The organism is Bacillus sp. FSL K6-0138 (genome assembly GCF_037982765.1).
Classification (GTDB): Bacteria; Bacillota; Bacilli; order Bacillales; family Bacillaceae; genus Bacillus; species Bacillus glycinifermentans.
Genome location: NZ_CP150286.1, coordinates 1,624,273 through 1,739,615, shown reverse-complemented (window position 1 = coordinate 1,739,615; position 115,343 = coordinate 1,624,273). Strand labels below are relative to the sequence as shown.

General features: G+C 42.8%; 107 protein-coding genes and 10 pseudogenes (1 of these 117 running past the window's edge). 32 read left to right on the top strand and 85 right to left on the bottom strand.

The genetic code is table 11. The features are described 5' to 3' along the window. The first annotated feature begins 141 nt into the window (after nucleotides 1-141). From MHB78_RS09325 to MHB78_RS09315, 3 genes are all read left to right on the top strand, one after another. On the top strand, nucleotides 142-1,071 hold the full coding sequence (locus tag MHB78_RS09325) for a Na/Pi symporter (RefSeq protein WP_046130040.1): 930 nt from the start codon (nucleotides 142-144) through the stop codon (nucleotides 1,069-1,071). A 36-nt stretch (nucleotides 1,072-1,107) separates the two neighbouring features. Then, nucleotides 1,108-1,629: a GNAT family N-acetyltransferase gene (locus MHB78_RS09320; protein WP_046130041.1), complete on the top strand. Its 522-nt coding sequence runs from the start codon at nucleotides 1,108-1,110 to the stop codon at nucleotides 1,627-1,629. Nucleotides 1,630-1,741: 112 nt separating this feature from the next. Continuing rightward, nucleotides 1,742-3,297 (top strand): IS3 family transposase gene (locus tag MHB78_RS09315; RefSeq protein WP_231947364.1). Its coding sequence is split into 2 segments (ribosomal slippage): nucleotides 1,742-2,399 and nucleotides 2,399-3,297, totalling 1,557 coding nucleotides; the frame shifts between segments, so codons are not numbered across the junction. Nucleotides 3,298-3,371: 74 nt separating this feature from the next. Here MHB78_RS09315 and mtaB read toward each other — a convergent pair. The 12 genes from mtaB to gpr all read right to left on the bottom strand — a co-directional run bounded on the left by mtaB (nucleotide 3,372) and on the right by gpr (nucleotide 17,349). Continuing rightward, nucleotides 3,372-4,727 (bottom strand): tRNA (N(6)-L-threonylcarbamoyladenosine(37)-C(2))-methylthiotransferase MtaB, encoded by a 1,356-nt coding sequence (gene mtaB / locus MHB78_RS09310; protein WP_046131781.1) that lies wholly within the window; start codon nucleotides 4,725-4,727, stop codon nucleotides 3,372-3,374. A 2-nt stretch (nucleotides 4,728-4,729) separates the two neighbouring features. Further along, nucleotides 4,730-5,497: a 16S rRNA (uracil(1498)-N(3))-methyltransferase gene (locus MHB78_RS09305; RefSeq protein WP_046131780.1), complete on the bottom strand. Its 768-nt coding sequence runs from the start codon at nucleotides 5,495-5,497 to the stop codon at nucleotides 4,730-4,732. Nucleotides 5,498-5,521: 24 nt separating this feature from the next. Continuing rightward, nucleotides 5,522-6,457 (bottom strand): 50S ribosomal protein L11 methyltransferase, encoded by a 936-nt coding sequence (gene prmA, locus MHB78_RS09300; protein ID WP_046131779.1) that lies wholly within the window; start codon nucleotides 6,455-6,457, stop codon nucleotides 5,522-5,524. A gap of 23 nt (nucleotides 6,458-6,480) precedes the next feature. Further along, nucleotides 6,481-7,608: a molecular chaperone DnaJ gene (gene dnaJ, locus MHB78_RS09295; RefSeq protein ID WP_046131778.1), complete on the bottom strand. Its 1,128-nt coding sequence runs from the start codon at nucleotides 7,606-7,608 to the stop codon at nucleotides 6,481-6,483. 174 nt (nucleotides 7,609-7,782) lie between these two features. Continuing rightward, on the bottom strand, nucleotides 7,783-9,615 hold the full coding sequence (gene dnaK, locus MHB78_RS09290) for a molecular chaperone DnaK (RefSeq protein ID WP_046131777.1): 1,833 nt from the start codon (nucleotides 9,613-9,615) through the stop codon (nucleotides 7,783-7,785). A 23-nt stretch (nucleotides 9,616-9,638) separates the two neighbouring features. Then, nucleotides 9,639-10,229: a nucleotide exchange factor GrpE gene (gene grpE, locus MHB78_RS09285; RefSeq protein ID WP_046131776.1), complete on the bottom strand. Its 591-nt coding sequence runs from the start codon at nucleotides 10,227-10,229 to the stop codon at nucleotides 9,639-9,641. 77 nt (nucleotides 10,230-10,306) lie between these two features. After that, entirely contained in the window at nucleotides 10,307-11,338 is a 1,032-nt protein-coding gene (gene hrcA, locus MHB78_RS09280; RefSeq protein ID WP_046131775.1) for a heat-inducible transcriptional repressor HrcA, read from the bottom strand. Between the two features lie 80 nt (nucleotides 11,339-11,418). Continuing rightward, nucleotides 11,419-12,558 carry a radical SAM family heme chaperone HemW gene (hemW, locus tag MHB78_RS09275; RefSeq protein ID WP_046131774.1) on the bottom strand — a complete coding sequence of 380 codons (1,140 nt, stop codon included), beginning with the start codon at nucleotides 12,556-12,558 and terminating at the stop codon, nucleotides 11,419-11,421. A gap of 60 nt (nucleotides 12,559-12,618) precedes the next feature. After that, nucleotides 12,619-14,457 carry a translation elongation factor 4 gene (lepA, locus tag MHB78_RS09270; RefSeq protein WP_046131773.1) on the bottom strand — a complete coding sequence of 613 codons (1,839 nt, stop codon included), beginning with the start codon at nucleotides 14,455-14,457 and terminating at the stop codon, nucleotides 12,619-12,621. 142 nt (nucleotides 14,458-14,599) lie between these two features. Further along, nucleotides 14,600-14,923 (bottom strand): YqxA family protein, encoded by a 324-nt coding sequence (locus MHB78_RS09265; RefSeq protein ID WP_046131772.1) that lies wholly within the window; start codon nucleotides 14,921-14,923, stop codon nucleotides 14,600-14,602. A 15-nt stretch (nucleotides 14,924-14,938) separates the two neighbouring features. After that, nucleotides 14,939-16,141 (bottom strand): stage II sporulation protein P, encoded by a 1,203-nt coding sequence (locus MHB78_RS09260; protein WP_046131771.1) that lies wholly within the window; start codon nucleotides 16,139-16,141, stop codon nucleotides 14,939-14,941. A 101-nt stretch (nucleotides 16,142-16,242) separates the two neighbouring features. After that, nucleotides 16,243-17,349 carry a GPR endopeptidase gene (gene gpr / locus MHB78_RS09255; RefSeq protein ID WP_046131770.1) on the bottom strand — a complete coding sequence of 369 codons (1,107 nt, stop codon included), beginning with the start codon at nucleotides 17,347-17,349 and terminating at the stop codon, nucleotides 16,243-16,245. A 204-nt stretch (nucleotides 17,350-17,553) separates the two neighbouring features. Here gpr and rpsT point away from each other — a divergent pair, with 204 nt between their 5' ends. Further along, on the top strand, nucleotides 17,554-17,820 hold the full coding sequence (rpsT, locus tag MHB78_RS09250; protein WP_046131769.1) for a 30S ribosomal protein S20: 267 nt from the start codon (nucleotides 17,554-17,556) through the stop codon (nucleotides 17,818-17,820). Nucleotides 17,821-17,889: 69 nt separating this feature from the next. Here the strand turns inward: rpsT and holA are convergent, their stop codons facing one another. Beyond that, a complete protein-coding gene (gene holA / locus MHB78_RS09245) occupies nucleotides 17,890-18,918 on the bottom strand; it encodes a DNA polymerase III subunit delta (protein ID WP_164918190.1) in 1,029 nt (342 codons plus the stop codon). Between the two features lie 229 nt (nucleotides 18,919-19,147). Here holA and MHB78_RS09240 point away from each other — a divergent pair, with 229 nt between their 5' ends. After that, nucleotides 19,148-19,279, top strand: coding sequence for a YqzM family protein (locus MHB78_RS09240; protein WP_046131767.1), 132 nt, complete (start codon nucleotides 19,148-19,150; stop codon nucleotides 19,277-19,279). A 102-nt stretch (nucleotides 19,280-19,381) separates the two neighbouring features. On the opposite strand, the gene MHB78_RS09235 is transcribed toward MHB78_RS09240, so the two are convergent. The 3 genes from MHB78_RS09235 to MHB78_RS09225 all read right to left on the bottom strand — a co-directional run bounded on the left by MHB78_RS09235 (nucleotide 19,382) and on the right by MHB78_RS09225 (nucleotide 22,977). Beyond that, entirely contained in the window at nucleotides 19,382-21,709 is a 2,328-nt protein-coding gene (locus tag MHB78_RS09235; RefSeq protein WP_046131766.1) for a DNA internalization-related competence protein ComEC/Rec2, read from the bottom strand. Between the two features lie 6 nt (nucleotides 21,710-21,715). After that, entirely contained in the window at nucleotides 21,716-22,285 is a 570-nt protein-coding gene (locus MHB78_RS09230; protein ID WP_046131765.1) for a ComE operon protein 2, read from the bottom strand. 68 nt (nucleotides 22,286-22,353) lie between these two features. After that, complete coding sequence (locus tag MHB78_RS09225) at nucleotides 22,354-22,977, bottom strand: helix-hairpin-helix domain-containing protein (RefSeq protein ID WP_231947363.1); 624 nt, start codon at nucleotides 22,975-22,977, stop codon at nucleotides 22,354-22,356. An 81-nt stretch (nucleotides 22,978-23,058) separates the two neighbouring features. Here MHB78_RS09225 and comER point away from each other — a divergent pair, with 81 nt between their 5' ends. Beyond that, the gene (gene comER, locus MHB78_RS09220) at nucleotides 23,059-23,880 is read left to right on the top strand and encodes a late competence protein ComER (protein ID WP_046131763.1); all 822 of its coding nucleotides are present in this window, start codon (nucleotides 23,059-23,061) and stop codon (nucleotides 23,878-23,880) included. 67 nt (nucleotides 23,881-23,947) lie between these two features. Here the strand turns inward: comER and MHB78_RS09215 are convergent, their stop codons facing one another. The 8 genes from MHB78_RS09215 to MHB78_RS09180 are packed head-to-tail and all read right to left on the bottom strand — an operon-like array spanning nucleotide 23,948 to nucleotide 28,967. Further along, nucleotides 23,948-24,703, bottom strand: coding sequence for a class I SAM-dependent methyltransferase (locus MHB78_RS09215; RefSeq protein ID WP_046131762.1), 756 nt, complete (start codon nucleotides 24,701-24,703; stop codon nucleotides 23,948-23,950). Continuing rightward, entirely contained in the window at nucleotides 24,703-25,056 is a 354-nt protein-coding gene (rsfS, locus tag MHB78_RS09210) for a ribosome silencing factor (protein ID WP_046131761.1), read from the bottom strand. The genes MHB78_RS09215 and rsfS overlap by 1 nt, the downstream gene beginning before the upstream one ends. Before the next feature lie 13 nt (nucleotides 25,057-25,069). Beyond that, entirely contained in the window at nucleotides 25,070-25,633 is a 564-nt protein-coding gene (yqeK, locus tag MHB78_RS09205; RefSeq protein WP_046131760.1) for a bis(5'-nucleosyl)-tetraphosphatase (symmetrical) YqeK, read from the bottom strand. After that, on the bottom strand, nucleotides 25,623-26,192 hold the full coding sequence (locus tag MHB78_RS09200) for a nicotinate-nucleotide adenylyltransferase (protein ID WP_046131759.1): 570 nt from the start codon (nucleotides 26,190-26,192) through the stop codon (nucleotides 25,623-25,625). Before MHB78_RS09200 ends, yqeK begins: the two co-directional genes overlap by 11 nt. Nucleotides 26,193-26,210: 18 nt before the next feature. Further along, nucleotides 26,211-26,501, bottom strand: coding sequence for a ribosome assembly RNA-binding protein YhbY (gene yhbY / locus MHB78_RS09195; protein WP_046131758.1), 291 nt, complete (start codon nucleotides 26,499-26,501; stop codon nucleotides 26,211-26,213). After that, a complete protein-coding gene (gene aroE, locus MHB78_RS09190) occupies nucleotides 26,495-27,328 on the bottom strand; it encodes a shikimate dehydrogenase (RefSeq protein ID WP_046131757.1) in 834 nt (277 codons plus the stop codon). Before aroE ends, yhbY begins: the two co-directional genes overlap by 7 nt. A 16-nt stretch (nucleotides 27,329-27,344) precedes the next feature. Beyond that, entirely contained in the window at nucleotides 27,345-28,445 is a 1,101-nt protein-coding gene (yqeH, locus tag MHB78_RS09185) for a ribosome biogenesis GTPase YqeH (protein WP_046131756.1), read from the bottom strand. A 3-nt stretch (nucleotides 28,446-28,448) separates the two neighbouring features. Further along, nucleotides 28,449-28,967: a YqeG family HAD IIIA-type phosphatase gene (locus MHB78_RS09180; RefSeq protein WP_046131755.1), complete on the bottom strand. Its 519-nt coding sequence runs from the start codon at nucleotides 28,965-28,967 to the stop codon at nucleotides 28,449-28,451. Nucleotides 28,968-29,333: 366 nt separating this feature from the next. On the opposite strand from MHB78_RS09180, the gene MHB78_RS09175 reads away from it, so the two are divergent. Next, nucleotides 29,334-29,474: a sporulation histidine kinase inhibitor Sda gene (locus MHB78_RS09175; RefSeq protein WP_046131754.1), complete on the top strand. Its 141-nt coding sequence runs from the start codon at nucleotides 29,334-29,336 to the stop codon at nucleotides 29,472-29,474. Between the two features lie 110 nt (nucleotides 29,475-29,584). Here the strand turns inward: MHB78_RS09175 and MHB78_RS09170 are convergent, their stop codons facing one another. The 4 genes from MHB78_RS09170 to MHB78_RS09155 all read right to left on the bottom strand — a co-directional run bounded on the left by MHB78_RS09170 (nucleotide 29,585) and on the right by MHB78_RS09155 (nucleotide 31,886). Beyond that, nucleotides 29,585-29,746: a hypothetical protein gene (locus tag MHB78_RS09170; RefSeq protein ID WP_164918162.1), complete on the bottom strand. Its 162-nt coding sequence runs from the start codon at nucleotides 29,744-29,746 to the stop codon at nucleotides 29,585-29,587. A gap of 82 nt (nucleotides 29,747-29,828) precedes the next feature. Next, a complete protein-coding gene (locus MHB78_RS09165; protein WP_046131753.1) occupies nucleotides 29,829-30,560 on the bottom strand; it encodes an SGNH/GDSL hydrolase family protein in 732 nt (243 codons plus the stop codon). 126 nt (nucleotides 30,561-30,686) lie between these two features. Further along, on the bottom strand, nucleotides 30,687-31,454 hold the full coding sequence (locus MHB78_RS09160; protein WP_046131783.1) for a GNAT family N-acetyltransferase: 768 nt from the start codon (nucleotides 31,452-31,454) through the stop codon (nucleotides 30,687-30,689). A 63-nt stretch (nucleotides 31,455-31,517) separates the two neighbouring features. Beyond that, on the bottom strand, nucleotides 31,518-31,886 hold the full coding sequence (locus tag MHB78_RS09155; protein WP_046131752.1) for a DUF2294 domain-containing protein: 369 nt from the start codon (nucleotides 31,884-31,886) through the stop codon (nucleotides 31,518-31,520). A gap of 307 nt (nucleotides 31,887-32,193) precedes the next feature. On the opposite strand from MHB78_RS09155, the gene fdhF reads away from it, so the two are divergent. Beyond that, complete coding sequence (gene fdhF / locus MHB78_RS09150) at nucleotides 32,194-35,136, top strand: formate dehydrogenase subunit alpha (RefSeq protein WP_099047061.1); 2,943 nt, start codon at nucleotides 32,194-32,196, stop codon at nucleotides 35,134-35,136. Nucleotides 35,137-35,155: 19 nt separating this feature from the next. Further along, the gene (locus MHB78_RS09145; RefSeq protein ID WP_046131751.1) at nucleotides 35,156-35,635 is read left to right on the top strand and encodes a DUF1641 domain-containing protein; all 480 of its coding nucleotides are present in this window, start codon (nucleotides 35,156-35,158) and stop codon (nucleotides 35,633-35,635) included. A 36-nt stretch (nucleotides 35,636-35,671) separates the two neighbouring features. Here the strand turns inward: MHB78_RS09145 and MHB78_RS09140 are convergent, their stop codons facing one another. Then, a complete protein-coding gene (locus MHB78_RS09140; RefSeq protein WP_164918163.1) occupies nucleotides 35,672-35,830 on the bottom strand; it encodes a hypothetical protein in 159 nt (52 codons plus the stop codon). Between the two features lie 276 nt (nucleotides 35,831-36,106). Between MHB78_RS09140 and sigK the strand changes: the two genes are divergently transcribed. From sigK to MHB78_RS09120, 4 genes are all read left to right on the top strand, one after another. Continuing rightward, entirely contained in the window at nucleotides 36,107-36,832 is a 726-nt protein-coding gene (sigK, locus tag MHB78_RS09135) for an RNA polymerase sporulation sigma factor SigK (protein WP_046131750.1), read from the top strand. 474 nt (nucleotides 36,833-37,306) lie between these two features. Further along, nucleotides 37,307-37,597, top strand: a complete 291-nt coding sequence (locus tag MHB78_RS09130; RefSeq protein WP_046131749.1) for a hypothetical protein — start codon at nucleotides 37,307-37,309, stop codon at nucleotides 37,595-37,597. A gap of 91 nt (nucleotides 37,598-37,688) precedes the next feature. Beyond that, a protein-coding gene (locus MHB78_RS09125; protein WP_099047013.1) for an IS3 family transposase occupies nucleotides 37,689-39,049 on the top strand; the annotation gives its coding sequence in 2 pieces (ribosomal slippage) (nucleotides 37,689-38,160 and nucleotides 38,160-39,049; 1,362 coding nt in all). A 128-nt stretch (nucleotides 39,050-39,177) separates the two neighbouring features. Continuing rightward, the gene (locus MHB78_RS09120; RefSeq protein WP_065894587.1) at nucleotides 39,178-39,615 is read left to right on the top strand and encodes a MarR family transcriptional regulator; all 438 of its coding nucleotides are present in this window, start codon (nucleotides 39,178-39,180) and stop codon (nucleotides 39,613-39,615) included. Nucleotides 39,616-39,675: 60 nt separating this feature from the next. On the opposite strand, the gene MHB78_RS09115 is transcribed toward MHB78_RS09120, so the two are convergent. Beyond that, a protein-coding gene (locus tag MHB78_RS09115; protein WP_231947364.1) for an IS3 family transposase occupies nucleotides 39,676-41,231 on the bottom strand; the annotation gives its coding sequence in 2 pieces (ribosomal slippage) (nucleotides 39,676-40,574 and nucleotides 40,574-41,231; 1,557 coding nt in all). 648 nt (nucleotides 41,232-41,879) lie between these two features. Here MHB78_RS09115 and MHB78_RS09110 point away from each other — a divergent pair. After that, nucleotides 41,880-43,319, top strand: coding sequence for a PLP-dependent aminotransferase family protein (locus tag MHB78_RS09110; RefSeq protein ID WP_046131597.1), 1,440 nt, complete (start codon nucleotides 41,880-41,882; stop codon nucleotides 43,317-43,319). Nucleotides 43,320-43,636: 317 nt separating this feature from the next. Here MHB78_RS09110 and MHB78_RS09105 read toward each other — a convergent pair whose 3' ends face one another. The 5 genes from MHB78_RS09105 to MHB78_RS09085 form a co-directional block, all read right to left on the bottom strand. Continuing rightward, nucleotides 43,637-45,079 carry a PLP-dependent aminotransferase family protein gene (locus MHB78_RS09105; RefSeq protein ID WP_046131596.1) on the bottom strand — a complete coding sequence of 481 codons (1,443 nt, stop codon included), beginning with the start codon at nucleotides 45,077-45,079 and terminating at the stop codon, nucleotides 43,637-43,639. 274 nt (nucleotides 45,080-45,353) lie between these two features. Beyond that, a complete protein-coding gene (locus MHB78_RS09100; protein WP_099047062.1) occupies nucleotides 45,354-46,313 on the bottom strand; it encodes a carbon-nitrogen hydrolase family protein in 960 nt (319 codons plus the stop codon). An 86-nt stretch (nucleotides 46,314-46,399) separates the two neighbouring features. Continuing rightward, nucleotides 46,400-47,842 carry a sodium/proline symporter gene (locus tag MHB78_RS09095; RefSeq protein ID WP_231947365.1) on the bottom strand — a complete coding sequence of 481 codons (1,443 nt, stop codon included), beginning with the start codon at nucleotides 47,840-47,842 and terminating at the stop codon, nucleotides 46,400-46,402. A 102-nt stretch (nucleotides 47,843-47,944) separates the two neighbouring features. Then, nucleotides 47,945-49,180 (bottom strand): Zn-dependent hydrolase, encoded by a 1,236-nt coding sequence (locus MHB78_RS09090; RefSeq protein ID WP_241657030.1) that lies wholly within the window; start codon nucleotides 49,178-49,180, stop codon nucleotides 47,945-47,947. Further along, nucleotides 49,158-49,874, bottom strand: coding sequence for an L-2-amino-thiazoline-4-carboxylic acid hydrolase (locus tag MHB78_RS09085; protein ID WP_231947366.1), 717 nt, complete (start codon nucleotides 49,872-49,874; stop codon nucleotides 49,158-49,160). The genes MHB78_RS09090 and MHB78_RS09085 overlap by 23 nt, the downstream gene beginning before the upstream one ends. A 167-nt stretch (nucleotides 49,875-50,041) precedes the next feature. Here MHB78_RS09085 and MHB78_RS09080 point away from each other — a divergent pair, with 167 nt between their 5' ends. From MHB78_RS09080 to MHB78_RS09065, 4 genes and pseudogenes are all read left to right on the top strand, one after another. Continuing rightward, complete coding sequence (locus MHB78_RS09080) at nucleotides 50,042-50,908, top strand: LysR family transcriptional regulator (RefSeq protein WP_046131593.1); 867 nt, start codon at nucleotides 50,042-50,044, stop codon at nucleotides 50,906-50,908. Between the two features lie 549 nt (nucleotides 50,909-51,457). Beyond that, a complete protein-coding gene (locus MHB78_RS09075; RefSeq protein WP_046131592.1) occupies nucleotides 51,458-51,898 on the top strand; it encodes a YfmQ family protein in 441 nt (146 codons plus the stop codon). Nucleotides 51,899-52,511: 613 nt separating this feature from the next. Beyond that, complete coding sequence (locus tag MHB78_RS09070) at nucleotides 52,512-53,507, top strand: carbon-nitrogen hydrolase family protein (protein ID WP_046131591.1); 996 nt, start codon at nucleotides 52,512-52,514, stop codon at nucleotides 53,505-53,507. 503 nt (nucleotides 53,508-54,010) lie between these two features. Further along, nucleotides 54,011-54,316, top strand: a pseudogene (locus MHB78_RS09065) (sigma-70 family RNA polymerase sigma factor); the annotation flags it as partial. Nucleotides 54,317-54,849: 533 nt separating this feature from the next. Here the strand turns inward: MHB78_RS09065 and MHB78_RS09060 are convergent. The 4 genes from MHB78_RS09060 to MHB78_RS09045 all read right to left on the bottom strand — a co-directional run bounded on the left by MHB78_RS09060 (nucleotide 54,850) and on the right by MHB78_RS09045 (nucleotide 57,267). After that, entirely contained in the window at nucleotides 54,850-55,599 is a 750-nt protein-coding gene (locus tag MHB78_RS09060; RefSeq protein WP_046131590.1) for an ABC transporter permease, read from the bottom strand. After that, nucleotides 55,600-56,361 (bottom strand): ATP-binding cassette domain-containing protein, encoded by a 762-nt coding sequence (locus tag MHB78_RS09055; RefSeq protein ID WP_046131589.1) that lies wholly within the window; start codon nucleotides 56,359-56,361, stop codon nucleotides 55,600-55,602. It lies immediately after the preceding gene. Nucleotides 56,362-56,533: 172 nt separating this feature from the next. Continuing rightward, a complete protein-coding gene (locus tag MHB78_RS09050) occupies nucleotides 56,534-56,875 on the bottom strand; it encodes a DUF1048 domain-containing protein (protein WP_046131588.1) in 342 nt (113 codons plus the stop codon). Between the two features lie 71 nt (nucleotides 56,876-56,946). Next, the gene (locus MHB78_RS09045; RefSeq protein WP_006637664.1) at nucleotides 56,947-57,267 is read right to left on the bottom strand and encodes a PadR family transcriptional regulator; all 321 of its coding nucleotides are present in this window, start codon (nucleotides 57,265-57,267) and stop codon (nucleotides 56,947-56,949) included. Nucleotides 57,268-57,504: 237 nt separating this feature from the next. Between MHB78_RS09045 and MHB78_RS09040 the strand changes: the two are divergent. Further along, nucleotides 57,505-57,681, top strand: a pseudogene (locus MHB78_RS09040) (sigma factor-like helix-turn-helix DNA-binding protein); the annotation flags it as partial. Between the two features lie 71 nt (nucleotides 57,682-57,752). Here MHB78_RS09040 and MHB78_RS09035 read toward each other — a convergent pair. Beyond that, nucleotides 57,753-58,652, bottom strand: a complete 900-nt coding sequence (locus MHB78_RS09035; protein WP_046131587.1) for a DMT family transporter — start codon at nucleotides 58,650-58,652, stop codon at nucleotides 57,753-57,755. A 48-nt stretch (nucleotides 58,653-58,700) separates the two neighbouring features. Continuing rightward, nucleotides 58,701-59,555: pseudogene (locus MHB78_RS09030) on the bottom strand (alpha/beta hydrolase). A 163-nt stretch (nucleotides 59,556-59,718) separates the two neighbouring features. Here MHB78_RS09030 and MHB78_RS09025 point away from each other — a divergent pair. Beyond that, complete coding sequence (locus tag MHB78_RS09025) at nucleotides 59,719-60,600, top strand: LysR family transcriptional regulator (RefSeq protein ID WP_046131586.1); 882 nt, start codon at nucleotides 59,719-59,721, stop codon at nucleotides 60,598-60,600. 100 nt (nucleotides 60,601-60,700) lie between these two features. After that, nucleotides 60,701-61,744, top strand: a complete 1,044-nt coding sequence (locus MHB78_RS09020) for a nitronate monooxygenase (protein ID WP_046131585.1) — start codon at nucleotides 60,701-60,703, stop codon at nucleotides 61,742-61,744. A gap of 100 nt (nucleotides 61,745-61,844) precedes the next feature. On the opposite strand, the pseudogene MHB78_RS09015 reads toward MHB78_RS09020, so the two are convergent. The 3 genes and pseudogenes from MHB78_RS09015 to MHB78_RS09005 form a co-directional block, all read right to left on the bottom strand. Then, nucleotides 61,845-62,000, bottom strand: a pseudogene (locus MHB78_RS09015) (hypothetical protein); the annotation flags it as partial. Next, nucleotides 61,977-62,186: pseudogene (locus MHB78_RS09010) on the bottom strand (sulfite oxidase); the annotation flags it as partial. The pseudogenes MHB78_RS09010 and MHB78_RS09015, both read right to left, overlap by 24 nt. Before the next feature lie 11 nt (nucleotides 62,187-62,197). Continuing rightward, nucleotides 62,198-62,887, bottom strand: coding sequence for a molybdopterin-dependent oxidoreductase (locus MHB78_RS09005; RefSeq protein WP_046131584.1), 690 nt, complete (start codon nucleotides 62,885-62,887; stop codon nucleotides 62,198-62,200). 202 nt (nucleotides 62,888-63,089) lie between these two features. Here MHB78_RS09005 and murI point away from each other — a divergent pair, with 202 nt between their 5' ends. Together murI and MHB78_RS08995 are read left to right on the top strand one after the other, a co-directional pair. Further along, a complete protein-coding gene (murI, locus tag MHB78_RS09000) occupies nucleotides 63,090-63,869 on the top strand; it encodes a glutamate racemase (RefSeq protein WP_046131583.1) in 780 nt (259 codons plus the stop codon). Continuing rightward, on the top strand, nucleotides 63,866-64,870 hold the full coding sequence (locus tag MHB78_RS08995) for an acryloyl-CoA reductase (RefSeq protein WP_099047063.1): 1,005 nt from the start codon (nucleotides 63,866-63,868) through the stop codon (nucleotides 64,868-64,870). The genes murI and MHB78_RS08995 overlap by 4 nt, the downstream gene beginning before the upstream one ends. Nucleotides 64,871-65,130: 260 nt before the next feature. On the opposite strand, the gene MHB78_RS08990 is transcribed toward MHB78_RS08995, so the two are convergent. The 5 genes and pseudogenes from MHB78_RS08990 to MHB78_RS08970 all read right to left on the bottom strand — a co-directional run bounded on the left by MHB78_RS08990 (nucleotide 65,131) and on the right by MHB78_RS08970 (nucleotide 68,540). Beyond that, nucleotides 65,131-65,700, bottom strand: coding sequence for a flavin reductase family protein (locus tag MHB78_RS08990; protein ID WP_046131581.1), 570 nt, complete (start codon nucleotides 65,698-65,700; stop codon nucleotides 65,131-65,133). Nucleotides 65,701-65,725: 25 nt separating this feature from the next. After that, a complete protein-coding gene (locus MHB78_RS08985) occupies nucleotides 65,726-65,887 on the bottom strand; it encodes an arginase (RefSeq protein WP_099047064.1) in 162 nt (53 codons plus the stop codon). Nucleotides 65,888-65,966: 79 nt separating this feature from the next. After that, nucleotides 65,967-66,812: pseudogene (locus tag MHB78_RS08980) on the bottom strand (MerR family DNA-binding transcriptional regulator). 394 nt (nucleotides 66,813-67,206) lie between these two features. Further along, entirely contained in the window at nucleotides 67,207-67,557 is a 351-nt protein-coding gene (locus tag MHB78_RS08975; RefSeq protein ID WP_046131580.1) for a DUF2200 domain-containing protein, read from the bottom strand. A gap of 479 nt (nucleotides 67,558-68,036) precedes the next feature. Continuing rightward, entirely contained in the window at nucleotides 68,037-68,540 is a 504-nt protein-coding gene (locus tag MHB78_RS08970; RefSeq protein WP_046131579.1) for a PCYCGC motif-containing (lipo)protein, read from the bottom strand. A gap of 523 nt (nucleotides 68,541-69,063) precedes the next feature. Here MHB78_RS08970 and MHB78_RS08965 point away from each other — a divergent pair. After that, nucleotides 69,064-70,656, top strand: coding sequence for a multicopper oxidase family protein (locus tag MHB78_RS08965; protein WP_046131578.1), 1,593 nt, complete (start codon nucleotides 69,064-69,066; stop codon nucleotides 70,654-70,656). Nucleotides 70,657-70,962: 306 nt separating this feature from the next. Here the strand turns inward: MHB78_RS08965 and MHB78_RS08960 are convergent, their stop codons facing one another. The 11 genes and pseudogenes from MHB78_RS08960 to MHB78_RS08910 all read right to left on the bottom strand — a co-directional run bounded on the left by MHB78_RS08960 (nucleotide 70,963) and on the right by MHB78_RS08910 (nucleotide 87,658). After that, on the bottom strand, nucleotides 70,963-72,375 hold the full coding sequence (locus MHB78_RS08960; protein WP_046131577.1) for a HAMP domain-containing sensor histidine kinase: 1,413 nt from the start codon (nucleotides 72,373-72,375) through the stop codon (nucleotides 70,963-70,965). Then, nucleotides 72,372-73,079 carry a response regulator transcription factor gene (locus MHB78_RS08955; RefSeq protein WP_046131576.1) on the bottom strand — a complete coding sequence of 236 codons (708 nt, stop codon included), beginning with the start codon at nucleotides 73,077-73,079 and terminating at the stop codon, nucleotides 72,372-72,374. Before MHB78_RS08955 ends, MHB78_RS08960 begins: the two co-directional genes overlap by 4 nt. A gap of 98 nt (nucleotides 73,080-73,177) precedes the next feature. After that, the gene (locus MHB78_RS08950; RefSeq protein WP_046131575.1) at nucleotides 73,178-73,726 is read right to left on the bottom strand and encodes a YdhK family protein; all 549 of its coding nucleotides are present in this window, start codon (nucleotides 73,724-73,726) and stop codon (nucleotides 73,178-73,180) included. Nucleotides 73,727-74,105: 379 nt separating this feature from the next. After that, nucleotides 74,106-74,357, bottom strand: a complete 252-nt coding sequence (locus MHB78_RS08945; RefSeq protein ID WP_052948539.1) for an SHOCT domain-containing protein — start codon at nucleotides 74,355-74,357, stop codon at nucleotides 74,106-74,108. 846 nt (nucleotides 74,358-75,203) lie between these two features. Further along, nucleotides 75,204-77,405: an MMPL family transporter gene (locus tag MHB78_RS08940; protein ID WP_065894589.1), complete on the bottom strand. Its 2,202-nt coding sequence runs from the start codon at nucleotides 77,403-77,405 to the stop codon at nucleotides 75,204-75,206. A gap of 170 nt (nucleotides 77,406-77,575) precedes the next feature. Beyond that, nucleotides 77,576-78,223, bottom strand: a complete 648-nt coding sequence (locus tag MHB78_RS08935; protein WP_046131574.1) for a response regulator transcription factor — start codon at nucleotides 78,221-78,223, stop codon at nucleotides 77,576-77,578. After that, nucleotides 78,220-79,437 carry a sensor histidine kinase gene (locus MHB78_RS08930; protein ID WP_046131573.1) on the bottom strand — a complete coding sequence of 406 codons (1,218 nt, stop codon included), beginning with the start codon at nucleotides 79,435-79,437 and terminating at the stop codon, nucleotides 78,220-78,222. The genes MHB78_RS08935 and MHB78_RS08930 overlap by 4 nt, the downstream gene beginning before the upstream one ends. Before the next feature lie 175 nt (nucleotides 79,438-79,612). Beyond that, nucleotides 79,613-80,806 carry a cytochrome P450 gene (locus tag MHB78_RS08925; RefSeq protein WP_231947367.1) on the bottom strand — a complete coding sequence of 398 codons (1,194 nt, stop codon included), beginning with the start codon at nucleotides 80,804-80,806 and terminating at the stop codon, nucleotides 79,613-79,615. Between the two features lie 211 nt (nucleotides 80,807-81,017). Then, nucleotides 81,018-83,852 (bottom strand): alpha-L-rhamnosidase, encoded by a 2,835-nt coding sequence (locus tag MHB78_RS08920; protein ID WP_046131571.1) that lies wholly within the window; start codon nucleotides 83,850-83,852, stop codon nucleotides 81,018-81,020. Nucleotides 83,853-84,000: 148 nt separating this feature from the next. Further along, complete coding sequence (locus tag MHB78_RS08915; protein WP_052948538.1) at nucleotides 84,001-85,257, bottom strand: glycoside-pentoside-hexuronide (GPH):cation symporter; 1,257 nt, start codon at nucleotides 85,255-85,257, stop codon at nucleotides 84,001-84,003. Nucleotides 85,258-85,356: 99 nt separating this feature from the next. Beyond that, nucleotides 85,357-87,658: pseudogene (locus MHB78_RS08910) on the bottom strand (glycoside hydrolase family 3 C-terminal domain-containing protein). A 372-nt stretch (nucleotides 87,659-88,030) separates the two neighbouring features. On the opposite strand from MHB78_RS08910, the gene MHB78_RS08905 reads away from it, so the two are divergent. After that, nucleotides 88,031-89,074, top strand: coding sequence for a helix-turn-helix domain-containing protein (locus MHB78_RS08905; protein ID WP_206659868.1), 1,044 nt, complete (start codon nucleotides 88,031-88,033; stop codon nucleotides 89,072-89,074). Between the two features lie 713 nt (nucleotides 89,075-89,787). Here the strand turns inward: MHB78_RS08905 and MHB78_RS08900 are convergent. Beyond that, a pseudogene (locus MHB78_RS08900) lies at nucleotides 89,788-90,137 on the bottom strand (DUF2200 domain-containing protein). Between the two features lie 401 nt (nucleotides 90,138-90,538). Between MHB78_RS08900 and MHB78_RS08895 the strand changes: the two are divergent. Then, a complete protein-coding gene (locus tag MHB78_RS08895; RefSeq protein WP_046131569.1) occupies nucleotides 90,539-90,871 on the top strand; it encodes a hypothetical protein in 333 nt (110 codons plus the stop codon). A gap of 951 nt (nucleotides 90,872-91,822) precedes the next feature. On the opposite strand, the gene MHB78_RS08890 is transcribed toward MHB78_RS08895, so the two are convergent. From MHB78_RS08890 to MHB78_RS08795, 20 genes and pseudogenes are all read right to left on the bottom strand, one after another. Then, on the bottom strand, nucleotides 91,823-92,320 hold the full coding sequence (locus tag MHB78_RS08890; RefSeq protein WP_046131568.1) for an SMI1/KNR4 family protein: 498 nt from the start codon (nucleotides 92,318-92,320) through the stop codon (nucleotides 91,823-91,825). 264 nt (nucleotides 92,321-92,584) lie between these two features. Continuing rightward, on the bottom strand, nucleotides 92,585-93,016 hold the full coding sequence (locus tag MHB78_RS08885) for an SMI1/KNR4 family protein (protein WP_046131567.1): 432 nt from the start codon (nucleotides 93,014-93,016) through the stop codon (nucleotides 92,585-92,587). Between the two features lie 255 nt (nucleotides 93,017-93,271). Next, nucleotides 93,272-93,829 (bottom strand): 6-phospho-3-hexuloisomerase, encoded by a 558-nt coding sequence (hxlB, locus tag MHB78_RS08880; protein WP_046131566.1) that lies wholly within the window; start codon nucleotides 93,827-93,829, stop codon nucleotides 93,272-93,274. Further along, entirely contained in the window at nucleotides 93,826-94,458 is a 633-nt protein-coding gene (gene hxlA, locus MHB78_RS08875) for a 3-hexulose-6-phosphate synthase (RefSeq protein WP_046131565.1), read from the bottom strand. The genes hxlB and hxlA overlap by 4 nt, the downstream gene beginning before the upstream one ends. A 192-nt stretch (nucleotides 94,459-94,650) precedes the next feature. After that, a complete protein-coding gene (locus tag MHB78_RS08870) occupies nucleotides 94,651-94,998 on the bottom strand; it encodes a winged helix-turn-helix transcriptional regulator (RefSeq protein ID WP_046131564.1) in 348 nt (115 codons plus the stop codon). A gap of 410 nt (nucleotides 94,999-95,408) precedes the next feature. Continuing rightward, nucleotides 95,409-96,821, bottom strand: a complete 1,413-nt coding sequence (locus MHB78_RS08865) for an MBL fold metallo-hydrolase (RefSeq protein ID WP_046131563.1) — start codon at nucleotides 96,819-96,821, stop codon at nucleotides 95,409-95,411. A 105-nt stretch (nucleotides 96,822-96,926) separates the two neighbouring features. After that, nucleotides 96,927-98,126: an FAD/NAD(P)-binding oxidoreductase gene (locus tag MHB78_RS08860; RefSeq protein WP_046131562.1), complete on the bottom strand. Its 1,200-nt coding sequence runs from the start codon at nucleotides 98,124-98,126 to the stop codon at nucleotides 96,927-96,929. 153 nt (nucleotides 98,127-98,279) lie between these two features. Further along, complete coding sequence (locus tag MHB78_RS08855) at nucleotides 98,280-98,924, bottom strand: response regulator transcription factor (protein WP_046131561.1); 645 nt, start codon at nucleotides 98,922-98,924, stop codon at nucleotides 98,280-98,282. Continuing rightward, entirely contained in the window at nucleotides 98,899-99,990 is a 1,092-nt protein-coding gene (locus tag MHB78_RS08850) for a PAS domain-containing sensor histidine kinase (protein ID WP_046131560.1), read from the bottom strand. Before MHB78_RS08850 ends, MHB78_RS08855 begins: the two co-directional genes overlap by 26 nt. An 18-nt stretch (nucleotides 99,991-100,008) precedes the next feature. Continuing rightward, nucleotides 100,009-100,344: a thioredoxin family protein gene (locus MHB78_RS08845; RefSeq protein ID WP_046131559.1), complete on the bottom strand. Its 336-nt coding sequence runs from the start codon at nucleotides 100,342-100,344 to the stop codon at nucleotides 100,009-100,011. A gap of 43 nt (nucleotides 100,345-100,387) precedes the next feature. Beyond that, nucleotides 100,388-101,167 carry a sulfite exporter TauE/SafE family protein gene (locus MHB78_RS08840; protein WP_046131558.1) on the bottom strand — a complete coding sequence of 260 codons (780 nt, stop codon included), beginning with the start codon at nucleotides 101,165-101,167 and terminating at the stop codon, nucleotides 100,388-100,390. Between the two features lie 55 nt (nucleotides 101,168-101,222). Continuing rightward, nucleotides 101,223-101,450 (bottom strand): sulfurtransferase TusA family protein, encoded by a 228-nt coding sequence (locus MHB78_RS08835; protein WP_046131557.1) that lies wholly within the window; start codon nucleotides 101,448-101,450, stop codon nucleotides 101,223-101,225. A 30-nt stretch (nucleotides 101,451-101,480) separates the two neighbouring features. Next, complete coding sequence (locus tag MHB78_RS08830) at nucleotides 101,481-102,611, bottom strand: MBL fold metallo-hydrolase (RefSeq protein ID WP_046131556.1); 1,131 nt, start codon at nucleotides 102,609-102,611, stop codon at nucleotides 101,481-101,483. A gap of 13 nt (nucleotides 102,612-102,624) precedes the next feature. Next, complete coding sequence (locus tag MHB78_RS08825; protein WP_046131555.1) at nucleotides 102,625-103,020, bottom strand: DsrE/DsrF/DrsH-like family protein; 396 nt, start codon at nucleotides 103,018-103,020, stop codon at nucleotides 102,625-102,627. 25 nt (nucleotides 103,021-103,045) lie between these two features. Beyond that, complete coding sequence (locus MHB78_RS08820) at nucleotides 103,046-103,618, bottom strand: sulfurtransferase TusA family protein (RefSeq protein ID WP_046131554.1); 573 nt, start codon at nucleotides 103,616-103,618, stop codon at nucleotides 103,046-103,048. A 178-nt stretch (nucleotides 103,619-103,796) separates the two neighbouring features. After that, nucleotides 103,797-104,279: a DsrE/DsrF/DrsH-like family protein gene (locus tag MHB78_RS08815; protein WP_046131602.1), complete on the bottom strand. Its 483-nt coding sequence runs from the start codon at nucleotides 104,277-104,279 to the stop codon at nucleotides 103,797-103,799. A 172-nt stretch (nucleotides 104,280-104,451) separates the two neighbouring features. Beyond that, nucleotides 104,452-104,712, bottom strand: coding sequence for a metal-sensitive transcriptional regulator (locus tag MHB78_RS08810; RefSeq protein ID WP_046131553.1), 261 nt, complete (start codon nucleotides 104,710-104,712; stop codon nucleotides 104,452-104,454). Nucleotides 104,713-105,233: 521 nt separating this feature from the next. Next, nucleotides 105,234-105,530: pseudogene (locus MHB78_RS08805) on the bottom strand (OsmC family protein); the annotation flags it as partial. Between the two features lie 75 nt (nucleotides 105,531-105,605). Continuing rightward, a complete protein-coding gene (locus tag MHB78_RS08800) occupies nucleotides 105,606-106,010 on the bottom strand; it encodes an ester cyclase (protein ID WP_046131550.1) in 405 nt (134 codons plus the stop codon). Between the two features lie 21 nt (nucleotides 106,011-106,031). Further along, nucleotides 106,032-106,793 (bottom strand): MBL fold metallo-hydrolase, encoded by a 762-nt coding sequence (locus MHB78_RS08795; protein WP_046131549.1) that lies wholly within the window; start codon nucleotides 106,791-106,793, stop codon nucleotides 106,032-106,034. 241 nt (nucleotides 106,794-107,034) lie between these two features. Between MHB78_RS08795 and MHB78_RS08790 the strand changes: the two genes are divergently transcribed. The 3 genes from MHB78_RS08790 to MHB78_RS08780 all read left to right on the top strand — a co-directional run bounded on the left by MHB78_RS08790 (nucleotide 107,035) and on the right by MHB78_RS08780 (nucleotide 108,271). After that, nucleotides 107,035-107,448 carry an Lrp/AsnC family transcriptional regulator gene (locus MHB78_RS08790; RefSeq protein ID WP_046131548.1) on the top strand — a complete coding sequence of 138 codons (414 nt, stop codon included), beginning with the start codon at nucleotides 107,035-107,037 and terminating at the stop codon, nucleotides 107,446-107,448. 101 nt (nucleotides 107,449-107,549) lie between these two features. Further along, the gene (locus MHB78_RS08785) at nucleotides 107,550-107,855 is read left to right on the top strand and encodes an alpha/beta hydrolase (RefSeq protein WP_128748182.1); all 306 of its coding nucleotides are present in this window, start codon (nucleotides 107,550-107,552) and stop codon (nucleotides 107,853-107,855) included. Continuing rightward, nucleotides 107,852-108,271 (top strand): hypothetical protein, encoded by a 420-nt coding sequence (locus tag MHB78_RS08780; RefSeq protein ID WP_052948536.1) that lies wholly within the window; start codon nucleotides 107,852-107,854, stop codon nucleotides 108,269-108,271. Before MHB78_RS08785 ends, MHB78_RS08780 begins: the two co-directional genes overlap by 4 nt. A 46-nt stretch (nucleotides 108,272-108,317) precedes the next feature. Here the strand turns inward: MHB78_RS08780 and MHB78_RS08775 are convergent, their stop codons facing one another. The 3 genes from MHB78_RS08775 to MHB78_RS08765 all read right to left on the bottom strand — a co-directional run bounded on the left by MHB78_RS08775 (nucleotide 108,318) and on the right by MHB78_RS08765 (nucleotide 110,833). Beyond that, nucleotides 108,318-109,163, bottom strand: coding sequence for a radical SAM protein (locus MHB78_RS08775; RefSeq protein WP_046131547.1), 846 nt, complete (start codon nucleotides 109,161-109,163; stop codon nucleotides 108,318-108,320). 404 nt (nucleotides 109,164-109,567) lie between these two features. Next, the gene (locus MHB78_RS08770) at nucleotides 109,568-109,834 is read right to left on the bottom strand and encodes a DUF3986 family protein (RefSeq protein WP_046131546.1); all 267 of its coding nucleotides are present in this window, start codon (nucleotides 109,832-109,834) and stop codon (nucleotides 109,568-109,570) included. A gap of 273 nt (nucleotides 109,835-110,107) precedes the next feature. Continuing rightward, a complete protein-coding gene (locus MHB78_RS08765) occupies nucleotides 110,108-110,833 on the bottom strand; it encodes a MurR/RpiR family transcriptional regulator (protein ID WP_046131545.1) in 726 nt (241 codons plus the stop codon). Nucleotides 110,834-111,042: 209 nt separating this feature from the next. Between MHB78_RS08765 and MHB78_RS08760 the strand changes: the two genes are divergently transcribed. Both MHB78_RS08760 and MHB78_RS08755 read left to right on the top strand, forming a co-directional pair. Further along, nucleotides 111,043-112,371 carry a 6-phospho-beta-glucosidase gene (locus MHB78_RS08760; RefSeq protein WP_046131544.1) on the top strand — a complete coding sequence of 443 codons (1,329 nt, stop codon included), beginning with the start codon at nucleotides 111,043-111,045 and terminating at the stop codon, nucleotides 112,369-112,371. A 96-nt stretch (nucleotides 112,372-112,467) separates the two neighbouring features. Beyond that, a pseudogene (locus MHB78_RS08755) lies at nucleotides 112,468-112,737 on the top strand (HAD hydrolase family protein); the annotation flags it as partial. A 174-nt stretch (nucleotides 112,738-112,911) separates the two neighbouring features. On the opposite strand, the gene MHB78_RS08750 reads toward MHB78_RS08755, so the two are convergent. Next, nucleotides 112,912-113,961, bottom strand: a complete 1,050-nt coding sequence (locus MHB78_RS08750) for an NAD(P)/FAD-dependent oxidoreductase (protein ID WP_046131543.1) — start codon at nucleotides 113,959-113,961, stop codon at nucleotides 112,912-112,914. A 619-nt stretch (nucleotides 113,962-114,580) separates the two neighbouring features. On the opposite strand from MHB78_RS08750, the gene MHB78_RS08745 reads away from it, so the two are divergent. Further along, on the top strand, nucleotides 114,581-115,343 hold the 5' portion of the coding sequence (locus MHB78_RS08745; protein WP_046131542.1) for an AraC family transcriptional regulator. Its footprint extends 266 nt past the window's final position; the window shows 763 of its 1,029 coding nt (coding positions 1-763); it begins with the start codon at nucleotides 114,581-114,583; its stop codon lies beyond the right edge, outside the window.

The window sequence follows — 115,343 nt, the reverse complement described above, 5'->3', positions numbered from 1 at the left end:
AAGACATACATTGAAACATGTACTTTGACATTATAATATAAGCCTTCGGTAAGGTCAACCAAACGGGATTGTTTTATTGTTAGTCATCATTCAGGCGGCTTGTCTGTATACATTTACAAAGGAGGCTAATGCGAAAATCTGATGATGATGTTTATCTTGTTTGTGTTTTTGATCGTTCTTTTTCTCGCCGGCATGAGCATGCTGAGACGGGGTCTGATTTCGCTGGCATTTGAAGAAATTGAAAAACGGCTGCTTTTTTTTACGGATCACCCTCTAAAAGCTTTTTTCGTCAGCATCGTATTTACGGGGATTTTGCAAAGCAGCTCCGCGTTCATGGTGATTGTCATCGGATTTGTCAGCGTGGGCGCCCTCTCGTTTAAACGTTCGATTCCGCTCATTTTAGGGACGAACATCGGCTCTACATTCACGACGGAATTTTTAGCTGTGAAGCTGGAATTTTTGGTTGTTTTTCTTTTTGCTCTGGGAGCGCTCCTTTTGATCACAAGAAAATCCCCTTTTCAAAATGCGGGGGTGAGCATGATCGGTTTAGGCGTGATTTTTTTCTGCATCAACGGATTCAGCCGCCTTGCCGTGCCGTTGTCGCGCCTCGACTCGGGCGCATATATCGTACATCTTGTCGAACATTCCACAATCAATGCTTTTATGATCGGGACGGTGCTCACCGCCATCATCCATTCGAGCTCCGCCTGTATCGGCATCCTGATGAGCTTCATGGATCAGGGGGTTATCGGACTGACCGAGGCGATGAGCGTTGTGCTCGGCTCTAACATCGGGACATGCATCACGGCCGTCATGGCTTCTGTTAAAGGCGGCACTGCCGCCAGGCAAACGGCTTATGCCCATGTTGTGTTTAACCTGATCGGGGCGGCGGCCGCTTATCCTGCGCTTTCATCCATAACCGGTTTGATTTCAGGCCTGTCCGAGAGCCCGGCTCAGCAGATCGCCCATTTCAGCCTGTTATTTAACGTTGTCACAGCCGTTCTTTTTTTGCCCCTGACCAATGTTTTTCATTCGTTTATTATGTTTCTGATCCCAAACCGAAACCGCTAATGATGATATAGTTTAGTAAAAAGGCGGTGAGAAAAAATGTCCAGCAGGCGTGTGAAAATAAGAAAAGCTGTTTCAGCCGATGCTAAAGGAATCGCCCGGGTACATGTCGACAGCTGGAAAACGACGTATGCCGATATCGTTCCGGACGAATACTTGCAGAATCTAGCATATGAAAATCAGGAACAGTTATGGGTCAACAACATCCCTCAGGGCGGTGTGTACGTCGCAGAAAACGGCGACGGGGAAATCGTCGGGTTTTCATCCGGCGGTGCAGAAAGAAGCGGCAAATACAGCGGGTATGACGGGGAGTTATATTCCATTTATATTTTAAAAGATCATCAAGGACAGGGTATTGGAAGAGCTCTTTTTAAACCGGTCATTGATGAACTAAAAAGAATGCGTATCAGCTCTATGATTGTTCTTGTCTTGGAAGAAAATGCATCCCGACAATTTTATGAGGCGCTCGGCGGTCAAAAAATAGATGCTGTCGAAGTCGAGATTGGGGGAAGGAAACTTTCTGAACTTGTGTACGGCTGGGAAGATATTCGAAACATCTAGGTTCTCTCCGCCAATGGATACAATTCACAAAAAAGCCGGTGCACCTTGATATGCTCCCCTAAAGGTAGACAGATGAAATAAAAAAATCTGTTTGCCTTGGGGGAGTTTTTTCATGGCTGGAAAATGGTTTTCAAAAGAAGAAAAATTGAATATTCTATCAGAATGTGATCAGGGCAATAATTCGGTGAAGGAGATCGCAGAAAAATATGGCATTCATGCCGAAACGATTCGTGAATGGAGAACATCGCATGATATGGCGGGTGTGGAGAGTTTGGAACGTTCAAAGCGCCATAAGTTCTATCCCGCAGAATTAAAATACAATGCCGTGAAAGACTTCTTATCCGGACGCTACTCTCAAAGAGAAATCTCGAGAAAATATAAGATTTCCAGTAAATCCGTACTCATGAAGTGGGTTGAGCTTTATAATGGTCATAAAACGTTAAAAGACAGCGGGAGAGGAAGGAATCGTTTGATGACCAAACGGAAGAACGTTTCATTGGAAGAACGGATTGAGATTGCGAAGGATTGTCTAGCTCATGGAAAGGACTACGCCAGATCAATGGAGATTCATCAAGTCTCCTACCAACAGGTGTATCAATGGGTGAAAAAGTATCAAGAAGGCGGAGAAGAGGCCTTAAAAGACAACCGAGGGAAACGCAAAACCGAAGAAGAATTGACACCTGAAGAAAAAATTCAACGGGAAAACAAACGGCTGGAACAGGAAAATGAGCGTTTGCGCGCAGAGAATGCGTTCTTAAAAAAGTTGGAAGAGATCAAAAGGAGGCGGTTCTAAGTCAGGTTCGGTACGAAGATCGATATCTCGCCATTTTAGAGCTGAATCGAAAAGAAGGCTTTTCTGTCCAAATGTTATGTGAGATTGCCGAAGTTTCGCGCCAGGGGTATTACAAATGGAGGAGCCGAGTACCTTCAGCGAGAGAAAAACAGAATGAAAAGATTATCGCCAAAATGGCGCTACTTCACGAACAAATTGGCGGTATCTACGGATACCGCAGAATGACCTTAAACATGAACCGCCGCTTTAAAGAGCGCCTCAATCATAAGCGCATCTATCGGCTGATGAAAATTGCCAAGCTGGAGTGTGTCATTCGGCGGAAGAAAAAACGTTACGGCAAAGCGACGCCTCAACATGTGTCCGAAAATATCCTGAATCGAGAGTTTAAAGCGGACAAACCAAATCAAAAATGGGTGACTGATGTGACAGAGCTAAAATACGGCCATCGGAAAGCGTACCTCAGTGCCATTTTAGATCTTCATGAGGGAATGGTCGTGTCTTATGTGCTGGGGAAATCCAATAATAACGCCCTTGTGTTTAAAACCTTGAACCAAGCGCTTGAGGCAGCCCCAAACGCACGTCCTCTCCTTCACAGCGACAGAGGTTTTCAATACACGTCCCACCAGTTTAGAAGGATGATTGAAAACGCAAATATGACACAGAGTATGTCCCGCGTCGGCCGCTGTATTGATAACGGCCCCATTGAGTCGTTTTGGGGGAAATTAAAATGCGAGAAATACAGACGGAATTCGTACGAGACATTTGAGGCACTTCAAAGCGCAATTGATGAATATATCCACTTTTACAACCACGATCGTCTACAAGAAAAACTAAACGGCCTCAGCCCAGTGGAATACAGGGCTAAAGCCGTCTAGTGTGTTTTAGTTATTTCCACTGTCTACTTGACAGGGTGCAGATCACCTTGTTGGCGAACCGGCTTTTCAAACATTTAAGATGAAAGACGCATGCTTTCTGGAACGTCTTCGTCCACGATGCGGACGAACTGTCCTTTATTATACGGATAGCCCGCTTCTGCGATTTTCACTTTCACAAGCTGTCCGATCAAGTCTTCAGATCCTTCGAATACAACTTTCATATAATTGTCGGTATAGCCGACATATAAGTTGTCTTCACCCGTTTCCGTAAACCGCTCCTCAGGAATGATCTCGAGAACCTCTCCTTCGTAGTCTGACGCATATTCTTTTGCAAGCTGGTCTGACAGGGCAATCAATTTGTGAACCCGTTCGTTTTTCACGTTTTCGTCAACCTGATTGTCCATGCGCGCGGCAGGGGTACCCGTCCGCTTGCTGTACGGGAAGACGTGGAGCTCTGAAAATTTGTGTTCTTTAATGAAGTTATACGTCTCCATGAACTCTTCTTCCGTTTCCCCCGGAAAACCGACGATGACGTCAGATGTGACCGCAAGTCCAGGGAGTGCTTTTTTAAGTTTTGTTAAACGGTCTGCGAAAAATTCCATCGTATATTTTCTTCTCATTCGTTTCAGCACGCTGTTGGAACCCGACTGAAGCGGAATGTGCAAGTGTCTGACGATTTTGTCGGAGCTGTCGAGCACTTCGATGACTTCATCGGTAATCTGGCTTGCTTCAATGGATGAGATGCGGATTCTTTTCAGGCCTTTTACACGGCTGTCCAATTCTCTTAAAAGCTGTGCAAAGTTGTAATCTTTCATATCTTCTCCGTACCCGCCGGTATGAATTCCGGTCAGGACGATTTCTTTATAGCCTGCATCGACAAGCTGCTGCGCCTGGCGGATGACTTCTTCCGGATCACGGGAGCGGAGAAGGCCGCGCGCCCACGGAATGATGCAGAACGTGCAGAAATTGTTGCAGCCTTCCTGAATCTTCAAAGAAGCACGCGTCCGGTCGGTAAACGCCGGAACGTCAAGCTCTTCAAACACCCTGGCTTTCATGATGTTGCCGACGCCGTTGATCGGCTGCCTTTCTTCTTTGTATTGCTCGATATATCCAAGCATTTTTTCGCGGTCCTGTGTACCGACGACGATATCTACTCCGGGGATCGCCATGACTTCCGCAGGTGAAGTCTGAGCATAGCAGCCGGTTACGCAAATAACGGCGTCGGGATTGTGACGGATCGCCCGTCTGATCACCTGGCGGCTTTTTTTATCGCCTGTATTTGTGACAGTGCATGTATTAATGACGTATACGTCAGCTCTCGTTTCAAATTCTTTTCTTTCATAGCCGGCTTCTTTAAAAAGCTGCCAGATCGCTTCAGTTTCATAATGGTTGACCTTGCAGCCTAGGGTATGAAATGCAACGGTTGCCATTGTTATTCACCTCTTAGTAACTCTGTATGATAGGAAACTGCCGCTAAAGCGTAAAGCGGCGCGGTTTCCGCCCTTAAAATGCGGGGACCGAGCCCGCAGGCGAGAGCGCCTTTTTCCTTGAGCGCTTCGATTTCGCCTTCTGAAAAGCCGCCTTCCGGACCAAACACCATTAGCAGGGAAGAACCTTCCGGCAGATCTTTAATCACAGACTGAAACCCGCTGTTTTCTCCTTGTTTCGATGACTCTTCGTATGCAACGACACATTTATCGAAGCTTGGAAGGCTTTCAAGCAAGCCTTGAAACGTATGGACGCGCTCCACTTCGGGAATTTTGTTTCTGTGGGACTGTTCCGCAGCTTCCTTGGCGATTTTCGCCCACCTTTCCCGTTTTTTCTTCGCCTTTTTTTCGTCGAGCTTGACGACTGACCGCGACGCTGCAAAAGGCAAAAACGAGCTGGCGCCGAGCTCTGTGCCTTTTTGAATGATCCATTCGAGCTTATCGCCTTTCGGGAGGCCGTTTGCGATGTGGACGCGAATCGGGAGCTCGCGATTTTTCCCTGTCCAGTCCACAACGCTTAAATTAACCTCTTCTTTTGACAAAGATTCGATTCGGCATTCGGCTTCATGGCCGTCCTTTGCACAGCATACGACATGGTCGCCGGGCGACATTCTCATCACATTTGCGATATGGTGGACGTCCTCTCCTTTGATGACGATGGCGGAAGATGCTGCGATCTCTTGTTTTGTTTGTTCGATAAAATATCGTTGCATACGCTTTTAGACACCTACTAACGATTATTTTTTGGCGATGATGCTGACCCAGTCCTCCATTGACAGCACTTCAATGATCGTGAATCCTTCTTTTAGAAGAGCGTCTTTGACTTCCTGCTTTTTCTGCTGGATGATTCCCGACGTGATAAAGTAGCCATCTTGTTTCAGCAGGCTGTAGGCTTGCTTTGTGAAACGAAGTATGACCTCGGCTAAAATATTGGCGACGATGACGTCTTTTTCTCCCGCGACTCCGTCGAGCAGGTTGTTTTGCTTGATCTCGATGCGATCGCTGACTTTATTGAGCTTGGAATTCAGACGGGCGCTTTCGACGGCCACCGGATCAAGGTCGTACGCCTCTACCCGGTCAGCGCGGAGCATGGCGGAAGCGATGCTCAAAATGCCCGTTCCCGTACCGACGTCCACGACCGAATCTCCTTCTTTTACATACCTCTCAAGCGCCTGTATGCAAAGGACCGTCGTCGGATGCGTGCCTGTTCCGAATGCCATGCCCGGATCCATCTCGATGATCAGCTCATCCGTATGAACCGGCGTATACTCTTCCCATGTCGGAACAATCGTAAATTTCTCGGAAATCTTAACGGGATGATAATATTTTTTCCAGGCTGTCGCCCATTCTTCTTCATTCACTTCACTGATGGTAATTTTATTTCTTCCAAGGTCAATATCATAGAGCAGAAGGTTGTTAATCGTTTCCTTGATTCCTTCTACGGTTTCTCCCAAAAAGCTGTTGATCGGGAGATACGCTTTGATAATGACCCCTTCATCAGGGTAATCATTGGGGTCGAGCTGGTAGATTTCTCCGTACACATTCTCACGTTCTTTTGTTAAATCAAGCGGATCTTCAATTACCACTCCACTCGCACCGGCTTCATGCAAAATATTTGAGATGGGCTCCACCGCTTCATTTGTCGTGTGAATGCAAATTTCGGACCATTTCATACTACCAACTCCTCATCCAATCATTAATCACCTTTAAAGGCGCGTTTTACTTTGTCAAAAAAACTCATTTCCTGTTCATCCGGCACATTTCCGCTCACTTCTGCGAACTCGCGGAGAATGTTTTTCTGGGCTTCCGTTAAATTGGTCGGCGTGACCACACGGACGACAATGTGCTGATCGCCTTGACCATATCCGCGGACATTTTGCACGCCTTTTCCTTTTAAGCGGAACTTTGTACCCGTTTGCGTTCCTGCGGGAACCTTTAATTTCACTTTTCCGTAAAGAGTGGGCACTTCGATTTCGTCCCCGAGCGCAGCCTGTGCGAAGGTCAAAGGCATCTCGCAGTAAATGTCATCTCCGTCGCGCTCGAAAAATTCGTGCTCGCGAACGCGGAAAACGACGAATAAGTCACCAGACGGTCCGCCGTTTATGCCTGGTTCACCCTGTCCGGCGACCCGAAGCTGCTGGCCGTCATCCACGCCTGCCGGAATGGTGACATTGATTTTTTTGCGTTTTTTCACTTTTCCTGTGCCGCCGCACGTTGAACACTTATGCTTAATTTGCTTTCCGGTACCGTTGCAATAATGACAAACTCTTCGGTTGACGACTTTGCCGAAAGGTGTCGACTGCTCCATGTTCAGCTGGCCAGACCCTCCGCAGTGTGAGCAAGTTTCCGGTTTTGTTCCCGGTTTTGCACCTGAGCCGTGGCATGTTTCACACGTTTCCTCGCGCGGGATTTCGATCGTCGTCTCTTTTCCGAAAGCAGCTTCTTCAAAGGACAATGTCATCGTATATTGCAGGTCTGCTCCCTGCCGCGGGGCATTCGGGTCTCTCCTCCGCGTGCCGCCTCCGAATATGCTTGAGAAAATATCGTCAAAACCGAAGCCGCCGAAGTCGCCTCCGCCGAAACCTCCGCCGCCGAATCCCTGATTTGGATCGGTATGGCCGAATTGGTCGTAGTGCGAACGTTTTTGATCATCGGAAAGCGTTTCGTATGCTTCCTTGACTTCTTTGAATTTATCAGCCGCTCCTGCTTCTTTGTTAATATCCGGGTGATATTTTTTGGAAAGCTTGCGGTAAGCTTTTTTTATCTCATCTTTTGAAGCGCTCTTACTTACCCCAAGCACCTCATAGTAATCACGCTTACTCATCTCTTCACACTCCCGATTTTCTCACATAAATTAGATTGTATCATTTCAAATTATGTTTTTTCAATTCCTTTTGTCCTTAAGGAAGAAAAAAGTCAAAGTCAAGAGATCCTGACTTTGACTTTTATCGTCATGTGCCATGCTTAGGCAATACCCGCACAGCCGATTCTATTGTTCTTACTTTTTGTCCTGGTCGTCGTTCACTTCTTCAAATTCAGCGTCTACGACATTGTCATCCGCTTTTTTCGCTTCTCCGCCTTCCTGAGATTGCGCTTGTTTAGCGGCTTCTTCGTAAAGCTTCACTGAAAGCTCTTGAACGATCGTTTGCAGCTCTTCTTTTTTCGCCTTGATTTCGTCAAGGTCATTTTTCTCGATTGCGCTTTTTAGCGCGTCTTTTGCTTCATTCGCTTTTTTCACTTGTGCTTCATCCGCTTTGCCTTCAAGGTCTTTCAGCGTTTTTTCGGTTGTGAAGACAAGCTGGTCTGCTTCGTTGCGAATCTCGATTTCCTCTTTTTTCTTCGCATCGGCTTCGGCGTTTTCCTCAGCTTCTTTGACCATGCGTTCGATCTCTTCATCAGAAAGACCTGAGGAAGATTTGATCGTGATGTTCTGCTCTTTGCCTGTTCCTAAATCTTTCGCACTTACGTTGACGATACCGTTTTTGTCGATATCAAACGATACTTCGATTTGCGGAACACCGCGCGGTGCCGGCGGGATATCCGTAAGCTGGAAGCGTCCGAGCGTTTTGTTGTCGGCAGCCATCGGGCGCTCACCTTGTAGCACGTGAATGTCAACCGCTGTTTGATTGTCGGCCGCTGTTGAGAACACTTGTGATTTGCTTGTCGGAATCGTTGTGTTGCGGTCGATCAGTTTGGTAAATACGCCGCCCATTGTTTCGATACCAAGAGATAATGGCGTTACGTCAAGAAGAACAACGTCTTTTACATCGCCAGTGATGACGCCGCCTTGGATCGCTGCACCAAGCGCAACAACTTCATCAGGGTTTACGCCTTTATGCGGCTCTTTGCCCGTTTCTTTTTTGATTGCTTCCTGTACGGCAGGAATACGCGTAGATCCGCCGACAAGGATGACTTTGTCAATTTCGCTTGCAGAAAGATCTGCATCTTGAAGCGCCTGACGGACAGGGCCCATCGTGCGTTCTACCAAGTGTGAAGAAAGCTCATCAAATTTAGCGCGTGTCAAGGTCAGTTCAAGATGAAGCGGACCTGCATCCCCTGCTGTGATAAACGGCAGGGAAATTTGTGTTGAAGATACGCCGGAAAGGTCTTTTTTCGCTTTTTCAGCAGCATCTTTCAAGCGCTGAAGCGCCATTTTGTCTTTGGACAGATCGATGCCGTTTTCTTTTTTGAATTCTGATACGAGATGGTCGATGATGACTTGGTCGAAGTCGTCTCCGCCGAGACGGTTGTCGCCCGCTGTAGCGCGAACTTCAAATACGCCGTCGCCAAGCTCAAGAATCGAAACGTCGAATGTACCGCCGCCAAGGTCGTATACAAGAATCGTTTGATCTTCATCCGTTTTGTCTAAGCCGTAAGCAAGCGCAGCCGCAGTCGGCTCGTTGATGATCCGCTCGACTTCAAGTCCGGCGATTTTACCGGCGTCTTTTGTCGCTTGGCGCTCCGCATCGTTGAAGTATGCAGGAACGGTAATTACGGCTTTAGAGACTGTTTCACCAAGATAGCTTTCAGCATAAGATTTTAAATGCTGAAGGATGATCGCAGATACTTCCTGCGGCGTGTATTTTTTGCCTTCGATTTCAACTGTATAATCTGTGCCCATATGGCGTTTGATCGACATGATCGTATTCACGTTCGTGATGGACTGGCGTTTTGCCACTTCACCCACTTGGCGCTCTCCGTTTTTAAATGCTACAACTGACGGAGTCGTGCGGGCTCCTTCTGGGTTAGGGATGACTTTCGGCTCTCCGCCTTCAAGCACTGCAACGCATGAGTTCGTTGTCCCTAAGTCAATTCCGATAACTTTGCTCATGAAAATAACCTCCTGCTATGTAGTTATTGATTTACTTTTACCATAGAAGGACGGATCACCCGGTCCTTAAGTTTATAGCCTTTTTGCAGCTCCTCAACGACTGCATTCGATTCATATGCTTCATCCTCAACCTGCATCACGGCCTGATGCAGATTCGGGTCGAATTGTTCGCCCACAGAAGGAATGATTTCAACGCCTTCGTTTTGAAGTGCATCCAAAATTTGACGGTGCACCATTTCCATTCCTTGCAGCAGGCTTTTCGTCTGTTCGTTGTCAGGATCGATCCCGAGGGCGCGTTCAAAGTTGTCGAGCGCCGGGAGCAAATCGCTGATGATGCGCTGTGAACGGTATTTTTCCGCGGCTTCAAGGTCAAGGCGGGCACGTCTTTTGTAATTTTCGAAATCCGCCTGAACACGTAAAAGTTTATTTTCTTTTTCATCAAGACGTTCTTGAAGTTCTTTCAGTTGTTTTTCAAGCAGTTCAGTTTGGTTTTCTTCAGCCTGTTCATCGGCTTCAGAAGCGGCTTGTTCTGCTTCAACTTCAGCTTCTTCTGCTTCCGTCTGATTCAATTCTTCCAGTTCCTCTTGTTCCTGGTTTTGTTTTTCTTCTGCCATCTGTGTTCACCTCCCTTAAAGGTACCTTGCATATGTAGAGAAGGGAGAGCTCCCTCCTGCCTGCTTTCAGTACTGCCTTACCCATCATACAAACTCGTCAGCGCTTTTGACAAGTCAGATGATACATGCTGAAGCAATCCGACGACACGGGCATAATCCATGCGCGTCGGTCCGATGACCGCGATCGAGCCGATCTGCTTTGAACCGAGCGTATAAGTGGCGGTAATCAGACTGCAGTTTTCCATTTCTTCGTAATCATTTTCTTTGCCGATTTTAATGGTGATTCCGGCTTCCGTCGATTGGAAAAGCCGCAGAACTTCCTGTTCTTTCTCAATAAGCGACAACAGCGATTTCACCCTGTCGATATCGTGAAATTCGGGCTGATTCAGCATATTAATCTTGCCGCCGAAAAACAAGCGGTCGGTTTGGGCCGAAGAATCAAGCGTAGCCGCGAGCGCATGCAAAATATCGTCATAGTTACGGATATGCGCACGCAGGAAGATGACCACTTCCTTAAAAATTCTGTCTTTAAGCTCTGATATCGGGACGCCTGCAAGGCGTTCGTTTAATATGTTAACCAGCTTTTCGAGGTCTGAAAGGTCGACCTCCGCCGGAAAATTAATCGTTTTATTCTCGACGTGTCCCGTGTTTGTCACGAGAATGGCGACAGCCTTATTCGGCTGGATCGGCACGATCTGAATCTGTTTCAAATGATTCTCGCTCAGCCTTGGCCCGAGGACAATCGATGTATAATTGGTCAGGTCTGATAAGACTTGAGCTGACTTTTGCACGGCTTTTTCAAGCTCAAAGATCTTTTCCTTGAAGATGGAATGTATTAATTTCAAATCCGTCTTTGACAGCTTTCCAGGAGAAAGCAAATGATCAACATAATAGCGATAGCCTTTTTCAGAAGGAATCCTGCCTGAAGATGAATGGGTTTTTTCGATAAATCCAAGCTCTTCCAAGTCAGCCATTTCGTTTCTGATCGTAGCCGAGCTGAATGTGATGTCTTCCTTTTTAGAAAGCGTTCTTGATCCCACCGGCTGAGCTGAACGAATAAAATCGTTGATGATAACCTGCAAGATTAACAGCTGACGATTTGTTAACATCCATATCACCCCTGTTAGCACTCACGACACCCGAGTGCTAATTGTATATCAAAATTACCAAACCCCAATCAAAATGTCAATTATAACTCACCCAAGAATGCCTGAAACACTTCATTTCCCAGCAGCTTTCCGCCGTGTGTCAAACGAACGCTTTTTTCCGTATTCAAAATCAGTCCTTTTTCTTCAAGTGAACGCAAAACGTCCGGGAAAAGGCCGTCAAGAGGCGTTCCGTATTTTTCGAGGAACCGCTCTTTGCTTACGCCGGCTGTTTTCCGCAGGCCGAGAAACATCTCTTCTTCAATCTGTTCATTTCTTGTCACGGGATGGCTCTCCTTATAAGGAAAACCGGTTTTGTCGATAAGCTCGATATAATGCTTGACAGGGCCCGCGTTTACGGTTCGTTTGCCATTGATATAGCCGTGGGCGCCCGCTCCGAAGCCAAAGTACTCTTCATTGCTCCAATATGTGAGGTTATGCCTGCTTTCAAACCCTTTTTTCGCGAAGTTGCTGATTTCGTACTGGTGTATGCCGGCTTCGGCCATCGTTTTCATGACGAGCTCATACATCTCCGCCTCCTGCTCTTGCTGCGGCAGGTGAAGGCGGCCTTTTTTCATCAGATTGTAAAAAACGGTTTTCGGCTCCACAATAAGCGAATAAACCGAATAATGCTCAGCGTCGAGAGACAGTGCGGTCTCAAGCGATGCAGCCAGATCGTCAATCGTCTGTCCCGGCAGCCCGAACATGAGGTCAAGGCTGATGTTTTCAAATCCGGCCTCCCTCGCCCTTTCAAAGGAAACGAACACATCTTTTTTCTCGTGAACCCTGCCGATTTTCTTCAGCAGCTCATCTTCAAACGTTTGAACGCCGAAGCTCAGCCTGTTTACACCGGCTTGCTTCAATACGTTCAGCTTTTCTGACGACAGATCGTCCGGATTGGCTTCCACTGCAAATTCAACGAGGTTTTCGCCCGGTTTTAAAACCGAGTTGACTGTATCAAGCAACCGTTCAAGCTGAACGGCCGATAATGAGGTCGGAGTGCCTCCGCCGATAAAAATCGTTTTCAGCTCGGGGGCCTCGATGGCTTCCATTGTATTGGACATTTCCTTTTCCAAATAGCGCAAGTAGTCGTCAACAGGCTGGCTCTGAATAAAAAATTTATTAAAATCGCAATAATGGCAGATGTGTTCGCAAAACGGAATGTGGATATAAGCGGATTTCATTATGTTCACCTTCTTTTACGGAAAGAAGCCGCAGTGTGTTAAGCTGCGGCGGAAAAAGGCCTATGATTTCTGGCTGCTGTCGTCCATTTTCAGCACAGCCATAAAGGCTTCCTGCGGAACTTCGACAGAGCCGACCTGTTTCATTCTTCGCTTTCCTTCCTTTTGCTTTTCAAGCAGTTTGCGCTTTCTGGAAATATCTCCGCCGTAACATTTCGCCAGAACGTTTTTGCGCATCGCCTTGATCGTCGAACGGGCGATGATCTTTTGGCCGATGGCAGCCTGAACCGGCACTTCGAATTGCTGGCGCGGAATGAGTTCTTTCAGCTTTTCGACGATTACCTTTCCGCGCTCATACGCATAATCACGGTGAACGATAAAGGAAAGAGCGTCAATTTTTTCGCCGTTCAGCATGATGTCCATCTTGACGAGCTTAGACGGCTTATAGCCGATCAGTTCATAATCAAATGACGCATAGCCTTTTGTGCTCGATTTCAGCTGATCGAAAAATTCATAGACGATCTCAGCCAGCGGAATTTCGTAAATGATGCTGACCCGGTTGGCATCGAGGTACTGCATGTCGATGAACTGGCCGCGCTTATTTTGGCACAATTCCATGACCGCACCGACAAAGTCGTTCGGCACCATCATCGTTGCTTTCACGTACGGCTCCTCAATACGCTCAATCTTCTGCGGATCAGGCATGTTTGACGGATTGTCGACGATGATCTTTTCGCCGTCTGTCATGTAAACGTCGTAAATAACGCTCGGCGCCGTCGTAATCAAATCAATCTTAAATTCGCGTTCAATCCGCTCCTGGATGATCTCCATGTGAAGCATGCCCAAGAATCCGCAGCGGAAGCCGAATCCTAAAGCCTGAGAGGTTTCCGCTTCATATTGAAGTGAAGAGTCGTTCAGCTCAAGCTTCTCAAGCGCTTCCCGCAAATCGTTGTATTTCGCGGTGTCGATCGGATACAGTCCGCAATACACCATCGGATTCAGCTTTCTGTAGCCGGGCAGGGCTTCCTCGGCCGGGTTTTCCGCGCTCGTGATCGTATCCCCTACGCGGGTGTCTCCCACGTTTTTGATCGCCGCCGTCAGGAATCCGACATCGCCGACCGTCAATTCATCGACAGGAACGGCTTTCGGCGTAAATACGCCGACTTCCGTGACTTCAAATTCCTTCCCGGTCGCCATCATCTTAATTTTCTGTCCGGCCTTTACTGTTCCCTGGACAACCCTGATATAAGCGACGACTCCTCTGTAGGCATCGTAGAGGGAATCGAAGATCAAAGCCTGTAAAGGCGCGTCAGGATCGCCGTCCGGCGCCGGGACTTTTTCAACGATCTGTTCCAGTATCTCTTCGATCCCGATGCCCGCTTTGGCGGAAGCAAGAACCGCTTCTGAAGCATCGAGGCCGATGACATCTTCCACCTCTTGGCGGACGCGCTCCGGCTCTGCGCTCGGCAGGTCGATTTTGTTGATGACCGGCAGGATTTCGAGGTCATTGTCAAGCGCAAGGTAAACGTTTGCGAGCGTCTGCGCCTCGATTCCCTGGGCTGCGTCAACGACGAGAATCGCGCCTTCACACGCGGCCAAGCTTCTTGACACTTCATAGGTAAAGTCCACGTGCCCCGGGGTGTCTATGAGGTGAAAAATATATTCCTCTCCGTCCTTTGCTTTATATTTCAGCTGAACGGAGTTGAGTTTAATGGTGATTCCTCTTTCTCGTTCCAAATCCATCGAGTCGAGCAACTGCTCTTTCATTTCCCTTTGAGTGATTGCCGCCGTTTTTTCCAGTATACGGTCTGCCAGCGTTGATTTCCCGTGGTCAATATGGGCGATAATAGAGAAATTGCGAATTCTCGACTGTCTTTGTAATCGTTTTTCTTTGTCTGTCACACTAATCACTCCTACTATGAAACGCAACATGCGCTAGCTTAGATTATATCAATAGGGGTGTGAAGATTCAATGTTTAGAAATCCTCAGGTGTAGTCGCAAAAAAGAGAAAAACGAGTTCCCCTGGAACCCGTTCTCTCTGACTTATTCCGTTTTGTCCTTAATCCAGTCATACAAAGACCTGGCTGAGTTCGTGACCGAGTCTGCCAGCGCGCGGCCGGCTTTGGAAAAGAAGTTGAAAGCTTCCAATCGTTCAAGCTCCTTCTGTTTTTCTTCCAAATCGATTTTGTGCCCGAGAACGGAAGCCTCCATCGCTTCTCCTTCAGAAATGCTGAGCGCTCCTTTTAAATCGGGGTCTTTATAGCCCTTCATTTCCAGCATCCCGTGATTCGCCTGCTGCATGCCGACGAGAACGCCGAAAAACATGACAGCGGATGCCAATATGCATTTTCCTATAAAAGAAGCCACCGTTATCACCTGTTTCTATTGTTTTTTCTTATCGTCTTTACCCGAGCCTGCATCGACTTTTTCCGCCTCCCAGAACATCTCGCTGAACACGTCGGCCGTTGCTTCTGCAGCCCGTTCAAGCTCCGCCCGATTATTATCGACACCTCCGAATTCAATTAAGATCGAATGCTCGTTTAAGTCCTGGTTATATACGCCATTATCCCCAGGATCGCCTTTTGATATAACGCCGCGGCTTAAGCCCGGATATTTTTTTTCAAGGCGCTCATGCAGATCTTTTGCCAGCTTTAAATTTGCCTCAAAATTAGAGCTTTTTTTGCCGATGACAAATGCGATCCGCGCATAGCTTTTTCCTTTTATCGTCGTGGTGGTCGCTTTTCTGCGCTGCGCATCCCTGTGAATATCGATAAAATACTGCAGATCCTTGTGTCGGGCCATCGCTTCTTTAACGACAGGCCTTGCCTCATCATAGGAGCGCGGATAGCTCCAGCCTTTCTTTTTCAGATTCGCTTGAATGTCCGTTTTATCCACCTTTGCCCCAACGCCTTGAGATTTTAAAGCATCAGCGAGCATATCGCTGACAAGCGTGACATTCGCTTTTGAATGAATGGCCATGTCGGGATTGGTTTCCCCCTTTAAAAATGGCAGATACGATTCGGTATTATGGGTGTTATAAATAAATACCACTTTCCGGTCGCCGGTTGACTGCTCGGGAGGTTGTTTGTTTTCATCGTCTTCTTTCTTTCCTTCAATCTCTGCAAGATTTGCTTCTCTTTCTTCTTTTAAGACTTCTGTCGGCGGCGCAGATTCAGAAGGCATGTTCGTATAATCGGTCCCTTGTCCAGCGACGAGAATGTCTGAATCAAAATGCGAAAAACCTGGAAGCTCGCGGCCGAGAAAGCTTCGCGGGTCTTTCAAATTAATGCTCGTCGCCAGTTTCAGAACAAGCGGCGAAAGCTCAATCCTTTTATTCGGCTCAGGCAGCTCTGATGCAAAATAGCGGTTTTCCATCCCTAAAATGTGTCCAAACGCTTCGCCCGCCAGTTCATCCGTCACCCGGTACAATGACGAAGACGGTCTCAGTTCAGGCCGGAGAGATGTGAGCACCCCTGACAAAATGAACACTAAGAGCAGGCCGGTCATAAACAAGAAGACTGTTTTCACCGCGGTTCCAGCGTTTACGGCCAGCACAAACTGACGATTTCTGCCTCTTTTTTTCATCGCAATCCCTCCAGAGCTTGTCTAGTAAATAGACTATGAGCAAGATAGAGGAAGTAGAACAAGCCATTGGGCGAAAAAAATCAGGCGGCTGTTTCAGCCGCCTAGTGGTTGTACATTCCTTTGTTGTCCTGTGAGACTTTTTCGTGCAGCGCGGTGTTCAGCCCGTTTGCAATGACGTTTGCCATGTCATCGATGAACGAATCGACTTCTTTCGGCGTTACCATCAAATTATGGCCGAGCGGTGCAAGCACTTCGTAAATAAGCTGCCTTTTTTCATCTTCTCCAAGACTTCCGACGATTCCGAGAAACGATTTGCGCTGCTGTTCATCCGGGAGGTCTTCCTCTGTCAAAACCTTTCGTTTTCCGAAGGTCATTCCTGCAGGCACAAGCGATCGGGACGGGCTGTCATCTTTCATCTCTCTTCCGAAATGCTTCAAAATATAATCGATCGTATCGCTTGTAATCGTAACCGCATCGACAACGGTCGGAACGCCGATGGCGATGACCGGGATGCCGAGCGTCTCTTTGCTTAATTCCTTCCGTTTATTCCCGACCCCTGATCCGGGATGAATCCCGCTGTCGGAAATTTGAATGGTTGAATTGACGCGGTCGATCGCCCTTGAGGCAAGGGCATCGACCGCAATCACGAAATCGGGCTTAGAACGGTCGATCACGCCTTGGATAATATCGCTCGTCTCAATCCCCGTCAGCCCCATCACACCCGGCGAAAGCGCGCTGACCGGGCGGTAGCCTTCCTCCACATTTTCCGGCTGAAGCTTGAATAGATGCCTTGTCACGAGGAGACTTTCCGTCACAAGCGGTCCGAGTGAATCAGGGGTTACATTCCAGTTTCCCAGCCCGACGATTAAACAGCTCGCGTCCTGCTGAATGCCCAAATAGTCAAGAAAAGCGGAAAACTCCTTTGCAAACAAATTGATGACCTTTTCTTGAAGAGCCGAATCCTGCTGCCTGATCCCCTGCGTTTCCAAGGTTAAATAGCGCCCTGCTTTTTTGCCGGACAGCTTAGCCCCTTCTTCGTCAATATCCATCGTCTGGACTTTGATTCCGTCCTGCTCATATTCTTTGACCTTAAACCCTTTTAGTTGTTGCCGGGAAGACGCATCCCTTTCTTGCGCCAGATCCTTTGCTTCAACGGCTAAATCGGTTCTAACGGTATATTTGCTCAAGTCAAGCTTTTTCTTCTCCATATTTGTATTCCCTCCAAAAACATAACTGTCGTTAGTGTTCCCTGCCGCAAGTGCAAACATTCCCTGAAGCGTTCTTTCAAATAAAAATACTTTACATTTATATTGCAATCTAAAGGTGTGTTTGATAGAATACAATTTGTTCTATTGTGGAGATCTAACCTATAGAAAAAGGAACAGAGGTTATTTCTTAGGAGGTGAAACACATTGCCAAACATTAAATCAGCGATCAAACGCACAAAAACAAACAATGAGCGCCGCGCACACAATGCGACGATCAAATCTGCAATGCGTACTGCGATCAAACAAGTTGAAACACTTGTAAGCAACAACGAAGCAGACAAAGCAAAAGCAGCTTTATCCGTTGCAGCGAAGAAAATCGACAAAGCAGCGAAAAAAGGTCTTGTCCACAAAAATACTGCGGCTCGTTACAAATCAAACCTAGCGAAAAAAGTGAACGGACTTTCTGCATAAAAGAAAGCTTGGCCCTGCCAAGCTTTTTTGCTTGCTATTAAAAAAAGCGGCCTCCTGTTGAGGGCCGCTTTATTCATTCGGCTGCAAAAGCTTCAGCAAAAACAGCTCAAGCAGCAGCTTCTTGTCCTTTTTTCCTGTCTTCATTTCATAATCCATCACGGCGAGCTGCTCCATGATGCTTTTGAGCTCCGTTTCGGAAAACAGCCTCGCCTGATCGATTGCCAGCTTGATTCTGAAAGGATGGACTTTCAGGTTTGAGGCAATTTGCTTCTGTCCGTAACCTTGCTGCGAAAAATATTTCGTTTGCAATATGAGGCGGAACTGATTGGCGATCAATGCCATCATTTTAATCGGTTCTTCATTCTGTTTCAAAAGGTCGTAAAAAATCTGAAGCGCCTCCGTCCGCCTGCGATTGACGACCTTGTTGATCAATTCGAAAATATTCTGCTCAAGCCCCCTTGCGACGAGCTTTCTGACGTCGTCCAGCAAGATTTCATCACGGTCTCCGATATATGTACTGAGCTTTTTGACCTCTTGAGCAATGGCCGACAGGCTCGCATTGCACAGAATGACCAGCTCTTCCGCTGCGCCTGAATCGATTTGCTTCCCCTCTGATTTGGCGAGGCCTTTAATAAAGTCAGCCGTTTCAGGCCCGTTCAGCTCCTTTGCCTCGACCATATCCGCGTGTTTTTTCAGCAGCTTTGTCAGCTTTTTTCGTTCATCAAGCTTTTCGTACGGAGCCAGCAAAACAAATACGGAATACGGCGCAGGCTGCGCAATATAAGCTTCAAGAGCCTCAAGGTTGTGCTCAGGCTTGTCTTTCTTTTTTTCAGCCGTTAAAAAAGTCGGATTTTTGGCAACGACGAGACGCCTCTCCCCCATAAAAGGAAAGGTTTCAGCATCCTCAACAGCAAGATCGAGAGCATCTTCTTCCAGGTCAAATACGGAAAGGTTAAAGTCTTTCGTTTCTTCGTCAACGACGGCTTGTCTAATCCTTTGAACCGTCTCCTGCAGCAGATATGTCTCTTTTCCGTACAAACAATAAACAGGATGAATATCGCCTTTTTTCAAGCTTCTCCAAACATCAAATACCGTCATCTGTACTTTCCTCTCTTTCATCCTTCCCTTCTATCCTAAAGCGTGTTTTGCAAATAGTAAAGAGAGAAACGGAGTCATCCGCTCTCTCATTTATAATAAACGCCTTCTATAAACCCCCGGGTCAGTTTATAAAAGACGATGTTCATAAAATGTAGAAAACGGTTGCAGGAAGCTTCTAGATTTTTCTAAAGAATTGAATTATACTGGATACAAATAGGAGGGGTAAATTGTGAATGAATTTGAAAATGACGTACAAAGCAAACGTAACGATCTTGTAGACTCGGGTGTCGGTTTTGTCGTGAGTTTTGGATTCTTTGCTGTGATGTTTATCATCGCTACTGTCATACATCTGGCCGGATGATCAAAACCGGATTGACTCCGGTCGCATATGTTGCTTAACACAAACTTAAAAATGAATTTCTTTCCGCCAGCTGCCGACTGCTTAGACGCAGTCTTTTTTCTGTTACGGGGAATATACTGTATCATATGGAGGATGAAGCAAAAACGTTCCGTCCCCTCTTTTAAATAGGTACTGAACCGCCCCGTCCCGGTCCGTCCTGAACACCTTGACCTGATGACGCTTCAAAACCTCCAGCACCTCCTCATGCGGATGGCCGTAGCGATTGTGTTCCCCAGCGGAGATGAGCGCAATTTTCGGCTCGATTTGTTTGATCAATTCCTCCCCTGTCGACCCTTTGCTGCCATGATGGCCGACTTTCAGGATATCGGCTTTCAGATCCGGATAGGCTTCGATGATCTCCCGCTCGCCCTGCTTTTCCAAGTCGCCTGTTAACAGCCAGCTGAAGCCGCCAGCCTTCATCCATAAAACGAGGGAACTGTTATTTTTGCTGTTTCCGTTCGCTGTCTCCGGCGAAAGAACGTCAAATACCAGATCACCGATCTTCAAACGGTCCCCCCTTTTGGCTGTTCTCACATCCACGCCCCTTTCCGCAGCGAAGCGGAGGAGCTTTTCATCCGCCGGCTCAGCAGCATAACCGATCGGCACAATCAGTTGTTTCACTTTATGCTTTCTGATCAAAACTTCAGCTTCTCCAATATGATCCTGATCAGCATGAGTCAAAATTAATGCATCGAGTTTTTTCACCCCTTTTGAAGCGAGGAACGGCATTAACACTCGATCTCCCAAGGAAAACTGATGTTTCCTTTTTCGCCATTCCTCAGTTTCGAAAGAAACGGTTCCCCCTGTATCGATCAAGACACGTCCGTTTTGTCCCGGCGCGCTGACATATATGCTGTCACCCTGCCCGACATCTAGCACCGTAACTTCCCCTTCACGGGTGAAATACGGCACGGAGGCGTGAAACAAAAAAGCGCAGGCAAGCAGACAAACCGGGATGATGAGCCTTTGAATAGAGGCCTCTCTTTCCATGGAGATGAAAAGAAAACATATTGCAACAAGGTAAAAAAGCAACTGGAGGACATCCGGCTGGACGGCCGAATATGTGAAGAAATCAACGGAAGAAACAGTTTTAACCACAACATGGCTCCACCGGAGCAGCGCATCGAGTGCACCAATTGCAAGTTCCCCAAGCGGGGGAGCAATCAATGATGCCGATAGACCGGCAAATGACAGCGGCATAACAGCGAGAACATAAAACGGTATAAAAAATAGATTCATCAGCACGCTGAGAAATGAAAACTCTTGAAAGTGAAAGAGAAGAATCGGTAGAGAACCGAGCTGGGCCGCAAAGGAGGAAAGCAATAGCCGGGCGGCTTGACGTTTAGGCTTTACTAGTATTTTCTTCGAGAGAATAAAGACGAATGACACTGCAAAGGAGAGCTGAAAACCGGCCTGAAACAGCATATAAGGGCTGTATAACAAAAGTCCGAGAAAGACGATGCTGATCACCTGGGCGCTCCTTAGACGATTCTTGCACAAAGAAGAAACAAGGTAAATTTCTGTCATGAACGCCGCTCTCAGCACAGAGGGTGCCCCTCCTGTTAACACGGCGGCAACGGGAAGCATGATGATCAACGACCATTTTGCACATTCTCTCGTCATGCCGATCCGCAGCAAAATGTAGAAAAAAGCTGCTGAAATAATCCCAATGTGAAGCCCGGAAATCGCCAAAAGGTGGATGATCCCGAGCGTTTGATATCCGTCAATCACTTCCTGCTCGATCAGAAACCTGTCGCCGAACGTCAGCGCCTGCACAATACCAGCGGATGATTCTGGTACATTTTTTTCTATAAAAACAAGTCCGGCCTTGCGGATTTTCAGCAAAAACGGCATCAGGCCGCCGCCGGACTTGCAGTTTTCGATCGACTGCACCGTAAAATTCCAGTGAATGCCCTGCTGGCGCAAATATTCTTTATAGTCAAAAGTCCCGGGTACAGTCTCTTTTTTAGGGCTTTTTAATTCGCCTTTCATAAAACACGTGCTCCCCGGATCGAGCGCTGATAGCGCCGCTTTTTCCTGCAGGGACTTTATGATGTAACCCGCTTTCACAGCCTCTCCTTCAGCCGTTTCGGCTGTGAAAGCGAGACGGTCCCCGTCGATTCTGGGAATATCGCGAATCGATACAGCCGCATCGTACGCGCCTTCCCGGTAACTCGACGTATTCGATCTGTCGATGATGAGAAAATAACCAAAATAAAAACCGCAAACAAGTGTACAAATGATAAAAAGAAAAAATTGTTTTTTAATCAGACAGAGGATGAAAAACAGACATAAAAAGGCGGCTAAGGGGAGAAGAGAGGAGCTTTGAACGGAAGCAATTCCGGCCGCCGCCGAAATTGCTCCGCAAGGAAGGATGCGGTAGGTGCCCATGTTACATTACACGTAGCTCGTAAACAGCTTATTCGCCTGTTCATGTATTTTTCTGATCTCCGCTTCTTCAAGCCCCGCCTCTGACAGCTTCTGTATCAGATCTGCGACAAACGATAATTTCTCCCGATTTTTCAAATCGATAATCATTTCGTCAAGTTCTACCTGTTCCACCCTGACCGAAGCCTGTTCAAAAAGCTCAACTGCGTACGGATGATTCTTATAATCCTTTGCATAATATATCGTTTTGATGCCTGCTTGAATAATTGATTTACAGCACTGGATGCACGGAAAGTGAGTTACATATATTTCAGCGCCTTCTGTCGGCACTCCGAATTTTGCGCATTGAAGGATCGCATTCATTTCCGCGTGAATGGTCCTGACACAATGCCCGTCGATAAGGTAGCATCCTTCATCTGCACAGTGGACCCCTCCGGCGATTGACCCGTTGTACCCCCCTGCTATGATTCGTTTATCCCTGACAATCGTCGCTCCGACAGCGAGCCTTGTACAAGTGCTGCGAAGCGCGAGCAAATGGCTTTGCGCCATGAAGTATTGATCCCAAGAAATGCGTTCCACGTTGAATTCCCTCCAAATACGATGTAAGACTTCCCTAAGTTTACATATGATTGTCCTTTGGCGTCAATTTACTTCACTGATATTGACGATTTTATTTTTTCAAATGTTTTTTCTCCGATGCCTGAAACATTTGTAATGTCTTCCACCGTTTGAAACGGACCGTTCTCCTCACGGTATGCTGCGATCGCTTCCGCTTTTGAAGGTCCGACGCCCGGGATCGCCTGAAGCTCTTCCGATGAAGCGGTATTAATGTTAACCGTTTCTGCTTCGCCTCCCGCTGTCGATGATGATCCTCCTCCCGCACCGGTTTGAACGCCTTCCTCGCCTTCATACGGAATATAAATCACCATCCCATCCTGAAGGACAGCGGCCAGGTTGACTTGTTTCTCTTCTGCATTTTTCACGGTACCTCCCGCCTTTTTCAGCAAATGATGCACCCTCTCGCCCGCCTTCATCTCATAAACGCCGGGCTTTTTGACGGCGCCCTTCAGATCGATCACAATTTCGTCGTTTTCTTTCGTTTCCTTTTTGGCAGCACGGCCGGATGAAGAAGCGGCGGCCTCTGCCGGCACAGCATTGCTCCCGGCTGGTTCGCTGCGTATGTTTGACATCACAGCGACTGCGATGATAAAAAGTGCTGCAAGTATCCCTCCGGCCGCTGGCCATTTGTAGCGCTTCAGCCTGTTCATCAACAACTCACCTGCTTCCATACATATTTTAACTGGAGCGGTCATATCGTTTAAAAGATACACGTTTAAAGGAGGGGAGAACGATTGAATATCGGCTTTATCGGGACGGGAAACATGGGGACTATACTTATTGAGGCGTTAATTGAATCCGAAGCGGTCATTCCCTCATCTTTAACCATTACAAACAGAACGATCGGCAAAGCGTTAAACATAAAAAAGCGATTTCCAGACATCCGGGTCAGAGAGCGGCCGGAAGAAGCCGTTACCGAAAGCGAGGCCGTATTTATTTGTGTAAAGCCGCACGATATATACCCTCTGTTAAAGCGTTTAGCGCCTGTTTTCACACCGGATCAGATTGTGATCACGATAACGAGCCCCGTCCAGGTCGAACAGCTGGAAACGGTCGTTTCCTGTCAGGCTGCAAGGGTGATCCCGAGCATCACCAACAGGGCTTTATCGGGCGTTTCGCTTTTAACATTCGGTAAGAGCTGCAATGCAGCAACAAAGGAAAAAATCACAGGACTGATGGAGAAGATTTCGATTCCTTTGGAAATCGAAAACGGCATCACCCGTGTTGCCTCGGATATCGTCAGCTGCGGTCCCGCCTTTATGAGCTACTTAATTCAGGAATTTATCCAGGCAGCCGTTGAAGAAACATCGGTGTCAAAAGAGGACGCTATTTTGATGTCCAAGGAAATGCTTGTCGGCTTGGGGAGACTTCTCGAAACAGAGCTGTACACGCTGCCGACACTGCAGAAAAAGGTTTGTGTAAAAGGCGGGGTAACCGGCGAGGGGATCAAGGCGCTGGAAATCGGTGTTCAAGACATGTTCCGCCAGATGTTCCGCAACACACACTTGAAGTATGAAGAGGATATCGCTTTGGTCAAAAAGCAATTTCAGGTCTGATTCATTGTTTCATATGTGGCGCAGATACTCAACTATGGAAAATGGCATTTTTAAAACCATCGTCATGTCAAACGATGGTTTTAGCTTTTTTTGCCGTATAAAAATGACGCTCTGTATCCGCATCAGGCTTTCGGTCTGAAAAATCGGCGGTTATCTGCTGTACGGAAAATCCTGCCGTTTTTAACAAGCGGGTGTATTCTTCGGTTTCAAATGTCCGCTGTTCATGGGTTTCATCAAAACGGTCATACACGCCCCCATTTTCCACGAAAAATGTCAAATCATGAATGACCGAATGAACGGCTTCTCCCTCATAGCTTTGCCAGATCACGCTGACATCTTCATCCTGATCTGCGTATGTGCTCCCGGGAAAAACGTCGTCAATTTTGTAGACGGAATGGACGTCAAATAAAAGAAGTCCGTCATCCTTCAATAAAGAAAAAACGTTTTTAAAGGTGTCTAAAACGTCTTTTTCATCTTTTAAGTAATTTAAGGAATCACAGCAAATGACAACCGCGTCAAATTCTTGTTCATGCCCTGATAAATCGCGCATATCCTGCTGAAAAAAACGGATCGGAAGCTGCCGGCCGGCAGCTTTTTGCTGCGCCTGCGCCAGCATGTCCCCGCTGATGTCAACACCTGTGACATCATATCCTTTCTCAGCAAGGCGAACGGAAATTTCCCCGGTGCCGCACGCGAGATCAAGAATCCGAATATGCTCCTTTTTCATCGCCGAAAGCGACTTCTCAATCCATTCGACCCACTGATCATACGGGGCGTGAGCCATCAGTCTGTCATAAACGCCTGAAAATCCTTGATAAATCATTAATTGGCTCCGAATGAGAGATCTTCAAGAGGAGCATCTCCCCATAGTTTTTCAAGGTTGTAATAGCCTCTTTCTTCTTTATGGAAAACGTGGGCAATGACATCTCCCAAATCGATTAAGATCCATCTGGCCTCGTCAAACCCTTCCATTTTCTTCACATCGATTCCATTTTCTTCAGCCCGATCCTTAATTTCCCAGGCAATTGCCTGTACCTGCTTATCTGAGTTCCCGTGGCAGATCAGGAAATAATCGGCCACAAGGGAAATCCCCTGCATATTCATTGCGATAATATCTTCCGCTCGTTTATCGTCACAGGCTTCAGCGGCAATTTTTAAAATTGAAGCTTGATCCATTCACTAATTCCTCCTATTGTCTTTCTTTTACTAACGCATTATATGTCGCCAGCGTGTCCGGAAAAACGGCTTGGTTTTTCGTCATTAAAAAGGTGATCGTATTTTTCAGCGCCTGGATGAGCGCAAGATCCAAGTTTTCTTCGACAAGCACGCGAACCTCGTCAACACCCGGAAAGCGGCGGCCCGGTTCAATATAGTCCGCGACATAAATGACTTTTTCCAAAAGCGTCATGCCGGGCCTTCCCGACGTATGGTATCTGATCGCCGACAAAATGTCTTCGTCCGCAATGCCGACCTCCGTTTTGACAAGTACTGCTCCTGCCGGCGCGTGCCAAAGCTCATGATGAAAATCGAGCACATCAAGCGATTTGTTGTCGTTTAAAATGATTTGTTTCATTTCCTCTTTCGGACGAAACTTGGCATAGTCATGAAAAATCGCGGCGGTTTCGGCCTTTTTCACATCTGCGCCAAACCGTTCCGCAAGCATTACCGCCGTTTCCATTACGCCGATCGTATGCGTATACCTCTGCTCTGTCAGCTGTTCTTTTACACAGGCAAGGGCTTGATCACGTTTCATATAAACGATTCTCCTTTACATAGACCTTCACTTCGTCAGGAAGCAAGTAATCAGTCGGCTGACGGTTTTTGATGCGCTCCCTGAGCAAAGAGGATGAAACCTCAAATTCCGGAACATCCACGAAAACGAGCGGATATGGCGTATCAATTTGAAAGCCGGGACGCTTGACTCCGACAAATTGGATCTCTCCCACCAGCTTGTCAATATTCGACCACTTCGGCAAGTACTCCACCATGTCCGCACCGATAATAAAATAAAACTGATGATCCGGATACCGTTCTTTTAAGAGCCGGATCGTATCAAACGTATACGAAGGCCCTTCCCTTTCGAGCTCAATCGTCTCCAATTTAAAACGCTCTTTTCCCGAAATGGCGATCTTCAGCATTTCAACGCGGTGATGGCTTTCTGAAAAAGAGTTTTCCTGTTTATGCGGCGGAATTTGATTGGGCATAAACCAGATTTCGTCGAGATCCATTTTGTAAAGCACTTCATTCGCCATTAACAGATGCCCGTTGTGCGGAGGATCGAACGTCCCTCCGAAAACCCCGATTTTCTTCATGTTTACCACCTTTAAACCTTAAGGAAGCTCGATTTGTTTGTTTTCTTTGGACTCCTTGTACAGCACGATGATATTTCCGATCGTCTGCACGAGTTCGGCGCAGGCGCCGCTTGCCAAAGCCTCCGCCACCTCATTCTTTGGCTGCTCGCAGTTTTGAAGCACGCTTACTTTGATCAGTTCTCTCGCTTCGAGCGCATCGCTGATTTGTTTGATCATATTTTCATTGACTCCGCCTTTTCCGACTTGAAAGATCGGTGTCAGATGATGCGCTTCCCGGCGCAAATGGCGTTTCTGTTTTCCAGTTAACATTCTTTTCCTCCTAGTTTTCGTAAAACGATTGATTTCATTTTTTCCATATCAGGCTCGCGGCCTGTCCACAATTCGAAAGAGAGCGCGGCCTGGCCGATGAACATGCCGACGCCGTTCAACGTTTTTAAGCCCTTTGCCTCAGCTTCTTTTAATAAAACGGTCTTCAACGGGTTATAAATAATGTCGCATACAAGGCACGTTTCTTTCGCGCGGGCCAATGAAAGCGGAACATCATCCACGTTCGGGTGCATGCCGACTGAGGTGGTCTGGATCAGCACGTCGTACACAGACAGGTCACCCTCTGCTTCTAATAAGGACATCGCTTTCGTTCCATCATAAAGGCGAACGAAAGCTTCTGCTTTCTCAGGCGTGCGATTCGCCACATCGAGCCGCTTCGGCTTCTCTGCTGCGAGGGTCGTAAAGATCGCCCGGGCCGCTCCCCCTGCTCCGATGATCAAGATCGAAAGCCCGCTGACAGGCTGATCAAGGGACTGCTTCAGCGACTTTAAAAATCCTTCTCCATCCGTATTATATCCGACCAGCTGTTCTTTTTCCCTTCTGACAGTGTTTACCGCCCCGAGCACTTTGGCGCTTTCATCGATGCGGTCAAGATATTTCATGATCTCCACCTTATGGGGAACCGTCACGTTAAATCCTTGAATGCCGAGCGCCCGCATTCCTTTCACCGCATCTTCCAGATCATCGCTTTCAACCCGGAAAGCGTGGTAATACCCGTCTAATGAAAGGTCTTTCAAGGCCGCATTATGGATGTCGGGCGACATGGAATGGGCCACCGGATTTCCAATCAGTCCGTATATCGGTTTCATTGCTCTCTCCCCCAGCTTATATTAAAGATCTTCGCACAAACACGTGAACGCCTTTAGGCGCGTGGGCGACAATCCGTTGATTCGCCCCCTGAACCGTCACCCAGCCCAGACCGGAGAACACCACGTCGGTTTTTGGCTCCTTGATTGTAAAGGTGTGTTTTACAAGCTCAGGAAATGAGTCAAGGTCTTCTTTAGCAGGAGGCGCCAGCATATCACCCGCGTGTTTTTCATAAAGCTGATCCGCATTTTCAAGCTTTGTTCGATGGATGTTTATTTGATTGGGCATATAACATACAAACGAAGACCTGCCGCCCGCTACATAGTCAAACCGGGACAACCCGCCGAAAAACAGCGTCTGCTCTTCGTTCAGCTGAAAAGTGCGCGGCTTTAATTCTTTTTTCGGCGTCAATAGTTTCAGGTCTTGCTTTGCGACATAGTGTGCCATCTGATGGTGATTGATGATACCCGGTGTATCGTACATCGATGACCCGTCGTCAAGAGGGATTTCAATCGTATCAAGCGTAGTACCCGGATACTGGGACGTCGTAATGATATCCCCTTCTCCTGACACTTCTTTAATGATCCGGTTGATAAACGTTGATTTCCCGACATTCGTACAGCCGACGACATAAACGTCTTTGCCTTGCCTGTAATGCTCGATCGCTTCGATCGCTTCCTTCATTCCATGCCCGCGTCCTGCGCTGACAAGCAATACGTCAACAGGCTGCAAACCGAGTTCTTTCGCTTCGCGCTTCATCCAGTGAACGAGGCGCTCGCGTTTGACCGATTTGGGAAGAATATCCGCCTTGTTTCCGATCAACAGAATCGGGTTGCCTCCGACAAACCGGTTTAACCCGTTAATCCAGCTCCCGTTAAAATCAAAAATATCGACGATTTTCACAATGAGCGAATCGGTTTCCCCGATGCCGTGCAAAATTTTTAGAAAGTCATCATCCGTCAGGGAGACATCCTGGATTTCGTTATAGTTTTTCAGCCTGAAACAGCGCTGGCAGATGACGTCATCCTTTAATAATGAAGCTTCTGGCGCATAGCCTAGTTCATTTTCGTTTTCGGTTTGGATGGTGACTCCGCATCCGATGCAAACTACCTTTTCCATTGATTACTCCTCCCACTGAATATGGCCTTTCCGTTTTAATGAGCTCAGGATTCTGCGTTCTATCTGCCGGTTAAAACGCGTAAAAAAGCCGTCTGAAGCGGCTACAGGAACAACCAAAATCGTGTGAAAACCGTTGCGGTTGCCTCCGAGCACGTCGGTCATCAGCTGATCTCCTATGACGACAACGTCTTCCTTCTTGAGCCCCATGTTTTTAACGGCTTTTCGAAAAGCTCTGCCCATCGGCTTTTTCGCTTTATAAATAAACGGAATATTGAGCGGTTCAGAAAATAATTTGACGCGCTTTTCATTATTATTGGAAACGATTGTTACTTTAATGCCATTCTCCTTCATTTCCTCAAACCATTCGATCAGACGCGGCGTGGCGCTCGGCCTGTCCCATTCCACTAGGGTATTATCAAGATCTGTAATAATTCCTTTTACATTCCGCTCTTTTAGTTTTTCAGGGGTAATATGAAAAATATTTTTTACAAATTCATCCGGCAAAAAAAACTTTTTTAACACAAGCCGCACCCTTTCCTTTCTATATACTGCTGCTTTCTGAAAGTGTCGAATCAAATCTAAAAGTGTCTTAAAACATCGGCTCCCCGAAAAGTTTTCGACATATAATAGGATTCTTCAACAGGTGTGGATAAAATTACACACAGTATCCACTCTTATTTCATCGACCTTTTATTAAATTATAAACATGATACCCACAAGTTATCCACTTTTTGATGTGGATAACAGAACGATTGTTCTCGCCAAATATTCATGGTAGATTATAGGTACTTCAACCAAAGATCGCATAACATAACATGATATGCTGACCTCAAACACGTTATTCCAATTATATAAGGAGGTGTCTTCCCCATTAAATGGGTACCGAGTATGAGAAAGCTGTCTGATGAACTTTTAATAGAATCATACATTAAAGCAAATGAGATGAATTTAAACCGCGAATTCATCGAGCTGATTGAAACTGAAATGAAGAGAAGGTCGCTCGGTCATCTGCTTTCTGTCTCCTCGTAGTTAAGCACTCCCGGGCGTTCTTGGGCTTTTTTCACTTAGGTTGCTATTATATCACTTGAATAATATGCTTACTACTGTTTTAACGAAAAAACACCTCTTTAAAAGAGGTGCTACTTGAAGAAGCCGTAAGGACTCAGCCAATAAAAACCGCCGATCACCAAAAGAACCACCAAAAGAACGACTACAAAAGCATAGCCGTATGCGGCACCGGTATATCCGGCGTAGCCCGGAAAAGGAAACGGACCGGCCGGAAACGGGAATCCAGTGGTCATAGGATATCATCCCTCCCTTAGGACAGTTACAGTAACAGCCTATGAACTAAAAAAGAGAAATGGCTAGGCCTTTGACCGTATATCAGGAAGTTTTTATGACCCGGCTTTTGTCAATGCCTTCAAAAATAATTCTCGCGCCTTTTGGGGTTAAGTGATTTCCCGATGGGTCGATGAACCCCGATTTAATCAAGTTCTCATCAGTGGCTCCGCCCGCCTTGTTCACGATGTTTTTCCAATTGTCAATCAATGGTACATGCAGCTTTCGGGCCGTTTCTCTTGTCACATCATTATAGGAATCATGCCACTTTCTAGCGCCTCCGTATTGATCAAACGAAGCAGCACGATACCTCGCATAATAAAATATGTTGTTTCCGCTGCCTTCAACGAGCGGTAGGCACGTCATTAAAACCGGTTCTATGCCGCTCTGCCTGCTTTTTTTGACAAAATAATAGAGATTTTCTTTAAATCTTTTTTTGGAAACGCGCGGAACTCCCTTACCGAGTATTGCCGCATCATTCGTTCCAAACATAATCAAAAGGTATGACGGCCGCTTGTCGAGTACGTCGCGCTGAAATCGGAGCCTTGCATTTTCCGTTGTTTCTCCGCCGATACCCGCATTTTCTATGTCATATTTTCCGCGCACTGACGTTTGGAGTAAATTGACCCATTTTTCCGCTTTTGGATAATCACGAAACTGCCAATTTGAACCGCGTGTATTGCTGTCTCCAAATGCGACGATTTTTTTGGTGTGCTTTTCCCCGCATCCTGACAGAAGGAGCAAAAAAGCGAGGGCGATCACAAAGCACTTTTTCATCGTTTCCACCTCCAAAAGCCCAATAATACGATCATAAAGGAGAGGCTCTGCAGTTTCAATGGAAAAACTCTCTATTCACCTGCTGCTTTTAACCTGTCCTCTCCGCTTAAAAACATTCGCACGGGCTTACCGGTTTTGGACATACAATGAATAATTTTTCAGCGGCCGAAAACCCAGTTTCTCTGCAAGACGGATCGAAGCCGTGTTTTGTTGATCGCAGTCCCAGCGGGGCTTCATCCTGTGTTCTTTACAGTAAGAAATAAACGCCCGGGCGCAAAGGGCTGCATATCCCCGCCCCCTAAAATCCGGATCGGTGGCGATGTCAATCTCGGCAAAGCGGTCGGAACGAAAAATAGAAACGCACTCGCTAACCGTCCGATTGCCGCAGACCGCTTTGAAACCGAAGCCTTTCTTTAAAAAATTGTCTGCTCCTCCCCAATATTCATCAGCATACTGTTCATTGAAAAGGACGCTCTCGTTCAGATCTTCTTCAGAAAACATAACGCATGCCGCGCCGGCGTCTTTCACGAAATGTTCAGGTTCTTTCACAAAGGAAAATACGATGCGCTTCATCTGTTTAATCGTATTATCCAGACCGTCTGTCAAAAATGCGTCCCATTCCGCCGAATCTGAAAATACAGTAAAACGCCTGCCGTTCCTTTGTTCTTTCAGGTAATAATGCCATTCGTCCCGCTTACTTTCAGGCGGGCTGCCGGCAAGATGATAAATTCCCGAAGGTGTTTGAAAAACCGCGCTGCGCGGGGAAACGGAATGATCAGCATACATTTTCCCGTCTATTATTCCGTCTGCGATTGCGTGGGCAAATGTCGGGCTGCTTTCATTCAGCAGCGGTTTTGCCGCCTGCCTCATATCCTCTGCCTTTAGCTGTATCATCTTTTTTCCTCCCTTATGCAATATTTTTGCGCGAATTTCCATCCCCGTAATCCACCGTTCCTTTTATCCGTTGGCCGCCCCGTCGCCTTCATCGATGTTCCGGTCAAAAATAAACACGGAAACGGCGATGTCCTCCTTGATCTTGATGTCTGAAAACAGATGCTCCAGTTTTGCGCCGATCAGCTCTTCCAAGCCTTCCGGCGTCCGGTTTGAATAATGATCCTGAATCAGGCTCGTCCTTGCTGCATGCACCATTTCTTTGCCTTCAGACGTACTTGCGATAAATTGCTCGCTTGCGGTCAAATTGCCGTAAAGCGTCGAAACCGCCATATTGTCGACGAATACAGTATGAATCCGTTCAGGCCCCTTTCCAAACAGCTCTTTCCTCAGCTTTCGGATGATATCATTAAACTGATGGATTTTTTTAGACATTGTCAGACCCCTTCCCCTTTAAACCATACAAAATATCATGATGTTCCCTTAGACATTTAACTTGGTTAAAATTTTCCTGTTCTATTGAATTATAATAAATATCATTTTATAATAAAAGTTATGTTGATGGATTTATAATAGGAGACGTGTTATAAATCTATCTGTTTCTTACATATTGGGATTGGTCTGTTAGTAAGGATTGCTAGTAAACTACTCCGCCATGTATGTTTATGCCGCTTGCCAGGACGGGAACCGGTATATGTGTACATGGCTTTTTTGATTTCTTGACAACGATGGAGGGACAAAAATGATGGATGGAAAGCCGATCAGAATCATAATAGACGGCACAGAATACGAAGCACAGGAAGGTGCCACGGTTTTAGACATTTTGAATGAACACGGAATCGAGCATCCGCAAATTTGCCACGTACCAGAGGTAGATCCCATTCAAACGTGCGACACTTGCCTCATCGAAGCGGACGGAAAATTGAAGCGGGCCTGTTCGCTCAAAGCGGAAAACGGTATGTCAGTCAGTCTTTCGACTGAGCGGGTGAAAAAAGCGCAGAAGGAAGCGATGGATCGTATCCTCGAAAACCATCTGCTTTACTGTACGGTTTGCGATAATAATAACGGCAACTGCAAGCTGCATAATACGGCGGAAATGATGGGCATCGAAGAGCAGACATACCCTTATGCGCCGAAGGAGGATCCGGCGACTGCCGTCGATATGTCGCATCCTTTTTACCGCTATGATCCGAATCAGTGCATCGCGTGCGGACAGTGTGTGGAAGTGTGCCAAAATCTCCAGGTCAATGAAACGCTGTCCATCGATTGGGAGCGGGAACGCCCGCGGGTCATTTGGGATGAAGGCGTTTCGATCAACGATTCTTCATGTGTGAGCTGCGGACAATGCGTCACCGTTTGCCCGTGCAACGCGCTGATGGAAAAATCGATGCTCGGAGAAGCCGGATTTATGACAGGTATCAAACAGGATGTCATGGAGCCGATGATCGACCTCGTAAAAAACGTAGAGCCGGGTTACAGCAGCATTTTCGCCATTTCCGAAGTAGAAGCGGCGATGCGGGAAACACGGACTAAAAAGACAAAAACCGTTTGTACGTTTTGCGGTGTCGGCTGCTCTTTTGAGGTTTGGACAAAAGGCCGGAAAATATTGAAGGTCCAGCCGGTCTCAGACGCTCCCGTCAACGCCATTTCCACCTGCGTAAAAGGCAAATTCGGCTGGGATTTCGTCAATTCCAAAGAGCGGCTTACAAAACCTTTAATCCGCAAAAACGGTGCATTCGTCGAATCCACCTGGGAGGAAGCGCTTGATCTCGTTGCCAGCCGCTTAGGCTCGATCCGCCGGCAATACGGGAAAGGGTCTGTCGGCTTTATTTCTTCTTCCAAAATTACGAACGAAGAAAACTACCTGATGCAAAAGCTGGCGCGGCAAGTCTTTGAAACGAATAACGTTGACAACTGCTCCCGCTACTGCCAATCGCCGGCAACGGACGGTCTCTTCCGCACGGTCGGAATGGGCGGTGATGCAGGCACGATCAAAGATATCGCAAAAGCCGGCCTCGTCATCATCGTCGGCGCAAACCCGGCCGAAGGCCACCCGGTACTCGCAACCCGCATCAAGCGGGCCCATAAGCTTCACGGTCAAAAGCTGATCGTCGCCGACCTTCGCAAAAACGAAATGGCCGAACGTTCAGACCTGTTCATCAGACCGCGCCAAGGAACGGATCAAGTATGGCTGATGGCCGTTACAAAATATATGATCGACCAGGGCTGGCATAATCAGGCGTTCATTGAAGAAAACGTGAATTTCTTCGAGGATTATAAAAAATCCCTTGAAACATATACCCTTGAATATGCGGAAAGCGTCACTGGCATTCAACAACAGACGCTGATCGAAATCGCGGAAATGATCCGGGACGCTGACGGCACCTGCATCTTGTGGGGAATGGGCGTGACCCAAAATACCGGAGGCTCTGATACGTCGGCGGCGATTTCGAATCTCTTGCTTGCGACCGGAAACTACCGCCGGCCCGGTGCCGGTGCCTATCCGCTGCGCGGGCACAACAATGTTCAGGGCGCCTGTGACATGGGGACGCTGCCGGGCTGGCTTCCGGGATACCAGCATATTTCCGATGACAAAGCACGAAACAAATTCGAAGAGGCTTACGGCGTAACAATTGACAGTACGCCTGGCCTTGATAATATCGAAATGCTTCATTCGATCGAAAAAGGCGACATGAAAGCAATGTATATCGTCGGCGAAGATATGGCCCTTGTCGATTCTAACGCCAACCGCGTCCACGACATTTTGTCAGGGCTCGATTTTCTCGTCGTTCAAGATATATTCCTTTCGAAAACGGCTCAGTACGCCGATGTTGTCTTGCCTGCGGCGCCTTCCCTTGAAAAAGAAGGAACTTTTACAAATACGGAGCGCCGCGTTCAAAGGCTGTATCAGGCGCTCCCTTCACTCGGGGACTCAAAGCCCGACTGGCAGATCATCCAGGCCATCGCAAACCGTCTCGGGGCAGACTGGAATTACAACCATCCGGGAGACATCTTCTCAGAAATGGCAAGCCTCTCCCCCCTATTCGGCAAAGCGGGGTACGAAGCGCTTGAAGGCTGGAACAGTTTTCTCTGGGGCAGCTTAACCGGAGAAAGCACGCCGCTCCTTTATGTAGACGGCTTTAACTTTCCTGACAAAAAAGCGCGCTTTGCGCTGGCCGATTGGACAGAGCCGGCCGAATTCCCTGAGGAGTACGACCTTCATATCAACAACGGACGGATGCTTGAGCATTTCCACGAAGGAAACCTGACCAATAAATCGGCAGGAATTCAAGCAAAAGTGCCGGATGTCTTTGTTGAGATTTCGCCAGAGCTGGCAAAAGAACGGGGAATCTGTGACGGATCTCTCGTAAGGCTCGTATCCCCCTACGGCGCTGTGAAATTGACCGCTCTCATTACCGACCGTGTGCGGGCGAATGAACTGTACCTGCCGATGAACTCGACTAACAAAGAATCGGCGATTAACTTTTTAACCGGCCCGGCAGTTGATGCTCGCACAAACACGCCTGCCTATAAGCAGACGAAAGTGCGCATGGAAGTCCTCGGAGGCTGCGCGGCCCCGCCGCTCCCGAAAACGAACCCGCGCAACAAAAAACGCAACCCGCAGAACGGGGTCGAAGTAGAGCGCAAATGGAAGCGTCCGGGATACGTCCATCTGACAGACTAATGCAAGGAGGAAATCATATATGGCCACTCCTATTACCGCAATTCAAAAGGAGCGCAAATCAGAAGAGCAAATCAAGCTTGAAAAACTGGAAGAGTTAAAATCGCTAGTGGCGGAAAACGAAGACGCCCTCTCGAAAACGATGAAACTCATCGGCGAGCTGAACGGACTCGGCGTCTTTGACGCCGCAGACAGCATGCTGCAAGCGAAAGAAGACATCGCTAAAATCGCGCTCGGCCAGCTGTCCCGCGAACCGGTTGTAAACTTGATCAACACCGCAATGGCGGCCGGCGGAGCCCTGTCAAAAGCCGATCCCGAATTGACGGGAAAGCTTATCGAAAGCCTGGTAGCAGGTATAGAACAAGGACAACACTTTTTAAAAGAAGATCAAAAAGTCAGCATCTTTGCCCTGCTGAAAGCCATCAACGACCCTGACATCAACCGCGCCATCGGCTTCGGCCTCCAGTTTTTAAAAGGAATGGGCAAAGCGCTCAAGGACTAAACGAAAAAACCGGCTCAGAGCATGAGCCGGTTCATTTTATTTTCCGAGTGCTTCTTTAAAAATATGAAAAACCGTCGTGACAAGAACAATGATCATGAAACCGGTCGCAATTGGAGTCGGATGCGTTTCCTGGATTCCTATGGCGATGACGCTCAACACGATCAGTGAAAGAATGAACAAACGTTTGTTTTTCATATGCTGCGCCAGACTGCTGTTCTAACGTTTACCCCTTTTAAGTCCGGCACTCTCACCCCCTGCTTTTATTATCGCGTCCATGTTAACTTTTGTAAATGGATCAAATGCTGGAAGCGCTCTCATAACATGAAGTCTCCCCCATGATCTCTTCGAGCGGCGTGATCGGCAAGACGCCGGAGAACTTCGTAATTTTATCGTACAGACACAGACATCCCTGCTCCCACATACATTTACATATAGGCTTCTGCCTACATACATTTTGTGGAGGTGCCGATAATGACAGGTGTTTTTGCAGCGCTCGGGTATGTCATCAAGGAACTTGTGTTTTTAGTATCATATGTGAAAAACAATGCCTTTCCACAACCGCTCTCAAGCAATGAAGAAAAAAAATACTTGGAATTAATGGCCCAGGGAGACGAACACGCAAGAAACATGCTGATTGAGCACAACCTTCGCCTGGTCGCCCACATCGTCAAAAAATTCGAAAACACAGGCGAGGATTCGGAAGATTTGATTTCCATCGGAACCATCGGGCTGATCAAAGCGATCGAGAGCTACTCTGCGGGCAAAGGAACAAAGCTCGCCACATATGCGGCGCGCTGTATAGAAAACGAAATCCTCATGCATCTTCGCGCCCTGAAGAAGACGAAAAAAGACGTCTCCCTCCATGACCCGATCGGACAGGACAAAGAAGGTAACGAAATTTCTCTCCTCGATGTCTTGAAAGCAGAAAACGAAGACGTCATCGACACCATCCAGCTCAACATGGAGCTTGAAAAAGTCAAAAAATACATCGACATCCTCGACGGCAGAGAAAAAGAAGTCATCGTCGGCCGCTTCGGCCTTGATTTGAAGAAAGAAAAAACGCAGCGCGAGATCGCGAAGGAGCTCGGGATTTCGCGGAGCTATGTGTCGAGGATTGAGAAGCGCGCGCTGATGAAGATGTTTCACGAGTTTTACCGGGCGGAGAAGGAGAAACGAAAAAAAGCGAAGGGGAAATAACGCTTTAGAAGCCGGCCAAAATTCCGGCTTCTATTTCTTTCACTAGTCCTCAAAAAGGTGGAAATTTATGCAAATTATATTCCCCCAGTATTACAAGCGCTTCATTTTTTAAGTCCTCACCACAATATATCGTCCTCTATGAGGTTTTCTTATCTCTGGATTTTTTTTCATTAATTGATCCATAAATACCGTCATATTAGAGATTTGTCTACCAGTTTTCTTTTCAATCTTCTTTTGTAGATTGATACTTCTAATTGGCTTTTCCTGCTGCTTTAATATATTTAATGCTGCTTCACAATTTCTTGATCGATTGTCAGATGAAAAACTAGATTATATTCATATTTCTCTCGGTACAATCTGGAGAAGTTCTATCCGAAATAAGGAACAAACAACACCTGTTCTTGAGCGTATCAAAGAACGAATCGGTCATAATTTTAAATGTAGTAAAAGAACACGCTAAAAAACCAGATCCCGTTGATAGGGGTTGGTTCCATCAAACATCCAGACGATGCTCTAGAAGCTTTAGAGAAAGACATTCCATTAGTAGCAGTTGGCCGTGAACTTGTTGTGGAACCTAATTGGGTTCAGAAAATACAAAATGGAGAAGTTGAATCTATTCGTCAAAGTATGTCACGTAATGATCAAGAAGAGTTATCTATCTCTGGTGCGATGTGGGATTATATTTCACCTGTTCCTGGATGGTTCCCAATTGAAGAAAATGAAAAACAAAGTGATAATGAGCCTTGGTTAACAGGAAAAAAATAATTTAAATGTATAAATTAAAAAAGAACTGCCAAATAAGTGAACTGCACCCCAATTGTTAGACACCATCTAACAATCGGAGGTGCAGTTTTTTATGGCTAAATTTACAGCTGAGGAAAAAATACAAGCGGTCAAAAGGTATCTTGCGGGTAGGGAAGGGCATAAAACAATCGCCAGAGAGATCGGTGTTTCGTCAGGTGTGTTTCAGGTATGGATTCGCAAATACCATTACCATGGAGAAAGTGCGTTTCAAAAACTCTATACAACCTATTCTGTAGAAGATAAACTGAAGGTACTTCACTATATGATCGAAAATGGGACGTCGATCCGTGAAACAGCCGCCATCTTCAATATTCAAGCACCTTCTACGGTGGCTCAATGGCAGAAACTGTTCGAAACCGGAGGAATCGATGCCCTAAAACCGATGAAAAAGGGGCGGCCGTCAATGACAAAGAAAAATCAAAAAAGAACGAAGAAACAAACACCGCAAGAAGGATCAGTGGAAGCCATGCAGGCTGAAATTGAACGTCTGCGAATGGAGAATGCCTACTTAAAAAAGTTGAATACCTTAGTTCAAAACAAGGAAAAATTACAAAACAAGAAAAGGCCCAAGTAGTATTTGAACTAAGGACTGAATTTCCGGTAAAAGCCCTGCTTAAACTGGCTGGAATTCCGCGCAGTACGTATTATTACTGGGTCAAAACCTTCGGTCTTCCAGACAAAGATGCCAAATTAAAAACACTGATTCAATCGATTTATCATGAACATAAAGGCCGTTACGGGTACCGCCGGATACGCGACGAGCTTAAAAACCGGGGATATCAAATGAATCATAAAAAAATATATCGCCTCATGAAGGAACTGGGGTTGAAATGTCTCGTACGGATGAAAAAATACCGTTCGTATAAAGGAGAAACCGGCACGGTGGCACCAAACAGGCTAGAGCGGAATTTCAAGGCGGAAAAGCCGAAGATGAAATGGGTAACAGATATCACGGAATTTAAATTATTTGGGGAGAAGCTCTATTTATCGCCAATGCTTGATTTATTTAATGGCGAAATCATTGCTTATACAATTGGATCCAGGCCAACGTATTCATTGGTATCCGAGATGTTGGAAAAATCATTTGAACAGCTGACAGATAAAGAAAATCTGTTGATTCACTCCGATCAGGGCTGGCACTATCAAATGAAACAGTATCGCCACGCCCTAAAGGAACGAAATATTATTCAAAGTATGTCTCGTAAGGGAAACTGTTACGATAACGCGGTCATTGAAAGTTTCTTTGGTATTTTAAAATCAGAGTTTATCCATTTCAACGAATTTCAAAGCATCGAGCATTTTAAACAAGAGCTCGTAACATATATCGATTACTATAATCACAAACGGATCAAGGCAAAATTAAAAGGCATGAGCCCAGTACAATACCGGATTCATGCCAGTCATGTTACTTGAGAAAATAAGCTGTCTAACTTTTGGGGGTCACTTCAAAGAGGCAGTTCTTTTTTTGAAACAATCATGTTAGATTTAGCATAAGAAGGTATGATAAAGTAGTGTGAATTATAAAAAGGAAGGCGACTTTAATGTTCAGTAAACAAGATGATCTTAAAAGCAGTTGGTTATGTCTAACACACTTTTATGATACTGTTTCAAAAGAGCTTGAAAGAACTCTAAAAGAAAAACATCAGCTTGCTTTGAGAGAATTTTACGTATTACTGTTTCTTTCAGAAGCACCTGATAAAGCATTACCTCTTCAAGAATTACAACACAAGATTGGACTTAGCCAAAGTGCTATGTCTAGACTTGCAGCCAGAATGGAATCCAAAAGTTGTGGTGTAATTAGAAGACATGGGTGGGGTGACGATAAGCGTGGTGTATATACAACAATGACAGATAGTGGAGAACAATTACTAAATGAAGTGATGAAAACATTCGAAGAAACTATTAGAAAAACACTTCAAAATTGTGAAATTGGCCCTTCTTTCAATACATTAGTGCGTACTTCGAATAAGAAGTCGTAATAAACCTTGGAAATATGATCTGCACCCTGTCAAGTAGACAGTGGAAATAACTAAAACACACTAGACGGCTTTAGCCCTGTATTCCACTGGGCTGAGGCCGTTTAGTTTTTCTTGTAGACGATCGTGGTTGTAAAAGTGGATATATTCATCAATTGCGCTTTGAAGTGCCTCAAATGTCTCGTACGAATTCCGTCTGTATTTCTCGCATTTTAATTTCCCCCAAAACGACTCAATGGGGCCGTTATCAATACAGCGGCCGACGCGGGACATACTCTGTGTCATATTTGCGTTTTCAATCATCCTTCTAAACTGGTGGGACGTGTATTGAAAACCTCTGTCGCTGTGAAGGAGAGGACGTGCGTTTGGGGCTGCCTCAAGCGCTTGGTTCAAGGTTTTAAACACAAGGGCGTTATTATTGGATTTCCCCAGCACATAAGACACGACCATTCCCTCATGAAGATCTAAAATGGCACTGAGGTACGCTTTCCGATGGCCGTATTTTAGCTCTGTCACATCAGTCACCCATTTTTGATTTGGTTTGTCCGCTTTAAACTCTCGATTCAGGATATTTTCGGACACATGTTGAGGCGTCGCTTTGCCGTAACGTTTTTTCTTCCGCCGAATGACACACTCCAGCTTGGCAATTTTCATCAGCCGATAGATGCGCTTATGATTGAGGCGCTCTTTAAAGCGGCGGTTCATGTTTAAGGTCATTCTGCGGTATCCGTAGATACCGCCAATTTGTTCGTGAAGTAGCGCCATTTTGGCGATAATCTTTTCATTCTGTTTTTCTCTCGCTGAAGGTACTCGGCTCCTCCATTTGTAATACCCCTGGCGCGAAACTTCGGCAATCTCACATAACATTTGGACAGAAAAGCCTTCTTTTCGATTCAGCTCTAAAATGGCGAGATATCGATCTTCGTACCGAACCTGACTTAGAACCGCCTCCTTTTGATCTCTTCCAACTTTTTTAAGAACGCATTCTCTGCGCGCAAACGCTCATTTTCCTGTTCCAGCCGTTTGTTTTCCCGTTGAATTTTTTCTTCAGGTGTCAGTTCTTCTTCGGTTTTGCGTTTCCCTCGGTTGTCTTTTAAGGCCTCTTCTCCGCCTTCTTGATACTTTTTCACCCATTGATACACCTGTTGGTAGGAGACTTGATGAATCTCCATTGATCTGGCGTAGTCCTTTCCATGAGCTAGACAATCCTTCGCAATCTCAATCCGTTCTTCCAATGAAACGTTCTTCCGTTTGGTCATCAAACGATTCCTTCCTCTCCCGCTGTCTTTTAACGTTTTATGACCATTATAAAGCTCAACCCACTTCATGAGTACGGATTTACTGGAAATCTTATATTTTCTCGAGATTTCTCTTTGAGAGTAGCGTCCGGATAAGAAGTCTTTCACGGCATTGTATTTTAATTCTGCGGGATAGAACTTATGGCGCTTTGAACGTTCCAAACTCTCCACACCCGCCATATCATGCGATGTTCTCCATTCACGAATCGTTTCGGCATGAATGCCATATTTTTCTGCGATCTCCTTCACCGAATTATTGCCCTGATCACATTCTGATAGAATATTCAATTTTTCTTCTTTTGAAAACCATTTTCCAGCCATGAAAAAACTCCCCCAAGGCAAACAGATTTTTTTATTTCATCTGTCTACCTTTAGGGGAGCATATCAAATATACCAAGGTTTTTTTTGTGATATGATCTCTAAACTGATCTGCTTTGGATATTTTCTGAGTACCCATACAAATGCAACTGTATGCAAAATAAAAAGCCGTTTGCCTTCGACGAATTGTTTAATCCCCCCTTTTTACACCAGGTAAATTAAGCATGTTCTCTTCAATGGCTTCGCAGATGTAGCTACCAAGTCGAGCCCTTTTCTACTAATATCCCAAGCAATAAAACTAAAAATCAACATAGAGGCGGTCCCCTTTTCTATCTTTTTTTAAATCACATTTATGTTAAGTGGATGGTTAAAATATCTGCGAATTGGATGGATTAATTTCTTCTTGACTTCCTTATTATAGAATATGTTATTGATTAAATTTTTTTGGCATAACGATATTGCGTGGGCATCGCTTTTTTGCCGCTCATCGGTGTTCTGGCGCTGCTGCCTCTGATCTCCAAATGCCGGTTTTAAAAGGACTGATGGACTAAGTCGCTAAGGATGAAATCATTCTGAGATGTTCACTTTGATCCCTACCTCGTTACTGGGTACACTGTAGTATAATTTCAAATTTGAAAGAAGGTGTAAAACTTGTGGAAGCTTGATCGTCAAAGCAACAAGCCGCTTTATGAGCAAATTGCTGACTATATAGAACAGGGAATTTCATATAGCAAGTTTCCACCGGGCAGCCTTTTGCCATCGGAACGGAAATTGGCTGAACAATTGGGGGTGAACCGAAGTACCGTTATTCAAGCCTACGCTCACCTGCGCTCTTTCGGCATTATTCAAAGCCGGACGGGTAGTGGTACGCGTGTTAGTACAACCAAATGGGGAGCTACCCCTACGCCAAATTGGAAACGATATGCCGAAGGAAGTAACCTACTGCCAATCACACCTTTTATGCGCAAAATCCGTGAATCGCTGAGAGATCAGCTGCTGATCGATTTCGCAAGCGGTGAGCTCGCAGCGGACTTGACTCCAATGGATGAAATCGCAAGTCTAATGAGTGCGCATCGCTATACGTCTTATCTTGGCTACGACAATCCACAAGGGTATATTCCACTAAGAGAAGCTCTCGTTTCCTATTTGAAAAGACATCGGTCAATTCAGACAAGCGAATTATCTATTCTGATCACGTCTGGGTCACAACAATCACTGTACTTGATTACGCAATGTCTATTGTCGCCAGGGGACGCCGTAGCGATCGAAGACCCTTCTTATTACTATTCGCTGCCGATGTTTCAATCCGCCGGACTGCGGTTGTTCCGACTTTCCGTAGATCAGCAGGGTATTCGTCCCGATGAGATTCGTGCCTTATACAAGAAACATCGTATCAAAATGGTATTTCTTAATCCGAATTATCAGAATCCTTCAGGAACCGTTCTCGCTGAAGATCGCCGTAAAGAATTGCTAAAAGTGACCAGCGAATTAGCTTTACCGATTGTGGAGGACGATCCTTTTAGCTTAACCGCTTATGATGGAATGCCGCCCCCACCTCTAAAATCGATGGATACGGTCGGTTCCATCCTGTATGTCGGCTCGCTTTCCAAAATCGCCGCTTCAGGCTTGCGTATTGGCTGGATGGTCGCGCCACGTTCCATTGTGGAACGTTTGGCAGATGCCAGGCAGCAGATGGACTTTGGATTAAGCGTCATTCCGCAGCAGGTCGCCGCGCAATTTCTGAAATCGGATTATTTTGAACCGCATTTGGAATATTTGCGTAAAAAACTGCAATTTAAGCGAGACCTGCTGATCAAGGCGCTGAAAAGGGAACTACCAGACTTACTCATGTACGACATTCCTCAAGGTGGCCTTCATGTGTGGTGCAGTCTACTACCGAACGTTAATGACAGCAAACTGCTAGATGCAGCGATCCGAAAAGGGGTCGTGTTCGTACCGGGAAGCGTCTACGGTTCGGATTCCGGCTTTGTACGCTTTACATTTGCCAGAACCCAAACTAATGAAATTGATACAGGAATATCCAGGTTCGCGGAAGCGCTACGATCTTTGCTCGACACTAGATCTCCGTAATAACCGGTTTGAAAATGCAACAATCCGTGACACGAAACTTAGTGGTTATTTTTTACAAAAAATTAATACAGCCGCTATACATTTATTTATCTATGTTTTGTAAAACAGCATCACATCAAAATATGTTTTAACAGAACATTTCCTTCTGTATTCAAGAAAAAAAGGTGCATCCCAAATATCATCGTTATTTCAAGCATTGGCTACAGAAAAAACTCGAGACCGCATCTATGATTGTCTAAAAACAAAAAATGATCCATAACTAGTTCATGAATCATTTTCACGTATTTATTTACTGTATAAACAGCATTTTATTGTGATTATCGATTGAGTTGAATACTTTTTAATGCATCTGCAAATCGCGAAATACCTTCACGGATTAAGTGTCTCTCTCCCCGACCAAAAGTAAAGCGTACGTATCCTTTTTTTGAACCCAAAATGCTTCCTGGAACGAAAGCCACTCCCCTTCTCATTGATTCCTCAAGTAAGTGATATTCGTTACTGATACTATTTAATTTGCACCACACATGGATTCCACCCTCTGGTATAAAAAACTCTGTTTCCCCACTTAATGTTTCCTCGAGACTAGCAGTTATCTCATCCCTTTGATATTTCAATTCTTTTCGAAGCATTGAAATATGTTTACCGAAATGTGTTGACCCTAAAAATTCATTTGCAATCCATTGTGGAAAAACGCTATGGCCAAAGTCAACTTGTTGTTTCGCATCTGCCAGGCGTTGAATCACCTGCGGGGGACCAATAACCCACCCAATCCGTAATCCTGATGCGATAATTTTTGACAGAGAACTAATATATAAAATGTTCCTATCATGGTCCATCGTTTTTAAGGTTGGATGGACATTTCCATCAAAGGTAGTTAAACTATAGGGATCATCTTCTATAATCGGAATGCCGAATTTAGCGGATAACTCTAAGACCTTCTTTCGACGTTCCAAAGAAAGCACCGTACCTGTAGGGTTTTGATGGTCAGGATTTAAAAAGACCATTCGAATTCGATGTTTCTTATGCAAAGATATCAGATCATCAGGATTGAAACCATCTTCATCTACAGGTAATAGGAAGGTTCTTAGGCCGGCGGACTTGAACAGCGGAAGGGAAAAACAATAGGATGGATCCTCAATTGCAACTGCATCTCCCGGCTTCAGCAGACATTGAACAATTAGGTGAAGGGCCTGCTGGGCACCCGATGTAATAAGAATAGATGAAGAACTAGTATCTATATCTTTGTATTCCTTTACGTGAGAAGCGATCGTTTCCCTTAAAATTACATTTCCTAGTGGATGATCATAGCCAAGGTGCCCCATAAATGGGTGGTCAGAAAGAATCGTTCGAAATTGGTCAGTCGGAAACAACCGTGGCGTCAATTCGCCGCTAGCTAAATTAATCAAATTATTTTTTTGAGTTTCCGTGCGAATCCGTTGAACCAAAGGGAGATTAGGCAGAAAAGAACCATCTTCCACATACCTGGTCCAATTCGGAATACGCTTATGTGATATCCCCCATATATCCGTACTAATACGTGTTCCACTCCCTCTTTTTCGTTCCACTAACCCAAGCGACTGTAACACTTCATAGGCAGCTACCACCGTGCTTCGATTTACCTGTAATTCATTTGCTAGAGCACGTTCTGAAGGCAAAACACTATCAGGTGAGAAAACTCCCGAAGAAATTCCCTGTTCGATATAATTTGCAATCTGCTTGTAAATAGGTGTCTTATCTGCACGATTTGGTTTCCAATCCATTTAACGGCCTCCACTTCAATCATTTTAAAATAGGCCCCTTTAACAAAATCAATTATATATCAGGAAAAATACAAAACAACAATCGCGTTACCACACTACTCCTAACAGTACTATAATCTAGGAAAGGATCCGTCCAGGGTGGAATATGATCTGACCTTTTGTAAAATGTTTGTTCAACACCTAATTTCCCAGTCAAACATTACAAAGTTTTCGCTCCAATTCCTAAATGTTTTTTTGTCAGTAGATTATTAAACATCAAAAGACTGGAATAACATTATTGAAACTTCCACTTAACCCCTTCTTGTTTTTCCTTATTTACTCGCAATTGGAAAACATCAGGTCTTGCATAATGGCCAACAGGATCAAAATCAAATTTACCGTATGTAATTTGTTTCATGTCAAGATCAGCAATGATGATTTCTTCTCTTTCCCAAACAGGTTCGGTAACAAAATCCCCCAGCGGGCCAACAATAGCGCTTCCTCCCCTGCACATGACTTCAGGAGAAGATTTGAGCTCATCATAACAAGCTAAGTCCTGTGGATACATATCTTTTTTTACATACTGGTTGCAGGACAAAACAAAACATCTTCCCTCCATGGCAATGTGGCGGATTGTCGATTGCCAGGATTCCCTCGCGTCTGCGGTTGGCGCGATATAAATTTGTACGCCCTGAGCGTACATTGCAGCTCTTGCTAGGGGCATATAATTTTCCCAACATATTAGTGCTCCAATTTTGCCATACGGTGTATCAAATACAGGAAGTGTGCTACCGTCACCTTCCCCCCAAACAATTCGTTCGGAGGCAGTTGGTTTTAACTTGCGGTGTTTTCCCATAAATTCGCCATCAGGGTTGAAAAATAATACTGAACAATAAAGTGTCCCTCCGCTATTTTCACGATCCCTTTCGATGACGCCAATTATAAGATAAACCCCTGCTTCTCTAGCGGCTTCTCCAAGCTTTTCAGTTGATTCACTTGGAACTTCTATTGAATTCTCCCAGTAACGATACCAATCTTTCCGTCCTTCTTCCGAGCGGCTTCCGATCATCGTGCCGAAAGATAATCCTCTTGGATAGGCCGGTATAAATGCCTCGGGAAAAACGACGATTTTAGCTCCCTTTTCGCTTGCTTGCATTATTAAACGGACTGCTTTGTTGATAGTTGCATCGCGATCCATAATAATGGATGCCGCCTGCACGACAGCAACTTTTACAGAATGATCTTCTTTTACCACCCTTAGGACCTCCCGTCTTTTCTTCTCGAATAAATATTATCAAAAATAGAGCTCTTCCATTGCTAAGGAGTAAATTACCAAAAAATTTACGATCGATTTTCAGGATAACACAAGCTTACAATAATACCTCCGATGAGACAGATAAAAAATGTAGCAGCTTTTGCAGATACAATTGCTTCTAACGGGGAGATGGTCCATAGTATTGAACTGACAAATCCAATAATAATCGTAGCGATTACTCCTGCACCAGACGTTTTCTTCCAAAAGAAGGTTAACAGGATGACCGCAGAGAATGTGTTGCCTACTCCTGCCCATGCAAAACTTACTATATTATAAATAATCGAGCCAGATGCTAATGAAATAACAATACCTACTACACCACTTACTATAACGACGAAGCGGGATAGTTTCACTAAAGTTGTACTCTTAATAGTGATTCCCATCGCTTTATGAATAATATCTTCACTTACTGATGTTGTAATAACAAGTAATTGGGAAGATGCAGTTGACATAATAGCAGCTAAAATACCTGATATGATAATGCCTGCAACCCAGTGCGGCAATAAATCGTAAACCATATGCGGTAATATCATTTCTGAATCCGCAACTTCTCCTTGTTTATACAGAACAGAGGCAAAAATAGCTGATAAAAATGCGCCTACATAAACAATTAAAGTCCAAACAATTGCAACTTTTTGACCTGTTCTAAGCTCTTTTTTATCTCTTAAAGCCATAAACCTGGAGCTTAGCTGCGGCTGTCCGCCAAGCCATCCAAAGAACCAAGACAGATTTGTGAACAGCATTGCGCCCAAGGCTACTCCAGTAAATCCGCCAAACCAATTATCAGCTCCATTTCCCATTGAGCTCAAGGCAGTTGAAATGGATAAGTTATTTTGCCGTATTTCAATAAATCCTGCAATTGGTACGATAATAAACGAAATTAGCATCAAGAAACTTTGAATCGTATCAGTCCATACAACCGACATAAATCCGCCCATGCAAGAGTAAGCAATGATAATAACTGCAATAATAACTGATCCTACTGTAATATTTAACCCCGAAAAGGAGTATAAAGTTTTACCCACTCCTGAAAACTGGGCTGCGAGATAACATGTAAAAAAGAAAACCATAATGATCGATGATAACCAGCGAATCACATTACTATGTTTGGGGAATCTTACCGCAATATAGTCTGTTAATGTATACACACCATATTTTTTCGTTTCTTTCATAAATATTTTCGCTAATACTAGCCATGAAAATAGTATTCCAAGAAACATTCCAGATAAAATCCAAACTCCTGATAAACCTGATACATAAATAAAACCTACCGCTCCAAGGAACATGTAAGCCGACTCACCTGTTGCTCTCTCGGAAAAAGCAAGGGCCCAGCCAGGAAGCTTATTACCACCTAAAAAATAATCTGCATGATTTAAATCTTTTCTGCTAAAATAGACACCTACCAATAGCATTAGAATTATATACACGATAATTTCAATAAAAACAATGGTTGAGCCCATAAAATTCATTAGTTTTTTAATCTCCTTTAACCCTGATTAAACATAGTTAAATTTTGTGTATAAAAGCCAGCTGATGACTACAATTTGAAGTATCAGGATCATAATCAATTTTTATTTGTCGGAATCCAATTTTAAAATACTTTGGTATAACACCTTTGCCGCTTTCTCTATATCTTGCTCTGATGAAAATTCCTTTGGATTATGACTAATACCATCCTTTGACCTGACAAAAATCATCCCCACTGGAAATAGATCTTTGAATTGCATCCCGTCGTGTCCAGCACCACTCGGTAATGAAATCACAGGTTCATTTATTTTTCGTATACAATCTTTAATAACTTCTTGGATATTTTGATCGCAACGAAGAGGTGCCACACGCTGCAATTCAAGCACTTCAAGACCAAGTCGCCGTTCAGCAGCTATCATTTCAGAGAATTGCTTAATTCTTCGCTCCACTTGATCTCGAATGTCCTCATCAATATCCCGAATATCAAATGTCCAGGTTACCTCACCAGGTATAACATTGACTCCATTGGGCTTTATGGACAATTGGCCAACCGTAGCGACAGCTGAAGGATATTCCTTTGCTATTTTTTCTGCCTCTGCAATGATTAAGCTTGCACCGACTAATGCATCTTGTCGCTGATCCATCGGTGTTGCCCCTGCATGCTCAGCTAACCCTGATAATGTAAACTGGAGCCATACAGGACCGGTTATTCCTGTGACACAACCTACTGCTGCATTTTGATGCTCCAATACTTTTCCTTGTTCAATATGAACCTCCATATAGCATTTTACGTTTTCTAGTTTTGCACTTTGGAGTCGATCCTTGTTGAAACCATGTTGATTTATCGCCTGTTCTATTGAGATCCCTTTCTGGTCTTTTCTTTTTAGATCTTCTTCTGTTAATGTACCTGCAACCGCTCTACTTCCGATCATGCCATAGCCAAAACGAGTACCTTCTTCATCCTTAAAAGCGATTACTTTCAATGGATGTTTCAGCCTAATATTATTCTCTTTTAAGGAATGGATGACTTCTATTGCTGTCAAAACTCCTAAACTACCATCATATTTTCCGCCGTTTGGTACTGTATCAATATGTGATCCAATTAAAATAACAGGTAATCCCTCTTCCCTCTTCGTGCTTCCAATCAAATTTCCGATTGCATCATACTCAACAGACAGACCTGCAGCCTTCATGTATTGTTCAAGTTGTTCATTGGCACATTTTTCTTCATCCGTATAAGAAAAACGATTAATTCCACCATCTTTTGTTTTTCCAATAACGGCTAATTCCTGTAAATGATTAGTTAATCGATTAATATTAATCATTTTCTTTTTCTTCATCCTCTAGTTGAAAACGGAAATGGCACTGTCCGTGTTTGAGAAGTAGTTCGTCATGTACGACATTAAATTTATTGTTATATCCATGGGCAATTGCATCATCAATTATTGTGCAATAAACAAGTCCGTATTTATGCATATTGTCATCGGCCCATTGCTGACCTAGGGGGCACACCTTGAAAGTCTGCTCGATCTCTCCAGGTGTATAATTCTCTTCAATCGTGAATAGCTCACTACGTCCCATATCATAGTTAGGCAAGTAATTTTCAATTGTATTATCTTGCCCGTTTACTCTTGCCCTTTGCGCTATCCCATAACCCCGATTTTCGCCAAATTCCCAAATTCCTTCTTGGATAGTTTTTTCACCATCGTCGCCATACATATCGACAATTGGCTTTGTAATTTGTGCAAATAGCTTTGCAAACAAAGCAAATGGTGTAAGGTTGGTATATTTATTTTCTGTGTCATGGTCTTTTGGGATGTAATCAAATAATGTGTGTATGTCTCCCTCAATTACTGCTTTCCGAGCGATGTCTTCAGCATCTTTATATCCAAAATTTTCAATTCCTTGTTTAAGCAGTGCTTTACCTACTTCACCATATTTACCAACGACTTTTTTTTCTATATTGGTAAACAGCTTTGTCGTCATCACTTCCATTGAATAAGGTACAATTTTATTATCAGGTAGTGTACTCAATGAAAACACTCTCCTTTTCATTCTTTTTATTTAATCACTGATTAATCCAATTAACTTACTCGGGGTATTTAATTGTTTTTAATTATAAATACTTCTTTATATAAATCAAATGAATAATTATAATATGAATTATGAATAAAATTAATACTTGAGAGGTGGATTAAACAATGACTTTGGTGAGATATGATATTTTTAGAACAGTAGTAGAAACAGGAAGTTTATCCAAAGCAGCAGATGTTGTCGGATTAACTCAATCCGCTGTCAGTCATGCGATTTCAGGTCTTGAGTCTGACTTCGGGTTCACCTTGCTGTCCAGAGGTCGTTCCGGCATTCAACTGACGAGTAACGGAGAAACAGTGCTACAATACATGAGGGAAATACTAAAATGGAATGAACGAATGATGCAAGAAGTTTCGAAAATACATGGACTGGAAGTTGGTGTTGTACGAATTGGTACACTCCCAAGTGTATCTATTCAATGGTTGCCCAAGATTATTAAAGAGTTTAATCTATATTTTCCTGACATCGAAATTAAACTTTTTGAAGGGGATTACGATGAAATCGACAGTTGGATAGCAGACGGAACGATTGATTTTGGCTTTTTGTCATTACCAGTTTCCAAGGCATATGAAGTGCTTCCTCTAAAACAAGATCGGATTCTATGCATTTTACCTGAGGGCCACCCTTTGGCAAAACAAGACATCATTTATTTAAAACAACTGAATGATGAACCTTTTATTATGCCAAAATCCAGTATTGATAAGGATGTACGAAGAATTTTAAAGCAACATAAAATTAAGCCAAGCATAAAATATGAAATTTCAGAGGACCAGGCGATTATTTCTATGGTGCAAAATGGACTGGGAATCAGTATCCTCCCTGAGATGATTCTTTATCGTCTTCCCGATGACCTTCAAATAATTCCGTTGGAGGGAAATTATTGCCGTACAATCGGCATAGCTAGTATCTCCTTACGACACATGTCACCTGGTGCAAAATCATTAGTCAACTTTATCCAAGATTGGTTAAAATAATATGTTTTTTAATTTCAAAAACTATATGAATGATTGCGGAGTATATCTCTTTGGATACTCAACGCTTCTATTGCCATATTAAAATTTTATAAAGACAAATTGAAAAGGCTTGAGCTCTGTAGAATTTCAGACTTACGCCTTTTCATTGTACCTAAAAAGATTATCTGTGGAACTTTTGGAGTTCGCCGGTCCGGTTACTCTGGTGTGTCTGTTCCCCCTTTTGGTGGCTGGTTTCCTCTGTCGGACCTCATTGCTCCCGTTAGCCCTTAAAATTTAAAAAGTATATTATAATCAACTGTTTATTAGATCTAAAAAAGAGAATCGCGTATACAATGCCCCAGTAGGATAATCCATTCTTTTAAAAGCCAATCAATAATGGTCAGTTAGATGCTTATCAATGGATGGTAATTTTCATCTGGAATTGGATGGTGATTATTAACTGTTTTTCTTTTATAATAATTGTGCTTTTTAAAAGATGAGGGTTGTCAGATGAAAAACAACCAAACCTAAATTTTTTTATCTTAAATAATATAATGGAGATGATGAAATATGACATGGATTTCTATAACGATGCTTATTCTGTTGTTCCTTGTTAAACTTGTATTGACGTGCCTTCCATCCGGCGTCGTCGAATGGATTTCCGCCAAATTCGAAGTGCATTCAAAACTAAGCGACGAGAATTCCACCGTAACGATCGGCGGAAAGTGCCTTGATGGCCAGGATAAAAAAGAAGTGATTCAACATTTTAATGAAGCTGTATTTATGGAGAAGTATTATATATTCCCAGGGGATGAGCATTTATATTTACATCCAAAGGACGGTGGAACGCCGGTGGTCATTGACACAAAAAAAGGAAAAAAAGAAATGAGACTGTTGATATTTACTTACAATGACCGTATAGATGTCGTCAAACAATACAAGAAGAAAGTCATCGCGTATTGCCTTCAGTCCGATTATCTTCAGAAGCAGGCAGCAGGGAATGTTGTATAAACTGAAGAGAATATAGAGGACATTTTAAAGCCTTTTGAATCAAAAAGGCTTTTTTCTTTTGTATGTTAGGCGGATCTTTAATTAACTGGAGTTCTGATGATGTAAAGGTAAATTTTAAGGACGAGGATACATACGTGTATACGCTCCTGCTGTCCTAAAAAAATAATGCCCCCTTCGTTTGTTCCAATTACTTAAATTAGTAGCTGCAGCTACATGCTTGCGGTTTTACTTGTTCACCGAACTTAAAATGAATCAGCGTAAGACTGATCTTTTTGGGACTTCCTACATTTATTTTTCCTCTTAGTAGAATAGGTGCTCTCAAATTCCATTGTTTAATTAGCCTCCCACAAACATCCTTTACGAAACATTTTATTGGTTCAGCATCTGGCTACTCTACTTAGTCCCAATGAGAAACCTCCCCCAATTGTTATGTTCCGCAGTTGTTCATCAGCCGTTCTCAGAAATCGAAAATTGGATGGGTTATCACCCATCCGTTATTTGTAAAATGTTACACATAATTGTATTTTTGTTTATTTGACAAGCAAAAAAGAAAATAATTGGTATAATCAAATCGGAAAATAATAAAAATATTAAAGGCGAGGTGCGTATAATTATGTCAAAACAATATCCTAAGTTTAAAGCAGCAGCAGTTCAGGCTGCACCAGTGTACTTGAATTTAGATGCAACAGTTGAAAAGTCTTGTAATCTAATTGATGAAGCAGCAGCAAATGGAGCAAAATTAGTAGCATTTCCGGAAGCTTTCTTACCAGGGTACCCTTGGTTTGCTTTTATCGGACATCCAGAATACACAAGAAAATGGTATCACGAATTATATAAAAATGCAGTGGAAATTCCTAGTTTAGCAGTTCAAAAAATAAGCGAAGCAGCAAAAAGAAATAAAACCTACGTTTGTATTTCCTGCAGTGAGAAAGATGGGGGATCATTATATCTAGCACAATTATGGTTTAATCCAGAAGGAGATTTAATTGGAAAACATAGAAAAATGCGAGCTTCTGTTGCTGAAAGGCTCTGCTGGGGGGATGGAAGCGGAAGCTTAATGCCTGTGTTTGAAACTGAAATTGGAAATTTGGGTGGATGTATGTGTTGGGAACATCAGGTACCATTAAATCTTCTTGCTATGAATTCTCAAAATGAACAAGTTCATGTAGCTTCTTGGCCTGGATATTTCGATGATGAAATCTCAAGTAGATATTATGCAATTTCTACCCAAACTTTTGTAGTAATGACTTCGTCAATTTATTCAGAAGAAATGAAAAAAATGATTTGTGAAACGAAAGAGCAAAGAGATTACTTTGATACGTTTAAAAGTGGACATACTTGTATTTATGGACCAGATGGAGAACCTATTAGTGAGATGATTGAAGCTGAAAAAGAAGGAATTGCATATGCAGATATAGATTTAGAAAGAATAATTGATTATAAATATTATATTGATCCAGCTGGCCACTACTCTAATCAAAGTCTTAGTATGAATTTTAATCAAAATCCAACTCCGGTCGTTAGAAAGTTCGGAGAAAGCAAAAATAAAGTTGTTACCTATGAGGAACTTAATTTATCAATAGGTAATGAAAAAGTAAGTGTCAAATAGTTCCTTCCTAATTATATTTATGCTGAAATAATTTGAACATGATGCAGGTGTTAAAAAACTCAATACGGCGGCCGATGAAGCCGCCTTGTTGTTTCATTAGAGATTATAAGATGTCTCCTATCCTAAATAGCCATTTCGCCAAATGAGTCGGACAACTTTTTTTATTATGGTTAATTCGTTAAAACTGAAAAAAACATCCGTTTTATAAACTCATGAACTTACAACATGCATCCACCCATTGTTTGAGCTCTTATCTTAAGTGAGTTGAGGCTGACATATCACTTACCTCTTGAAGTAGGTTAGTATTTAATTTTTTAGCACTAATAACTAATGCCGATAAAAATTCTGCATGACTTATTCGGCAACTTATTTAAATATATTGTTTGTCGTGGTCCGCTTACTGGCTTTTTAAAACCTTTTTGAATTAAACAATAATTCCTGACCAAAACCAGCTAATCCCTTTACCACTTTAGCGCAACAAAAACGGATAACCTCTGGGAGTCAATGAAATCAGCCTCATCGATGTCCTCAAATCGGAAAACGAAGACGTCATCGACACCATCCAGCTCAACATGGAGCTTGAAAAAGTCAAAAAATACATCGACATCCTTGACGGCAGAGAAAAAGAAGTCATCGTCGGCCGCTTCGGCCTTGATCTGAAAAAAGAAAAAACGCAGCGCGAAATCGCGAAGGAGCTCGGGATTTCGCGGAGCTATGTGTCGCGGATTGAGAAGCGGGCGCTGATGAAGATGTTTCATGAGTTTTACCGGGCGGAAAAGGAGAAGCGGAAGAAGGCGAAGGGGAAGTGAGATCGATGAAGAGGCTCAGGATTATATCAACCTGGCCTCTTTTTACTTTTTACCTTGAAGTGCGCTAATTTGGCTAGGTAACGGTGCATCTTCTGCTAACCTCTTATTGCGACTGTAAATACACACTGGAGTCTCTCACCGACTTTTAATTTTATCTAAACTTTCATGGTATTCCCTGAGTAATTCCCAATGTTCAACATTGATATCCATTTATGCCACAATCCCATAGCAACATTTGTTTATAAAATTAGTATTATGTGCAAATCTTTTTTCAGTGTTTATAGTGTCCATTTCCCCTTTGTATAGGGGTAAAGTGGCAGCATTATGCAACGTTCCGCCACTGTTGATATTAAATGGCGAGTATGAATATAAAAACCACCCAGCTGAAATGAACTTGGTGGTTTTTATTAACCTGATCAATGTTGTTTTCTTTTAAAAGGTAAATACGGCAACAAGGTGCTCAGACAGCTCATCAATAATCCCGCGTATCTTCGCTGTTGCTTCTTTATAATGATATGGCAAATCCCATAAACTTACCCTAACTTGCGTTTAAATTCTTTACTGGCGAAGAAGTAAGCGATGACCATGATGCCGACGCACCAGGCAAGCGCGATCCAGATATCCTTGCCAACAGACCCTTCATACAAGAGGGCACGAATCGCATTTACGATTGAAGTCACGGGCTGGTTCTCGGCGAACGCACGGACAATTTTAGGCATGGTTTCGGTTGGGACAAAGGCCGAACTGATAAACGGCAGGAAAATCAGCGGGTACGAGTAGGCTGTCGCTCCTTCCATAGACCCTGCTGTCAATCCGGGAATGACCGCCAGCCATGTCAGCGCCAGCGTAAACAGCCCGAGTATCCCAGCTACCGCGAGCCAATCCAGGATATCAGCGCTGGAACGGAAGCCCATCAAGAGCGCGACGAGAATAACCACCACGACAGTAAGCATATTGGAAACAAGCGAGGTCAACACATGAGCCCACAATACCGACGAGCGCTTGATGGGCATGGTAATAAAACGCGCCATCAGCCCGCTCTTTACATCCGTAAACAGACGCACGGAAGTATAGGCGACGCCGGATGCGATAGCCATCAGCAAGATTCCCGGCAATAAATAATTGACATAGTTGTCCGTGCCTGTCTCTATGGCGCCGCCAAATACGTAGACAAACAGCAGCAGCATCATAATCGGCGTAATCGCCACCGTAATAATTGTATCCGGGCTGCGCATGATGTTTCGCATTAAACGCCCTAGTAAAACCCCTGTTTTGCTTTTCATTTACATCCCCTCCTTTTTGCCGATGATCGCGAGGAAAATTTCCTCCAATGTCGGCTGCTTCTCGATGTACTCTACTTTCGCTGGCGGGAACATCTCTTTGAGTTCGGTAAGAGTACCGGTCTTGATGATTTTTCCGCCATGCAGGATCGCGATACGGTCCGCCAGTTGTTCGGCTTCCTCCAGATACTGGGTTGTCAGCAAGATGGTCGTGCCGCCGCCGGCAAGCTCCTTGACGGTATCCCAGACTTCAAGCCGCGCTTCAGGGTCAAGACCTGTCGTCGGTTCGTCGAGAAAAATGACAGCTGGCGTCCCGATTAGGCTCATGGCGATGTCAAGCCGGCGCTTCATCCCGCCGGAATACTTATCCGCCCGGCGGTTGGCCGCATCGGTCAGGCTGAATCTTGCAAGCAGATTGTCGGCGACTTGAGCGGGATTGGAAACTCCCCGCAGCTTGGCAATCATCATCAGGTTTTCCCGCCCGGTGAGCATGCCGTCTAAAGCTGCGAACTGCCCTGTCAGGCTGATGCTCTGGCGAACTTGATCCGGTTGACGCTGGACGTCAAAGCCGCAAATACCTACTTCTCCGCCGTCGGGCTTCATCAGCGTCGAGAGGATGTTGACAGTCGTCGTCTTGCCCGCTCCATTTGAGCCCAGCAGTGCAAAAATTTCGCCGCGCCGCACCTCAAAATCCACCCCTTTTAAGACTTCCTTGTCTGTAAAGGTTTTTTTTAACCCTTTTACAGAAATCGCTGCATTGTTCATACTTTTTTCCTCCTTATAAAAAGCGCAGTACGGAACCAGATTGCCTATACTCTCTATTTAGTGTGACTGATAATCTGTATAACTTATTAGCGGTTGAAAATATAACTGAATAGCGAAGGCGGCAATTCACATTTGTATCCAGCTATTCAGTCAATATTATCTATTGAATTCTTTATTTTTTTCCCAATCGCTTCATGATACTCTGATTCAAATCTTCGCGATACTTGGCGACATAGGTTTTAGCGTTTGCCACTAGTTCGTCGGCAAACGACGCCACATCGTCCCCTGTGATTTCCAGCACTTGTCTGCCTTCCGCCGCACCGGCTTCGAACAACTCGATTAATTCATACTGTATGTGCAACATGTCCATCCCGCTGCCCGCTGAGAAACTCCACATGTAGTTTTGAATTTTCTTAAATACAAACTGGTAGTCATCTGGAAGGGCTTTAACCCGTGCCATCATCATCCTGTACTCTTTTTTATCACCAATCATTTTTTTGAACATTTCCATCATGTTATTTTTCCTCCTTTTTTATAAAGCTGAACAAGACACTCTAAAAATTTCGGACGGAATATCTCATGAAGCTAGGTTGACTTCAAGACATTGATTTTTGACGATACAAAATCCCACTTTTTCCAAAATAATTCAAGTTCCTGGCGCCCAGCCTCATTAAGTGAGTAAAACTTGCGGGGCGGTCCCATATCTGACGGTTTCTTTTCTATGTTCACAAGTTTTTTCTTTTCTAATCGCATGAGGATGGTGTAGACCGTCCCTTCCACAACTTCGGTAAACCCAAGCTCGTTCAGGCGGCGGGTAATCTCGTAGCCATAGGTTTCATGGCGGCTGATGATTTCCAGCACGCAGCCTTCCAGCGAACCCTTCAGCATTTCAGTTAAATTTTCCATACTCAGAACCTCCCTTTTTTGTCCGACTTATATTCAGTATAACTTAGTACCAAAGGAAAATTTTACTGAATAGCCATTGGGAAATCCCGCTATTCAGTACTGCTTATTACATGTACATTGTATAACCGAGTAGCAGGGGATGTCAACTGCTTTTCTTAAAAATATTACTCCAGGGAAGTTTCTATTTGTTGCATATAGTGTACGTGTCCTTTGTAAGCGGAAAAAAATTCATTACTCAGAGAAAAAGAAGTCATCGTCGGCCGCTTCGGCCTTGATTTGAAAAAAGAAAAAACGCAGCGCGAAATCGCGAAGGATCTCGGGATTTCGCGCAACGGCTATGTGTCGCGGATTGAGAAGAAAATGTTTCATGAATTTTATCGCGCGGAGAAGGAGAAGCGCAAGAAGCCGGTCTAAAATTCCGGCTTTTTTATTTCACTAGGCTCTCAATAAAATTGTGTAGCCTGGCATGTATTAGTTCACAGGTGTTAACTCTGAATTCTTGCAACATCTAATTTCTTCGGCTTCCTATTTACAAAATAAATACTTAGTGTAACCAAAATTATGCCTGCCAGTATATTTAAAGTAATTGGTTCATTCAAGAAAAGTGCGCCAATCATTAATGCAACGATTGGTATAACAAACATGTAAGAAGCTACTTTACTCGCTTCTCCAAGTCTAACTAACGTGAAGTAAATTAACCACCCCAAGGCAATGACTAGAATAGCTCCAAATAATAAACCAAACACATACGAAAAATTCAGTTGAATGTCTCGCCAATTCTCAATCGAAGCACCGATGGCAGTCAGCATAATACCGCCAATGATAAACTGAACGATGATCATGCTTAGTACGTCTACCCTCTGTTCTATTTTTTTGGCGTAGACTGTCCCAATCGCCCAACTTACTGCGGTACCCACGGCAAGTAAAACACCAACAATTGAAATTTCCCCCGACAAGCTCCCTTCGCTAATCACCGCTTCTCCTATAATGCCCATAATCAAACCAATGAACTTAGATTTTGTCATTTCCTCTTGTAGCCATATCCAGGCCATCATTCCGACTAATACCGGCTGAAGGAAAACAATAACTGAAAATAATCCAGAAGGTAAATAATTTAGTCCAATTGTTTGGAGTCCATAATAGAGAATAACATTAAAAATAGTGGATATTGAATATATGCCCCAGTTTTCTCTGAGATTCAAATTCCTGATTTTCGGAAAAAAAACAATTAATAGAATGATCCCACCAAGAAAAGTTCTCATGCCTGAGAACAGAAAAGGAGGTGTATATTCCAACGCAATCTTTGTAACAGGCCAATTCAAACTCCAAATCATAACAAGGGAAGTAATAAGAATCATCCCTTGTTTAGGTGATATCTCCTTCAACCAAATCTCTCCTTATAAAAATTAATTCCCCTAATCGTGCCCCATAGTTTATATAACGTGATTTTTTAAAAAATTTAAAATCAATCTCCCGATTTCATTCGCATGTGTTTCCAATGCAAAATGTCCAGAATCTAATAAATGAACCTCGGAATCAGGCAAATCTTTTTTAAAGGCTAGAGCACCTTGCGGAATAAACGAAACGTCATTTTTACCCCATACTGCCAATAAAGGCGGTTGATGTTCACGCAGATATTGTTGAAATGCCGGGTAAAGTTTTACATTATTTTGATAATCGAAGATTAAATCTAATTGTTTTTCATCATTTCCCGGCCGGGACATATATGCAATATCAAGAGTATAGCCATCTGGCGATACTTGATTATTTTGTGTCCCATCAAGATACTGATTCTTAATTGTTTCTGGTGCAAATGCTGTACGGTAGCTGTCTCTTTTTTCTTGTGTTGGATTTTTCCAATAATCTTCCCGCTTAGCCTATTTTTCCCCCAAACCTTCCCGATAGATGTTTCCATTTTGACTGATTATTGCTGCAATGCGTTCCGGATGTTTCAAAGCTAAACGAAAGCCGATGGGGGCGCCATAATCAAAGACATAAAGTGCATATTTCTTTAGACTAAGCCGATCTACGAAAGCTGCAACAATTTCAGTAATGTGGTCAAATGTATATTCAAACTTTTCTCTGTCAGGTGAGGCCGTATTACCGAAACCTGGGTAATCGGGCGCAATTACATAATAGTCATTGGCTAGAACAGGTATTAGTTCCCGGAACATATGACTTGAAGTTGGAAAACCATGAAGCAATAAAATCACCGGTTTTTTTGGATCCCCAGCCTTGCGGTAAAATACATTTATGCCCTTTATTTCTATAAAATGATATGTCGTCATTAATATCCCTCCAGTGCTCAATATTGATTTTTTTTACTTGGCTCACTCACGAAATAGCTTACTTTTCAAAGCTTAGTTTACATGAAGTTCACCTATCATATATAATTCAAAATTAAGATGTTAGATATCTCAAAATTAGATATCAATTTTCAGGAGGATCATTATGAATATTCAGCTGTTGAAAGTTTTTCTCACTACTGCTCGAGAAGGCAGTATTTCTAAGGCAGCTCAAGCTTTAAATTATGCACAATCGAACGTAACGAATAAGATACAGCAACTGGAAGCCGATTTACAGACAAAATTATTCTATCGCCATAGACGAGGGATCACACTTACCCCCACAGGGCAAATTCTTGTTTCATATTCAGAAAAAATTCTAAATACCATTGAAGAAGCTAGAGCAGCCATGGGTGAATCATCTGCACCTTCCGGACCTCTGCGTATTGGGTCCATGGAAACAACGGCTGCGGTTTGGCTGCCTGAACTCCTTGCAGATTATAGTAACCATTATCCGAACGTTGATTTAACATTAGAAACCGGACCTACCGAACAACAAATACAAGCAGTGTTACACTATGAGTTAAACGGCGCTTTTATTTCAGGTCCTATTGAACATCCTGATTTAGTTCAAGAAAAGGTATTGGAAGAAGAGTTGGTTCTGGTTACGAGTGCTTCACACACAGCTGTTTCTTCCTTTCATGATGTTCAAACACAAACAATGCTGGTATTCCGCGAGGGGTGCTCTTACAGAGCAAAACTCAATCATATCCTGCAAGAAGAAGGTTTATTGCCTGTAAAATTGATGGAATTTGGAATACTTGAAGCGATCATTGGTTGTGTCAGTGCCGGCTTGGGCATTTCACTCCTGCCCCGTTCAATTATTGCGGCACATGAAAAACAAGGACGCATCCGCAGCCATACCATCTCTGACAAATATTCTTTAGTTACCACTATGTTTATTAGGCGAAAAGACACTTTAATAACACCTGCTTTATCTGCTTTTTTAACTCATATGAGGGCGCATTTTCAGAAAAAACAGAGTTGACAAAGAAGGAAAACTAAATGTTTAAGCGAATACGGATCTTTGAGCAAAATTGAAAATGTCACTTTTTTCAAAAAGTCATGTCTTAACGGGGGGATTCGGTATGAATGAATTTATGAAGATGTTTTCCTTAACGAAGCCTATTATTCAGGCTCCAATGGCTGGCGGTATTACAAAGCCACGACTTGCATCAGCAGTTTCGAATCAAGGCGCTCTCGGGAGTTTGGCATCGGGATACCTTACGCCAGAAATACTGGAACAACAAACAAAAGAAATGTTTGAGCTGACAGACGCTCCTTTTCAAATTAATGTGTTTGTTCCGTCAGACCTTGAAACACCTTCAGAAGAACAAGTTGAAAAGTGGAAAAAAAACATCCCGTTAGCTGATCAAGCAAATCAATTCAAATCTGTACAAGACGAGTGGGATGACTTCTATCAAAAAATCGATATTATCTTAAGATACAAAGTGAAGGCTTGCTCATTCACTTTTGATCTGCCGCCTGAAGATGCAGTAAAAGAACTGAAAGCCTCTGGATGCTGTTTAATTGGAACCGCTTCAACTGTAGAAGAAGCAGTGTTAATGGAAGAACGGGGAATGGACATAGTCGTCCTTCAAGGCAGCGAAGCCGGTGGACATCGTGGAGCATTCTTGCCTTCCAAAGGTGAATCTGCCGTAGGTTTGATGGCTCTGGTTCCACAAGCAGCAGATGCACTGGGTGTTCCAGTCATAGCTGCAGGCGGAATTACAGACCACAGAGGGGTAAAAGCAGCTTTAACGCTTGGAGCACAAGGAGTACAAATCGGGTCTGCTTTTTTAATTTGCCACGAGAGTAACGCACATGCAGTACATAAGCAGAAAATACTAGAAGCAAACGAAGCAGATACAAAGCTTACGAAACTATTTTCAGGCAAAGAGGCAAGAGGAATCGTGAATAAATGGATGGAAGAAAAAGAAGGATATGAGACACAAACCCTTCCATATCCTTATCAAAATACACTGACCAAGCCAATGAGACAGCAGGCATCACTTCAAAATAACCATGATCAGATGTCTTTGTGGGCAGGTCAAGGAATACGATCACTGACTGAACAAATTTCGGTTAAGCAGCTTTTATATAAGCTTTGCCATGAGGATATAAAAATATAGGTGTGCATCTCATTGTTTATATAATAAAGTATAGCAAAAAAGCAAACTGCGTTAGATAGTTTGCTTTTTTCTTCTTGATTTCGCTCCCTGTATGCTGAAACTAATCAATATTGGGATGTAAATTTTTCTCGTCCAAAGAATTTTGAACGAAGATCATTGCCCTGGATACTTGATTGCGTCTTGAAGTTAAAGGCTGGCAATTTCCTAATGAGTCAAACGCTCGCACAATTATTAAATATTCACCTGCAGATTTCGGGAGCCAACGGAAAGAAAATTTTTGCCACTCAACATTCTTACGGGCTTCAACTATAGCTTCTTTCCAATTCTCTCCGCCATCAGTAGATACTTCAACTGATACAATTGGATTTTCTGCCCATGTCCAACCGAAAATATCAAGTACTTCATGTTTAATCAATTGTCCATTCTGAGGATGTACAATCATACTGTTTGGACTTACAGCCCACACCGGTGACTCTTTTGGTTGTCCGTCAACTGCTTCCCGGTCAACAAATATTTGGTTGTGAAATCACTTTTGCTTCTTGCATCTGAAACGATCAAATGAGTCAGCCATTTTGTAGAGTTAGTTCCATAACAGCCGGGAACGACAAGTCGAACAGGACCTCCTCTCTCTACAGTTAACGGCTCGCCGTTAATTTCCAAAGCTATTAATACGTTTGGATTTAACGCCTTTGCCAGAGGAAGATCTTTCTCGTATTCGGAATAGTATTTTTGATTATAAATCCCTTGATCAATACCCTTTGAAATAACAAAGCATGCCTCTTCTTTTACACCCACCATACTGAATAAATCTGCGAGCCTGACGCCTTTCCAGACAACGTTTCCAACTCGCCGTTGCGGCACTTTGGGATGAAGGGGATTTCCTGCACACTCATGAAACGCCATTACAGATGTTTGTGGAAATGCTTTTAAATCCTCCAAACTTAATTCAATCGGTCTATCAACCAGCCCGTTGATACATAGCATCCATTTACGTTCATTAATATCAGGAATACCAAGATGCCATACTTTGAATAAATCAGCTTCTCTAGTAATTTTTCTCGAAAGGCTGTTTATATCGTGGTTCTGAATGAGCCCAAAACCCGAATACTTCATTGGTTGATTTGACTTTGATGACTTCACCATATTACATCACCGACACTTTTCACTCTTATCTCTCCCTTCTTAAGTTTTGCTATAAAGTAACATATTGAATTAAGTCTAACCTATTCGAAAATTAGATATCTCCCATATTAAATTCGAATATTAAAATGGTTCTTTTTCGTTTGATTAAGATGATTCGAAGTCATATGATAAAAAAAGAATGAGAAAGAAAGCGTGAAAAGTTATGAAAATAGGATTTTTTGATTCTGGAATAGGCGGAATGACTGTATTGTATGAAGCCATAAAAATTCTGCCTAATGAAGATTACATTTTTTATGCTGATACCTTAAACGTTCCCTACGGTGAAAAATCAAAGAAAGAAGTTAAAGAATATGTTTTCAGTGCAGTTGAATTTATGGCCGGTCAAAATATCAAAGCTCTGGTTATTGCATGTAATACAGCTACTAGCATTGCTATAGAAGATCTTCGGAGAAATTTTGATTTTCCGATCATCGGAATCGAACCCGCTGTAAAGCCTGCTATAAAAAAATGTACAGAGGAAAGAAAAAGAGTTCTAGTAGTTGCTACTAATTTGACGCTTAAAGAAGAGAAATTTCATAATTTAGTAAAAGAAATTGATCACTATGACCTTGTTGATTGCTTAGCTCTTTCAGGACTGGTTGAGTTTGCCGAGAACTTTGATTTTAGTGAAGACAAGATCATTAAATATCTAAAGAACGAACTATCTTCTTTTGAATTGAAGCAATACGGAACCATAGTGTTAGGGTGTACTCATTTTCCGTTTTTCAAAAAACTGTTTGGAATAAACGTTGATATCATTTCAGGCAGTATCGGTACTGCAAAACAGTTGAAGAAAATTCTTGTAGATTATAACCGACTTGGTAAAGGATCGGGCTCAATCACCTTTTACAATTCTGGTCATAAAATTGAGGACGAAGAAATGATATCAAAGTACAAAAAATTGTTTGAAATATTAGATGAAAATCAAAAGGAGTATTTTTGAACATGGAATTCAATGCTCTGGTTATAAACAATGCAAATCAAAATTTTTCAGTAAATGTCCAAAAGTTAACTTCTTCAGATTTGCAAAAGGGAGAAGTACTGATTCGGGTTTGTTACTCCAGTGTAAACTATAAAGACAGTCTTGCAGCCATTCCTCAAGGGAAAATTGTATCAACCTATCCATTTGTTCCAGGTATAGATTTATCTGGAGTGGTCGTTTCCTCAGAGGATGACCGTTTTCAAGCAGGAGACAAAGTCATTGCTACCAGCTATGAAATAGGTGTTTCCCATTTTGGCGGCTACAGTGAATACGCTCGGATTCCTGCTGATTGGATTGTCCCCCTTCCTGAGGGTCTTACATTAAAGGAAGCGATGATTATTGGTACTGCCGGTTTTACTGCTGCATTATCCGTACAGCGCCTTGAAGAAAATCATGTCACACCTAAAAAAGGCAAGGTGCTTGTCACAGGAGCGACAGGCGGAGTCGGCAGTTTTGCTGTGTCTATTCTCTCAGCAGGCGGTTATCATGTTGAAGCAAGTACAGGGAAAGAAAAAGAAAGCAACTACCTGAAAGAACTGGGCGCTAAAACTGTTATTCATCGGAATGAAGTATATAACGGCACCTTAAAACCGTTGCAAAAACAAAAATGGGCAGCTGCTGTCGATCCTGTAGGCGGTGAGCCTCTGGCATCAATACTTAGCCAAATTCAGTACGGAGGGTCAGTCGCCGTTAGCGGGTTAACAGCCGGTACAAAGCTTCCATCCACAGTATTTCCGTTCATACTAAGGGGAGTGAATTTGTTAGGAATTGATTCCGTTTATTGTCCAATGGAAACTAGACAAAAAACATGGCAGCGCCTAGCCGGTGAACTGAAGCCATCCAATTTAGAAAGCTTTGTTCAGAAAGAAGTAACGCTTGATCAATTACCGGATGTTCTTCCTACCTTATTAAGAGGCGAAGCAAGAGGAAGAATTGTTGTAAATATAGGAGAACGCAATTAAAATCAACTAAGAAGTGGACCCGGAAAGTCTGCTTCTTTTTCTTTCGAACAAACAATCCTTGTATTGAGATATCACTCAATAAAATAAAAGCTTATCATTCATTTACAAAAACCCGGTTTTGTAAAATGAATTGAGTCTTAGAAATATCAAAAGACCGCAAAGATTTCTTAAAGAAGCTTTGCGGTCTTTGGGACTCTTTCTTGTGGGGTTTTATGAGCATGTATGCCGCGTAACAATGAATGTGGAGGAACCTGAAAGTTTCAATCAGAATTGGAAGAAAACGGGTGTTGATGTTCCTCTGCTTGACTATTTAATATTCGATAGCTGGACCCTCCAATATGAAGCGGAATATCCAGTTTTTCTAAATTTGGCATTCCATTTTTTAAGAAAAGCTCTTTATCTTGATATCTCTGTAAAACTTCTCCCACAATCCACTCTTGATCGCCCAAAGTGGAAACACTGTGTACTTTACACTCATAAGCAAAATACGCATCATTTAAAATCGGTACCTCGGCTTTTAGTCCTGCTGCGTATTGAATATGAAATGCTTCAAATTTATTTATATTTCTACCGGTATGGGTGCCTAGTGCTTGAATGAGTTCCGAACATCTCCCCGGAAGAAAATTGACACCGAAAACGCCACTTTTGTCAATCAATTCGTAAGTATATGTCTCTTTGTTTAATGATATCCCATACATTCCTGGAGAAGATCCAATATACGTATGCCACCCGGAAGCCATTGCATTTTTTTTACCTTCATATTGAGACGTAACGACAGCTACCATTCCAGGGTAGGCGTACCAAATTGGTTTATCTATCGGTGTTCTCATCTTCATCGCTCCTTTTGTTTTAGATTCATTTTTTATTAAATTTTGAGAGGCTCGCATCTAAATCGACATGTTCTTCTTCAAATGGACCGTTCGTTTTAGCTGCAAGCCAATGGGCTCCCAGCAGGTTGCTTCCGCCGTGCCATTGCGGCATGCGCAACCGAAGCATCCCATCTTCTTTATTTGTCATCTCATCCTTCCTTTCAAATATTCATAAGAATGATGTACAAATCATAAACCCTATAGCAACTATAGGGTCAAGGGGTTCGTTATTTTTTCAGCACTCTAAATTCTGTGAGGAAGTCTTCTTCTCTTAATGAGTTATAGCTGTTTGGAAGAGAAACTTGATATACGTTTCCATCCGTTTGGATGCCGTGAGATTCAATAAAATGGTACAGTTTTTGATAATACGAAAAATAATTTGTTGAAGAGCAATCAAATGCAATGCACACATATTCACCTGATGGGATTGTATCTATCCTAATGTTTTGTTCTCCTATATCTATCTTTACTCCATCATAAATCGTCGTATAAACACTGTTGCAACAAATATCACCGGAATCTTTATAAGGCTTTAAATCATAAATAAGTCCGTAATAGTTGTCGATTATAGCTCCTCTTTCTTCAAGGACTTCAGCCAATTTTCGGTAGTACAAATCTGATTGGTCATGAGGATTCACTTGAGGTGTCGCTACTTTTAAAATGGTTTGGCCTTCTATATGTCGAACATAAACCAGACCTTCTTCTTTTTTAGTACGTATCTCCAATTGTTCATTAAGCTGATTCTTTCTTCTTTGAAGCAATTGCCTGGCACGTTCGAGTTTTTCCATGTCACGCTCAATCACGCTTTCTTGCTCCTCAAGAAAGGTTTGCATCAGTTCAGGGGTAAATGTATGTGAGATAATGCGCTTAATTTCTTCCAAAGGTGTTTTAATATATTTGAGATATTTAATAATATCTCAATAAAAGAACTGTTTAACATGGTAATATCGATAGCCGTTATCCTCATCTGTACATTGAGGCTTGAAAATTCCGATCTTATCATAATAGCGCAATGTTTGAATTGAAATGTTATTTAGACGGGCTGTTTCCCCAATTGAAAAATATTCTTTCATCAATCCCATCCTTTCTTCTTTGTTCGTTCTTAAAAATTTCACTATACACGATGACAGTCAAAAACCTAACTGAACGATCTTCGAGAAAAAACCCGTTTTAAGACGATCTTCTTTTTCCTCCAGTTCGTTTTTAATCCTACGTCTAATCTTGTCTACAGATGATCTACCGTAAGCTCTTCCTGAAGAAAACCTATCCCTTCCTTTACCACTTTAATACAATAAAAATGGATAACGCGTGATTTTAAAGATTTTTTTAAGGATTTGAAATAAAAAGCATCTCGAGAAACCCATTTTAGAACAAATAAAAAGAATCCATTTCGAAAAATGTTTGATCAAAATGGATTTCTTCTTTTGTGGATTAGTATTCATTTTTTATAAAAAGTTTTCGTCATTATTATTTTCGCAAAATCTTCTCCATCGATTTTCCCTTTGCTAGCTCATCGATTAACTTATCCAAATAGCGAATTTCCCGCATCGTTGATTCTTCGATATCTTCCACCCGGACGCCGCAGACTACACCTTTGATCAAAGCCCGTGAAGGATTCAGTCGGGGGGATTCCGCAAAGAAGGTTTCAAAGTCTGTCTGTTTTTCCAGTTGCCCTTCTAGCTCTTCCTGGCTATATCCTGTCAACCAACGAATGATTTCATCGACTTCTGATTTTGTACGTCCTTTTTTCTCTGCTTTCGAAATATAATAGGGATAGACTCTTGCGACACTCATTGTATAAATCTGATGTTTGGTCATGATACATCCTCCCTTGTGACTGTTTGAGGAATTATCAACATTCAGCTATTAACGTAATTGTATCAATTTTTTGGTGAGTTATCGAATTTTATTTAAAATGATCAAACTTTATTTCAATAATACAAAAGTCAAAAAGTGATAACGGCATGTTTTATCATACTTTATCAGAAAAATACGGTATCGAACATCGATGATAAAAGGAATGAGGAAGTTGGGAACAGAACAATCAATTTCATTGCAAGGTCGAGAATGGAACGGATTGGTAGATAACCGCGAAGGACCTGGGGATCTCGGTTAGAAAATGTAAATACTGCTGTTAGACGGATTGCTTGCAAAATAATTTTTTGTAACCACTTCTCACCCTACCATCTCTAAATCTCTTTTAAAATCCACGTGTTCTTGCACATCATTTGATGCCCAAATCATGCTTCTATCCGATATCGACATTCATAGAATTAGTTGCCCTTTTATGTTGCTAGTTAACTTACTGGGGTAGGAGTCGGGTCAGCATATCCTTCCTTATATTCTTTATCAATCATCTTGCGAATTTCTTTTACCGTTTTTCCTTCTTTAGATTTTGAAATTGATCGATCTGCGATTTTCAAACAAACATCACATTTTGTTCCATGATCATCCCAAACAACAGAGCCATCTTTGTTATTCTTGTAAACAAAACAATCATAGTTATTTTTATGGCCGGCAGACTTACCGCATCCACAGTAGCAAGGAATGCTTTCAAGCAATTCTTTATTCTGTGCTGCAATTTTATACAGATTCTTTACATTTTTCGGCTTATTGTTTAAGAATTCAGGCAACACATCAATTGAATTTGTCTCTTCTCTCACATCACCCGATTTGGAGGAAGTGAGGCTAGTACGCTTCTCTTCTTTTTTGGAATTTGAATCAGCATTTCCGTTCGTATTAGTAGAACAAGCACCTAAAATAATGAAACTTAACGACAAAACAAGCATAATTTTCTTCATTTGTATTGTTTGCTCCTTTTTAAGCAGACTTTATAACAAATCACTTCTTCGGAAAACATGTTAACTTTTCCTGCTTTTTCAATCACACCAGCTTTACATTTTAATTGGCGATCCGTAGTTCAACCACAAGTGGATATACGTTTTGATATAACTGAACACGTCGACCTTTCGCAATAAGAAGGTCATTTAAGAGGGGCCCTTTGGATTTATTTAATTATACAAATGTGTAGAATTTGTGTAGTTTCATATAAAAAATGTAAAAGCGAAGGAAACCACCTTTTCCAATTGTTGAAAGACTTCCACCTATCGATAGATTTTTTTCTTAAAAAGAGGCCGGCTCATTGGTAAGCTTGAGATATTTGCAGTCATTCCCATCGTCACATCCCGTTCACTACCCCTTCCCTATGCCTTGTCATAATTATGGTTAACCAAATAAAAATGTTTATCAATAATTCCTTCTTCTTCATGATATCTACATAATTTCTCGTTAAAATATGATTGTCAAAAATTCGGAGGTGGGAAAATGAAGAAGAAAATCATTTTGTTTTTTTTCATTTCTTTATTTGTATTCATTTTAGGTGCATGTTCGAACACAAAGAATAAAAGCGAAACGGATCATAGCAAGGTGAATACGGAAATGAAAGAAGAAAAGCCAGTGTCAGCCGAAAGGAGTATAAAACCAACATCTAATACTGAGCAGATTAGTCAAAACGAAATTACGATAACTGCCCAAGAAAGAGAACACACGTTAACCAAAGGGAAAAAAGTAACCGTATGGACCTTTAACGGTTCAGTACCCGGCCCCGAAATACGTGTGCAAGAGGGCGAAAATGTAAAGATTAAACTTAAAAATGAATTACCTGAACCGGTCACAATACATTGGCATGGTCTGCCGATATCAAATCATATGGATGGTATACCTGGCGTAACGATGAATGCTGTTCAACCAGGTAAAAGCTTCACATATGAATTTAAAGCTACTGTACCGGGCACCTATTGGTACCATAGCCATCAAAATAGCGTTGAACAATTAGACAAAGGGCTTTATGGTTCACTTATCGTTGAGAAAAAAAATGATGATAAAAAATATGATGAAGACTACACTCTCGTTTTAGATGAATGGATGAGTTCTGGAATGGATATGGGTTCTCAATCTAATCAGATGAGTGACATGGACCATGGAGAGATGACCATGAATTCAGGTGAAGACGATAATTCAGATCATTCTACAGGAATGAAGCATGACATGAGCATGTACGATATTTTCACCATTAATGGGAAAAGCGGAAATGATATTTCACCTTTGAAAGTGAAGAAAGGCGATAAAGTAAGGCTTCGACTTATTAATGCCGGATTTATGTCGCATAAAATTCACTTACACGGCCATGATTTTAAAGTGATCAGTACAGATGGGCTAGAACTTAATGATCCCGGTGTTATTAAAGATAAATTGTTGCCCATAGCTCCTGGTGAGCGTTATGATATTGAGTTTACAGCAAATAACCCTGGTAAATGGAACCTTGAATGTCATGGAGAAATGAAAGGTACAAAAGGAATGAAAGCACTCATACAATATGAAGGCTTTTCGGGGAAAGACATCGATCAACCGAATGAAAAAGAAACTCTGCCAACCATTGATTTAACTTCTTACGGCAAAAAGAGTAAACAAGAGTTTACACTCGATCAATCGTATGATTTAGAATATACGATGAACTTGAACACGATTTCCGAGAAAAATGAATTGAAATATACAATAAACGGAAAAACATTCCCCGACACAAAAAATCTCGCGGTGAAAAATGGAGATTTAGTCAAAGTAAAAATGTTCAATCGTTCCAAGAATGATGACCACCCAATGCATTTACACGGGCATTTCTTTCAAGTGTTAAGTAAGAATGGCACACCCATTCAAGGTTCACCAATTATTAAAGATTCCATTAATTTAAAACCTGGTGACGAATATGTGGTCGCATTCAAAGCAGATAATCCCGGCAATTGGATGTTCCACTGCCATGACTTACACCATGCTTCAGCAGGCATGGTAACTGAAGTGAAATATAAAGGTTTCAAGTCAGACTTCACATCAGACCCTAATGCAGATAATAAGCCAGAGTAACATGGATTATAGTGATGTAAGTCCCGCCCGTTTTAACGGGCGGTTTATTTCTATGTTTTTCGTCAAAGCCCCGGTCACCTCAACCGTTACTGTACTTTCTTCATGAATGCTGCTATCTTTTTTTATTGAAAATCAAATATATGATAGTAATAATCATTGGTACCAACATACATAGGCAAATTCCAAAAAATGATTTCATATATGGATCGAAACCATTTATATTAAAAATTGTGCTGGATAATGTAAGGCATCCGACACCGACTAGAATAAACAACAATGGTATGATGATGCTGGTTATTTTTTTCATCACTTCTCACTCACTTTTTTGCCGGTTGGAAAGCTTAGCTTGAATGTAGTCCCAATATTCTCAGCACTCTTTATTTCGATTCGCCCTCCTAGTAATTTAACCAAATTCTTCACGATCGCAAGTCCTAAACCTGTGCCCCCCGTAGATCTGGATCTTGATTTTTCAACGCGATAAAACCGTTCGAAAACATAAGGTAAATCTTCTTCTGGAATACCGATGCCGAAATCTTTTATAAAAACTTGAATGTCCCGTTTTTGAAGTGCCGTGTATACCTCAATTTTTGTAGCCTGATTACTGTACCTGATAGCATTTTCGATTAAATTGATGAATATTTGTTCCAGCCTCTTCCCGTCTGAATATAAAAATGGAGGGTCGTTTCGGGTATTAAAATGAATATGAATTCCTTTTTCTTTTGCTTTTAGATCAACTTTTTTAACAGAGCTTTTTAAAACCTCCGATATGTCCACCCATTCAAAGCTTAAATCTAACTTGCCTTCTTCCATTTTCGCCAGTTCGAATAAGTCGTTGATAAGCTCCGCTAGTCGTGTTGATTCATCATAGATAATCATCAAATATTGTATTTTTTCTTCTTCACTGCCGTAAAGCTCGTCTTTCAAAACCTTTGAATATCCTTTAATGTATGATATTGGTGTTCGTAATTCATGAGAAATGTTTGCGAAAAACTCTCTTCGATTGGTCCTATAATCCTCGAGCTCTCTTTCCAAATCCATTATAGCTGCCGCCAAACTTCCTACTTCGTCTTTTGTAGGAACGACGAGCCTTGTTTTAAGTGTCCCCTTTGCTATCTCACGTGTAGCACGCTCCATCTTCAAAAGTGGAGCAGAAAGTTTTTTGGATATAAAGAATGTAAAACCAATTGCTATAAACAAAGATCCTATCACAGATACCAATAGCCAGATGCGAACTTTCGCTATAGAGGTATTCACTTCGTCCATATTGGAAACAACGACAAGTCCACCTTTCACTTCATTTCCAATTACAATTGGCTTACCTGTCAGCAGAAATTTTGGATCTCCACTTTTTTTGGAGTATTCGATGCCAACCGTCTGTTCTTTAGAAATCGGGTTAAAGATATAATCCGCAACTTGAGTACCTTCGTTAAACCCCAAAAGCCCCGTACTCTTTATTATTTTGCCCTTCATATTAAAAACAAAAAGGTCTGCATTCATTAATTCTGACGACATCTCAAACATATGATAAGCATTTGTATCTTCCACATTTGAAATAGACGCTGAATATTTAGCTGCAAAATGATTCATCTCTTCTTGCTTTTGATTCTTATAAAACGCTGTAAACAGTTGATCAATAGTAAAAACTAATGGGAAAAGAACAGTCAATAATAAAATGATGATGGTTCCACTGAGCTTAAATGTAATGCTGTTCATATTCATATGGATTGATCCACATCTTGAAATTTATAGCCTATCCCCCACACCGTTTGGATTGGATTATAGCCAGAACCAATGTCTTTAATTTTTAGTCGAATGTTTTTGATATGTGTATCTATTGTTCTTGTGTCTCTGAAATCATCTTGCCCCCACAATATATCTAGGAGTACTTCTCGCGTAAAGACCCTTTTAGGATTGAGTGCGATTGTATGGAGTATTTTATATTCCTTTGGAGTTAAGTCCAAAACTTCCCCTCCTAGCGAAACTGCATGGGCTTCTTGATCAATCTGAAGATAACCGTCTCCATAGTTTATAATATTTTCATCTTCTTTTTTTTCTTTATTTAACACCGATCTTCTGATTAATGCATGCACCCGAGCAATTAGCTCCTCTGATTCAAACGGCTTGATTAAATAGTCGTCTGCGCCAATTTCCAGCCCATGCACTTTATCTTTTACATCACTTCTAGCAGTCAACATCAAGATTGGTGAAAAGCTCACTTTTCTGATTTCTTTACATGCTTTCCAGCCATCCATTCCCGGCATCATAATATCGAGGATAATTAAATCAAAAGAAGCTGTTTTGACTTTCTTAATTGCATCCTCTCCTTCATTTGCTTCTATGATATCGTAATCTTCCTCTAAGTGAATTTTTAGTAAGTTTCTCATTTTCCATTCGTCATCAACAACTAAAATTTTCTTCCTCATGTGCTCCCTCCTCAATCTTGACGGCATCTACTGCAAAAAAGCTTATCCATTAAAGGAATAAGCTCTTTTTTTGTACCCGGTTTTCCCGCGTTTCAATATTAATCAGTGGCAGAAAGTTCACTTTCTGTTACCCACATATGATTTTTCACTTCTTTTCCACCTGTGGTCGGCTGATAATCAACCATATACACAGTGGTTCTTTCGTCAGTATCAATTGTGGCAGTTGCACCTTTCATGCCTTTCATATGATTTGCTTCTAAGGTCACTTCCGTTCCCGATTCAAAAGGTTTATCACCTGCCTCTTTTATTTCTTCCTGAACGACCCATTTATAGTTTTTCATTCTTTTTCCGCCGATTGTTGGAGTATACGTAACGGTATAGACTGTAGTATCGTAGGCACCGACAATCGTTGCTTTGGCACCTTTCATACCCTTCATGTGATTTGCCTTGTTCATCACACTGCTTCCAATTTTATATGTTGGATTTTTTGCTTCTTTCATATCTTTAGGAGCTTCCTCATTCATTTCCATATTGCTGTGATCTATATCTTGCATATCATCAGTATTGTCTTTACTTGCATTATCATTATTCGCGTCTGCACAAGCACCCAGTATTAATAAAAGAGTTGCAAATAATGATGCGATCATTAGGTTTCTTTTTCCATTTTTCGTGAAATATCTTCCTCTTTTGGCATTTGTATTTAAATGATATCATACTAAGAAAATGTGTAGAATTTATGAAGATGATTATCGAATTTCACTATAAAGCACCTGTTTTTTCTTTCTTGTTAAAAATTCGGTTCATTTTAGTATTATTTGCTTGCTCATGTATAATATCTATACAATTATAATGCCATAGGATCGCACTGGAAAGTTTCCTATTTGTTATGCTAATAGAAAAGTTTGAAGAATGAATTTTATCATGATGGAGATGCCAGTATCTTTTACAAAAAAACACAGCAGCACTCGAACTATCGAATGCTGTTGGTTAAACGAACATACACTTTATTTAAAGATGATCTACTTTCTATTTTAATACCTTCCGTTTTCGTTCATACTCTTCCTCACTTATTTCACCCTTGGCATAACTTTCTTTTAATAACATTAGCGGTCGGTCAGTTCCTCTGACACCGCACTTAAAAGAGCGACCAACCACATAAACGGCTACAGCCGTGAGCAATATCAAAAACAGGAAGCCGAAGAACAGCATTATACACATTCCTGTCATAGAAGTACTATTGATCATTCCGTTCATCATTGTCATCAGCTCGTTTCTCAATTGTTACCGTCCTCTATCGGTAAACAATGACAACAACTGTTGCCAAAGATCTTCCACCATTAAGGATATACGGCTTTTGCATGTAGTATCTTTGACTCTTTACTATTTTCTGATTGTTGTAGGGCTCTTCTCTTTCAAGAATTAGATTTCCTTCATAAGTTTTTGGTTTTGTTCGAACAATTCATCTATTTTATTTTGAAACGATTGTAATCCAGTAGATGATTTTAGGTGTTGATCCGTTTTTGTATTTTTATGCTCTTTAAACATACCCTTCATACAGAACAACATCATTATAGGTCATGCAAGAAAGAGCAAAATCTGTAACCAAACTATTTTTTTCACTCACTCCTTTTCATTTTGATATAAGAAGTATAAGCAAAAAATGTGTTGAAAATATGTATTTTAAAAAGGTGAAAAGAAGTTTTTTTCTCATAATGGGTTATGGTTGAATGGAAGTGAACCTGCCGAGGAAAAAATGAGTCTTCCCCTAGCAATGCCAGAAGGAAAGCTTGATGAGGAAATTGTTTCTGTGCACACGGCTATTAATACCATAACTAAAATGAAGAGCTGTTAAGACATCTTCAAGGAATTAATGGCGAATTTTCTTAAGTAATTTAATTCAAGACTTGTTGTTATGCAATATGTACATGAGTATTTCCTTCTGAGGTTAAGTTTTGTTGTAAAACAGTCTCTGATCTATGTATGGGGATGACTTATTTTTAGTATCATTAATGGACTCCTAGACAATTTATGCCAAGGCGTAATATTACTCATATATAGCTATCTTCAGATTAAGTGTGGCTTATACACCTGGTTTGGTGTATAAGCCTGCTAGTTCCCCTATCTTTACATTGCTTTATCTATATTCTGAGCCTCCTTGCCTTCAAGTTCGTCAATAAGAGATACCCCTTCAATGTCTACTTTTAGCAATATACGGTCCAGCCACTTAGGTAAATACCAAGCTGATCGCCCTAATAACGACATGACAGCAGGGACCAGGGTCATCCGAACGACGAAGGCATCGAACAAAACACCAAATGCAAGGGCAAGCCCCATTGACTTAATGGTAATGTCATCTCCGAAAATAAAGCTGGCAAAGATAAAGATCATAATCAATCCGGCCGCGGAAACAACTGCCCCGCTGTGTTTCAACCCTGATAGTATGGATTTGCGGGCATTTCCAGAGCGTACATACTCCTCTCGAATGCTACTCACGAGAAAAACTTCATAATCCATAGCAAGGCCGAATAATATGCCGATGACTAGAATCGGCAGGAAATTTAGGACAGGCCCTGTCGCAGGTATTCCAAACAGGCTGTTTAAATATCCGTCTTGGAGAACACTGACAGTGAATCCGAGTGTGGCTGTAAGTGTCATGATAAACCCGAGAACCGCTTTTAAAGGGATGAGAATTGAACGGAATACAACAACGAGAAGGACAAATGCAAAACCGACAACAATGAGAATGAACACTGAAAGCGCTTCTGTCAGTTTATTAGAAATATCAATATTTACTGCGGTCGGTCCTGTCACTTCAAATTTGACATCTTCTTTTTGTGCAATTTGTTCTGCTTTATCCCGAATATCTTCCACAAGTTTTTTTGTCATCGGTGTTTTCGGACCCGTACTCGGCGTTATGTTAATCATTGCATATTCTCCTGACGAGTTTGGAATGGGCGGAGATATGCTGTCTATATTTGATATTCCTTCCAGCTCTTTAGCCGCTTTTTGAATTGCAGCTTGATGATTTTGCTCATTAGACGCGTCAGCTACAATGACAAGCGGTCCGTTGACACCATCACCAAATCCTTCAGCCATCAAATCGTATGCCTTCCGTTCAATCGTATCTTTTGATTTCATTCCATTATCCGGCATACCAAGGTCAAGATGCAGGGCAGGCAAACTTATGACTGCGGTCAAGATGATGCTCCCCAATACAATTAAAATCGGATAACGGGTGATGAACCGTCCCCACGCGTTAGAATCAGAATTCTCTCTCTGCTTGCTTTTGAACATCGCGCCAAGCCATTTATTTTTCCTTGCGGGAGAAATCCGTTCTCCTACAAGGCTGAGAACAGCCGGTACGGCGGTGATGGCAACCAACACTACAAAAAAGACCACTACCGCCGCCACAAATCCCATATTTGCAAGAAAAGGGATGCCGACAACTGACAAACCGCAGAGGGCGATGATAACAGTGACTCCCGCAAAAACAACAGCGCTTCCTGCCGTTCCAACAGCACGAGCGACTGATTCTCTCACACTTAATTCATCGGCTCGCAACTTACGGAAACTTGAAATTATAAACAACGCATAGTCAATGCCTACCGCTAACCCGATCATGACGGCAAGCGACAGGCTCACCGATGTCATTGTCGTAAAATTTGAGCCGATCATCACAATAACGAGGCCATTGGCTAGCCCGATAAGAGCCGTTATGATCGGAAGCCCCGCGGCAAGAAAGGAAGCAAATGTAAAGGCGAGAATGAAGTAAGCGATGACCACCCCAACAATCTCTGATGCTCCTCCGATCTCCAACTCTGAAAACTCGACTGTTCCTCCGAGTTCCGTCTGTATGCCATTGCTGTTCGCTTCTTTGGCAACCTTTTTTATTTTGTCCTTCGAAGCCTCGGTTACTTGGTCAGCCTTAGCCTGATACGTAATTGTTGCATATCCGATTTTCTTGTCTTTATTCACCGTTCCGCTTTGATAAGGGGCAGCCACCGATTTGACAGCCTTATCTTTAACGGCTTCTTTCAATGTCTCTTGTATTTTTTTTCTGACGGAATCAGATTCGAGCGTTTCTCCTTTCGGCGCCTTGAATATCAGCTGAATTGTGCCGTTTTCATTACCTGATGGAAACTTCTTCTTCAGCAGTTCGCCCGCCTTTTCTGATTTAGTCCCGGGGATCGCGATCTCTCCGTCAAAAGAAGTGCCAATCCCAAATACTACAGCTCCTGCAACAGCCAGGATGCACAGCCATCCGATCAACACTCTTTTCGGCCGAAGAAATGCCCACTCTCCGAGTCTGTACAAATATTTTGCCATACTTCTCACCTTTCTTTTGCTTCATATTTTGTAAACAGGCGGCAGTCCTGTGATTTTCAAATGAATATCCTTTTGAAGCATATCCTTATATTAAACAAAGACAAAACAAAAAAAATCGTACATTAGGGCAAATGCCTAATGTACGAAAGGGCAAGATTCATATGTACCATTTATAAATGAAGGATTCTCCGTTCAATGGCCACCGCAACAGCCTCAGACCTTGAAGAAACCCCCAGCTTATTATAGATATTTGTTAAGTAAGCTTTCACTGTGCGCTCTGAAATCCCCAAGTCAAAAGCGATTTCCTTGTTTTTTGCACCGTGTGCCACAGATCGTAGCACAAAAAGCTCTTTTTCTGTCAGGATTGCTTTTACGGAATTATTTTCAGACAAAGACTCGCTTATTTTGCCAGCAAATATCCTGTCAGTTATTTCCGGCTGCAGAAGCGTTTCGCCCCTAATGGCCGATTCAATCGTCCTGAACAGGTTTTCCCTGCTTGTGTCTTTTAATAAATAACCTTTCGCCCCTAAAGCGAGCCCCTGAACCATCAAATCATCTTCATTGTATGTCGTCAGAATAATAATAGGAATGCCGGGATCCCTGTCCCGCAATCTTTTTATCGCCTCCAGTCCGCTCATCTTCGGCATGTTGAGGTCCATTAAAATGACATCAGGATTCAATTCTGACGCTAGGCGAAGCGCTGCTTCTCCTCCATCCGCTTCCCCGCATACTTCATAATCTTCGCTCGTTTCTAAAATGAGTTTCAGCCCTTCTCTTACGACAAAATGGTCATCAACAACTAATACTTTGTATCTCACAGGTATTCTCCTTTATGGATGGGTACTTCTATTTGAACCGTTGTTCCTTCTTGCAATCGGCTTTCAACATCTATAACACCTCTTAACACACGAACCCGTTCATGGATGCCCAATAATCCATAATGTCCCGCTTTTTTTTCTGTCATGCGAGGATCAAAACCTGTCCCATCGTCCTTTATTTCAATATAAAGCCTGTTGTTTCTTTCTTCAATTGTAAGCCAAGCATGCTTGGCTTTCGCATGACGCGCAATATTTGTTAAACATTCGCTTATAATTCGGTGTCCGTGTTCAACGATGAGACCCGGCAGCGCACCTGTCAGTTTCATTTGAACAAAACACGGAATTCCGGTAGCGGATTGAAAACGATGGACTTCGTGATCAACTGCTCCACTAAAGTCCGCGTCTTGAGCCCCTTTTAAACGCAGGTTGTCGATTGCAAGACGCGCTTCAGCCAAGGTTTCCCTAACACGTTCCATGGCCTGCATGACAATTGCCTGAGATTTCTTGTAATTGCCGCTGCTCATATGGGCGTCAACCGCCTCCAGTTGCATAATGAGGCCGACCAACCCCTGGGCAAGCGTATCATGCAGGTCTCTTGCCATGCGTTGCCGTTCATTTGCAACGGTCAGCTGCTCCACCTTTTGATGGGCAACCTCCAGATCTTTAAGAAAAGCCTGCGTGCGGATTCTCGCCCGCACCTGCCTGAAAAACAGAATGGCATAACCCGCAACGCTAACCACTAAAGGGAGCATAATCAACAGAAACAGCGATAAATTCCAAATCCCCTGCATCCAAAAGACACCAAGGCAAAACAAAAACAAAAAGAAAAGGGATGAGAGGAGGATTTTTCCTATACGATAGTAGACGCCCACACTTTGCCCGATTAAAAGTGTATAAAGGCCGATAAATGTAGCCGGACAACCGTCAGGCATGATGCAGCCTGAGACAAAAACTAAGATGCCTTGCGCGGCAATATACACCCAAGTTTTTTGCAGCGGCCGGCCGCTCATCCGCCAATAAAGCATAATATGTATAGCAATGAAACAAGTATAAATAATGGTATGCACCAATAATGGACGACTTATAAACTGCAAAACAAGAGTTGTCGCATAAGTGATAGCCACCCAAATCATAACAGGCGCCCTGGCAGCATATAATTGATTCGCGTCATCGCGTTCCTCATTTGCTATTTTTATTGCAGACATATCGGACATATTTGGATCAACTTCCCTTTACATTAAATTAGGCGGCTTGAAAAAAGAACTTCACTGTTTCATTATAACTTGTTGCAGAAACCGAAAGCCAACAGATGAATGGCTCATATTGCAAAACATATAAAAAACCCCAAGGGTCCTCCCCTTGGGATGATTAGGCCTGATTCACGGCGTCTTAAAACAAAAGAGGTATCTCTTTTAATCCCCGTATAATCATTCCGGGACGCCATTCGAGAAAATCGGCATTTGTTTTCAAACGTAAATCGGGCATGCGGCGCAGCAATGTACCAATGGCGATCTCCCCTTCCAGCCTGGCCAGCGGCGCACCGAGGCAATGGTGGACTCCTTTGCCAAAAGCAAGATGGTTATTCGCCTCACGGGTAATATTAAAGGAATCGGGATCAGCAAATTTTTCCGGGTCACGGTTAGCGGAAGAGAACGAAATAAACAGCATTTCCCCTTTGCGAATTGTTTTCCCTCCCAATTTCGCGTCTTCAGTAGCCCACCTAATATTGCTTACCTCTGCCGGGCCGTCATAGCGAAGCATCTCTTCGATGGCTGAATGAATGAGTTCCGGTTGGTTTTGCAGCTTGGCCTTTTGATCCGGATGGTGCAGTAAAGCCAAAATTCCGTTTCCGATCAAGTTAACGGTCGTCTCATGCCCTGCGATAATAAGAACAAACACGAGGGCGTACATTTCATGCTCGGAAAGAACATCCCCTTCAACCTCTACACTAATCAAATCGCTTATCAAATCCTCTTTCAGCTCTTTTCTTCTTCGCGCAATCAAGTCACGCAAATAATCGACAAAAGCAATCATGACCTCTTCACTTTGTTGTTCAAAATGGGGATTATTCACACCTTCCATAATAACATCAGACCATTTCCTGAATGTATCTTGATCTTCATGCGGAATACCCAGCATTTCACAAATCACAATAATCGGAAGCGGAAAAGCATAGTCTTCGATTAAATTCATTTCCCCTTTATCCTGCACGTTATCAAGAAGTTCGTTTGCTATCTCTTCGATTCGCCCGCGAAGCCTTTCAACCATGCGCGGGGTAAAGGCTTTCTGCACCAAGCGGCGCAAACGCCGATGATCGGCAGGATTCACGCTGAGCAGATTTCTGGAAATAATTTTCTTATGAGGAGGCTCAGCCGGATCATCCGCTTCATTTAAATGAAGCGGATTGGCAATAAACTTTGAATCGCTCAACACCTTTACTGCATCATCATACCGCGTGACGATCCAGGCATAATGACCGCTCGGCAACAGAAAGCGATAAACCGGTTCCTGTTCTCGAACTTCACTGTAGACGGGAAAAGGATTGCGAATGAATTCTTTGTTCAAAAAATCAATTTTCGACACGCTCAGGTTCCCCCTTATTCCTTTTATTCTACATCAGCCATACAACGAACTGCTCTTGGTTGCAGAAAAATCTTGCTATTTTGAATGCAACAGTATCTTAAACGCTCTCTGACATAAATGATATGACTATACAAAGATCATTGTTGAAAAATAAAGTTTAATGATCCCGGAATAGATCTTCGCCTTATAAAGCTGCTAAGAAACCGGCGGGTTAAACCTCTATTTTTGACAACTTATCATCTAATTCATCAAGCAGCTCATCAGGTGCGGCAAATGAAGGATAAGCAGTCAATTCTCTAATCGACGCTTGGGCGGCATGCCCCATGACCTGTGGATCCAAATCGGCAACCATCGGCGAAAGTTCGGCTAAGATACGCTTCGCTTGTCTGTTTTCAAGCAGCTCGCCAAGCGGTGTGCGGGTGCTCAGGCGTTTTATGTACCGGCGGGTGGGGGCGTAAAAGATATTCCACGTCCCGCTGGCCAATTCAATTTGCACGTGTTTTCCCGATTGTATTGTGGGAATTTCAGCATCAGTTATTCTCTGCCCGTTTATTGATATATCCAGAACATTTGCGTCAGGCAGTCTGACCGTGGCTGTCGCATTGAACGGGATCGTAAAAACAAACGATAAATGCCCCTTTTCGTTAAATGTCCACTCGCTCTTATACAGTCCTGCAGCTGATTGAAGCGACGCTTTTACCCATTTCAGTCTAAAATCAGGCTGCGGCGCCAAAAGGGTATGGCGGAAACCTGGTTTTTCCGCGGAAGGATTGATCCCTGCCACCGTCCGATACATCCACTCAACAACGGCACCGTATGCATAATGATTAAGAGAATTCATCCCCGATTCACTCATTTTTCCGTCCGGCTGGATGGAGTTCCACCGCTCCCAAATCGTTGTGGCTCCCATTTTAACCGCATACAGCCAGCTTGGAAAATCATCGTTTAACAACAATGTGTAGGCGATGTCATTGCTTCCAAACGCCGAGAGAACTCGGTTCATAAAAGGTGTGCCGACAAACCCGGTCCGCAGGTGATTCTTATCAAGCCGCAAACGATGCCGCAAATCATCGGCTATGCGCTGTTTATGTTCATCAGGTACAAGATTCATAAACAAAGCAACAGCGTATCCGGTTTGGGTCGGGACAGCCAGCCGCCCATTTTCAGTGAAGAACTCTTTTTGGATGGAGCGCCTGATTTCCGAGGCAAGCTGCCCGTATCGCTTCGCTCCCTCAAGATCGCCGAGGACGGTAGCCGCCTTTGCTACAAGCTCTGCGGAATAACAGTAATACGCGGAAGCAATAAAGGCAGGATCTGTCCCTCCCATTGGCGAATCCGGATCACTGCCGTCAAGCGCCAGCCAGTCCCCAAAATGGAATCCTTCTGTCCATAACCTTCTTTCGCCGGACTCATCATCCGCTTTTTTGATGAAATCAACCCAGCTTTTCATGCTTTTAAACTGCTGTTTCAAAATCGCTTGATCACCGTAATGAAGATACACATTCCACGGAATGACTGTCGCCGCGTCTCCCCACGCGCTTGATCCGCCTCCGTGTACATTGACAGCAGGCACGACCATTGGAACCATTCCGCCGCGTGCTTCTTGCTCTTTTCCCATGTCATAGCAATATTTCCGGAAAAACGCATAAGTGTCCATATTAAAATTCGCCGTTCCGCAGAATACTTGCGCGTCCCCGGTCCATCCCATGCGTTCATCACGCTGCGGACAATCCGTTGGAACGTCTAAAAAGTTACCTTTTTGTCCCCATAAGGCATTTAAAAAAAGACGGTTCACATCTTGATTGCTTGTTTCAATATGACCGATCTGATCCATGTCTGAATAGATGACACAGCCCGTAAAGTCTTCTGGGCGCAACTCCCCGGGCCATCCCTCGACTTTGACATAGCGGAATCCGTAAAAAGTATGGAAGGGGCGCACCGTCCTTTCACGTCCATCTGCTATATAGGTATATTCAGCTTTTGCCGTTCGCAAATTGTCCCGATAAAAACTGCCGTCCTGCAATACCTCTCCGTATTGCAATGTAATGACCGTCCCTTTTGGAGCCCTTGTTCGAAACTGAAGCCACCCAACCATATTTTGTCCGAGGTCTATGACCGTTTCTCCTCGTGGTGTGGAAATGATCTCAATCGGTTGGATTTCTTCTTTGGTGACCACTGGAAGACTCAGGCGGTCCGTTAACCGGTCGTACCCAAGATCAATTTCTTTTACTCCATACTCTTGAATGGTATCCAATGTCGCATCATATATCTCGCCGTCATAAATGTTGCTATCCAGCACTTTGCTTTTCCGCGCATTCCAGCTTAAATCACTCGGAATCACTTCACGTGAACCATCCCGATACACAATATGACATTCACTAATGAACGCAAATCGATCCCCATATAAATTCTCAGCGTTTCCTTCGAATCCAAACCGGCCCTTATACCAGCCGTTTCCAAGCATGACTTCTACAGTATTTTCCCCTTGCTGTACGAGTCGAGTCACATCATAGGTCTGGTACTGTATCCACTTATCATAGGCATTAAAGTGGGGGGCAAGAAATTCGTTCCCCGCCTTTTCGCCGTTGACCGTCATTTCGTATACGCCAAGGCCCGAAGCATAGATCCGAACAGATTCGACTTCTTTGTCTATCGAAAACGCCTTGACTAACACGGGATGCACCGTCGGCTCTAACAGCGGCGTAATCCACTTTGCACCCCATTCCTCATCCATTTTAGCCGTCTCAAACCAAGCTGCTTCACTCACAGCATAGTCCCCATTGTCTGCCCAAACGTGAACACGCCAGTAATAACGCGTCCGCGGTTCCAGTTTGATCGGAAGTTCAAAAGCAAGACTGTCGATATCTCCCCGTTTTCCGCTGTCATATATGACAGCCGTAAAATCTTTATCCGTCGCGACTTCGATTTGAGCAGCGCTTTGTTTTTGCGCCTTCGTATCGATTACCACATATGACACCCGGGGATTTTCAAGCAAAAAGCCTAGAGGATTTGTGATACGGTTTGTTTTCAATTGATGAATTTTCATGTTTTCGGTCCTCCCACACAGTTTCTTTTGCGTTCAGCCAATTCTGCGACAATTTTTGGATGAATGTTATCCAGCTTATAAAACATTAAAAATATTGCTAATAGAATCATAAAAACGAGGGGGATATAGATATTGATCGCTAATACGGCTATATAACCGATTCTGATTGCTCAGCCGCACCTGCAACATAGCCTCCCAAAGCCAAAGTCCAGCCTACAATCGCCGTTCCAAGGCCATTTCCAAGCTTGTCGGCAAACATTCCGCCGCTGGTGGCCAATCCCTCTGTCCGGATGCCAGTCTTCCACTCGCCATACTCTATCGTATCTGCCAACAAAGCAATTCCAATGCCAAGGACGGGAACAGTACCAATCGTTTGCAAAACGCTCCCCGTCATATAGATCACCAGATTGGATGGATCGACTATTTTGATGATCCCGCCAATTATCCCGAGAAAAGCACCGCCAAGAGCAGCATTTCTTTTTCCAAATTTTTTGACCAGCGGCGCAATAAAAAAGAGGGACACCAAAACCGGAAGCGAAGTAGCCGCCCCTATGAGAGCAATTAAATTAACGTCTCCAAAAACATACAAAGCATAATACAATCCCCCGGCGCTCGACATTGCATTTAAAGCTGACATCAACAAACCAACCAGAAATATGAGCACCCAAAATTTATTTCCAAGCAAAACTTTTAAACCGGTAATAAACGATACTTTTGTTTTTACGTCAGATTCATTGTGTGAGCCGACCCGTTCTTTCGTTGAACGAAACGTAACATAGATAAAGCTTCCCGCCATAACGCTCAGAATCAACACAAGAAGAAACCAGGAAATCCGGGTCCCTCCCAGCATATTAAATAGAGGAATAAAAGCAATCGAAACTACCATTCCAGCGGTAAATCCGGGAACCATTTGATAAATACTCATCATCCCACGTTCCTGAGAATCGTTTGACATCAAGGCAATTAACGCATTATATGGAATTCTGATCCCCGTATACATCAAGATAAACAGCAGATTCGTAATGACGGCGTATACGACCTGACCGGTTGTTCCGATATCGGGAACAGAGAATACGAGAATTCCCGATATGCTGAACGGTACGGCCAGCCATAACAGCCACGGGCGCGCCTTTCCGTGTTTTGACCTGGTGTTGTCCACCACATACCCCATTGCCACATCGCTGATTCCGTCAAATATTCGAGAGAGAAAAATAATTGTACCCACAAGACCTGCCGATATTCCAACGATTTCCGTGTAATAATAGGTAAGCATTGTGCTTCCAAGAATCCACAGCGACATAATGCCAAAGGCTCCAATGCCGTAGCCCAGCAAATTTTTATTTGTCAGCGCGGTGTTTGGACCTAGGATATCCGGTTCAGCAAACGCTTCATTTTTAATCTCCATTTTGTCCCCTCCTTTATTTATGAACGATTAAAATCAAGATCAGTGCTGTTTTTTCACCTTATTACGAAAACGCTTTCATTTAATTGCTAAAGCTATCGGTCATTTTGCCGATTGATCCAAAGAAGAAGCTTTTAGATCATTTAATTCAATTAGCAGCTCTTCGATCATTTGATCGGTTATCGACCCATTGCTGTATGAAACAAAAGCACGTAAAGGAGAATATTTAATGATGGCCTCAATCATTTCGGCATTGTCTTGTTCAGCCTGACCGCCTCCGTTGCTTTCCCCCAGCTTCGCTAAAAACCTCGATATTACCGGAGCTGTTACAGGGTCTTCCATTAAATCGCCCGCCAATGTATTGCGATGGAAAGGTTTGATCATGTTAACAGTTGATTCGACTTCAACCGTTTCTTCCAACACAATGTCACTTGATGACTTTCCGATTAAAATGCCAAACGTCCCCGCTTCCACGTGCCAGTTTTTCAGTTCGGTATTGTAGTAAGCAAACGCCCTCTTATCCAATTCAAATGTAACCGTTTTTTCTTCACCGGGCTGAAGGGTGATTTTCTCAAAGCCCCGCAATTCTTTTTCCGGCCTGATAACGGTACTCTCTCTGTCTCTCACATAAAGCTGAACGATTTCTTTTCCGACGGCATCTCCAACGTTCTTTACATTTACAGCCACCGTTAACTTTTCTGTATCGCGCAATTTCCTTTTGTCAATTGATAAGCCGGTATACTCAAAACTCGTATAACTTAATCCATATCCGAACGGGAATAAAGGTTCCAAGTTTTTCGAGTCGTAGTAACGATAGCCGACAAACAGGCCTTCCCGGTATTCGACTCTGTCTCCTTCTCCAGGAAAATTCAAATATGAAGGATTATCATGTAACCGTTTAGGGAACGTTTCCGCAAGTTTCCCGGAAGGATTGGCATCACCGAATAAATATATCGCAAATCGCGCTTCCCAGCGCCTGGCCCCCCAAATATCCTTCAAGCAAGCCTTTCACCTTGCTGATCCAAGGCATCTCAACCGGACCGCCATTGCTTAATACAACGACAATGTTTTGATTAACTTCTGCTGTAGCCTCAATTATTTTTTGTTGATTTTCAGGTATTTGCATATGACTCCTATCGTACCCTTCAGACTCATAGTGGTCCGGCAGACCCGCAAATAAAACAACTGTTTTACATTGACAGGCGGTTTCCTTCGCTTGCTGAATCAGCTGGTCATCTATTGTATCCTTTTCAATGTCATACCCTTTTGCATACATCACTGTGGCGTGAGAACCGGCTGATTTGACAATCTCGTCGTATATGTTCTCAAGATTTGTCGGATTAACGCGTGAGCTGCCGCTCCCCTGATAGCGGGGCGTCTTCGCAAATGCGCCGATCACAGCGATGCTACCTTCTTTTTTCAATGGTAAAATCTGACCTTCGTTCTTTAAAAGAACTATACTTTCAATTGCTGCTTCACGGGCGAGTTCATGATGGGCATCTGGATCGTATGCTGCATTTTCTTTTTTACTTTTGACTGCTTGAAAGATAACCGTTAATATACGCTCAACAGCACTATTTAATGTTCCCTCGGTTATCTTCCCGCTTTTCACCGCTTCAACAATCTTTTGATCGTTCAGTCCGTTTGTCGAAGGCATGTCAAGATCTAATCCCGCAGCTAGCGCTTCTGCACGTTCGTCCACAGCGGACCAGTCTGAAACAACAAATCCCTCAAATCCCCACTCTTCCCTTAGGATGTCATTCAGCAAGTAGTGGTTCTCCGATGCGTATGTTCCGTTGACTTTGTTATATGCGCTCATCACGGTCCAAGGGCGCCCCTTTTTCACAGCGCCTTCAAAGCTGGCCAAATAAATTTCTCTTAATGTTCTTTCATCTACAACTGCATCAATTGACATTCGGCGGTGCTCTTGATTATTGACTGCGAAATGCTTCAACGAAGTTCCTATCCCTTGACTTTGCACCCCTTTTATATGGCTGGCCGCCATCTTTGAAGATAAATAAGGGTCCTCCGAGAAGTATTCGAAATTCCTGCCGCATAGGGGGGAGCGTTTAATGTTTGCACCCGGCCCGAGCAAAATGGAGACACCATTTGCCTGGCACTCTATCCCTAAGGCGGCCCCGACTTTTTCCATCAATTTCAGGTCCCAAGAACATGCCAAACAGGCTGCGGTCGGAAAGCATGTGGCAGGCACACTTTGATGAATCCCCAAATGATCGGCACCTTCTTTTTGTTTGCGAAGACCATGGGGACCGTCTGACAGCATTAGGGACGGGATGTCCAGCCTGTCGATCCCCTTTGTATGCCAAAAATCCGCGCCTGAACATAAGGCAGCCTTTTCCTCTAATGTCATTTGTAAGATCAAGTCATTGATTTTCTTTTTCATGATCGCTGGCTCTCCTTTAAATATAATGTCAAAACACAACCTTTGAACCAATTATCACCTCCAGCTTTCGTATTATTGTAATCGCTTTCAATTATTGAAAATATGATAAACTAAAGATATCTTTTGATAAATTAAGTTTATTTAGGGCCAACAATCATTCCCCTAAAAAAAGGAGTGTGACTTGAACATATGAACATCTCTACAGACCTGGAATTTGTCGAGAAACTGCTTTATAACGCCTACAAAATTCCGACTATCTATTTAGATGCAGACAAAAACGTAGTATTTCAATACCATCTTGAAGCGAAAAATCCCATTAACAACGAAGCATTTATTCACATTATCGAAAAAGATGATGAACTTCGTTTTCCCTTGCTGAAAGTAACGAATTTTCTGGAGAACTACATTTTCATTCACCTTGACAAAAATTACGAAAGATCAGGAACATTCGTTCTTGGCCCCTCGCTATCGTTGAATATAACGAAAGAAATGACAGCAAGGATGGTTCACGATTACAAAATTCCCTTGAACAGACAGAGTGATTTACTGCAATATTTCAACAATGTAGTAAAAATTAGCCGCATGGAACTTCTTCATGCCGCCCAGCTCGCATATTTTCTGCTATTTCATGAAAAAATCGACGAGGCAGCACTTTCCCTTTCAGTTAAAGCAAACGCAGAAAAAATGGAGGGAGCTATTGAAAAACAGCTTTACACCCGTCGGATAAATAGAGCTTTCCACATGGATCTTTATCATGAGCAATATATCTGGCAGTGTATTAAAGAAGGGAACAAAGACAAATTGGCCGAACATTTAAAAGGACTGAACATCGACGGAGTTGGTGTTCTATCTAAGAAAAGCCACCTTCGCCATACAAAAAATCACGCAATCATCGCTGTCGCACTCGCAACAAGGGCGGCTGTCGAGGGTGGCTTATATGAAGAAATCGCATTTACAATGAGCGACATCTCTATTCAGCGGATTGAAGATGCCAAGGAGGTCAATCAGATTAATCTTTATGTTCAGCAGTATCTTTATGAGTTAATCGACAAGGTGTTGACCAATAAAATGATCGATCAATCAAAACCCATAAGAATATGTAAAAACTATGTCTTTAAACACATATACGAAAAAATATCGATTGAAGATCTCGCCCAAACCATTCATTTGAATCCTATTTATCTGTCACAGTTGTTTAAAAAGGAGACCGGACTTTCTCTCGGCAAATACATTCAAAAGGAAAAAATAAAAGAAGCTAAAAAACTGCTTGTTCAATCCGATGCTTCCATCGCGGAAATATCTTCGCTTCTACACTTCAGTGATCAAAGTTATTTTGCGAACGCATTCAAAAAGCATACGGGTTTGACTCCAAGCCAATATCGAAATAATCCTTGTTCAACAAACGCCCTCTCTTAACTGCTGCAATTTGCAGGAAACATCAACGTTTTGAAAAGAACCAAGATCCTTTGACTGGAATCATAGTCGATCAAGTTTTAAAAAACATAGAACAAACGACAACAAGCAATATGCAATATAAAGTAAAATGAACGATTGATATAGCGAAGCCAAAGCCGACAGTATTCCAATATTCGGCTTCCCGAGGATGTGCTATTGCATGATCCAAGCAATTAAACAATACTCTTTAATGTTCGCTCCTCCGATTTCTCCAGAATATGGGTTATTCACTTAAAATTTTTATGAAAATTCCGTTATTCATTGAAGGCGGCGATATTGCATCAAACGATCGTGATAATTTCCATCCAAGCAGAAACACACCAATTCCATTTGATATATTCAAGCCGCCATATCTCAATTTACTTTATTTATGTCTATATGACATGAAGCCGGGTCCGCACCTAAAAAACCTCCCGTTACATATGCGTGAGGCTAAAACTCAATTTTAATATTTTGAGAATCACTGATTTTCTTGTGCTTTTTTATCAAAGACGTCTCAAGGCTTTGAAATAAGGATTGATCAAAAGCATTTCACAGAAAACCCATTTTAGAACAAATAAAAAGAATCCATTTCGAAAAATGTTTGATCAAAATGGATTTCTCCTTTTGCGAATTAGTATACATTTTTTATAAAAAGTTTGATCAAAAATGGAATCAGTGTCTCTTCGTCATTATTATTTCCGCAAAATCTTCTCCATCGCCTTTTCCTTAGCTAGCTCGTCGATTAGTTTATCCAAATAGCGAATTTCCTGCATTGTTGATTCTTTAATATCTTCCACCCGGACGCTGCAGACTACACCTTTGATCAAAGCCCGAGAAGGTTTCAATTGGGGTGCTTCCGCAAAGAAAGTCTCAAAGTCTGTCTTTTTTTCCAGTTGTACTTCTAACTCTTCCTGACTATATCCCGTCAACCAACGAATGATTTCATCGACTTCAGCTTTTGTACGCCCTTTTTCTCTGCTTTCGAAATATAATAGGGATAGACTCTTGCGACACTCATTGTATAAATCTGATGTTTGGTCATGGTACATCCTCCCTTATGTTAAATGGCCCGTTTGTTAAATTGACACAAATAAGTACTACACTTTCTCTACAAAAAGACAGTGTCTTTACCGACTAAGACTTCAGGAAAGGTTTGGTGAATGAAGATCCATGAGTCTAACACTGTATTAGCCGCAATCTTTACTTAACTCAATTGGACACTATGATCTGAAACATGAGCTACGCATGTCAAGAGACACACGACTCATATCCGCTCCGATCTTCTCCGCTAATTCGGTCACCTATTTCTTTCTGTCAAACCACTCCTCCATCCGATCAAAACGCTTATTCATATTTCAAACTAAGCCAATCAACAGGATAAGAATTACTTTAAATTCTTTGTGGATAATGGTACCATAAAAACAAAATAATGGGGTGGTCTTTTTGGCGAAAAATAATGATATTACAGATATATTCAAACAATCTGTGAAGCTGCTTTGTAAAGTTAACAATATTTCTCCCCGAAAACCTAGATTTGAAACTATCTACAAATTTGTCATTATTAGGGTTAAGAACCATCTAAAAGATGGGGTAGACTTAGATTGTTTTCATATTTTAAACCTGATTTACCGAATAGTCGGACCTTTTGGGATAAAATTCACTCAACATTTATGGCTCTTTCCAGATTCAAAAGGGGTGGACAGAATAGATGTATCCTTTGAAAAAAAGGATTATGATGCTTTAAATGCAAAAATGAGAGAAATGACGGGAACATAAAACAGAGCAACCCCCTTATCCTGCTCTCTTACTTGATGTACCTATATGAAAAGGATCCGACGAATGGAATTTATTTTATCTTTCGTTTTTATACTTGTATTTAATTCTGGTGCTTCAAAGCGCGATTATCACTGTTATTGACTATGGTTTTATAAAAAGCCGGTCGTCTGCTTTCATGAGTGAAAAGAGGATGTGAAAATTAAGAAGGGTATGATTCTTTTATGAAAGGTCTTTGGATTTTTTTGAGTTGTGCTGTGATTGGAGTACTAATGAACACGATCAAAGAAAATTTCCCGCCTACTGTGACAACAATTGTTTTAGTCGGTTTTGGGGCCGCTTGTCTGATACTTGACCGAATTAAAAGCAAGAGGAATCAAGACCAGAGTGACAAAAAGTATGAGTCTATATGGTGGACTGCAACATTACTCGTATTTCTGCTAATAATTTTAAATAATACTGTTATAAAAATTGAGATTTTAACTGTTATTATTGCGGTTGCATACATAGTATTCATGGTGATTGTTAGGAGTAGACTGTAGAAAGCTAAAACAGATTAAGCAGGCCCCGTGGCATGCTTCGATCAATCTCGATATCTCTTGGCCGGCCTCTTGTTTGACGGGCTGTTCTGGATTCAATGACATCCTTCATGCTCTCTTTCTTCCGCAAATTCAAAACGGCCGACAATCAGCTGTACAACAAACCATGTGTAAAAGATCAGCAACCCCTCAGGCTATCCATCTTGACTAAATATTCACGTTCGTTTTTCTTGTCTCTAATCATATTACAAAGTGATATCGGATTCAAATAAAGAAACTCCGAAAGGAAAAAGCTAACATTTTCCTCTAAATAATAAAAATGAATGTCAAAGGTGTCTATGGCCGACCTGATAACAATAATGTTTATCCTTAAATCCTACAGCCATTGGATCTTACTCAAAAGAATTTAACAGTGTTATTCTTCCTCATCATATGCATCCCCAAGTGATTGAAAATCACTCTCCAACCAATACCAATAATGCCCCCTGTTCCTGATGAGTCTTTCGAACAAATCTGTAAACGAGGCAGCTACAATTTGTGACTCTCCAATGAGAGCATGCCGGTCAAAGAAGCTATCATAGCACCTTCCTAGTCTCTTTTTATGAAGGTCAATTGTCAAATATTCATCCTTACCGTCATTACATATCATATACCAATTTGAAGAGATGTCTTCTTCACATAGTTCTCCGACAATTACCGGGTTGGCCAAGACAAATTCTTCCGGGGACACAATGTGAATAGGATATTCTTCATTCTCATATAGCGATACTCCACCACAAAGTCGATAGAACTCTTTTACATCTTCGGGTAGAATATGCTTCGTCTGATCAATTTCCGGTAACCCTGCAGGTTTATGAATTCGACAGTTAGGTAAAGATTTTATTTCAGTAATGAATTGATTTATTTTTGACATCTATTTTCCCTCCCTAACATATTGATTGAATGCTCTGTAATACTCTTGTCTTGGGGATCTTGGAACTTGTGCTGCATCAAACATATTTTCAGTTAATTCTGTATCTCCCCACTTCCTTGCTTCCAATCATCCTCGCCTTTTCAAATATAATACTTTGAATAAATTCATCACTTGAATCTGTTGCTTTTTTTATGATTAACACGCTACGAAAAAGCACCCGGTAATGGGGTTTCTCATATTGGCCAGATTTTCTCCAGGTACCAATCAACCTTCTAATATTTTCTCTATTCCTGTGTCATAAATTAATAAGTCATTTAAAGATGGAGCAACTTTCACAGCCTCTTCTGCATCTAAATCTCCAAACCCCACTATATATAGCCCAAAGCCATCTTTTCCTTCGAAAAAAATAAGAGCATTTCCACCTTCATCATCTCCCACTGCAAGAGAATCTGGTATGTAGTCTTGTATTTCATAGGATTCATTCATTTCAACACAACCCGCAGGGCTCCATATACGTATGTGTTTTTCTCCAGCAACATTTATTTCAACTTCTGTCGCTTCACTCACTATGTCTAAATAATCGGGTGGTACATTGATAGGCGAGAATTCTACTAATGATTTAATTTCTTCCTTGTTAGCAGGAGCTTCTTGTGCATCAATTGAAAAACGAGAGCTGATTTTACCGAGCACAGTCATTTCAATTCAATCCTTTCATATTTACTCCACTTATCTAACATCCTATACTGTTGTTCAAGTTTCAATGGTTTTTCTCGAAAATCCTGCCCCTTTCAAATCTTCCACAGTGTAGTTGCGTTCTTCTTGTAAAGACGACAGTTTGGAGAAGTAATGTTTCATATTAGCCATTTCTTAATGTATACTGAATTACACCTTCACAGAAAAAAGGCGCAACATCCCTTATGAAATTTGCGCCTTTTCTTTACTAATACATATCTATTCAAGATTTGCATGATTCCCATACATGTGCTGAGTATTCAGCCCTTTCATCTCCATCATTCGCAATATGGCGGCATCGTAAAACAGTAAAAGAGTTTGTTCAAAAAGCGACCCCATTGGTTGAATGGTCTGTTTATCGCTTGCCGCTGTATCTTTCGGTGAACCGGGCAGCTGCACGATATAATCAGATACTTCAGCTATTGGTGAGTCCGGAGTAATTGTAACTGCTGCTACGGCACCTCCGATATCTTTTGCCTTTTTCGCCATGTGAAGCAAACTTTCGGTTTTTCCTGATCCTGTGCCTACGATAAGCAAGTCTTTCTCTGTAAATGAAGGTGTTACTGTTTCTCCAGTAACATACGCATGAATACCCATGTGCATTAATCTCATAGCAAATGACTTCCCCATGAAACCAGAACGGCCTGCACCGGAAACAAACACTTTTTCTGAAGATAAAATACTGGATATTAAATTCTCTATTCCTTCCTCTTGAATACGAGAAGTTGCATGATTCAGTTCTGCGATGATCGCTTGTAAATAATCATAAGTCGTCATGATTGTTGAATCATCTGCTTCATTTCTGCGGCTGCTGCCGCTTTATCATCTTGATTTGCAATACCGCCGCCAACGATAATCAAATCAGGGTTTAATTTAACGACTGCGGGCAATGTGTCCAGCTTAATACCGCCTGCAATAGCCGTTTTTGAGTTTTTTACTACATTCTTAATTGTCATTAAGTCTTCAAATGAATTTTGGCCAATGGCTTGAAGATCATAGCCCGTATGCACGCAAATATAATCCACACCAAATTCATCTAATTCCTTGGCGCGCGCTTTAATATCTTTAATCCCAATCATATCCACCAAGATTTCTTTGCCTTGAGCTTTTGCCTCTTCTACAGCGCCTTTAATAGACATGTCTTCAGCAGCTCCTAAAATGGTAATGATATCGGCTCCTGCTTCTGAGGCTTTCATTACTTCATACCCGGCCGCATCCATAATTTTAAGGTCTGCCAGCACTTTCAAATTCGGGAAAGCATCTTTCACCTCTTTTACTGCACGGAGTCCTTCATTTATCACAACCGGCGTACCGATTTCTACAATGTCAATGTATTCTTCTACTTCTTTTACCACCTTGATGGCTTCCGGTATATTGACTAAATCTAATGCTAACTGTAATTCCAATTATAAGTCACCCCTGTTTTTAAATTATCAATATGAATTCCGCGGATGATTCTCTTGATATTTCTCTTACAAGACGAGTATAGCAAGAGGGATGACACCTTTATAGTACGCACTTTTTTTTACATACTATACTTTTACTCATATGGTATAGAAAAAGATACTGTTTCCAAAACAGTATCTCAAGCCAACCATCTATTTATCATCTTTAAAAAAATTAGTTTCTATATAATTTTTACCCCACTCATACATAGCCTCAATTATAGGCATTAAACTTTCTCCTTGTTTTGTAAGAGAATATTCAACCTTTGGGGGAACAACCGGATATACTTCCCTATGTACAATATGATCTTCTTCTAATTCACGCAGCTGATTCACCAGCATTCTTTGAGTAATGCCGGGCATCAGAGCTTTCAGTTCCCCAAACCTTTTCGTACCTTCTTTTCCCAGAAACCACAATATCAGCATTTTCCACTTTCCTCCGATAATGTTGAGCGTTAACTCTTTTTCGCAATTAAATGTTTTATTTTCCATCCGTGACATTTGATCACTCCTTATCTAACTTGCAGTAAATTAAAATATAATTTTCATGATAAACCATGACATAATTGTAAAAAGATTTTATCTAATTAATCAATCATGGTGCTTTTTAATTGGCATGACTAAGAAATTATTTAAAGTTGCGGCAAAAGATTTGAAATGCCCATCCTCAGGCGGCCGCTTCGGACCTGGCTTGAAATCAAAGAGAAACATCAGGGCGGGGTTATGATCCCGGAGTGAGAAGCGTTTGCCGATGAAGATGTTTCATGCGTTTTATCGGGCGGAGAAGAAGGGAAAATAATATCGGTAAAGAGGCCGGGAGGATGAGAATTTCGGCCTCTTTCATCTTTTTCTAGAATAACGCTTTAATAGAATTCCATGCACTTGATTAAAGCTCAAATGGCTGACCCTTGTCACACGATCGCAAGCCCGGCTTTCTGCCACTGAACAATGCCGCCGCTCAAGCTCAATACCTGTTTGAAACCGCCGTCAGCTTGCAGGATGCTGGCTCCAATGGCGGACCGGGCTCCGGAACGGCATTGCACAAGGATCGGACAGTCTCTTTTAATTTCATCCAGCCGTTCCGGGAGCGTCCCCAGCATGATGTGCTGCGCATTCGGAATGTGACCTTCCTGCCATTCAGTCAGATTGCGGACATCAAGGACGTGCACGAATCCGTCTTCCACCAATTTAGCAATATCCAATGGTGTTATCTCCGTGTATGATTCAAGTTCAAAAGCGCCGCTTTCCAGGATTTTGCCGCTGTCCATAAACCCTGCCACATTGTCAATGCCTACAGAGCGCAGCGCTTCCAGGAGTTCGTTCACTTTATCCGGATTCGTTATGAAGGACACAGGACGATTGTAGTCAATGAGCCAGCCTGCCCAGTTCGTAAACGCCTTGTTGAATGGAATGTTGATCGTGCCTTTGATATGCCCTTCAGCAAATTCCCGGGAAGGGCGGGTATCCACAATTTGCCCTTTTTTCTGTAAATCTTTCACCTGCTCAATTGAAGCGATCTCTGGAACAGCAGACAGATCTTTAAGCAACGCTGGGCCTTCTTTATTCACGCGTTTCATCACGGCAAAATATTTTGGCGGTTCTGGCTGTCCATCAAGCAAAGCTTTTACGAATTCCTCTTCATCGGTGCAAGCCATTGCCCAGTTAAACAGCTTTTCGTAGCCGACAGTCGAAGTCGGAATCGCTCCCAATGCCTTGCCGCAAGCGCTGCCTGCGCCATGTGCCGGCCAGACCTGCATGTAATCCGGGAGTTGTTTAAACTTCATGAGGGACTTGAACATCTCTCTTGCCCCCGATTCTGACGTTCCCTTGATCCCAGCCGCTTTTTCCAGCAAGTCGGGTCTGCCGATGTCGCCTACAAAGACGAAATCTCCCGTAAAGATGCCGATTGGACGATCAGCATTTCCTCCGCGGTCCGTCAACAGGAAAGAAATGCTTTCCGGGGTATGGCCGGGGGTATGCATCACCTCAAACATCAGGTTTCCGACGGAAAAGCGATCACCGTCTTTCACAAGTTGATGTTTCAATCCATCAATATATTGATATTTCCAATCTGCATCGCCCTCATCGGAAAGATACAGCTTCGCTTGGTGTGTCACGCCGAGTTCGCGGGCACCGGAAACAAAATCGGCGTGAATATGGGTTTCTGCGGCTGCTGTGATGTGCAGCCCTTCATCTTCGGCTGCTTGTAAATATGGCTTTAGATTGCGGCCGGGATCAATGATAATTGCCTCCCCTGTTTTTTGGCAGCCGACCAGATAGGATGCATGGGCCAGCTTTTCATCGTAAAAGTAGCGCAACAACATGTTGTATTCCTCCCCTTGAATCATCATTTATTTTAAGAAAACTGTTTTGGAATCCTGCATCATGCACATCATCCAAATACACTTGCCGTTACCTTTTGTCCTCTCTTACATCAGTCCTTTTAACATGCCATTCCAATAAATGACGGGAAGCAATCTTCTTTTTAACAGGTACATGCTGAATCGTTCTTTGGACTGATCAAATGGAAACGTTTCTTGCGGCTCCTTGTGATAGTCAAACTCGGCCAGCACGAGTTTGTTGTAGCCTGTAACCAAGGGGCATGAGGTATATCCATCGTACCTTGCATCTAATGAAGATCCTTTTATCAGGGACATCAGATTTTGCACCAAAACCGGAGCCTGTTTGCGAATCGCCGCCCCTGTTTTGGACGTCGGCAGGTTAGAACAGTCTCCAATTCCGAAAACATTGGCAAACTTTTTGTGCTGCAAAGTGTACGGATCAACATCGACCCATCCGCCGGCATCCGCCAATGCGCTTTCTTTTATAAATAGAGGCGCTTTCATCGGCGGAGTCACATGAAGAAGATCGTATGTTAATACTTCCTGTTCCCCAGTCTCCAGATTCTCGAACAGGGCTTCTTTTGAATCAGGCCGAATTTCGACCAGGTTTCGTTTGTACATCGTTTGAATGTCCTTGCGCCGGACGACTTTTTCGAGCGCATTTGCATATTTGGGGGCATCAAAAATGATTGATTTAGCCGATGCAAAAATAATCTCCGACTGATTGCGAACATTTGACTTGCGGAAATAGTCGTCTGCCAAGTACATAATTTTCTGCGGAGCTCCCCCGCATTTCACGGGAGAATCCGGATGAGTGAAAACGGCGGTTCCGCCTTTAAAGTTGCGGATGTTTTCCCAAGTGCTGTCTACCGTATCGTACGAGTAGTTGCTGCAAACCCCGTTTTTTCCGACCGCATCTTTCAAACCTTTGACCCCGTCCCAATCGATTTGCAAACCGGCTGCTGCAACAAGATAATCATAGGAAACGATCGTTCCTTGTTTTGTAAGGAGTGTGTTCTGATCCGGCCGAAACTCCGTTACAGCATCGCTGATCAAGTCAACCCCGGCAGGAATCAGGGAAGCCAGATCGCGCTCCGACTCTTCCTTCTTCGCTGCCCCGCCTCCAACCAATGTCCACAAAGGCTGGTAGTAGTGCTTTGTTTGCGGGTCAATGATGGCAATTTGTCCTTTGAATTTTTTAGAAGCCCGGACGAGGCGGGCCGCGACACAGATGCCGGCAGTCCCAGCACCGACAATGACAACGGAATAACGAACTTGTCTTGCCATAGTCAACCCCCTTATGCTTTTAGAAAGTTGATGTTTTTCGTAAAGATGCATATCACTGTTTTTAAGGTAACACTGATCTCCCTTTTTCTATATAGGGGAACTCCCCTACTTTTATGTGAGCCCCGTCTTCTCAAGCTGACAAAAGGCAGTCTGCTACAACGCCAGATCCAGATATTTGTTTTTAATCGCATATTGGATCAATTCGTGTTTCGAGTCCAGCTCTAACTTTTGCATGATATTCGTTTTGTGGTTTTCCACGGTTTTGACGCTGATCGAGAGTTTATCGGCAATCTCTTTATTGGCATAACCCAGCACAATGAGTCTGACAATCTCCTTTTCGCGAACAGTTAAAACAGAAGGCGGCTTTTTGGACTCTGAATTCAGCCATTGTTTAATGATGTCTTCGGATACAGATGTCTTGTAAAAGCGTTTTCCTCTGTGCACCTCGACAATCGCCTGATAAAGCAACTGATAATCGCTGTTTTTCAAGACGTACCCATGGGCCCCCACCTCGATCGCTTTATGGACAAAAATTTCTTCATCATGTATTGTCAAAATTACGATTTTAACAGATGGATTCAACTTTCGGATCTCACTGCTCGCTGTGAACCCATCCAATCCATTTGGCATCGACAAATCCATCAGCACTACATCCGGTTTCAGCTGACCGGCCTTGAGGACGGCTTCGTTGCCATTGTGGCTTTCTCCAACAATTTCGATTTCAGAAAAACCTTCCAAAAGCACGCGAATTCCCTTGCGAATCATCATGTGGTCATCGACCAGCAATACCCTGATCACTCTCCTTCCCCTCCTTATACTGTACTTTCACTTTAATAGACGTACCTCTCTGAAGTGCGGAGTGAATACGAAGACTTCCTTCCATCTGATCGACTCTCTCTTTCATATGTTTGAATCCCAGACCTTCCTCTGTCAGCTCGCGCTCAAAACCGATGCCATTGTCCTGAATCATTAAAACGAGTTCACCGCCTTCTTTGTACAGTATGACTTCAATAAGTGTCGCCTGCGAATATTTCAGGGCGTTATGCAGCGCTTCCTGGATCACGCGGTACAAATTGATTTCCAAACTCGGCAGCAAGCGATTGCTGACATTGCTTGAGGCAAATGTAATAGAAACATCTTTATGCGTCTTGTTTAAACCGGAAACAAGGTGCTCGACAGTAGGGATCAACCCCAGTTGATCCAGACTATGCGGACGCAGCTGAAGAGAGTAGAGCTTGATGTCTTGTATCGCCTTTTCCAGTTCATCGATGATTTCCTGCATGTATTCTTTAAATGTATCTTCCTGCTTCATGCGCGATCGAATCGCTTGAATGCCTACTGAAACCGAATAAAGCGATTGCCCTACACCGTCGTGCAGTTCCTGGGCCAACCGCTTGTGTTCGTTTTCCTGGGCTTCTAACGTTTTTTGCAGAACGAGCTTGGAGATCCTGGCTTCCTCTTCCTTTTTCTTCATCGTTAAATCTTTCAGGACCAAAAGGACTTCTTTTTGATCCCCGTTTTCATAAATGACCGCCGTACTCATCTCCATGTCGACGAATCGCCCCTCATAGGTGGGCATTGAGGAAAGAAAATACGGAATTTCCCGCTTGGCCAGCAAATAACAACGCTCTTCTCCCTCTTCCAGTTTTCTCGTTTGGCAGTAGGAACAGTACGGAACCTTGCCCCCTACTTTCCATCCCGTCATCTTCTTTGCGGACGGATTCATCACCAGTATCCTGCGTTCCTGATCCATCATGATGATTCCATCCTGCAAATGGTCGAAGATCTGCCTGAAATAGCCGCTTTCCATTGATTTTCCTTCTTCTTTATACCGTTCAAAAAAAGTCGGGTTTTGACACATCATGGACCCTCCCTCAGCTATCTATTCCTCGTACAATCGATAGACCCTCTTTAACTTCTGTTCAAACTGGTCAAAATGAACAAAACGCGCTTCTCTTAGAAATTCGGTTCCCTCAATAAACAAAAGAAGTACAGGAACTGTGAAGACTGAAAACCTGCCTGCAACCTCCTCCACTATATCAGCATCGATGTGTCCCAATTTGATCTTCGGAAATTGAGCGAGCAGTGCTCTAAGCTGCGGCAGAACAGCGTGGCATACTGTGCATTGAGGCCTTGATATATATATAAAACTTAATTTATGATCGTTTACGAATTTTTCAATTGAAATCATTGAAGTTAACTCTATAACCTCTTTCATCCAATTCCTCCTTCAAAACCGATAATTTAGAAAACCTTAAACATTAATGTAAGATATCAAACCAAATTTTCACGGTTGTAATCAAAATAACGAATATCAGAATACCTTGAAGAACTTTAGCATTCACCCTCTTGCCAATTAAAACACCTATCGGGGATGCCACTAGGCTGGCAGCTATTATAACCAAAGCCGGCATAATAGGAACATGTCCAATGACGAGCTTTGCGGCTGTTGTTCCAATCGATGAAATAAATGTAACTGCGAGTGATGTCGCGATTGTGGTTCGTGTAGGGATTTTTAAAACGACTAACATTAGCGGAACAAGCAGAAAAGCGCCGCCGGCACCGACAATGCCTGAAGCCAAGCCGACTGCGAAAGTGATTACCGAGGTTAATATCTTTGGAAAACGAACGTGATCACTTTGACGACCTTCTGTACCTGTCTTTGGAATAAACATCATGACTGCGGCGATTATCGCCAATATTCCGTAAACCAAGTTTATGACATCTTCAGAGAAAAAATGTGACCCATAACCGCCGATCATACTTCCCATTAAAATACTTAATCCCATAATGGTGATAAGTTCTTTATTTAAGTAACCGCCTTTCCGGTAAGCCCATACACCGGAAAACGTTGCAAAAAAAACCTGGACTGCCACAATACCCGAAACCTGGTAAGCATTAAAGCCTGTAAATCCAAATAACACAGGTATGTATAATAACAAAGGGTAATTAATAATGGCTCCCCCAACACCAAGCATCCCGGACATAAAAGAACCAACTAATCCGATTAAAAATAGTAGAAGAATAAAAGATATGCCCACTAACTTTCCTCCTTTCCGTCAATTAAAAGGGGGAATAGCCCCCCCTTTATCACATTTAACCTTTTTTAATCCAAAACTTTAATACGCCATCTTCTTCTGTATCTTTAAGCAACTCATGACCGCCTGAATTAGCCCATGCTGTTAGATCGCTTTTTGCCCCTTTATCAGTGGCATGTACTTCTAACACTTCTCCGGATTGCAATTCATCAATAGCTTTTTTTGTTTTTACAATCGGCATTGGGCATGCGAATCCTTTAGCATCTATTATTTTATTTGATTTCATTTTTTATCTCTCCTATCTTCAAATCTATGTTCATCCATGAACCGCGCAGCGGTTTGGGCCAATTTCCATCTCACTTTGCCTGTCAGTCTCAGGCGTTATTTTTCCCATGTTGGTTTGACGGATTTCCTGATATGCATGTGGCTGTGGCGGCAGGTTTTCTGATACAGCACCTCTGAATTCATTTTCATCCATATTTAAACCGCCATTCTTTTTGTATAAATCACCCAGCTTAGCCTGAACATGCCCTTGATCGCCTAATTCGCCGACTTTCGCAAAGTGAGCCGGAAGAACAATCAGGTCATCTGATATCTGTTTGTACTTTTCATATAAAGTGTTACGCAAATCCTCTGCCCAATCCCCGGCTTTTCCAGCCAAGTCCGGCCGGCCAATCGATTCTACAAATAAAATATCTCCTGTTAACAAATAGCGGTCATTAACAATTAAAGAGGTGCTTCCAATCGTATGGCCTGGTGAATAGATAGGCTCTACTTTTATACATTCGTTTCCTGCAGAAACAACTTTACCTTCAGCTAACGGTTCATACGAAAATTGCACTTCCTCTGCATCTTTTGGCGGTAGATGGTATGCAGATCCTGTGCGCTCACGCAGTAAACGTCCGCCGGAAATATGATCAGCATGTAAATGTGTATCAATCACGTGTTTAATCGTAACGTTTTTCTCTTTTGCAAAATCTGTATATGCATCAACAGTACGAGCAGGGTCAACTACAATTGCTTCCCCGTCAGACTCGATAAAATAGGATAAACAGCCTTTCCCCATTCTTACGAATTGATAGATAGAGCCTCCTCCTTCCAAGTCTCCGATTTTTACCGGGTGTAACCATTCACTCCACGCTTTCATACCGCCTTTAAGCACAAAAACTCTTTCAAAGCCGGCATCTGCTAAATGCTGTGCAACCATCTCTGAAGACCCTTGTTTGGCACAGACCACTAGAATATCCTGATCTCTTGGAACTTGGTCTGCAATTTTATCTATACCATCGATTAAATCAAAATACGGAACATTTAAATGTTCAACCCGGCTGCCCTCGATTTTCCAATCGCTGAAGGCATCTTTATTTCGTACATCTAAAATAAAAAATGATTCTTGATTTAATACCTTTTCCGTTACTTCTTTTGGTGAAATGAATGTAAAATTCACTTCTAAAACCCCCTTAGAATGTCAGAGTCATATTGGCATCAGAAGCATAATGAACGAAGCTTGCTGCACCGCCAACTTCAATCCCGTCTACAAATTGGTCTTTGTCCAGATTCATCACATCCATCGTCATTTGACACGCTATGATTTTCACACCCAGCTCCTGAGCCATTGAAAGCAATTCAGGAATCGATGGTGCGTTCTCCTTTGCAAAGCCTTCTTGAATATGTTCACGGCCTTCCGGAACAGGAAGATTCTTATGGGCTTCCTTATGGATTAAATTCAGTCCTTCAAACGTAAAGAAAATCCCTACTTCAGCATCGCTTGCTGCTGCGGCCGCAGCAATATTAAACACCTTATAAGCATCAAATAAACTCCCGTTACTTGCGATAATCGCAACTTTTACAGCCATTCAAATCATTCCTCCAATGTTTATTTTATTGATCTTTTTCAACAGGACCTGACCACTCCGCCATACCTTGCAAAACATTTTCTACATTTCCAAAACCATTTTCTGCAAGTTTTTTGGCAGCTAGATCACTTCGATTACCTGTGCGGCAAACGACATAAATTTTCCCGTCTCTATTCAGTTCGTTTGCTCTTTTTTCGAGTTCACCCAACGGAATTGAAATCGCTCCGGGAATATGGCCGGAATTGTATTCTGCGGGTTCCCGGACATCTACCACTGTTATATGCTCTTTCGCTTCTACCTTTTTTTGAAGCTCTTCGTTTTGGATTGTATAAGGAAACTTTTTTTCTTCCTTTATATCAGAGTTACTGGCTTTGCGAAGATAATGTTTTAATATATCTCTGTCCTCTGTTGTACCGAGATACTGGTGACCGCTTCCCTTTGCCCATGCCTGTATATCAGCGAGAGACCCTTTATCAGTAGCCTGTACTTCTATGACTTGCCCGGGTTCTAACTCATTCATCGCCTTCTTTGTTTTTACGATGGGCATTGGACAAGCAAGCCCTTTTGCATCTAACACGCGATCAGTTTTGATGTTCATCAGTCATCCCTCCATGTTCATTTTCTGTTTTATCACTGTTCCATTTCATTATGTTCTCTCATACTAAATGATATTTACATCGTCACCATTCTTTAGTAGCTCGAGATGCTTCAGCAGCTGCCGATCATTTATTTTTCTGTCCATTCTCTCTCCCTTTCAGATGGTCTTACCTAAAAAGTTATATAAATAAGTTGACTTTTGCTTCATTGGCATCCCCGAGATAAGCTACAACTCCTGCATAATCAAGGCCATCGATCAGTTCTTCTTTTTGCAAGCCTAACAAGTCCATCGTCATTGTACAGGCAACAAGCTTAACTCCCTGTTCCTGCGCCATTGCAATAAGCTGAGGCAGAGACAGCGCACCATGCTTTTTCATGACATGTTTGATCATTTTAGGACCCATACCGGCAAAATTCATTTTAGATAAGCCAAATTTCTCCGGCCCCCGGGGCATCATGAAACCAAATGCTCTTTCAAGCAGCCCTTTCTTTACTGGTACCGGTTCATCTTTTCTTAAAGCGTTAAGCCCCCAAAATGTATGAAAAATTGTTACCTCGTGATCATAGGCTAGAGCGCCATTTGCAATAATAAAAGCAGCAATAGCTTTATCTAAGTCGCCACTGAATAATACAATCGTCGTTTTCTCTTTTTGGTCTGACATGTATGTCATCTCTCCCCCTCTAGTATACATATACCTGTATGGGTATAAAACAACACAAAAAAATATAGGTTTCTACCGATTATACCTACAGGGGTATAATAGCAGGCAAAAAATTTTCGCTTTATACTCTAAAGGCAGTACAGAGGCTGCTTCATAAACAGCCATCTATTCATTATCTGCTTTTCACCAATAAATTGACCGCTTCTTGAATAAGGTCTTCTGTATCTTCTCCTCTTTCGATTTGAAGGCGAACGCATTTCTCCAAATTACTGCTGACAACTACACCGATGGCCCGATCTAATGCAGAACGCACCGCTGACATTTGGCTTACGAGCTCTTTGCACTCTTTTCCTTCATCCATCATTTTTAATATTCCTCGAACTTGACCCTCAATTCGTTTTATCCTGTTTTTTAATTGATCATCGTATTCCATTAGTTAACCTCCCTGTTTTCTTTTATCTTTCCCGACCATGAAGAGATGCCGCCAGACAAATGATAAATATCTTTATCATTCTTTTTCTGCAATATCTTCGCAAATTGTTTACTGCGCATGCCGCTTTGGCAATCTATAGGGATCTTTTTAAAACGTTGATGAACCACAAATTATGGGATATTCACTGCATCAGGAATGGGGACGGAACGAAATTCATGAGCTTCTCTCACATCAATCAGCATGCATTTTCCAGTTTGTTTTCGTTTTTGACGTAATTGCACTTCTGTCAGATTCCCTAGGTATTTAACTGGTGAAAACCGTTTGTAACAGACAAGGCTATGGCAATTAATGATACTAAATAAATGAAATATTTAAAATCCAATCATCTCCCCTTCCATACTAATACCCCTATATGTATAATATTGAATTGCAAAAGAAAGATCAAATTTTAAGCTCATGTTAAGGATGGGGAGCTTTAAGCACCCCTTTGATCTGGTTATCTATCGAAACTATGATTTGCTCTATTTAGTAAAGATTTCTCCTTGAACCTCAATTTTGACATCAGCTTTTTTTAACAAGTTTGCTACAGTGCACCCTCTATCAGCTGCTGCACATATTCGGTTTGCTGATTGAATTTGTTTTTCTGTCGCCTTCTCTGATAAAACGATACGTGGATGATGGATAATTTTAAATTCATCATCAGAGGTAAGCCCTTCAGAATCAACCGCCACATCAACTACAGGAAGATCCCTTGATTCGATCATAGATACAAGAACAGATGTATAACAAGCTGCTGCAGACGCTATCAGAATTTCTTTCGGAGAAGCCCCTTAAAAAAGGAGTCTTCTAACGAGATAAATAGACAAGCTAAGAAAAGTACTGTTGGCTTTCATTTAAGTAAGCTGACGGAGAATATCATGTACATCCACATGAGATCTCTGCTCAATAATGTTACCGTCAGCAATGCGCAAAAGAATCATCAGAGAAAACTTAACGGATTTCCCCGTTGCAGGGACCCCGGCAAATGGGGTCCCTGTGTGCTTACCTTCAAAAATAAAATAAACTGATACAAGATCGCCTTCAGCCATCACCGCTTTAATTGGCATTTTAAAGCCAGGGAAAGCATCAAAGTTTTTCTTTTCAGATTCAATTAAGCCCTCTACACCCGGAAACTGTGTATCTAATTGCGGATAGAATACAAAGTCTTTATGGCAAAAGTCTTTTAAGTCATCGTACTTTTGTTGTTCAATGGTTTCAAAGAAACGGCGGACTAATTCTTTATTGCTTTCAAGGGACATCTTGAACACTCCTCTCCTTAGCTAAAATGAATATGATTCGCCATCTTCCGGCACTAAAACATGGGAGGAGATTCCTTTTTCATGAATAAAGGATTTTAATTCTTCTTTTGATAATCCCCAATGGTTCACAGCTTCCATGTGGCTCACGATGATTTTTGCGTTTGGAGCAGCCTTATGCGTTTCATAGACATCTTCTTTACCCATGACAAGAGAACCGCCTTCGTAGAATTGATTATCCCCGCCATTGACGACAATAATGTCTGGTTGATGTGCATCAATCTCTTCTTGAACGGCATCATACCAAACCGTATCTCCGGCTACATATAATGTTTTCTCGGTTTGATGTTTGAACACGACGCCGCATACCAGACCTGCCATTTTTAAGATTTCTCCTCTTCCGTGTTCGCCTTTCGTTTTGATTAATTGAATGCCTTCAAAGACTGTATCTTTTGTTAACACTTCGACATTTTTGAACCCGGAATTTCGGATTTCTGTTGCATCTTCTTCATTTTGGGAGAACAACTTGATATCTTTTGGCAAAATCTCCTTAGCAGCCTCATCCCAGTGATCTAAATGTAAATGAGTAACAATGACAGCATCAATATCTTTAATAATATTGTCGACAGATGTTGGCAATTCAACTAAAGGATTATTTTGATCTTGTCTTGGTGTATTTGGAAATGGAGGATAAGCACCTTTCTCTGCCAACATTGGATCTACTAAAAACTTTTTGCCTGCGTAGTCAACAATAAGCGTGGCATTGCGAATTTGTTGAATGTTCATGTGTAAAACTCCTTTTCTTTTTATTTACGAATAGTTTATACGATGCTCCCTCCGTAGATACATGGCTAAAATCAAGTCTTTTGGCCGTTTGACTTGATTTTTGAAAGAATGTATTTACTTTGTGTAAATGATCAAAGTGGGCTAAAATATACCTTAATTGGAGACAATTTTTACATGCATTTAATGAAAAGTAATTCACTATACATATGATGTAACATCCGGTTTGAAAGGATTTGGTTCTATGTTGGATCACACGGACAGGCGAATATTAGAAGAGTTATCTCAAAACAGTCGTATTACGATGAAAGAGCTGGGCAAGAAAGTCCATTTGACAGGGCAAGCAGCTGCCTCCAGGGTCGCTAAATTAGAAGATAACGGAGTGATTGAGGGGTATACAATTAAATTAAATGAAGAAAAGATAGGTTATCCCGTTCACGTGATGCTCAATATCTATACCAAAAATACACATCATCAACCCTATTTATCCTTTATCAAAACACAAGATGAATACGTTATCAATAACTATAAAATTAGCGGAGACGGTTGTTATCTCCTGGAATGCAAATTTCCCTCCAATGAATCGTTGGATCAGTTTCTGATCGACTTAAACAGGCATGTAAACTATAAATTAACTGTCATTATTAATAAGCTGTAGTTCATTTTTAAAAGTGTTTTGTCAGGCCAAACGTTGATAACTGAATGTAAAAGAAGGTATTAGAATGGCTGATTGCAAAGTCTTGATTAATGAGCGGCTGCATGGAACCTGTATTTCGTAAGAGGGATGGATGGAGACGTATATATATCGATCTCCCCGGTATGGGGCTGACTAAAAATTGTCATGAAATCAGCAGTTCTGAAGATATGTTACATGCAGTTGCTGAATTTATCCGGGCAGTGATTCCCAATGAAAAATACCTGATAGCCGGTGAATCCTACGGCGGATATATAGCCGGAGGAATGATTGAAAAGGAAAAAGAACAAATACCCTGGGTGCAGCATTTATATGTCCTGTTATTGTCCCTGATGCAGATGGCAGAACGGTTGGGGAACATAAAATCTTGAAAAGAGATGCAGAATTTATTGAAGGTTTAAAGAAGGCGGAATTAGAAGAATTCCAAAGTATTTCGGTGAAGCTGGATGAATATAATTGGTTAAGGTATAACAAGGAAATCGTAAGCGGTTGTCAAATGGCTGATGAAAAGTTTTTAAGCAAGATTAAGAATCATTACGGATTTTCATTTGAATTTGATCATGGTTTTTTTGATAGACCAAGTGTATTTCTTTTAGGAAGACAGGATTCTGTTGTTGGTTTTCAAGATGCTCTCAGCGTGATAGACAAATTTCCGCGAGGTACTTTCGCTGTAATGGATACAGCGTGTCACAAATTTGCAAATCGAACAACCGGAGCTGTTCAACACTTTCATCAACGAATGGCTGGACAGGGTTGCAGAAGACAAACGCTAAGAGCCTCTGAATGAATCAGGGGCCTTTTGTCCAAATTTCATTTTCAGGCACATTTAAAACTTACTTATTGTTCAAAAATCGTGGAAATCCTTCGTTCTTAGACACCCTAATCAATTGATGATTAAAATATTTACTAAAATATTTCTGCACTCTTGCGTGTAAATCTTTGAGATACCATTTTTCTAAATCATGCTCCTTAAACAAATTTGGCATCCCTAATCTCTCTGAACGCTTCCCCATTGCCCCATCCCCTATACTTAGCGTATCAATCCAAATATGCTGCGCGATTCCGCTTAATGCTTTTGGAAAGTCAGGGGTGAAAGGCAATACAGGAGAAATCGAAGCTTGAGTAGGTATGCCTGCTTCATGTATTTCTTTTAATGCTTTGATGCGCAACTTGATTCCAGGTACATATGGAGCAAATATTCGCTTTATATCTTCCCGATCTGTTTCAATGGTCATCGAGATCAAGACTTTACATTTTTTTCTTAACTCTGTTAATACATCAATATCTCTCGCGATAAGCGGTCCCCGTGTTTGAATTTGAAGGATATCCGGCGGATTTTCCAGCATTTCTTCCAGCAGCATTCTTGTCATTTTTACTTTACGTTCAATGGGCTGGTAAGGGTCTGTTGCTGAAGACATAAAAATATATACTGACTTGTTTTTACTGCGCAGTTTTGTGATTTCATTTCGGTAGCTTTCTGCTGCGTTTTTTTTGATGTTAATCCATTCTCCCCAGGGAATGTCCTTAAATTTTTGAATGGGCATTTCTCTTACATAACAGTATTTGCAAGCAAAAGCACACCCGCTGTATGGATTTAATGAATGTGTAAACCCATCCAAATACCCTTTTGCGTCAGTAAGAATGTTCTTCGTCATTGTTTCTTTTATTTCAATTCCCATCTGTATCTCCTCTCTCTATCGTTTACCTGTTTATTTTAAAAGATTAGAGAAACATCCCTAAGCCATTTTGCTGACAAAAATGTAAGACCGTCCTAGCCGCTATGCTGAGACGGTCTTACTCCTAAGAAATTTAAGGCTGAAGTCTGCCTAAACAGGAGATTCCAGCCCATCGGTTTATTTAAAAAGATTATATCATTGAAAGGTTTAACCGCAAACTCGTATGTCCGTCCCGATCATGAGCCGGCCATTACTCTTTAGCGGTTCATTGACATTAAGGGCAGGCATAAAACCGGGCAAATTTTCACTTTGTGAGAGGTATTGAAATTTCACTCATCGATATCCCCAGGACCGGAAAACACAGACTGCATCGACAGCAAACGGAGCTTGAGGAGGCCCTGATCAAATTATATATTCAACTCCAGTTCGATCCAAAGCTCAAAATATTTGGAAGCGTGCTCGATGCTTAAATCACTGCTTGATATTGAAAATATCCTGCAACCAAAAGGGTCAATCATTGAGAATTTCAAAGTCGGTTTATCGATCGCATGGTCCTCAAAATTGAAATAAATGTCCCACACATCAACGTCTAGTTGTTTTAATCCTATTGCTTCAAGATCTAATCCCTTTTTATTATATCTAATATGCAGGTGTTGTGTTTCATCATAATTCATTAGGAAGCCTCCCTTATAGATAAGGACCCCTTGGTTTTTAGAGATATTTCATCCTTTAATGGATTGCTCTTTATTTGAAAAAACAGTGCTTACCCGAGTATTGCGAATGATATTATTCCAATTATCTCCCATTCGGCTTTTTGGGGATGTTGAAAAATTGTTTGGGATTATTTCTAAACCATTATACCTCTCTCAAATCTGCGGAGGATTATAGAATGACAGATTACTATATATGTCAGCAATCACAACGAATCAAGATATTCAATATGAATGTTATTCACTTAGTTTATAAATTTCACGAGCCATGGATTCCAGAATATACATAACGGGAATTTGCGTAGTAATATTAGCATTTTCAAACCACTCTTCCGTCACGTAATACGGAATATTGATATCTGATATTTTGGCAATGGTTGAGTGCTTGTGATTTGTAATGCTGATCACTTTACTTCCTTCTTGTTTTAGCTGATGAAGATGAGTGACTGTAGAATGACCTTCACCTGAGACGGATAAAGCAATCGTTATGCTATTGCGGCGGAATTGGGAATGTGTCGGAAAATAAGGATCTTTAATATACATTGAAAGTTTGCCTAAGCATGAGAAGTACCTTGCTCCATATTCTGCAAGAATACCAGAGCTCCCTACACCTATAAATATAACGCTCTCTGCTTTGGCAACCAGGAGCGCAGCCTCCTTAATCTTTTCTTCTATGTCTCCTTTTAATGTTTTCTCAAAAAATTCGGTTACCGAATGTTGGGAACTCTTTAGCACAGTCTTTTTATTTTCTTCTAAATGCATTTTAAGCTTTACTTTAAATTCCGAAAAACCCTCACAATTTATTTTTTTGCAAAAACGCAAAATCGAGGCTGTTGATACGTGGGTTTCATCTGCCAATTCACGGATTCGCATGTAGATGACTTTCTCGCCATTTTGACAAATGTAATTGTATAAAGAAGTTTCCAGTTCATTAAACGAAGCGATGATCTCGTGTGTAAACATGTCTGCGGGACTCTCCTTCCCTAGCCCTTTATATCATTCATCTTAGCATACCTGCTTCATGAGAAACATAGTGTTACATATACGTAACAAATAACTTCTTGTGTGATTAAAAACAAGATGTCACCGACTTATTTACCGGCTTACTCATATGCCGCTACAATCCATTCATAAGGTACTTTTGCTTTTTAATAACCCGGAGGTGCAAGAGGATGACACAAGGCATTAAAATTGTAACGATTGGCGGGGGATCCAGTTATACCCCTGAATTAGTAGAAGGGTTCATCAAACGACACGATGAATTACCGGTTAGAGAGTTATGGCTGGTAGATATTGAAGAAGGAAAAGAGAAATTGGAAATCGTCGGAAACCTTGCAAGGAGAATGATTGAAAAAGCCGGTCTTCCAATCAAGGTCCATTTAACGCTTGACAGGAGAGCGGCTTTAGAGAATGCCGATTTTGTTACGACTCAGTTTCGCGTAGGGCTGCTTGATGCCCGCGCCAAAGATGAAAGAATCCCGTTAAGCCATGGTGTTTTAGGCCAAGAAACGAATGGGCCGGGGGGATTGTTTAAGGGGCTGCGTACCATTCCGGTTATATTGGAGATTGTTCAGGACATAAAAGAACTGTGTCCGGATGCTTGGTTGATCAACTTTACAAATCCTGCCGGCATGGTGACAGAAGCTGTCCTTCGTTACACTGACCATAAGAAAATCGTTGGTTTATGCAATGTACCAATCGGAATTGAGATGGGAATCGCCAAACTATTGGATGTTGACCATTCGCGGATTCGCATTGATTTCGCCGGTCTCAATCATATGGTATATGGATTGGATGTATATGTCGACGGAGTCAGTGTAAAAGAGAAAGTAATGGAGCTGTTATCAGATCCGGAGAACAGCAGTTTTGTGAAAAACATCGAAGGGCAAGGCTGGGAGCCGGAATTTATCCGGGCATTAAATGTGTTAACTTGCCCATATCATATGTACTATTATAAAACAGATGAGATGCTGCAAAAAGAATTGGAAAACTTCAGAAACGGCACCACGAGAGCCGAAGTCGTGCAGCAACTTGAAGACGAATTATTTGAGCTGTACAAAGATCCTGATCTGGCCGTTAAGCCTCCCCAATTAGAACAGCGCGGCGGAGCGTATTACAGCGATGCAGCTGTTCGTCTTATTTCGTCTATTTATAACGATAAGCGCGATATTCAGCCGGTTAACACAATCAACAATGGGGCAATTGCGAGTATTCCGGATGACTCTGCTGTTGAAGTAAGCTGTGTGATTACAAAAGAAGGTCCAAGGCCGATCGTACATGGCGATCTGCCAGTTGCCGTCCGGGGACTTGTCCAGCAAATCAAATCATTTGAACGAGTAGGTGCTGAAGCCGCCGTAACAGGCAGCTATGATACGGCTTTGCTCGCGATGACGATTAATCTGCTTGTCCCTTCTGATAAAATCGGTAAAGCGATCTTAGACGAAATGCTGGAAGCGCATAAAGAGCACTTGCCAAGGTTTTTCAAAAAAGTTGAAGCATAAAGGGAAAGCAGTTGGTTAAATTGGTGTTCACTTATAAGCACGGCGCGTTCAGCTGGTAAGGAGGAAAAAGTGAGCATAAAACTAATAGCGGTTGATATGGACGGAACGTTTTTGGACGATGAAATAAAATATAACAAAGAGCGGTTTATGAAACAATATCGTGAATTAAAAGCGCGGGGGATTAAATTTGTTGTAGCAAGCGGGAATCCATATTACCAGCTTAAATCCTTTTTTCCATCAATTGAAAATGAAATAGCTTTCGTTGCTGAGAACGGTGCTTATATAGTAGATTCGGGACAAGAATTATTCTCAGGCGAAATGTCTAAAGAGACCATAAAAAAAATTATTATGCATCTGAAGTGCTATCTCTTCATGATAAAAAGTTTACACATTAAGACTATACAGAAATGAAACTAATTAATTTTTTAAAAGTCTTGTTACTTTCCAACTTCATAAACAAAGGGCGTTCCGCGGTCTGAATTATCAGAGCCGGCGAACGCCCTTTTGATCTGCGCTTTTTATGTGAATGTTTCTATTTAACTACCCGAACATCTTCTTCACAAGCTCCCGGTTGCGCTCTTTGAAAACCTCGTTATGCGATGACACCATGGCGCTTTTGTGCGCTTCGGGATCAATAAAGCGCTTGGCGCTGTTCACCGCGTTTGCCGCATCCTGAAACGCTCCGGCGATCAGGTGCAGCTTGCCTTCGTAATGCAGGATATCCCCTGCCGCATACAGCCCGGGCACGGAAGATTGGGAGTTGGCGGTACCTTCGATATAATAGTCATCAACCCGGGCAATATCCAGCCGGCTGTTCTCCAGCAGCGATATGTCGCGTTCATACCCGTGGTTAATAATGACCTCGTCCACAGGCAGCACCGTAATCTCACCGGTTTGCTCGTTCGAAAGCTCCACGCATTCGATCACCTCATGATCATCCGAAGCGATCAGCCTGGTAATCTGGGTATGGAAGAAGTAGCTCACCGAGCTGTTCAGAAGCTGATCAACCTGGGCCTCATGCCCGCTGAGCGCTTCTTTGCGGTAAGCGAGATATACCTTCTTCGCTACAGGCTCGAGCTCGTTGGCCCAATCGACAGCCGAGTTGCCTCCGCCTGATACGATTACCGTTTTATCTTTAAAATGCTGCAGTGACTTGACCGTATAATTCAGGTTGGACACTTCAAAACGTTCGGCCCCTTCAATCTGGAGCTTTTGCGGATTCAGGATGCCGCCGCCCACGGCAACAATGACCGTCTTGGACAGATGCACGCCTGAGGCAGCCGTATGTAATTCAAATAGTCCTTCTTCATTGCGGGCAATCGACTCCACTTTTTCATTCAGCAGCACTTCGGGATGAAACGTTAATCCCTGCTGCACCATCTGTTCAATCAGCTTGGCTCCCGGAATCGGTGTTTGTCCTCCGACGTCCCAAATCATTTTTTCCGGATAAACGTGAACCTTTCCGCCCAGCATCGGCTGATATTCAATAATCTTTGTTTTCATCCCGCGCAGTCCGCTATAGAAGGCGGAATATAATCCGGCCGGTCCTCCGCCGATAACGGTCACATCAAATACTTCATTCCTGCTCATGGCTATTCACTCCCGGTATATATCGTGCATGGCTTATCAAAAGTCCATATCTCCATGTCGTAAATGATTATCATTATCATTAAGTATACTTTAGACATCTTCATTTTTACAATCAATGATTAATAAAAAGTCACTTTCCGCTCCTTTTCCAGTTACAGGGTCCGCAAAACGAACGCCGGCTGCACAACAAGCATCCGAAGGCTTTTAGAGCATCAACAGCGCGGCTGCGGCCTGCAGGTTTTCTACCGCCCAGCCTCTCCCTTCCCTCGCTTTGCAGATAAATCGTCGTTACACTCTTCATATTGTTGTTCATCAAAACAGGCTCTTTCACTTTATAAGGACTTCCAGCGTAGCCCTGAGCGATTCTGCGTTTTTCTCACTCCTCTGCCATTTTGCCCTTGGTTTGCCGGCGATTCCGTCAGCCTGATCTACCCCCTCGTATTATAATAGAGTGATCCGATTCCTCACGGACTCATCCGTCGTAATCGGCAAGTAAAATGTCGCGCTTTGCTAGTTACAAAAGCGGTATTGGATAGGTAAAGTAATAATTGCCCCGCTAAGCAGCAAGACGCAGGTCACAACCAACGAATTGTAGAAAGCCAAAGGAGGGCTCATATATATGACGTGTCAAATTCGTATTAAAATCCCGGCCGGATTTTGGGAAGGATTGCGTCAATTAGGGATTGCCGCCCATGACGTGGTTCGAAAAGCGCAACTGCCGCTCACCATTGTGACTGAACCGGTTGTCACCGCCGCCCAATATTTTGCGATCTGGCAGGCGTATTCTGATCTCATTGATGACACTGCAAAAGGAATCATCAACCTTACGACCGCCTTTGATACAGCGCATTACCCTCCTCCCGTCTTAGCGACTTACCATGCTCGCGACTACCGCGACGCTCTAAAGCGGATGGCCCGGTACAAACAGCTGTGCCCTCCTGAAAGGTTGCATATTACCGAGGAAGGCGAGCACTGTACAATCGAACTGGAATGGCGGGATAGCGGGCAGTCCGGTCCGCCGATGCTTGTCGGCATCACGCTGGCATTTCTTCTGGAGCTTGGACGCCGCGGCACAGGTCAACCTTTAACGGCCAGGCTCGTCGAATTTTCGCATCCGATGGGCGATGTAGAAGCGCTTGAAGCTTACTTCGGCTGCCGTATCCGGATCGGTGCAAATTGTAACCGGTTGACGCTGCACCGGGGAGACCTGGACCGCCCCTTTGTCTCGTACAACGAAGAGTTGCTGGAGATTCTGACACCTGCACTGGACCAATCGTTGGATGAGCAGCAGCGCAGCCTCTCAATCGCCGAGATGGTCAAGTGGATCATGAAACGCAGCCTTATGGGAGGACGCCCCGACATTCGGACTGTTGCAAGTGAGC

What these genes read in the sequence shown, in the direction of transcription:
- grpE (WP_046131776.1), bottom strand. Translation starts at nt 10,229, where the DNA reads ATGGCAGAAGAAAAACAAAACCAGGAACAAGAGGAACTGGAAGAATTG.
- MHB78_RS09090 (WP_241657030.1), bottom strand. Translation starts at nt 49,180, where the DNA reads ATGAAGAAAAAGAAAATGATTAATATTAATCGATTAACTAATCATTTA.
- MHB78_RS09325 (WP_046130040.1), top strand. Translation starts at nt 142, where the DNA reads ATGATGATGTTTATCTTGTTTGTGTTTTTGATCGTTCTTTTTCTCGCC.
- MHB78_RS09105 (WP_046131596.1), bottom strand. Translation starts at nt 45,079, where the DNA reads ATGGATTGGAAACCAAATCGTGCAGATAAGACACCTATTTACAAGCAG.
- MHB78_RS08915 (WP_052948538.1), bottom strand. Translation starts at nt 85,257, where the DNA reads ATGGAGATTAAAAATGAAGCGTTTGCTGAACCGGATATCCTAGGTCCA.
- MHB78_RS08990 (WP_046131581.1), bottom strand. Translation starts at nt 65,700, where the DNA reads ATGAGAACACCGATAGATAAACCAATTTGGTACGCCTACCCTGGAATG.
- MHB78_RS08970 (WP_046131579.1), bottom strand. Translation starts at nt 68,540, where the DNA reads ATGAAGAAAATTATGCTTGTTTTGTCGTTAAGTTTCATTATTTTAGGT.
- MHB78_RS08865 (WP_046131563.1), bottom strand. Translation starts at nt 96,821, where the DNA reads ATGTTGTTGCGCTACTTTTACGATGAAAAGCTGGCCCATGCATCCTAT.
- MHB78_RS09165 (WP_046131753.1), bottom strand. Translation starts at nt 30,560, where the DNA reads ATGAAAAAGTGCTTTGTGATCGCCCTCGCTTTTTTGCTCCTTCTGTCA.
- MHB78_RS09050 (WP_046131588.1), bottom strand. Translation starts at nt 56,875, where the DNA reads ATGATGGAAATGTTCAAAAAAATGATTGGTGATAAAAAAGAGTACAGG.
- MHB78_RS09005 (WP_046131584.1), bottom strand. Translation starts at nt 62,887, where the DNA reads ATGGTGAAGTCATCAAAGTCAAATCAACCAATGAAGTATTCGGGTTTT.
- yhbY (WP_046131758.1), bottom strand. Translation starts at nt 26,501, where the DNA reads ATGTTAACTGGAAAACAGAAACGCCATTTGCGCCGGGAAGCGCATCAT.
- MHB78_RS09025 (WP_046131586.1), top strand. Translation starts at nt 59,719, where the DNA reads ATGAATATTCAGCTGTTGAAAGTTTTTCTCACTACTGCTCGAGAAGGC.
- MHB78_RS09060 (WP_046131590.1), bottom strand. Translation starts at nt 55,599, where the DNA reads ATGAAAAGCAAAACAGGGGTTTTACTAGGGCGTTTAATGCGAAACATC.
- MHB78_RS08845 (WP_046131559.1), bottom strand. Translation starts at nt 100,344, where the DNA reads ATGAAAGAGGTTATAGAGTTAACTTCAATGATTTCAATTGAAAAATTC.
- MHB78_RS08870 (WP_046131564.1), bottom strand. Translation starts at nt 94,998, where the DNA reads ATGTCACGGATGGAAAATAAAACATTTAATTGCGAAAAAGAGTTAACG.
- MHB78_RS09055 (WP_046131589.1), bottom strand. Translation starts at nt 56,361, where the DNA reads ATGAACAATGCAGCGATTTCTGTAAAAGGGTTAAAAAAAACCTTTACA.
- MHB78_RS09260 (WP_046131771.1), bottom strand. Translation starts at nt 16,141, where the DNA reads ATGAAAAAAAGAGGCAGAAATCGTCAGTTTGTGCTGGCCGTAAACGCT.
- MHB78_RS08955 (WP_046131576.1), bottom strand. Translation starts at nt 73,079, where the DNA reads ATGAGGAAGAAAATTTTAGTTGTTGATGACGAATGGAAAATGAGAAAC.
- MHB78_RS08795 (WP_046131549.1), bottom strand. Translation starts at nt 106,793, where the DNA reads ATGAACATTCAACAAATTCGCAATGCCACGCTTATTGTTGACTACGCA.
- hxlB (WP_046131566.1), bottom strand. Translation starts at nt 93,829, where the DNA reads ATGACGACTTATGATTATTTACAAGCGATCATCGCAGAACTGAATCAT.
- MHB78_RS08770 (WP_046131546.1), bottom strand. Translation starts at nt 109,834, where the DNA reads ATGAATTATGATGAAACACAACACCTGCATATTAGATATAATAAAAAG.
- sigK (WP_046131750.1), top strand. Translation starts at nt 36,107, where the DNA reads ATGACAGGTGTTTTTGCAGCGCTCGGGTATGTCATCAAGGAACTTGTG.
- MHB78_RS09160 (WP_046131783.1), bottom strand. Translation starts at nt 31,454, where the DNA reads ATGATACAGCTAAAGGCAGAGGATATGAGGCAGGCGGCAAAACCGCTG.
- MHB78_RS08920 (WP_046131571.1), bottom strand. Translation starts at nt 83,852, where the DNA reads ATGAAAATTCATCAATTGAAAACAAACCGTATCACAAATCCTCTAGGC.
- MHB78_RS08985 (WP_099047064.1), bottom strand. Translation starts at nt 65,887, where the DNA reads ATGACAAATAAAGAAGATGGGATGCTTCGGTTGCGCATGCCGCAATGG.
- MHB78_RS08815 (WP_046131602.1), bottom strand. Translation starts at nt 104,279, where the DNA reads ATGTCAGACCAAAAAGAGAAAACGACGATTGTATTATTCAGTGGCGAC.
- MHB78_RS09215 (WP_046131762.1), bottom strand. Translation starts at nt 24,703, where the DNA reads ATGATTTATCAAGGATTTTCAGGCGTTTATGACAGACTGATGGCTCAC.
- dnaK (WP_046131777.1), bottom strand. Translation starts at nt 9,615, where the DNA reads ATGAGCAAAGTTATCGGAATTGACTTAGGGACAACGAACTCATGCGTT.
- MHB78_RS09120 (WP_065894587.1), top strand. Translation starts at nt 39,178, where the DNA reads ATGTTCAGTAAACAAGATGATCTTAAAAGCAGTTGGTTATGTCTAACA.
- MHB78_RS09080 (WP_046131593.1), top strand. Translation starts at nt 50,042, where the DNA reads ATGACTTTGGTGAGATATGATATTTTTAGAACAGTAGTAGAAACAGGA.
- MHB78_RS08975 (WP_046131580.1), bottom strand. Translation starts at nt 67,557, where the DNA reads ATGACCAAACATCAGATTTATACAATGAGTGTCGCAAGAGTCTATCCC.
- aroE (WP_046131757.1), bottom strand. Translation starts at nt 27,328, where the DNA reads ATGAAACCGATATACGGACTGATTGGAAATCCGGTGGCCCATTCCATG.
- MHB78_RS09170 (WP_164918162.1), bottom strand. Translation starts at nt 29,746, where the DNA reads ATGACCACTGGATTCCCGTTTCCGGCCGGTCCGTTTCCTTTTCCGGGC.
- MHB78_RS08860 (WP_046131562.1), bottom strand. Translation starts at nt 98,126, where the DNA reads ATGGCAAGACAAGTTCGTTATTCCGTTGTCATTGTCGGTGCTGGGACT.
- MHB78_RS09075 (WP_046131592.1), top strand. Translation starts at nt 51,458, where the DNA reads ATGACATGGATTTCTATAACGATGCTTATTCTGTTGTTCCTTGTTAAA.
- MHB78_RS08950 (WP_046131575.1), bottom strand. Translation starts at nt 73,726, where the DNA reads ATGATCGCATCATTATTTGCAACTCTTTTATTAATACTGGGTGCTTGT.
- MHB78_RS08930 (WP_046131573.1), bottom strand. Translation starts at nt 79,437, where the DNA reads ATGTCCGATATGTCTGCAATAAAAATAGCAAATGAGGAACGCGATGAC.
- fdhF (WP_099047061.1), top strand. Translation starts at nt 32,194, where the DNA reads ATGATGGATGGAAAGCCGATCAGAATCATAATAGACGGCACAGAATAC.
- gpr (WP_046131770.1), bottom strand. Translation starts at nt 17,349, where the DNA reads ATGGAGAAGAAAAAGCTTGACTTGAGCAAATATACCGTTAGAACCGAT.
- prmA (WP_046131779.1), bottom strand. Translation starts at nt 6,457, where the DNA reads ATGAAATGGTCCGAAATTTGCATTCACACGACAAATGAAGCGGTGGAG.
- MHB78_RS08790 (WP_046131548.1), top strand. Translation starts at nt 107,035, where the DNA reads ATGTTGGATCACACGGACAGGCGAATATTAGAAGAGTTATCTCAAAAC.
- hemW (WP_046131774.1), bottom strand. Translation starts at nt 12,558, where the DNA reads ATGAAATCCGCTTATATCCACATTCCGTTTTGCGAACACATCTGCCAT.
- murI (WP_046131583.1), top strand. Translation starts at nt 63,090, where the DNA reads ATGAAAATAGGATTTTTTGATTCTGGAATAGGCGGAATGACTGTATTG.
- MHB78_RS08825 (WP_046131555.1), bottom strand. Translation starts at nt 103,020, where the DNA reads ATGGCTGTAAAAGTTGCGATTATCGCAAGTAACGGGAGTTTATTTGAT.
- MHB78_RS08765 (WP_046131545.1), bottom strand. Translation starts at nt 110,833, where the DNA reads ATGTTTACACACGAGATCATCGCTTCGTTTAATGAACTGGAAACTTCT.
- rsfS (WP_046131761.1), bottom strand. Translation starts at nt 25,056, where the DNA reads ATGGATCAAGCTTCAATTTTAAAAATTGCCGCTGAAGCCTGTGACGAT.
- MHB78_RS09145 (WP_046131751.1), top strand. Translation starts at nt 35,156, where the DNA reads ATGGCCACTCCTATTACCGCAATTCAAAAGGAGCGCAAATCAGAAGAG.
- MHB78_RS08940 (WP_065894589.1), bottom strand. Translation starts at nt 77,405, where the DNA reads ATGGCAAAATATTTGTACAGACTCGGAGAGTGGGCATTTCTTCGGCCG.
- MHB78_RS08785 (WP_128748182.1), top strand. Translation starts at nt 107,550, where the DNA reads ATGGAACCTGTATTTCGTAAGAGGGATGGATGGAGACGTATATATATC.
- hrcA (WP_046131775.1), bottom strand. Translation starts at nt 11,338, where the DNA reads ATGTTAACAAATCGTCAGCTGTTAATCTTGCAGGTTATCATCAACGAT.
- MHB78_RS09175 (WP_046131754.1), top strand. Translation starts at nt 29,334, where the DNA reads ATGAGAAAGCTGTCTGATGAACTTTTAATAGAATCATACATTAAAGCA.
- MHB78_RS08960 (WP_046131577.1), bottom strand. Translation starts at nt 72,375, where the DNA reads ATGAATATGAACAGCATTACATTTAAGCTCAGTGGAACCATCATCATT.
- MHB78_RS08760 (WP_046131544.1), top strand. Translation starts at nt 111,043, where the DNA reads ATGACACAAGGCATTAAAATTGTAACGATTGGCGGGGGATCCAGTTAT.
- MHB78_RS08810 (WP_046131553.1), bottom strand. Translation starts at nt 104,712, where the DNA reads ATGGAATACGATGATCAATTAAAAAACAGGATAAAACGAATTGAGGGT.
- MHB78_RS09095 (WP_231947365.1), bottom strand. Translation starts at nt 47,842, where the DNA reads ATGAATTTTATGGGCTCAACCATTGTTTTTATTGAAATTATCGTGTAT.
- MHB78_RS09305 (WP_046131780.1), bottom strand. Translation starts at nt 5,497, where the DNA reads ATGCAACGATATTTTATCGAACAAACAAAACAAGAGATCGCAGCATCT.
- MHB78_RS08820 (WP_046131554.1), bottom strand. Translation starts at nt 103,618, where the DNA reads ATGAACATCAAAACTGATCGCGTGTTAGATGCAAAAGGGCTTGCTTGT.
- MHB78_RS08835 (WP_046131557.1), bottom strand. Translation starts at nt 101,450, where the DNA reads ATGAAATCAAATAAAATAATAGATGCTAAAGGATTCGCATGCCCAATG.
- MHB78_RS08850 (WP_046131560.1), bottom strand. Translation starts at nt 99,990, where the DNA reads ATGATGTGTCAAAACCCGACTTTTTTTGAACGGTATAAAGAAGAAGGA.
- MHB78_RS08775 (WP_046131547.1), bottom strand. Translation starts at nt 109,163, where the DNA reads ATGGGAATTGAAATAAAAGAAACAATGACGAAGAACATTCTTACTGAC.
- MHB78_RS08890 (WP_046131568.1), bottom strand. Translation starts at nt 92,320, where the DNA reads ATGTCAAAAATAAATCAATTCATTACTGAAATAAAATCTTTACCTAAC.
- MHB78_RS08885 (WP_046131567.1), bottom strand. Translation starts at nt 93,016, where the DNA reads ATGACTGTGCTCGGTAAAATCAGCTCTCGTTTTTCAATTGATGCACAA.
- MHB78_RS08750 (WP_046131543.1), bottom strand. Translation starts at nt 113,961, where the DNA reads ATGAGCAGGAATGAAGTATTTGATGTGACCGTTATCGGCGGAGGACCG.
- yqeK (WP_046131760.1), bottom strand. Translation starts at nt 25,633, where the DNA reads ATGAAACGTGATCAAGCCCTTGCCTGTGTAAAAGAACAGCTGACAGAG.
- yqeH (WP_046131756.1), bottom strand. Translation starts at nt 28,445, where the DNA reads ATGGAAAAGGTAGTTTGCATCGGATGCGGAGTCACCATCCAAACCGAA.
- MHB78_RS09045 (WP_006637664.1), bottom strand. Translation starts at nt 57,267, where the DNA reads ATGGAAAATTTAACTGAAATGCTGAAGGGTTCGCTGGAAGGCTGCGTG.
- mtaB (WP_046131781.1), bottom strand. Translation starts at nt 4,727, where the DNA reads ATGGCAACCGTTGCATTTCATACCCTAGGCTGCAAGGTCAACCATTAT.
- holA (WP_164918190.1), bottom strand. Translation starts at nt 18,918, where the DNA reads ATGACGGTATTTGATGTTTGGAGAAGCTTGAAAAAAGGCGATATTCAT.
- MHB78_RS09020 (WP_046131585.1), top strand. Translation starts at nt 60,701, where the DNA reads ATGAATGAATTTATGAAGATGTTTTCCTTAACGAAGCCTATTATTCAG.
- MHB78_RS09070 (WP_046131591.1), top strand. Translation starts at nt 52,512, where the DNA reads ATGTCAAAACAATATCCTAAGTTTAAAGCAGCAGCAGTTCAGGCTGCA.
- MHB78_RS09235 (WP_046131766.1), bottom strand. Translation starts at nt 21,709, where the DNA reads ATGGGCACCTACCGCATCCTTCCTTGCGGAGCAATTTCGGCGGCGGCC.
- MHB78_RS09200 (WP_046131759.1), bottom strand. Translation starts at nt 26,192, where the DNA reads ATGAAGAAAATCGGGGTTTTCGGAGGGACGTTCGATCCTCCGCACAAC.
- MHB78_RS09155 (WP_046131752.1), bottom strand. Translation starts at nt 31,886, where the DNA reads ATGTCTAAAAAAATCCATCAGTTTAATGATATCATCCGAAAGCTGAGG.
- MHB78_RS08800 (WP_046131550.1), bottom strand. Translation starts at nt 106,010, where the DNA reads ATGTCCCTTGAAAGCAATAAAGAATTAGTCCGCCGTTTCTTTGAAACC.
- dnaJ (WP_046131778.1), bottom strand. Translation starts at nt 7,608, where the DNA reads ATGAGTAAGCGTGATTACTATGAGGTGCTTGGGGTAAGTAAGAGCGCT.
- MHB78_RS09140 (WP_164918163.1), bottom strand. Translation starts at nt 35,830, where the DNA reads ATGAAAAACAAACGTTTGTTCATTCTTTCACTGATCGTGTTGAGCGTC.
- MHB78_RS09320 (WP_046130041.1), top strand. Translation starts at nt 1,108, where the DNA reads ATGTCCAGCAGGCGTGTGAAAATAAGAAAAGCTGTTTCAGCCGATGCT.
- MHB78_RS08965 (WP_046131578.1), top strand. Translation starts at nt 69,064, where the DNA reads ATGAAGAAGAAAATCATTTTGTTTTTTTTCATTTCTTTATTTGTATTC.